Consider the following 115,343-nt stretch of genomic DNA (forward strand, 5'->3'; position numbering starts at 1 on the left):
CGTTCTCCAGTCAATTGCTTTGTCAATATCTTGGGCGGATTGATTGCCTATTGCCATCAGCCAAAGAAGCCATCCATTGCCCTTGACCACAATTTGCTCCTTCCGGCTTAACCCGAACTGACGTTACTTAACAAGCAGCTTACGGTAGTCAGGCAAGCGACAGTCAATATCACGTTATCTCAGCCATCCTTACATCTTTAGAGCTACTCGTTAGGCGATCGATTCCATACACTAACCGCTAAAGTGCTGAAAACCTCGCTCAAGGGTTAAAGGTTGATCTGGTTGGTTCCCGGTTGCACCCACTAGCCAAACCGCCAAGTCTTCAGTGATTGTGCCAATGATCGCTGCGCCATTACCTAACCGCTGCACCAATGCCTGCGCCCACGTCAACGGTAAACAGAGAATTAGCTCAAAATCTTCACCGCCATACAGTGCCCAATCCAGCGCTTGTTCTGTGCCCACCCATTGCTGCAACGCAGAGGGCAGTGAAATCTGACTCCGATCAATGATCGCGCCCACTCCGCTAGCACGACAGATCTGCACGATCGCGTCAGCTAACCCGTCGCTGCTATCCATGCCTGCGATTGGGGAGGGAAGTGAGGAATAAGAAGAGGGGGAAGCGGGGGAAGAAGGGGAAGCAAGGGCTATTAGGTGTTGAGCGTCAGTTTGAATTGCGCCCTCTGAGCCCTCACCCTGCCCTCTACCTTCTGCCCAGAGCCACTCCACTACATCTAACCGAGGCTTGGGGCGCTGATGGGCGTGAATCAGCAGGGCACGATCGCGCTCACTTAACGCTTCTCCTAAGGCAGGATGCAACAGCAGTTCAAGCCCCGCTTTTGAAGCTCCATGTATGCCTGTTGCGACAATTGCGTCTCCCGGTCGAGCAGTAGAACGGCGAATAAGCTGGTTGGGTGCAGCTTCTCCAAAGGCAGTAATAGCGATGGAAAGGACGGGCGATCGACAGAGATCACCACCCACGATCGACGTCTCATACTGGTTCAAACATTCTGTTAGCCCGCGATACAGTCCTTCAATCCAAGCCACCGGAGTGTTTCCAGGCAGCCCTAGACCGACTGTAATGCCTAAGGGCGTTGCTCCCATTGCTGCCAGATCAGAAAGATTAGCCGCTGCTGCCCTCCATCCCGCATCTGCCGCCGATGTCGTCTGATCGCTAAAATGTACGCCATCAATTAAAACATCTGTGGTAACGACCAACGATCGCCCCCGATGAGTGGTTAGTACCGCTGCATCATCTCCCACAAAGTCGGGGGGGCAAAACGACTGCACCAACTTCAGTAGACCTTGTTCACCGATTTCTTGGACATTCAAGGCTGGCTTATCACGTTTTACTTTAGTGTTTGGTGCAATGATCGCTTACGCTTGATGCGTTTGCAACCAGACTGTTATATCAGTTGGCCCAGCAAAATCGAGCAAGTCTTCACCTAAGGCTTCTAGCAGTGGTAAGGGTAAGGCAGTAATTTGCGATCGCACGATTGGGTCGATCGTGCTAAACCGCCGCGTTACCGTTTACCAGCAAAGCTGAAGGCACGGAAGTGAAGGGCTTGCTGTTCAATGCGGTTGGCAAGACGATCGCACACCAAATTGCATAACTCAAAGATCAGATCATCTTCAACGCTGTAATAGGCTAACGTACCCTTGCTACGGCGGCTGAGAATGCCTGCCTGCATCATGACCTTCAAATGCTTAGAGACATTTGCCTGACTAGTGTCGGTTGCTTCAACCAAATCTTGTACGCATTTCTCGCCATCACGGAGAAGGTTGAGAATCCGCAGGCGCATCGGCTCACTTAGCACACTGAAGTACTCAGCAACTTGTAAAACAACTTCTTGCGAAGGCTTTGCAGATTTCATGCAAATTTAATATGAAGTGCAGTGATCCCCAGATTCTAACCACTCAACCGCTACATAGCAATAGAGTATTTGATGACAATTCAAAGATTCTTTAGAATTTCATCGTTTTCTGAGTGATTTGGCTCTTTGTTCCAGGGATGCTTTTCAGTCGTTTGCTGTTATTGAGCAAGATGAAGTTGCTAACCGAAGGTAGGCTGCTCAGTCTGGATTAAGGCGCAGCAGCAACTGACCGTACTCGATCGGCTCGCCATTTTGCACCAGAATCTCAACGACCTCACCGCCAATTTCTGCTTCCAGTTCGTTCATCAGCTTCATTGCTTCGATAATGCAAACGGTTTGCCCTTTACGAATGCGATCGCCTACTTCCACAAAAGGTGGTTCATCGGGAGATGCCGCACGGTAGAAGGTGCCCACCATTGGTGAATTCACCTCAATCAGGCGACGATCGCTTTTGCTGTCCCGTAGGGGCGAATCGTTGGACGGTGCGTTTGGCACAGATGGCGTGGCAGCGCTTTGTGCTACCTGTTTAGCCTCAGAGTCGGTGCGGCTATCACCTACTATTTGCCGCGATGCGCTTGCCTCAACTGCCTGACGATGATCGCTATCGCTGGCATAAAGGCGCTCCTCAACCCGAACACCACGATGCACCGTAAGTTCAAAATCAGCGCTTTTTAAAGTTAGTTCTGTAATATCGGTCTGATCGATCGCGGCTAAAAGCTCGCGGAGTTCATTTAAATCCAGTGACACAATGACTGTAAACCTCAGAAACAGGGGCTAGGGGCTAGGAGAAAGGCTAAAGGATAAACGCTAAAGGCTAAAACAAGTTTCATCCTTTATCCCTTCGCTTACTGCTCTCTACCCAAATAAGAATCATTACGAGTATCAACTTTGATGCGTTCTCCAATGGTGATAAAGAGAGGCACCATAATTTGAGCGCCTGTTTCGACGATCGCAGGTTTGGTACCACCTGTTGCCGTATCACCCTTCACGCCTGGATCAGTTTGGGTTACTTCCAGCACAACAGAGTTGGGCAGCTCTACTTCTAGCACCTGCTCACCCCAACGGACGACGTTCACTTCCATCCCTTCTTTAAGGTATTTCACGCGATCGCCAATCTGTTTGGCATTGAGACGTGCCTCTTCATACGTCTCCATTTCCATAAAAACGAAGTCATCCCCGTCTTTATAGGTATGCTGCATTGTGTTTTTTTCCAAGTTTGCCTGGGGCAAGCTTTCGCCCGCTCGAAACGTTCGCTCCATCACGTTCCCGGTTTGAACGTTTTTGAGCTTAGTTCGCACAAACGCAGACCCTTTACCGGGCTTAACGTGCAAAAATTCGACGACTCGCCAGACCGATCCGTCTAGCTCAATGCTTACGCCTGATCGAAAGTCATTACTAGAGATCATGAGTGTGTGTATCGGGAGAAAATGTTCGGCATCTCATTGTACCGCTCAGGGGTAAACCACGTTAAGCAGGCGAAGGACAAAGATAAAGGAAGGGAAAAAGGGTTTTTGCCAAACTCGTGCCAGTTTCGAGTAAGGAAGTTTCGAGTAAGGAATAGGACTTAAATAAGTTCGATCTTTGGTGGGGGCGGGTTTTGCTGTCAAAGCGATTGCAGGATGCCGTTTGGTCTGCTAAGACCGCCCGTACAATTTACGGCTTGACTAAATTCACGATCCTAAGCAAAGCATTAGGCTGCCGTCCCCTCTTTCCTACGCGTCTCTTCCCCACGCACCCTCTTACTTCTGCCTGTGTGACCCCGCTCTATGGCAAGATTAATGAGAGTAACTGACCGTTTGTAGCTTTGTGCTGCCAATCGCCTTCTCTCGCTTACCGTTGAGTGGGCAGACAGCACCAAAACAGATGTCCGCTTTTGAGCCGCTAACTTGAGCAAGCAGTACCCAGACATGGAACGACAAGGCTTTGACCGCTTCAAACTTGACCGCTTTAAGTTTGACCACTTAAGGCACTGGCTAAAAACGGGAGCAACCCTTTTGCTCATGATGATCTTGTCTTTGGGGTTAAGTGCGGCTACCAAACCCGCCAATATCATGCCTGCTGGCAACCCGATTACCGATGGCAAAGCGTTATTGCGCTACGCCTTGCCGATCGACAATGCACCCGTCCGCGAACTGCAAGGTAGCTTAGAAGATATTGCCACACAGCTAAGGGCAAATCGACGCTGGGGCGCGATCGCGGGCGATGTTAAACGAGCAAGCTGGATTTTGCGCGATAAGGAACCAGCGATCCTTGCTAGCGTGCTAGAAGCGAAGCAAGCCGAGGCACAAGCCATACTGGCTAAAATCAAAGACGGTATTGCGCCCCTGCAAGCGTCTATTGAAGCAAAAGATAAAGAACAAACCTTTCAACAGCGAACGGAGCTACTAGATTTAGTCGGGCAGCTTGAAGAAAGCATGGTGCAGAGCTTTCCCTTTGAGGTGCCTGCCGCTTATAACAACCTGCCGCAGCTTAAGGGTCGCGCCACGATCGCCTTTACAACTAACAAAGGCAAGATCACAGCCGTTGTCGATGGTTATAGCGCTCCAGTCACCGCCGGAAACTTCGTTGATTTAGTCCAACGCGGTTTTTACGATGGCTTACCTTTCACCCGTTCTGAAGAATCCTACGTCTTGCAAATTGGTGATCCACCTGGAGAAGATGTTGGCTTTATCGATCCTCAAACGAAAAAATATCGCGCCATCCCGTTAGAAGTGTTGGTACAGGGCGATGTTGAACCCACTTATGAGATCACGTTAGAGGATGCGGGGCGCTACAAAGACCAGCCTGTGTTGCCTTTTTCGTCCTACGGTGCGCTGGCGATGGCGCGTCCCGGTGAAGATCCAAACGGTGGTTCGTCCCAGTTTTTCTTCTTTTTGTTTGAGCCAGAGTTAACGCCAGCCGGACGCAACTTGCTGGATGGGCGCTACTCTGTATTTGGCTACGTTATTGAAGGCAAAGAGGTGCTGGAGCAACTGAGAGCCGGAGACAAGATTGAATCCGCTAAGGTGACTCAGGGTCTGGATCAATTGGTCGAGCCAGTTGCCTAAACGGAGCGATCGTAGCTTTTAGCTTAGAGTTTGCTGATTTTAAGAAAGAGGCTTAGGCGCGATCGGTGTTAGTCACTAAAGTAGAGATAAGTATCGATCGCCTTGAAACCTCCATTCTTATCTTTAAGGATTGAAACTCAAAGCTTTATGCTCAAATCCTCTCACAATTAGATCATGGCAATTTTTGAGTGGATCTTTTTGACTGGCTTTGGCGTGCTAGCTGGTGTCTCTCTTACAAACATCATTCAAAGTCGGCAGCAGCAGTCGCGCTTAGAGCAAGCTTTTTACCAACTGCTGGAAGTTGAGAATGGCAATGTATCCCTTATCCAACTAGCCGCTGCCGCACGAGTCAATGCCGAATTAGCCAAAAGCTATTTGGATACCCAAGTGAAATTTTTCGGCGCAGTGCCCGAAGTAGACGACGATGGTGACGAGTTTTATCGCTTTCCTAAGTTGCGCCGCTGGAGCGAACCCGAAGAGTGGCAGTAATGTGGAGGCGTTTAACGATCAATAAGGCGTGGCGTGCTTATAGCCAGTGTTTTGCCATAACCAAATTCCTGAAAGCTGGAAGCTGATAGTTGATAGCTACTCTCCAAGCGGAAAATCGCGGTTAAAGCTCTCACGGGTAAATGGTTGTTCTAGCATCAAGCCTTCGCCGCCTAGTGTTTCCAGTGGTTTACCTTCTACCGCTAACCGAACCCTGGCATCTGGATTCAAGCTAGTGGCAGTGTAAAGAATTTGCCCAACCCTGGCAGTCATTGAGGTACTGCCGCCGCCTTGTGTAAAGGCTTGGGAGAGGTCAACATGAATTTCATCATCTTTGATGTAAAGGCTGCGAAGTTTAGTGTCACGCGGAATAGTTGTTGTCACACTCGCACTGCTGGGACCCGCAAGTAATTTATTGACAGCGGCTGCCAGGATGTCGTTAGGAGTTTCCTGGGCACTCAGCGTCACGGGGCTGGGGCTAAAGGCGATCGTGCTTCCCGATGCTTTCAACCAATAAACCTGAAGCGTCTTGGTTTCCGAAGCAGGGGCAACCTTGCTAACTGGCAGCTTTGATGCAGTGTTAGGAGCAACAACCGCTGGCAGCGCTTTTTGCTGTTCTGAAGGCACCTGGGAATTTTCGATTACGTCTGGTGCAGGTGCTTTGCGTGACGCAGATTGAAACTCCCACCAGGCAACAGCACTGCCTGTAGCCAGTACTAGAGCAGATAACCCTGCAATGATTCCAAGTGGGAGGTGGCGACGCGATCGTTGGTCTTCCATAGCGCAAATTCTCCTTGCAAGTGACGTGCAGAGCGGGTGAAGGCTTCCTGGATAACTACCAATCTATTTATGGCTATTTCGGAAACGTAAAACGCTTTCTTAGAGTTACTTGTCTGGCGCGACCTGAACAAAGGCAGCCAGGTTGATTTGATTCTCTGTCAAATTCAATTGTAAGATTCTTGCTGTTAGACCAGTTTTTTTAAACTGGCGCAGGTCAGACTGGTCGCTAAGACCTTTAGCGATCGACCGAATGATCGATTCTGGTACGGCTTCATCATCCAACGTCACAACGGGACTGAGAAGCTGTAGCTGCCGTCCTGCAATGATTGCGATCCCTGACTCCACCACAATAGTTAGCGTATCAGGATCGGCTGCTTCCTGTAGTTCAGCCTGAAGCCGCAAGCGTTGATTCGCGAGGAATTCAATACGAGGGTTGAGCAGCGTATACCGTTGGGCACGTTGTCTAGTCTGTTGACCTAAGGTGTTAACGCCCAAGGCTTTAAGCTGATCGAGGACGATCGGCGATCGCAGTGCACGGTTCATATCCTCTTGCTTAAGCACTAGCCGTACCCCGGCTCGGAGCGGTTTTTCTAGCCGTGGCTGACCGCGCCGCAGGCGAGCGGCATCAAGCTGAATGGGATCAGTTTCTAGCTCAAAGGCTTCCAGGCGAATGTCTTGGGCAGGAAACAGCCCACGGCCCGCAACGCGGATGCGATCGACTTTGCCCTGTACAAGTTGATAGCTCGGCGCATTATCAACACGGACTTCCAGTTGTTCTACTGATTCAAACTGCTTGCGAACCGTCGTTTGGGCAACGCGATCGACCACAACGCCTGCTGGAGAAATCAGAGTAATCAGGCTAGAAAGAAAAATGGTGAGAAATTCCAAAGTTTAATGTTGCTCCAAAAGCCACTGTTGTAAGGTTGTGACCACATCTTCAAGCGCCACTTCCTGAGATTCTTTACTAGCACGTTTGACAACTTCGACTTTGCCTTGCTGGAGCGATCGCCCAGTTACAAGGCGGTAGGGTATCCCAATTAAATCTGCATCCTTAAACTTTACGCCTGCGCGTTCATTGCGATCGTCCAACAAGGTTTCAATGCCTGCCTGATTGAGTTCGTCATACAGCTTTTCGGCTGCCTGTACTTGCTCGGCTTTGGCAATGTCGGGAATCACGACGATCGCTTGATAGGGCGCAATCGCAGTGGTCCACACGATCCCATCTTTGTCGTAGGATTGCTCGACGGCGGCTTGTGCCAAGCGGGAAACACCCACACCATAACAACCCATGATCAGAGGCTTCTCTTCACCTTGCTCGTTCGTATAGGTTGCTCCCAGCGCTTCAGAATACTTTGTGCCCAACTGGAAGATATGCCCAATTTCAATGCCTCTAGCAGTTTTGAGCGTTTGGGTAGGGTCATGGAGGGCACGATCGCCTGCCGTTGCCTTTCGCACATCCACAACCAGCTTCGGTAGCTCAAACTCCTTACCCCAGTTCGCACCAACCACATGGTAACCAGCTTCGTTAGAGCCTGTGACGAAATGCGCCAAGTCAACGGCAGTTTTGTCCACCACTCGCAAGAACTTTGGGGCAACGGGATTAGCAGCAACCTGTCCTGCTGGGGCTGGCTTGGGTGGCTTGATGTAGCTGTCTTCTAAGTTGGGAGCAATATAGCCGAGCGGCAGTGGTTTTGCTGCCCATTTTGCCTGTGTCTCTGCATCCGGCACGGTCAACGACAGAAGCGTTTTGCTAGCGTACTGGTCGGCTAGTTTGACCAACTCGTTTTGTAGCTTCACCTCGTTCACATCTTGGTCGCCTCGGATGCTGATTAGGACAAGCACTACTCTGCCGCTATCAAACACTGCCTGATACAAAACATTTTTAACAATCGCCGTGGGAGAGCACTTCAGCAATTGAGACAATTTGGCGATCGTTTCTGTGCCAGGAGTCTCTAGTTTCTCGTAAGCAGTAAAGGAAGATGGCTCTGCATCAGACGGTAGAGAAACAGCCTTCTCGACATTGGCAGAGTACTGACCATCCTCGGTGTACAGTACTTCATCTTCCCCTGCCTCTGCTAGCACCATGAATTCTTGCGAACCCGCACCACCGATCGCGCCTGAATCAGCATCCACTGCCCGAAAAGCCAAACCACAGCGGTTCAGAATATTGCAGTAAGCTATGTGCATTTTTTCATATTGCCGCTTGAGACCAGTTTCGTCAGCATCAAACGAATAAGCATCTTTCATGATGAATTCACGCCCGCGCATCAGACCAAAGCGAGGACGAATCTCATCGCGAAACTTCGTTTGAATCTGGTAAAGGTTTTGCGGCAATTGGCGGTAGGAGCGAATCATGTCACGAGCGATCGTCGTAATCACCTCTTCGTGCGTGGGACCCAACCCCATTTCGCGCTGCTGGCGATCAACCAGCGAAAACATAATGCCTTCCGCTTTTGTATAGGTATCCCACCGTCCTGATTCGCGCCATAGCTCAGCAGGCTGCAACTGTGGCAGCAGGCATTCTTGTGCCCCAGCGGCATTCATTTCCTCGCGAACAATCTGCGATACCTTCTGCAAGACTCGCCACATTAAAGGCAAGTACGCATACACACCACCTGCAATGCGCCGAATGTAGCCTGCCCGCAGCAGCAGCTTATGGCTAGGAATCTCCGCCTCTACCGGATCTTCTCGAAGCGTCACAAACAGCATTTGAGACAGTCGCATTGCCCAGTTCCTTTTCAGACTCAAGAATCATCTCTCAGTCTAGAACATCCGATGTACTGGAACGGTAAACGATGGCAATTTGCAGTACGCTTCCACTTCTAAGTGGACGGTACAAAGCGCTTTCGCAGTGACTCTGCACGACGTTTAGATGTGGCATTTTGGGGTTCGATCGCTAGCGCCTGCTCGTAAACTTCCAACGCTTGACTCGCTAACTGTTTACGCTCGTAGGCATGACCAATGTTGTTTAGCGCTGTGACATAGTTTGGATCAATTTTGAGCGCCTCTTTATACTGACGAATCGCCAGATCGTACTGCTCCTGAGCAAAGTAAGCAAAACCAAGCGCATTGTAAATGGGTGCGCTTTCTGACTCCTGCAAGTCCTCTGCTTTCAACGCTTTCTGAAACAGCATGATCGCTTGAGAAAAAATCTTCTTATCAAGATAGATGCTGCCCAGTTCGTAGTATTCCTGTGCAGAACCGGCTTCTTTAGTCAATTTTGACTGCAACTTAGCGAGCGCTAACTCTACTTTGCGCGTTTTGAGAATTTGGCGCACGACAGACCAGCCTGCAAAGGCCAGCAGCAACAGTAGAAAGGAGATATAGATGAGGGGAGACGGTGTATCCATACCAAGAATTAGTTTACGCAAATAACGGTCAAAGCTGGCTATGCATCAACCTTATCGCAAAATGGGGGAGGTCGAGGAAAGGCTCAAGGATGAATGTGAAGTCGTCAGCATTTTTATAGCACTTACGCCATTTCCATTTGCATTGACTACACTCGCGACCTTACACTCGTCTTCAAAGACTGATCGCGTGCTCAAGCATCCGCCGCTGATTCCTTACGGCAGTCCCCAGTAAAGCGCACGTTCTTGCAGCCATCCTTCTGCTGTCCAGCGGGCAATAATTTGGTTGATACGAAGTTGCAAATCGTTATACTGCAAGCCTTTTGGCATCACGATGCAGAGTGGCTCTGCTGAAAGGGTAGGCATCAGCAGCCGATAGCGCGGAAATTCTTGTACCCATCCAGTTAGCACGCTTGCATCAGCGGCAAAAGCAACCGCTTCACCCGCTTCGAGCAAGGTATATGCGTCAGCATAGGATGTCACGCTGATTAGGGTTGCCTCGGGCAGACGGTAACGTAGAATCGCGATCGTACTTGAACCATCCAGTACGGCGATCGCACGCTTGCCAACATCTGCTAGCCGCTGCAACGATGAATCGCGTGTAACAAGGGCTGTACCATCCAGATAGTAGGGCACACTGAAGCTGACCAAACGCGAACGAGAGGGCGTGCCAGTCACACGGGCGATCGCAATATCTGCCTTGCCCTCTAATACTGCTGCCAGCCGATCCTGGTTAACTACAGGCTGTAGCTCAACAGCATCCTTGCTTCCTAGCAATTCCTGCGCTAGCCGTTGGGCAATCTCAATTTCTAATCCTTGTAGCTGTCCATCGGCTCCCCGAAAGCCTAGTGGGCGAAGGTTATCCTTCACTGCCACAATCAAACGCCCCCGTTGCTCGATCGCTTGCAAATCAGCAGCAAAAATTGGGGGCACTAAAGACAGTGCCCCCAATAAGCTTAGACTGAGTACATTACCAAGCAGCGCAGACAGTTTCATTGCCATGCCAAGCAGTCAAACCTGGACTAAGCTGCTTTCTTTACAGCAGTACCAACGGCTGCAACAACTTCACTAAATCCAGCTGGATCAAGGATCGCCATCTGCGACAGCATCTTGCGGTTAATCTGGATATTTGCCTTTTTCAGGCTACCCATAAACTGGCTATAGCTCAAACCGTGCTGACGGGTAGCTGCATTGATGCGGGTAATCCAGAGACGACGAAAATCACGCTTCCGCTTACGGCGATCGCGGTAGGCATTTCGTAACGCCTTCATCACCTGCTGATTAGCTGTGCGGAAAAGGCGAGAATGTGAACCTCTGAAACCTTTTGCCAGCTTTAAAATCTTTTTGCGGCGCTTGCGAGCGACATTGCCGCGCTTTACCCGTGTCATTTCTACAAATTCCTCTAAGTTCTGTCCACTGATTCAGTAATTTTGAGCTTTTAGCCTCAAGTTGAGTGGTGCACTCAACGCTTTGCACTCAAAGTCTATAGATAAGGGAGCATAAGGCGTACATTTGCCTCATCCCGTTCATTTACAACAGCCATGCCTGCAAGACGGCGCTTGCGTGAGGCGCTTTTATGCTCGAGCAAGTGGCTTCTAAAGGCTTTGCGGCGAAGTATCTTTCCACTACCACTAGCTCTCAGGCGTTTAGCAGCAGCTTTGCGGGTTTTTAGCTTAGGCATGGGTCGCTTTTATTCAACACAGTCTCCCATCATATTACCGAAAGACTAGGAAAGGCAAGCTTTTACTTAGAGAACTATAGTCAATTTCCTGCCAGAGCTTAACCCTTAAACGGTCAGGTCGCTGGTTCTGATCGTGACTGCCTTAATGTGTCTAGACTTTAGCAATCCATTTGCAGTAGCCAATCTGCGTTGTTTAATAAAAGAGCCAACTGGTGAAGGAGTATTTTCGTCCTCGGACAACTGGCAGCGATTGATGGGGGTGAGTGTAATAGGAGGGAAAGACGATCGCGCTGCCTGCCTGGGGTTTAACTTTAATGTTTTGACGATCGAATAGTGTTTCGCCGCCCTCAAAATCGTCGTTTAAGTAGCCGACAATGCTGATATCGCGGGTTGGGATACCATTGGCAACTTCCTGAAAGCGGCTTGCTAGGAGTAAGTTATCAACGTGGCGTTTATAGCGCTGTCCTGGCTTGTAGCGCAAGATAGAACACATCTCTGCTTGAGAAAATTTGATGCCGTAGTGCCTAAAAAGCAAGTCCTGAACGAGCTTGACTTTAGTCAGCAGGATCTGATTAGTTGATTCCTGAAGCTGCTGCCCTGTGTTGCCCAGGGGAAGCATATCGCTGCTACGAACATCAGTATCGACTACATTCACTAGGATGCTGGATGGTTTAAACTGGCAACATTCTGCTACCTGTATCACATGGCTACAGAGCGATGGTTCCAGCAATTGCTCGATCAGCAGAATATCTGAACCTAAGTGCTTAAATGAGAGTCCCACGTCTATCCTTATCCAATTGACCAGAACGTCAGGTCACGAAACAATAATGTGTTGATGATCGGAGTGTGTTGACGCTTGGCTTTGATGTCTTTACCTAGAGTGCCCCATTGACTCACTCAAAATCTACTGCCAGATTACGACGCTTCTTGCCACAACCCCTCGATCGCGTTGCTGTCGTCCTCATAGTAGCGTTGTGCTTGCTGATTGGCATCCTGCTATTAAATGGAGAGCAAGCAGCGGCTCGTGTACGCGACTTTAGCTGGCAAGGCAAACAAGTTGGTGCTGACGATACGGCTTTTACGCTAACGTTCAGCCGCCCGATGGATCGCGACAGCGTAGAGTCAAATCTACGCGTTGAACCACCGCTCCCTGGCAAGGTGAGCTGGTCAGGGCGACGAATGGCATACACACTGAATACGCCTGCTCCCTACGGTACGAAGTTTCAGGTACAGCTTCAAGAGGCATACGATCGCTTTTCGGAGGGTCGTAGTGCAGCCATTCAGCCGTTCAAAGGGCAGTTTCAGACGCGCGATCGCTCCTTTGCGTATATCGGCGTAGACGGTGAAGAAGCGGGGCGATTGGTGCTGTTTAATCTCAATCAGCAACAAAAGCAAATTCTTACGCCGTCAGAATTGGTGGTCATGGAGTTTCAGGCTTACCCTCTGGGTGATCGACTGCTGTTTGCAGCGACACAGCGAACCACCCAGCCCTCAATGTTAACGGAACAGCAGCTTTTTACCGTGACGACGGGCATTCGGATAAAGCCTCCTGTGCAACCCTATGCTCAGGTAACGGCAGATATTGCGCCGCCCTCTGATGCCCCAGCAGGAAAAGTCGAGCTAGTTCTGGACAACAAAGATTATCAAAACCTCAAGTTTGACCTGTCGGCAGACGGCAATGTGATTGTCGTGCAACGGGTCAATCGTCAAAATCCAAGTGATTTTGGTCCCTGGTTGCTCAAGACGGGCGCACCACCGCAACCGCTCAAGGGCGATCCGGGAGGCGATTTTGTAATTACGCCGGATAGTAATTCGCTAGCGATCGCTCAAGGGCAAGGGCTGGCAATCTTACCTTTGCAGCCGAATAGCAAACCGCTGGACTTTCTGCCTAAATTTGGCATGGTGCTCAGTTTTGCTAAAGATGGCTCACTAGCGACGATGGTGAAGTTCAATAGCGACAACACACGATCGCTCTTCTTGGTAAGCAACCAGAACACTCAAAAGGAACTGTTTCGCACAACTGGTTCTATTATTAGCACTCATTTTGACCCCACTAAGCAAACCCTTTACTGCTTGTTAACTGAACTCCTCACTGAAGGCGAGGTTTACCGCGAACAGCCTTATCTAGCGGCGATCGACCTTAAAACTGCCAAACTCCGTCCGCTTGTCCTTCTGCCCAATCAACGCGATGTGCAGGTAAGTTTGGCACCGGATGGGTTAGCGCTTTTATTTGACCAAACAACGGAAGCCGCACAGGGCAAAACGGAAGCAGGTGAACTAAGCACCAGCATGGGGAAAGCGATCGCTGACAGCCGTCTCTGGCTTCTGCCCCTTGATGCTGCTGACCTCAACGCCAAACCGCAGCCAGAAGCGTTGCCATTGCCGGGGCTGCGACCCCTTTGGCTACCCTAAAGCCATTCGCTCGTTTTCCTCCCCCTTCACATCCTCACTTTTTCATTCCTTCACCTTCTCACCCTTCACCTCTTCACTCCTCGCCTGTGAGACCCTACACTCTCATTCTTGTATTCGCTCTGTATAATTTGCATCACACATAATGATTGCGATCGACTGTTAACATCAAGTTGCTTCTTCTGCCTCCATACCGAAGCAACCACGACAGGCGAGCCAAAATAAGGCGTGCAGTATCGCGATTGTCATCCTGCTTCAAAGGTCAATATGCAAGTACAGGATTTGCTAGAGCGTTACCAGAACGGCGAACGGAACTTTGCTCAGATTGACCTTAGCAGCGCTAACCTGAGTGGGGTCAATCTGCGAGATGCTGACCTCACAGGCGCTAATTTGACAGGCGCTAATTTGAGTTGGGCTTTTTTAAGCCGCGCTAATTTGACAGGAGCCTGCCTGAGGCGGGCAGACCTTCGCAGTGCGTCACTTAATAACGCCGTGCTGAACCAGACAATTCTAAGCGGCGCTAACCTCGGCAAAGCTGATTTGCGGATGGCACAGCTAGAAGCGGCTGATCTAAGTTGGGCAGTACTTCAGGAAGCCGACCTTAGTGGTGCCAACCTCCAAGCAGCTAAGCTTGATCAGGTCAACCTTGAACGGGCAAAGTTAAGTAACAGTTGCCTGGCTGCAGCAGAATTAATGGAAGCCAACCTGCGTCGTGCCAACCTCACTAGCGCCACGCTCGATCGGGCAAATCTGCGAGAAGCACATCTGGAAGAAGCAAACCTGCGAGAGGCATCGCTGATTGGCGCAAACTTAATCGAAGCCAACTTAAACGGCGTGTATCTACGACAAGCTAATCTCACCGAAGCGGATCTGCATCGCGTTGTGTTGACTGGGGCAGACATGAGTGAAGCAATCCTTACCAATGCTGATCTCAGCCGATCCAATCTGGCAGGAGCCTACTTGCTCAAAGCCAGTATGAGTAAAGCACAACTCTTACGAGCAAACCTACAGGATGTCTATCTATTAAGGGCAGACCTTAATGGAGCGAACCTGCGTGGGGCCGATCTGCGACGAGCAGATCTCAGCGGAGCCTATCTGAGCGATACGTCCTTGAGCGAAGCCGACCTCAGCGATGCTTACTTGCTGGAAAGCCATCTCATTCGCACCAATTTAGACGGGGCACAGATGACCGGCTGCTGCATCGCTAATTGGCACCTGGAAAACACAGATTGCTCTAGAATCAACTGCCGTTATGTGTTTACTGGGTTTGATTACACAACTAAAAGCCCTGCCGATCGCTACCCAGTTGGACGAGATCTGGAAGCAGGCGAGCTAGAGCGGCACTATCAGGAAGATAATGCGGTGGTTGAAGTCTACCTTACTGAACCACCTAATTGGGAAGCGCTTGCGTTTACGTTAGCGCAGCTTGATCTTGAAGAAAATGCGTTGGGACTGACGATAAAAGCCTACAAGCCGTCAGACGATAACTACCTGATTCAGTTAAAGGCAACTCGCCCAGTGAATGCTAAAGCGCTGACGCGGCGCATCTTTCAGGTTTATCCAAAAATTTTGCAGCAGTTGCTCACGCATCGAACCGAGATACTTAGCCTGTTGGCGATCGCACCTCAGACCAAGCAATCAGACGTAGCCTTGGAGCCAGCATCTCAGGTTAACCGAGCCGCACCGGAGGTACCATCACACGATCGCCGCATCCGGCTTTACCAGGAAGTTGTGCGGCAAATCCAGCACATTATGATGAACCAGGCTCCTGACCAATTTGTGCAGAGTGTGCAGCAACTACTTGATTATCTGAACCACCAAGGCATTGCTACAGAAGCGATTCAGAAGAAGGTTATTAGTCAGGTCATTACACAGCGCGCTAAGCAAGACAAAAGCTTTTGCGACCACATCCAGCGCTGGGAAAAAACGGCTCCTGACGTTGCCCGATCGTCAGCCGTTGGTCAGGCAATGCGTTTTGCGATCGCGCAGATGTGGGCTGACACCAAACAAAACTGACGGTTTTGACAAGCAGGACTGTTGAATCACTGGACTCACAGCTAGACTGCTGACTCAACAAATCCCAAGGCTAAAGCCTTATGCTAACAGTGCCACCTGCGATTTGTGATTAAAGCTGGGCTTTGTAAGAAGCTGGGCAAAATCAAAGCAAAGAGAGTGGGAGGGAGAAGGGAAAAACCTCTTGCCTATGGGCAAAGTTTCTACCCCCCTCCCTATAAAGAGTGGAGGCTACTACTTGTACTAGTGCGCCTGACGAGAAACTAATTTTTCAAAGGTTGCCTGGGTCTGATGCAGCATCTGTTCGCGGCTGTCATCCGTATTGGTTAGCGTTGGTACCAGATTACGAGCTTGGAGTGCCATATGAAGTTGGAGGTGCGCGACGTACTCGCTAAAGTCTTCTCGGTATGCAGCGTTTGAGGATTGACGTAAAGACGAATTCAAAGCGTTCTCCTTGTTAACTCTAGAGCCTAAACCACGTCATGAATGTATCACGCAGGCTTTTTACACTCCTAACTCTGCAACGAAGATTAACGGTTCATTGGTTAATCATTGAGAACTGTAAAGTTTCTTGATGTCACCCTAGACGACAACGCAAAAATGACTGCTGTCCAGTACCTGAACCTTTGTTTTGCATCCACAATTGAGAGCAAGACAAACGGTAGGGAAAGGACGGCAGTCAAAGGTTATACAGAGCGATCACAGGTGTCACTTCGTCTCTACATCAATCGTTGCTCTAGGGCTTGCGAACTGAAGATAAGACAGATGGCAGCAAAGTAGCGGTGCTGGCAGTCGATAGCTCTGCCAATGCGCCAATCGCAGCATTAAATAAACGCCCAGGTTGGAGGTCGTCCTTAATCAAGTTCCAGAGGCGTTGGACTTCTTCTGTATGGAGGCGATCGTCTTCAGTAAGTGCAATAACCAATTGCCGCCGCAGAAACTTGCCTTCATCGGACAATAAGAACTGGATGCCAAGTTGCGCCGTCGGCAATAGATCAAACGACTGATCACTACGGGCGATCGCAATCAAGTTTTCCAGCCGCTCCCACTGGAACTTCCCATCTTTAAACAGCACTTCAAGCAGTCGGCGTCGTAGTGCTGGCGACTCTCCCTTCAACAAGCGCTGCGCCACGTATGGGTAAGCAACATCGACAATTTTGAAGTTAGGGTTGAGGGTCAGCGCAAGACCTTCCTGCGTCACCAGCGAACGAATAATCAGTGCAAACTTAGCTGGTAAGCGGAATGGATATTCATACATCAACTCTGAGAAGCGATCGGTAATGGTTTTGAAGTTAAAGTCCTTCACGCTTTCGCCCAGCACGTTGCCTAACACTGCTTCAAGTGCTGGAACAATCGGCTGAATGTCGGTATCAGGAGTCAGGAAGCCTAGCTTCACAAAATCCCTTGCCAGATCAACATAATCTTTGTTGATGAGATGCACGACAGCATCTACGATCGTTTCCTTAGCCGTCTCGTCAAGCTGATCCATCATACCGAAGTCGATGTATGCCATCTGAGCAATCGGCTGCTCCGTCGTTTTGCTGCCGTCCACGTTGCAGTGCGGTGCCATTGCGAAGAGATTACCGGGATGCGGATCAGCATGAAAGAAACCAAACTCTAAAAGCTGACGCAGACCAGAGGTAACCCCAATCTCAATCAGTGCATCAGTTGCCAAACCTGCTTCGCGGATGCTCTCAGTATCGGTTAGCTTAAAGCCATGAATCCACTCTAAAACCAGTATGTGCTGGCTGCTGTAGCGCCAGTAAATCGCAGGCACTTTAACCGTTGGATCATCGCGGAAGTTCGTGGCAAAGGCTTCAGCGTTGCGTCCCTCATTTAAGTAATCAATTTCTTCAAAGAGCTTGATGCCAAACTCATCTACCACTAGCGCTAGGTCGTGCCCCAGGTTAAGCGGTAACCAGGGAGCTAAGAAACTAGCTGCACGCCGCATTAAGTAAAGGTCTAACGTAATCACTGGCAGAAGATTGGGACGCTGCACTTTGACAGCAACTTCCTCACCAGTGTAGAGACGGGCATGATAGACCTGTCCCAAACTGGCCGCCGCTACTGGCAGGGGCGAGATTTGGCTAAAGATTTCGTTAACAGGGCGATCGAGTTCGGCTTCAATCCGCGCTAGGGCGATCGGCGTGGGGAAGGGTGGCAACTGATCCTGTAGCTTGATCAGTTCATCCAAAAAGTCCTTACGGATCAAGTCAGGTCGCGTAGAAAGCGCTTGACCCACCTTGATAAATGTTGGTCCCAGCTTGATCAGTGTCTTACGTAACTGCTCGGCTCGCTTGAGCTTGTGACGCTCTTGGTTACCTTGCCACTCGTCCCACTTTAAACCCAGAAAAAAGCCAAGAAACGAAAAAATAACGTGAAGCGTACGAGAAAGTGCTCTCCAGGGGCGATAGCGATAATATTGCGCGATCGCGCCTGCATCGTAACGTCTCAATTGACTAAGGGGATGCTGACCCACGCTTGCTCTTACCTCTCTAACGTGCTCTCAAAGGGTGAGGGCAGCGCCGCAGCTTGCTAGCATCGCCCCCAGTAAAATCAATCGCGTGCAAAAATGGCGCTAAACACTTTCAGAGTTCAGCTCTTAATCTTTGCTTACTCTTTGCCTTACTTCACTATAGTATACGAAACTACAAACATTTTCGTATACTGCTTGACCCACTAGCAACAGGTGTATAACCGCACCGTAAGCTAAGGCAGGGGTTGATCCCGAACCACTTCCAGGTCAGGCTTAGCAAGCACCATCACCAGACGGGTCAAGGTTGATGCACGACGGATTTCGTCGCTTTGGTCTTACCCGTCTAGGGTTCCCATCCGTCAAGCGGCACGATCGCTCAGGCAATCTTTCAAGGCATACGCTACTCGCTCTTGCTGTTCGGGTAGCATTTCAGGAAACATCGGCAATGACAGCACTTCGTTAGCGATCTGCTCGGCGATCGGGTGCGATTTGGGCGCTTGCATTTGATCCTTATAAATGGGCTGGAGATGCAGCGGTAGAGGGTAGTACACCATAGAACTCACCCCTTCTGCCTGTAGCTGCTGGCGTACCTGATCTCTGTGGTTACCGTCGTTTGATGGTGTCTGGTGTGGCGCAGTATTGAGCAAGCGAAGCGTGTACTGGTTCCAAACGCCTTTGCCACCCGCTGGTTCTTGCGGTAGAACGAGACCTGGAACGTGCTGGAGCATCTGTTGGTAGCGATCAGCAACAGCGCGACGCTGGTCATTCCAGATGTCTAGGTAGCGAAGTTTGACTTGCAGAATAGCGGCTTGCAGAGCATCTAGCCGCGAGTTAACGCCGATCGCCTCGTGATAATAGCCACCCGCTCGTCTACCGTGGTCACGCAGCATACGGATAGTAGCAGCGATCGTCGGATCATTCGTTGTCACCGCACCGCCATCGCCACACGCGCCCAGATTTTTGGTGGGATAGAAGCTAAAGCAGCCAATGTGCCCAATGCCGCCAACCTTTTGCCCTGCCCATTCCGCACCCACAGCCTGAGCGCAATCTTCAATAACAGCAAGCTTGTGAGCTTGAGCGATCGCCATCAGCCGGGTCATATCCACTGGTTGCCCAAACAAGTGAACTGGCAGAATTGCCCGCGTCCGTTCTGTAATCGCCGCTTCGACCCGATCAAGATCCAGGTTAAAGGTATGCGCTTCGATATCAACAAAAACAGGTGTGGCACCGATCGCACTTACAACTTCTGCTGTTGCGATAAACGTAAACGGGGTTGTAATTACCTCGTCGCCCGGTTTGATATCTAACGCTCGCAATGCCAGATACAGTGCATCGGTGCCAGAGTTGCAGGCAATACTTTCTGAAGTGCCGATATAGTGAGCAAACTGTTGCTCAAACGTTTCAACCGCAGCGCCGCCAATGTAATGACCTGACGCAAGCACAGCTAGCACTGCTGCATTTACCTCATCGCCAATAATTTTGTACTGCTCAGATAGATCGAACGGGGGAATTTTACTCACTCACTTACACCACACATCACACTCTGTTAATAGAATCAAATTTTGTCCACAAATGGAATCAAATTGCTGCCTTTAGTTCACTGGACTGGATTAAAGCACCGATTGTTTCAGCCAGAGAGGAAAGAGCAGTAGGAGTAGGAGAAGCTTTTTAAGTGATGAGTTGAAGTTGTTGACTGCTGGTCGGCTGCTGCTTGCTTTCTTTTAGCATCCATAACGTTCTAATCTGTCCCCAGGGCGTTACAACCAACAACTCTATTATGGATTCACCGTTACAAATTGTTTGGGCATTGGGCATGATGGCGATCGCCATTGCCCTCTCAGCCTGGCAACGGCTGGGATTGGAGTGGAATTTAGCCGTCGCCACCGGACGTACAGTTATGCAATTGTTGGTCGTAGGCTACGTGCTGGCAGCAGTATTCGCCCTTCGCAATCCCTGGGCAGTGCTAATGGTGCTGGGAGTGATGCTAGCGATCGCCACGATCGTCGCTCGTAATCGAATTAGCAAAAAAGTGCCGCACCTGCTGCCCCTGGTCGGTGGCTCCATTCTAATTAGCACGGTTTTGACCCTAGCGTATACGAGCCTACTGGTGATCCGACCGCAAGTCTGGTATGAACCACAGTACGTCATTCCCTTAGCAGGCATTGTGCTGGGCAATGCGATGAATGGTGCCGCGATCGTGGGAGAACGTCTAGTCAGCACCCTAAACAACAGCCAGCTAGAGATTGAAACTCACCTAAGTTTGGGCGCTACACCTCAGCAGGCGATCGCGCAATACCGCAAAGATGCCATCAAAGCGGGACTCATTCCAACCATCAACACCATGATGGTCGTCGGTATTGTTACCCTACCAGGCATTATGACGGGGCAGATTTTAGCCGGAGCCGATCCTCTCTTGGCAGCTACTTACCAAATGCTAGTCATGTTCATGCTGGCGTTTGCTACTCTCACTACGACACTGCTTGTAAGTTGGGGTATTTGTCGGCAGTTTTTCAATCAGGCAGCGCAGTTAGTCCTCTGGTAATGCCTCTTAAAGACACTCTTTGCACCCTGGGTGGAATGTCTTTTTAGTGCTGTAAGAGGCATGTTTCAACAAGGAGCAGAGCAGAGGGACTCAAGGGCTAAGAGTAGCGATCGCCCACGACTACCGCTTCTCTAAGGCGAACGGGGCGATCGCTTTGATACAGGAACGAGGCTTTTAACAATATTGCAACCATCCTCTTGCTACTGTTAGCATTCTTGCTAGCGTTAGGGACACTCATCGCTGATGCACTGACGCTGACAGAGTAACAACCCAAACCAGTTGTTTGGATCAGTCCAGACTTGTAATGGTTGAAACGCGTATGTCTCCAGTGTTTTGACCAGGGCTGGCAGGTGGAACTTGCGTGAGATTTCGGTGCGAATGGTTTCACCAGCCTGGAGCGTCGTCTGAAATGCTAAGGCTTCTAGTGCGATCGTTTGCGTGACCAAACTGCGGAGATGCATCTCAATTTGATGCTCAGTCGTGTTGTAAAACGCCCAATGGTCAAACTGCTCAAGGTTGAAATTGCCTTGAAACCGCCAGTTTAAGTGACTCAAGCTATTGAGATTAAACGCTGCCGTAATGCCCTGAGCGTCGTTATAAGCGGCTTCAAGAATCGCTGGATCTTTTTGCAAATCAACGCCCAACAGAAAAAATTCTCCAGGCTGAAGCGCCTTACGGACACGATCGAGAAATTGTTGATACTCTGCTTCACTGAGATTACCGATCGTGCTGCCTAAAAAGATCAGCATCCGGTTTTCCAATTCAGCCGGAGGCAGTTGGTCTAACGCCTGCTCATAGGTTCCAGCTAACCCGCACAGTTTGAGTTTGGGGTATTGATGTAGTAGCTCCAGCGCGGTGGTTTTAAGAATGCCAGCGCTGACGTCGATCGGGCAATACTGCAATGGATCGCTGAACTGACTGTATGCCTCTAGCAGCAACCGAGTTTTGCGAGAGCTGCCACTGCCTAGCTCAACCAATTCGCAAGCCCCTGTTAATTGAGCAATTTCAGAGGCATAGGTTTCTAAAATTGACTGCTCAGTACGAGTGGGATAGTACTCTGGCAAATCGCAGATTTGTTCAAAGAATTGCGAGCCGCGATCGTCATAAAAATAGCGGCAAGGGAGCGTCTTTGGCGTTTGCTCTAGCCCTTGAATGACATCTTCTCCCTCGCGGATCAGTGCTTCTGATGAATTGAGCGTAATCCAGCGCAGGCGAGACAATGATGATTGCACAGTGGTCACTAAACGGATCTCCTTGCGTAATGGCGACGGTGTATTTCTCGTTCCCCAAGTTACTGAGGCAATCGCTGACGACTGAGGCTGTCTCCAGACGAGCGATCACTCACATCTTTCAAGACGCTGCAAAAGGTGATGCTTAACGCCTTAATCGAGCAGTCATACAGATCAGGACGAAGTGCAAAGCGAAAAATCCCAGTCTCCCTTCACTTCCAAGAGTTTAAGCCCGTACAGTCTTAAGCCCGTTAGCTATGGAGGTACTAGCCTTAAAGACTGACAAAACCTCTGCTGTCTTAAGCAAGGGGGAAACCTTAAGACAGCAAGAAGCTCAAGCTCAGGCTAACAGGATATGTCTTCTTATGGAGATTAAAGCTTTCTCTAGAGCATTCGCGTCTGCCTTTAGGTGAAAGGATCAGCAAACATTAACGAAGAATATACCGGTCGAGAGAAGAGCATAAGCGCGAACCTCTGTCTTTAGCCTCTTGCGGGAGTCGCGATCGTGCTGAAACTATGCTTAAAAACTGGTAAGAAGATGTAGGCGCAAAACTTCTTTAAAGGACACTTTAGAGCAATCTCAAATCATGATGTCTTGGTACGATCAAGATGCTTTAGCAGGGTCAGCCGGACATTGAACTGCCCCATTGGTTGACTGAAAGACTAACGGCGGCACCTTTGCAGCTTGTTGAGATGCACAAATTGCTGTAACAAACTTGTTGGTTGGCTTCGCGATTGCAACGGCTGCCGTGTAGCTCTTTAAGCCTTCAGCTTTTGGAATTGCAGTAAGTTGAGCTTGATTGTTGTTGGGTACTGTGAGCTTGTAGGTGTAGTCGCTGTAAACGGCGATCGGAACAGCTGCAAACCGCTCCAGTTCCTCTAATGTGACGGCAAAGCGAGTGTTCTGGCGATAGAATGCCTGCTGCGCTTTATTCATTGTGTCCAGGTAGTTTCTAGCCGCTGTCTGCTGCTGGTCGCGCGTACGCTCTGCCTTGACCTGAGGGGACACCTGGTTGCTAGAGGAAATTGTGGAGATTTTTTCACCCGCCTTTCGTTCCGCACCGCCCCAGGCATAGGAATGGGCAATAAGCGCAACCGCTCCACCCGCAACAAAAGACACCACTGTCACGATTGCTGACACCTTAAGATAGTTAACCGAACGATCGCTAGTTGCCGAGTCGTTGGGTGCCTCTGGGAAAGAGCGATCGCGCCAGGGCAACCGCGCACTAATCTGCTGGAGTGCGTCATTCCACGTCGCTAAAACACGAGGCGAAGGCGCTTGAGGCTGTGGTGAATCTTGTGAAGATGAGTCTTGAGACTGTGAATTTTGAGAACGTAGAGCTTGAATGTTTGCTTTAGCCTTTATCCAGCGCTGCTTCCACGTATCAAATTGAGTTGAGTGATCGCTAAAAGAGTCCGTCGTAACACTAGAGTCTGAGGCGCTAGAATCCGAGCTATCAAAATCTGAGACGTTAAAATCTGGGGTGCTAGAATCTGGGACGTTAGAATCTGGGGCACTAGGACTAGACTCTGGAGCGCTAAAGGGTATCTCTGAGGTTTCAGCTACTGACGATCGAGGCACTGTAAACGTTTCAACCCAGTGAGGCTGCTCCTCGCCAAGGCGCTTCCCATACACCTGCACCTGTTGAATAGACGCAACTTCCAAGCGGAGAATGCCTCGTTGCACAAACGCTACCAGTGTTTGGGCATTTAACGGACGAGCAGCATTGAGAAACACATGGAGACAATCCACCTCAACAAAAGTCTCTGCTGTTACGCCCTGCGGCTCTAGCGTGGCATTAATGAGTGTCGCGATCGCCTGTGGATCACCCTGTTTCGCAAGTTCAAGAAGATGCGGCTGAGTCATGGCAGAGCACTGAGGGAAAAAACTTGACTCGACAAATCATTTAGCATCAGGATACTCGCAAACTGTCGATCGGGCACAAAGTCAACTAAGCCCCCAGCAAGACTGTCACAGTGTTTCAGGACAGTTCTTTGGGCAAACCTTATCACCGTCTAAAGACTACAGTAGGAACGTTACACGTAGCGTCCCTATAAAATGTTCCTTACCCCTCATGCCCCACGCCTCAAAGAGATAACGAACCCATCTTTCAGTTGCCATTTCGCTCTACAATGCTTGGCAAGCTGACTCGCAACACCCGATCACCCTCTAACTCGACGTTCTTATGAGTATTGGATATCTTGCCCTCGTTCTCCATGCCCACCTACCTTTTGTTCGCCATCCCGAAAGCGACTATGTGCTGGAAGAAGAGTGGCTCTATGAAGCCATTACAGAAACCTATATCCCGCTCCTACAGGTTTTTGAGGGGTTAAAGCGAGACGGCGTTGATTTCAAAATCACCATGAGCATGACACCGCCGTTGGTGTCGATGTTGCTCGATCCACTGCTGCAACAACGCTATGACGAGCATCTAGCCCAGCTTGAAGAACTGGCAGAGATGGAAATCGATCGCAACGCGCACAATGGGCACCTCAAGTATTTGGCAGAGTATTATGCCAAAGAGTTTAACCAAGTGCGGCAGGTCTGGGAGAAGTACGATCGCAACCTCATTAAAGCCTTCAACCAGTTTGCCGAGTCCAATAATCTCGAAATCATCACCTGCGGCGCAACTCACGGCTACTTCCCCTTAATGAAGATGTACCCGCAAGCTGTGTGGGCGCAGATTAAAGTTGCTTGTGAACACTACGAGGAGACGTTTGGACGCGCTCCGAAGGGCATCTGGCTACCCGAATGTGCTTACTATGAAGGGGTTGAGCGGATGCTAGCGGATGCTGGCTTGCGCTACTTTCTCACTGATGGGCATGGCATTCTCTATGCCCGTCCTCGTCCCCGTTTTGGCACCTATGCGCCCATCTTCACCCCTACCGGCGTAGCTGCTTTTGGGCGTGATCACGAATCGTCACAGCAGGTTTGGTCATCAGAAGTGGGCTACCCCGGTGCTAGCGAATATCGCGAGTTCTACCGCGATTTGGGCTGGGATGCCGAGTACGAATACATTAAGCCTTACGTAATGCCCAACGGGCAGCGCAAGAATGTGGGCATTAAGTATCACAAGATCACTGGCAAAGGTTTAGGACTGGGCGACAAGCAACTCTACGATCCCTACTGGGCACGCGAAAAAGCAGCAGAGAACGCTGGCAACTTTGCTTATAATCGGGAGCGCCAAGTCGAACATCTTTACGGCATGATGCAGCGCAAGCCCATCATCGTCTCGCCGTACGATGCGGAATTATTTGGGCATTGGTGGTACGAAGGTCCCTGGTTTATCGACTATCTGTTCCGCAAGGCGTGGTTTGACCAGGGCACCTTTGAGATGACGCATCTAGCAGATTACTTGCAAGGGAATCAAACCCAACAGGTGTCAAATCCTTCCCAATCAAGCTGGGGCTACAAGGGGTTTCACGAGTACTGGCTGAATGAAACCAACGCCTGGATTTATCCCCACCTCCATAAAGCAACAGAACGGATGATTGAACTGGCAAAAAATGAGCCAGAAGATGAACTGGGCTGGCGATCGCTCAATCAGGCTGCACGCGAATTGTTATTGGCGCAATCGTCTGACTGGGCATTTATCATGCGTACTGGCACGATGGTGCCGTATGCAGTGCGCCGGACACGATCGCACCTGATGCGCTTTCACAAGCTCTACGAGGAAATTAAGCAGGGCAAAGTGGATGCGGGTTGGTTGGAGAAGGTAGAGGCGATCGACAATATCTTCCCCAACATCAACTATCGCGTCTACCGCCCCCTTTAGGACACAGACGAGTTACTAGGCAAAGAACTCATCAGCCGGAGCATGAACGCCTTCTTTAATGAGGGTTGTGCGGTCTTTGACAGGCGACCAGCCAAGCTGGCGCTCCGCTTTGGAAGAGTCGAAGACCGCAGCAAAACTGCGACCTTCCCAGTCCGCATAGCTGGGGAACGCGGCATTGGGATCGCGTCCCAGGCTCTTCACTGCCCATTTCACCAACGCTTCCGAATAGTTGCGCCAGCTAGCGGTGGGAATGCGTCGTAGCTTTAACCCAGCACGTTGCTCAAATTCATCCAGGTAGTCGTTAGCAGAAATCTGGGGTTCGCTAGTGAGGTTATAGGACTCGCCTTCAATACCAGGAACCGCGATCGCGCGCGCCATCGCATCGGCAACATCATCAACCAGGACGATCGGCAGTTTGCTGTTGCCATCACCCCACAAGCGGCATACGGAGTTGTAAGGCCAGGCGGCAATGCCCCAGTGATAGGGGTTCCCGCCGCGACCAAGAACCACACCGGGGCGGAAAATGACGACAGGCAAACCCTTTTCGCGCTGAAGCTGAAGTAAGATTCGTTCATTTTCGACCTTCGAGCGTGGATAAGGCGCAACCCGCAGCATCCCTTCGTGAGGTTTTGTTTCTTCAGTAATCGTCCCAGCACCGTTGCCTGCATAGTAAATAGCGATCGACGATGCATAAAACAACCGCTTTACGCCATGCTCCAGACACAGCTCCGCAACTTTACGGGTTGGTTCCACATCGGTTTTGAGGTAGTCATCCCAGGTTTTGCCGTTACCGCGCGCCAGATGGTAGACATACTCAATGCCCTCAAGCGCTGCACTAACCGCGTTTGCGTCGGCAAAATCGCCTTTCGCTAGTTCGACACCTAGACTACGCAGCGCGGGTGAGCAGTTGTTGGGATCACGGGCGAGAATGCGAACCCCGTGCCCATCTTGCCGTAAGCGTTGCACCAATGCCTGACCGATAAAACCAGTGCCACCAATAACTAGCACATTAGACTTTGGCAGCTCTGTTGGAGCAGGCTGATTCAGCGCAAAAGGTTCTGTTTGAGGCTCTGGCAAATGGGTTTCGCGGGCAATCCACTCTGCTAGAGCGATCGCGCCTTCTCCTAGAGACGGGTCGATACGCTCATCAAGCTTGGCACTGCGGGTAGCATAGAAACTTTCAACCGTTCGCGCAATGCTGTAAGAGAAGGGAGCAGAAACCTTCGATAGTCCCGCTTTGGAGAGAACAAAGTTCGCTAAGGTGCCAGTCGCCTGTGCCATAGAATCACGAGCAACCGTAGCAACCGTGGCGAAGCGATCGACATCGAGCAGATACGGCGTGTGTTCCTGGCAGGTGTAAGTGTTGTTTTCAAAATCCACATGAGCAACTGCATTAGTGCCACGTATATGGATGTAATGCTCTGGATAGCCGTCGATGAACGAAAACCGCAGTCGAATGCTAGTGTTGCCCTTCCAGCCGCGTACTTCCCAACGGCGGTAGAACTCTAGCCCACGGGGAAGATCAATGCGATCGTTCACATCCACCGACAGCGAATCTGGTTGCCCAATGAGGTGAACCAGATGCGTAAAGGAGTGCGGTGCGACTTCAAACAAAATATTCTTCGGTGTCTGGAGCATCCACGCACCGTAGGGTCCACCCGATAACTGGCCTAGCTCTTTGTTCCAGACAATATCAATCTGATCGACGCGACCGAGCCGCCCACTGCGCAGATCCGCCACCAGCCTTTCGTAAGCTGGGAAGTAGAGAAAATTATGACTGACGCCGATCGATCGCCCGGTCGTTTCAGCCCGGCGGCGGAGTTCCTGACAGTCGCTGACTCGATGGCACAACGGCTTTTCGATGAAGGCATCGACCCCTGCTTCGACTACCTGGCAGCCTGTAGCAAAGTGGACATGAGGCGGCGTGAGAATGTGAACCGCATCCAGACGCTCTTCAGACAGCATCTTGCCGAGATCAGAGTAGACAGTTGGAATACCTTTTGACTGGGCAAATTGCTCTGCTAGTCGCTTGTTCAGGTCACAGATGGCACGCACTTCAACGTTGGGTAATTGGCGCAGTGCCGCGAAGTGGTAGTCAGAAATGTAGCCTGCCCCAAGAAGCGCGACGGCGATCGGTTTGCTTTGTCCGTTACTGGCTGACATAGGCTATCTCCCTGTGATTTGAATGGTATCGGCAATGGGTGTTTGAGCACCCTTATATTCAATAATTTCGTGCTGTCTATGGAGCAGGCGATCGCCCGTAAACTTGACCACCCCAAAGGCTTCTGGAAACACGGACGCGCCACAGGACAACCCCCAAGGAATGCTCTCGCCCCAGGAAAAACCACGTTTACGTGTGCCTAGAATCGTTCGCAATGCCGTCAGCGGATAGCGTCCCAAAACCAGGAGGGAAAGTCCAGCAGTAAAGGGCGTGAGGGCGATCGCGCCCAATGGCACCAGTACACCCCACAGCCAGGTTCGCCGGATCTCCTTCACAAACTTGCGTTCTGGCGGCGCACCATGCAGGCTAGAAACCTGAGCATAGGCATACCCACAGCGCTTTGCCCGTTGCCACCACTGGGACAGCCGATGGATATTGGCATCGTGCAGAGTACTATTGTGGTCGATCCGCAGAATAGAGCTATTTGCTTGCCGCAAGCGGACACTCAGTTCATCGTCCTCAGCCGCAATCACACCACTGTTGTAGCCACCGACGGCTGCGAAGGCGCTGGCACGAAGCATCACGTCGCCACCAAAATGAGTGGTTTCGCCAACCTGACCCATCCGCCACTCAACATCACAAATCCGGTTATATGGGCTGCGATCAGGATAGCGTTCGCGTCGCCAGCCACAAACGGCAACAACAGTAGGATGCTGATCTAAAGCGATCGCCGCTGCTTCAAGCCAACCAGCTGCAACTTCGCAGTCACCATCAATAAATTGGACGTACTCAACTTGAGGAGATTGCTCACGTAGCCGCTCAAAGCCAGCATTACGAGCACGGGCGGCTGTAAAAGGAAGGGACAAATCGAGATTGACGACCGTTACGCCGCGATCGCGGGCTGCCTCACAGCTTCCATCCGTCGAGCCAGAGTCCACATACACAACGGGACGCAAGCCATCCACGACCGAATCCAAACTACGAACCAGGCGATCGCCTTCGTTCCGCCCAATGACCACGACTCCAACCGTTTGTGAGCTAGTCACACACCCTCCTGCCAACACCACCATTTGCCATTACGAGGCTCCATCGTTGCCTAACTCTGCCCAGTCAGTATTTCAGACTATGCCCCTCAACTTCGCAGAGGAAGATTAAGGGTAGAGTGCCCAAAACGATCGCTCTGTTCACCCCAGGTTTACAAGCTAGCCTGAAGCTGCTTGCTGCCTTCCAGTACAACACAGAACCCGGCGGGGTTAAAGCCAGAAACGGCTCAAGAACACAAAATTATCAGTACATACTGAATTGTGAAGCAATGGTTAAGGACTGATTTCAGCTATGAGCCGTCAGCCGTCAGCTTAGTAGCGTGAGAGAAAAGCATGGTATGTAGAGCTATAGTCTGCTTCCCGAAGGATAAATTGCGATCGCCAACTGCTGATCGCTGACTGCTGACCACTAACCGCTAACCACTAATTCGTAACTGCCTCTGGTTCTGCCATGTCTTGTGTCGGGTGGAAATAGTCGTAGATCTGCTGCGCCAGACGAGGACCAATACCCGGAACGGTGGCAATTTGAGTAGGTGTTGCCTCTCGCACGTAGTCGATCGACCGAAACGTAGCCAGCAGTTGCTTTTGGCGATGGTGCCCCAGCCCAGGGATGTCGTCAAGACGCGATCGTCTCATGCGCTCACTACGCTGCTGACGGTGGAAGCTCACTGCAAAACGGTGAGCCTCATCGCGTAACCGACGCAATACTTGCACTCCTGGTTGCTCTGCCTCCGTTTTCAGCGGGAACGATTCTCCTGGTAGAAAAATTTCTTCTCGCTGTTTGGCAAGGCTGACGACTTTAACATCGTCCAGCAAGTTTAGCTCTCGCAAAACCGTCACAACAGCCGAAAGCTGGCCCTTACCGCCATCGATCATCACCAGATCAGGAAAATCAGCCGTTGCTGACACATGGCGACTCAGGATAGAATCTTGTTCGGCTTTCACCAACTCGCCCTTCTCTTTGAGCGCAGCATACTTACGAAAGCGTCGACCGATCACCTCTGCCATGCTGGCAAAGTCGTCGGAGTGTCCAGAGATGACGGTAGGCGTTTTGATTTTGTAATGGCGATAGTGCTGTTTGGCAGGTAGCCCATCTATAAAGACAACCTGCGACGCAACGGCATCAGAACCCTGAATATGAGAAATGTCATAGCCTTCGATACGGCGCGGTAGTTCGGGTAGATCCAGGATAGTAGCAAGGTCAAGCATTGCCTGAGCATTGCGATCGGCAAACCGTTGCGTCCGTGCTAGCTCATAGCCAGCATTACGCTCCACCATCTCGATCATCTCAGCTTTGACCTGACGTTGCGGAGTAACGATCGCCACCTTGCGTCCTTTGGTCTGACTGAGAAACTCTCCCAGCATGTCCCCTTCAGGCAATTCATGCTGCACGATAATCTCAGCAGGGATTTCAACCGCATCCACTGTTTGGTAATGTTCTTCAAGGACGCGCTGAAGGATAGCTCCTGGGGAACCAGATTGGGCATCGGCAACAAAGCCCAAACGCCCAACCAGTCGCCCTGCACGAATTTGAAAAAGCTGCACACAGGCGTATTGGTCATCAGCCGCAAGGGCGATCGCATCCCGCGAAATGGTATCGTCTGCCATCGAAACCTTCTGGTCAGCGCCCAACAGCTTCAGCCCAGCAATCTGGTCGCGAATTTTTGCCGCTTGCTCAAAGTTGAGCGACTCCGCTGCCTTTTCCATTTGAGCTGTCAGAACGTCAGACAGTTCGCGTGATCGTCCCTGGAAGATCATCGCGACCTTTTGCACAATCTTGTGGTATTCCTCGGGCGTCACCAATGCCTGACACACACCGGGGCAGCGACCAATATCGTAGTTCAGGCAAGGACGATCCTTAAACAACGGCTGGGGGCGTTGCCGCAAGGGAAAGATCCGCTTGACCAGATGCAGCGTTTGGCGCAGCAGCCCAGTATCGACGTAGGGACCGTAGTAGCGGTCTTTTTCCTTACCGAGCCGCCGCCTGCGCGTGATGAAAATGCGGGGATACGGTTCTGACCATGTGATGCAGAGATAAGGATACTTTTTATCGTCTTTCAGCAGCACATTGAAATGAGGCTGGTGCTGCTTGACTAGATTAGCTTCTAGCGCCAATGCTTCAGCTTCAGTATCCGTAACAATAAACTCAATTTCCGCAACTTGCTTGACCATCAACGCAATCCGAGGACTCAGCCCCTGGCTATCGCGAAAATAAGAGCGGACGCGCGATCGCAGCTTTTTTGATTTTCCGATGTAGAGAATCTGATCATTTACATCCCGCATATAGTAAACGCCCGACTCCGCTGGAATCTCTTTGAGGCGGCTTTCCAAGCGCTCTGGATCTTTAACCAGTGTCAGAACTTTTGCAGGTGTCACAGGTAGGACTTTGCTGTAGGACTTCATCTCAATTTTAAACGAATCTATCGAGACTTCAAACGCAACTAAGGTCGATCGTCTCCGTAATTGCTAAGATTGCAGTGTATCCAATTAAACACACGTACACTGATTATTGTCATATGACGCTCGAAGAGTTTGAATCACAAACCCGTGAAGAACTAGAACAAGCCCTTAACCAGCTTCAAGCTGCAACCCTATTGATTGCAGAACTTTCCGCTCAGGTTTCTCAAGCTGGTAACACCGTGCAGGCACTGAGCCGACGAGTCGAAACCTTTGTTTCTCAACAAAAAGGTCAATAATGACTTGTGATCGTTCTACTTGAAACGTTCTTTAGCGTGGCGATCGAGAACGAACTGCATTGATCAGTAGAACGGTTGGTTAAGTAGAACAGTTTATTAAGTAGAACGGTTGCTTAAATCATGCGGTGCTTTAGTTCATCACTAATAGCCTGCTGAATTTGCGGTAGCACCACAGGCTTGACCAAATATTGCCGCGCACCTAAATTTAAGGCACGCTGTCGATCGGACTGAAAGGCAAACGCTGAAACAACAATAATTGGGATTTCTGACCACTCTGATGCTTGTTGCGCCTGCTCCAGCAACGTAAACCCATCAACATCTGGCAGTTTTAGGTCGAGCAAAACCAGGTGCGGTCGAAACTGCGCCATTTCTTGAGCAAACGTCGAGCCACTTGCAAGACTACGGACACAATAGCCACAGTGCCCTAAAAAGTCATGCATCAGTTGACGACTGATATCATTATCTTCGATCAGTAAGAGGCGGATACTGGAGTTTAACTGAGACATCGGAGCAGCGATCATTGTGTGCATGAGTTTGAGTCACGTTGTAATCAGCTATCTAGCCACTGCTGCTGTACTTGAATTGCGCTTAGATGCAAATGTTTTGTGTGCCATATGGCACTTACGCAAATCACTCTAGCAACAAAAATTGACACGTTAAGCCTTTGATGACTCAATGAGTGAGCACATCGACTAGTTCCTACTACCCCTGAGAGTATTAGAAGTACATCAAATTAAAAGCTTCGTCTGCGATCAAGATCACTCAGTAATTGTTCCCAAATATCTGTGCCAATAGTAACTCGTAGTTGGGAGGCCTTCAGTTTAAGAAGCGCCCTTTTTGTCAAACGTGCTCTAGCATTGAGGTGGAAACGCAGATGTATTTGGCTTCAGACGATCGCGGGTTCTGGTAAGGCACCTTGCATTCGACTGAGCCAGTTGAGCAAGCTATCAAGCTGTTGTTCTGCCTTCAACGCTCCCAGTCCTCGCACTGTCACCTTCCCTGGTGTGTAGACAAAGCGCGAATGCAAATGATCCGGCAGATTAGCCTTAAGTAGATTCCAGGCAGGTTCTGCCATTGGTGTTTCCAGCACAATATGCTGAGTGCCATCAGGCTTGATGCGAGAGAAACCGCACTTTTTAGCTACTTGCTTTAGTTCCACAATGCGGATGAGCTGAAGGGCAGCAGCAGGGATGGCACCATAGCGATCGCTCCAGTCGGCGGCGATCTGCGTCAATTCTTGCTTGCCTTCGGCAGAGGCAACAGCACGATAGGCACTCATTTTTTGATCAAGATCAGGGATGTAATCAGCCGGAATGAACGCGGTCAGGTTGAGGTCAATCTGGGTGTCATCGACAGTGGGGATTTCCTGCCCACGGATTTCGCCGATCGCTTCTTCCAGCATCTCAATGTAAAGATCAAAGCCGATCGCATCCAGTTGCCCAGACTGCTCCGCACCCAGCAGGTTGCCCACACCGCGAATTTCCATATCCCGTACAGCGAGTTGATAACCAGAGCCAAGCTGCGCGAATTCTTGAATGGCTCGTAAACGCTGACGTGCGGTATCCGTTAGCTGGCTTTGCTTGGGGTAAAACAGCCATGCGTGCGCCTGAATGCCTGCCCGCCCGACTCGTCCCCGCAACTGGTAAAGCTGCGACAACCCAAACCGCTGCGCGTCTTCAATCAGGATGGTGTTAACGCGGGGAATATCCAACCCCGATTCGATAATGGTGGTGCAGAGAAGAATGTCTGCTTCGCCTTCGCTGAAGGTCAGCATGGTCGTTTCAAGTTCAGCTTCGGGCATCTGTCCATGAGCGATCGCAATGCGAATTCCCGGTATCATTTCACGGATGCGTGTGCCAATCTCTTCGATACCTTCTACACGGGGCACGACATAGAAGATTTGCCCACCGCGATCGAGTTCTTGCCGCATAGCGGTACGCATCACTTCGGGGTCGTAAGGCGACAAGTGCGTTTTAATCGGACGACGAGAGGGCGGCGGAGTCGTGATCAGGCTCATCTCACGCACGCCCGAAAGCGCCATGTAGAGGGTGCGGGGAATCGGCGTAGCGCTGAGAGTTAGCACGTCAACCTGCGTACGGAGCGATTTGATTTTCTCCTTCTGGTTCACGCCAAAGCGTTGTTCTTCATCCACTACGAGCAAGCCTAAATCCTTTGGCTGCACGTCCTTACTTAGCAGTTGATGGGTGCCAACTACAATGTCCAGTTCGCCCGTTTTGAGCCGTTGGATGATGTCCTTGCGCTCTTGCGGGCTACGAAAGCGGTTCAATAAGCCGATTTGAATGGGGTAAGGTGCAAACCGTTCTTTTAGCGTGTGGTAGTGCTGCTGCGTCAGGATGGTTGTAGGAGCCAACATTGCCACTTGTTTGCCAGCCGTCACCGCTTTGAAAATAGCGCGAATGGCAACCTCTGTTTTACCAAAACCGACATCGCCGCAGACAAGCCGATCCATGGGGCGATCGCTCTGCATATCCTGCTTCACATCCTGCGTTGCTTTCAGTTGATCTGGCGTGGGCTGATAGGGAAACGACTCTTCCATTTCTTCCTGCCAGGGCATATCAGCGGGATAGGTAAAGCCAGTTTGTTGCGCTCGTTGAGCATAAAGCTGAAGCAAGTCCACTGCCACTTTCTTAATCGCTTTGCGGACTTTGCTCTTAGTGCGCTCCCAGGCTTTGCTAGACATCTTGTTGAGTTCAGGCGTGGTGTCGCCTGCCCCCCGAAAGCGCGAGAGCGAACTAAGTTGATCTGCTGCTACCCGCAGCAAGCCATCGGCATATTGCAAGACCAAATACTCGCGGGTTTCATGGTTGAGCGTCAGGCTTTCGAGCTTGAGGAAGCGACCCACGCCGTGATTTTTATGCACGACGTAATCGCCGGGACGCAACTTGTTGGGATCAACCTGTTTAGAGGCAGCCCGCCGACGTTTGCGGACGTAACTGGGCGTTGCCAGGGAATGTTGACCGAAAAACTCCCGATCGGTCACGACAACCAGGCGGAAAGTCGGCAAAATAAAGCCTTCCAGTTCCGCCAAGCCAGAGTATTTCACTGCAACGGGGACATGCTGCACCTGAAGCTTATCGATTGCTAAGAAATCGCGCGGATTTGGGATAAACTGCGCTGGACAATCGTGTTCTTGCAGCAAGGACACCGATCGCGACGGTTGTGCCGACACTAGCCAAATCGAAAAGCCGCGATCGCGCTCATCCCGCAGGGTTTCCGCCAGCCTGCCAAACTGATGGGGAATGGCAGGCACCGATCGACTCGCCAAATTAATTGGAGCAGGACCCTTATCCTGTGCGGTTCGTACCTTCGGTTCTTCTGCCAGTTCGGACAGGTAAAGGCGATCGAAGAGTTCGACCTCTGCCAACGATTCTGCAAACGTCCGGTGAATACGGGGAAAATCCAGCCTTCTTCCAACGTTATCTACTCTTGCTTCGCCTGTAGATTCAATAACGTTGCCCTCTGCCTTCTGCCTTCTACCTTCTTCGTACTGCTCTTCGGCGTGCTCAAACCAGCGATCACCGTGCGCTTCTGATTGATCGGGTTCGTCGATCGCGATCAGCGTGTTTTCGGGTAGATAATCTAGCAGCGATGCAGGTTTGTCAAACGCAAGACCCAAAAAGCGACGGGAGCCTTCCGGCATTAGCCCCTGATCAAACTTCTCCTGCTCTTCTTCCGACAAAAACGCTTTTATGGCATTGGCTTTACTGCCTGTGAGCGCCGTTTGAATAATGGGCGCAAAGTTTGTGGGAGTGAGAACGAGTTGCTCAATGCGATCGAGCGATCGCTGGGTTGCTGGGTCAAACTCTCGAATTTGGTCCAACTCATCGCCAAAAAGCTCTAACCGCATCGGCAATTCAGACGCAACCGGAAACACGTCAATAATGTCTCCCCGCCGACTCCACTGCCCTTCTGTCTCAACCAGGGGGACGCGATCGTAGCCTAGCCGCGCCAATTCATGCCCCAATGTTTCCAGGTTTAACTCTGTGCCTCGCTTCAGCGTTAAGCAGTAGGGCTTAAAGGCAGAAACAGGAGGCAAGTGAGGCTGAAGGGCACGTTCAGTAGTGACAATGGCGAAGGATGAAGGATGAAGGCTAAAGGATGAAGGTTGGGCTTCCGCCTTCATCCCTCCGCCTTCATCCCTTAGAAGATCCGCCAACACCTGCAACTGCCCCCAAACCATCTCCGATTCAGGATCAAATGGCTCGTAGGGTGATGATTCGGATGTGGGGTAGAAGTGAACGGTTTGCCAGCCCATTGCGTCGAGTTGGGCAGTCCAGCGTCCGGCTTCTTCCAGCGTGGCAGTGACGACCAGTAGATTACGAGACTGCGCCTGCGCCAGGGCAGAACTAACTAAGCCCTTGGGCAACCGTGCCAAGCCGTTTAACCTCAGATATTGATGCTGCTGAAGTTTCGCTAAGAGTTCGGTGGTGAGGGGCGATCGCCCCAGCGCACGAGTGATAGAAGAAAACGCCATGTTGAAACCGCGAAGCCTGTCGAGAGGAGTTACCTATCTTCATGATAAAGGGCTTGCTATGCTGCTGAGTTACCTTTGAGGAGGTCGCTGTAGCCCTTTGTAGAATAATCAGCACGATTCAAGTTCTTTGTAAGACCAGCATGAACCGGAAAAGACGAGTAAAAAGAGTTATCTTCTTTGGACTAATTAGCCTCATAGTTGTAGCCATAGCGTTGGCTGTTGTCACTTTCTCTTTCGGTCCATCTTTTGTTGCAAAGCGATTCAACCCCATTGATGCCAACAGAACGCAACCAATTTCAGAGGCTGCTCAAACGCTGCACAAATCTCTGGCTATTGCTGATTTACATGCAGACTCACTGCTGTGGGGCAGTGACTTATCCAAATTGATAAACTACGGTCATGTTGATATTCCACGGCTTATTCAAGGGAACGTTGCCTTACAAGTTTTTACAAGCGTAACTAAAGTTCCAGCTCCATTACTTTTAGAAAATAATAGCGATCGCAGTGATGACGTTACAAAACTTGCCGTTTTACAACGTTGGAGCATTCCGACTTGGTTTAGCCTTTCAGAACGTGCTTTATATCAAGCTAGAAGACTGAAATCTTTTGAATCAAGTACCCAAGGAAAGTTCAAAGTCATTGCATCAAAGCAAGATTTAAGCAATTATCTTGCTGCAAGACAGCGTAATGTACAAATCACAGCGGGTTTATTAGGTTTAGAGGGCGCACATGCCTTAGAAGGCAAGATTGAAAATGTCGATCGTTTTTACAAAGCGGGCTTTCGGCTCATTGGGTTAGCTCATTTCTTTGATAATGACGTAAGTGGCTCTGCGCATGGAATCAAAAAGGGAGGACTGACTTCGTTTGGTCGTGAGGTAGTACGACTGATGGAAAGCCGTCATATGATTATCGACTTGGCTCATGCCTCATCTCAAACAATTGATGAGGTGCTAGATTTCACCAACAACCCTGTATTGGTTTCTCACACAGGTGTGCAGGGAACCTGCAGCAATGCTAGAAATCTGAGCGATCGCCAAATACAACAAATCGCTCAACATAAAGGAGTGATTGGCATTGGTTTTTGGAAAACGGCAACCTGCGGAAATGATGCAGCCGCGATCGCTCGCGCTATCCGTTACGCAACAGATTTAGTTGGCGTTAATCACGTTGCGCTTGGTTCAGATTTTGATGGTGCTGTCCGGCTTCCGTTTGATGTTGCTGATATGGTTCAAGTTACCAATGCGTTATTAGTAGAAGGCTTTTCTAAGCAAGAAATTGAGAAGATAATGGGGTTAAATGTCCTCAATCTCCTACAAGCTCTTCTCCCAGAAAAATAGCAAGATTGCCCTTACCATCGATTGGTTTAAGCCTTGTCAAGCCTTCGTCCATTAACCATTACGTGAAGCGAAACTCAAACATACCCGATCAGGTGATCGCTCGTTTGAGGATAAGCGCGATGCCGTAACGGACGTTGATTAGTTTTATAACCCTTCCCATTCATCCCGGCTGATACCAGCTTGTTTCAAAATCTCGGCAAGCAAGTGTTTACTAATGTCTTGTTTATGAGGATTCGGGATTCGCACTCTGAGGCTGTCTTTGACCAAGTATTGATGCTTTCCGCCTGGGAACGGTCCGCTGAATCCAGCCGCTTTGAGATAGTAAATCAGGTCTGAGCGCTTGATTGATCTGAATGGAGGCATTACGCAACCTCAGATTCAAGCGCTTGAATATTCAAATCAAGTCCTTCTAGCACTGGAATTGGGTGATGAAGATAAATACCTAGCAGAATCCAACCTTCTAACGCTTCCGCCAATTCATTGCGGCAGGCTTCCAACGTATCAGCGTTTGCCCACACACCTTGAAAGCCAGGGATCGAGCCAAAGAAGCCTTCATTGCCTTCCAAGATTTCGTAAGTAGCCTTGCTCATTGCCAGCTTGATGTATTCAGCAATCATCAGGTTCTCCGTTTTGCATCGCGGCAAAATTGTTGTAGCACTTCGGGATAATTCTCCAAATCGTCGAGGGATTTTAAGGGAGGAGACGTAATCCAATTTTCTTCACTACTGAGTTAAGCCATGTACGCATGGAACGTCTCATCATCGTCCGATGAGCCAGCACATAGGCTCGTAGTTCGCGTTTGCTCATTTCCTGGAAGTTAAGCTTAGTCATCATTTTGACAGAGCCACTTTTTTGGATTTTAACATTCGAGCAATCCTTACGTCTGGGGATGGAGTATCGCAAGTGACCGCTTCAGCGCTAACGTGTGGAATATTGGTGAAAGCAAGCAGACCAGAATCCCCAGAGTAACCTTATGACGAACCCAGAAGCGTATCGCGTTGAGAAAGATTCGATGGGCGATCGGCAGCTTCCCGATACGGCGTACTATGGCATTCAGACGCTACGGGCGATCGAGAACTTTCCGATTAGCGGCTTAAAGCCCTTGCCAACCTATGTTGATGCTTGTGTGCTGATTAAGAAGGCAACCGCGATCGCCAACGGTGAACTCGATTGCATCACACCTGAAATCAGTCAGGCGATCGTGCAGGCAGCCGACGAAGTGCTAAACGGCAAGCTGCGCGATCAGTTCGTGGTGGATGTATATCAAGCAGGTGCAGGCACATCGCATCACATGAATGTGAATGAAGTGCTGGCAAATCGGGCACTGGAGCTTCTAGGTGATGTCAAAGGTAACTACAAACGGCTGAACCCCAATGATCATGTGAACTACGGGCAATCCACTAATGATGTGATTCCGACAGCAATTCGGCTCGGTGGGCTGTTGGCGTTGGAGCGATCGCTGTACCCGGCGTTGGCAGGGGCGATCGCAGCACTAGAAGCCAAAGGGCAGGAATTTCAAGACGTGATCCGATCGGGTAGGACGCACTTACAAGACGCGGTGCCAGTGCGATTAGGCGACAACTTCCGCGCCTGGGCACAGATCTTGAGCGAACATCTGCTTCGCATTGAAACGGCTTCTAAAGATTTGATGGTGCTTGGCTTAGGCGGAAGTGCAGCAGGCACCGGACTCAATACCCATCCGCAGTATCGCTTTCGCGTAGCAGAAATCCTGTCGGATTTGATCGATCAACCGTTGCGACCAGCACCAAATTTGATGGCAGCAATGCAAAGCATGGCTCCTTTCGTGAACGTCTCTAGCTCTTTACGAAACCTGGCGCAAGATTGCGTCAAAATTTCCCACGATCTGCGCCTGCTTGATTCGGGACCGAAGACTGGCTTCAAAGAAATTCAACTGCCGCCCGTTCAGCCTGGCTCGTCCATCATGCCAGGGAAATACAATCCCGTGATGGCAGAAATGACCTCAATGGTGTGCTTTCAGGTCATGGGCTACGACAGCGCGATCGCCCTTGCTGCCCAGGCAGGACAACTTGAACTGAACGTGATGATGCCCCTCATTGCCTACAATCTGATTCATAGTATCGAGATTCTCGGCAATACGATCGCCGCGCTTGCCGAGAAAGGTATTAAAGGCATTACTGCCAATCGTGATCGCTGTCTTGCTTACGCAGAGGGTAGTTTGGCGTTAGTAACTGCACTTAACACACATATTGGCTATCTCAATGCCGCTGCCGTGGCGAAAGAATCCCTTGAAACAGGCAAATCACTCCGCGAAATCGTGCTAGAGCGAGGCTTGATGAATGCTGCAACGCTGGCAGAGGTGCTGAATCTAGAACAAATGAGCCAGATTCCAACACTCTAGGAGGCAGTGACAGGCGTTTGGGATGTGTCAAGAACCAGTCGTTTTTAGGGGTCAGCGGTCAGCCTTCTGCCCTCTGCCTTCTGCCCTCTGCCTTCTTTTACAACACACCTTTAGAACTGGGGATCGTATGCGCCCGCCTGGGATCAATTTCGACCGCCATACGGAGCGATCGCGCCAGTGCCTTAAACGTTGCTTCGATGATGTGGTGGGAATTAATGCCGTTCAGTTGGCGAATATGTAGCGTCATTTGGGCATGGTTGACGATCGCTACAAAGAACTCGCGCACTAACTGCGTATCGTAGGTGCCAACACGCTGTGTGGGGATTTCTAGCCCATAGCTGAGATGAGGACGGCCCGAAAAATCAAGCGCCACCTGAATCAAGGCTTCGTCCAACGGCGCAACAAAGTGACCAAAGCGGACAATGCCTTTGCGATCGCCCAGTGCCTTTGCCAAAGCCATCCCTAGCGTAATGCCCACATCTTCGTTGGTATGGTGATCATCAATCTCGATGTCGCCTGTCGCCCGCACATCCAGATCCAGCAGCCCATGCGAGGCAATTTGGTGCAGCATATGATCCAAAAAGGGCACCCCAGTTTTGGCGGTGCATTGTCCAGTGCCATCCAGATTCAGCGTTACCTGCACGTCTGTTTCGCCTGTGGTGCGGCTCACCGAGGCAACACGATTGAGTCCGGTCAAATTCTGAGTAAGGTTCGTGAGGCGTTCATGTCGTGACTCTGTAAGAGCATCGCTGGTCTGCATGGCGTTTGTGCGTTGAGAGGTGTATATCGAGCGGCAATAACTCATTATCAGCATTTTTGGCAAAGATGAGTGCCTTGCAGCCGACTCAGCAAAAAGCCCCCAATCATGCGATCGGGGGCAAAGGGAGTACGGAATGCTGTCTTACTTAGACTAGGCAAGCCACTCTTGAACCGCTTCAGCTTTTGTATTGGTGCGCCGTTCAGGAGTTTCGCGATTGAACTTCATGTGGATCGCACGGTTCTGTTCACCATCAGCCGCGACTGCAAGAATCGGGTAATCGATCAAACCATCCTGGAACGACATTTGAAAGCGGAAGGTGCCATCCGAGTTCAGCTTAATTGGACGACCGCCGATCGTAACCGTCGCATCGGGTTCCGTTGCACCATAGACAATCAACTCAGCATCCGCAACTAGCCAAAACTGACGAGGACGGATAGGAGGTGCAGAGGCAGAGAACCCAACGCCTGACATCCCAACGCCTGACATTGTAAGACCGGATGTGGTGGGAAGTGCCCAAGCACCAGCACCAGAGGGAAAGACATAGGAACTAATGGCTTGCTCATGCACGGGCACCTGTTGCATAGAGCCATAGAGGGAACCTGCTACTCGCTGCACTTCGGTCGCTTCTGCCAAACCAAAAATTTGATCGTAGATGGCGTTGCCCGTACCTGTAGCGGCACCTGCAACCACACCTGTCGTCGCTGGACGAGCGCTCGGCGGCACCAGTTCCAGGAATGTTTTGTCAACCAGTGTTTCATCCCATGCCACTGTGATGAACTGATCATCAATCCAGTCAGAGGGATAGACAGGTGGCACTCGCACTGGCGCAGAGCGAGCCAGCACCAGCCAACGACCATCCGCACAGCGATAGCCAATATCCACTACGTAGTCGCGATCGCTAACAGGAATTGGCAAGTACCACTCCCGTGCTAGCTCATCGCTAGGATATTCCTGAATACTGTGTGGCGACTGGTAAGCCAAATTAACGTTGGTCACATCATAAAGACGCAGGGCAATCTGCTGTCCACCTTGGTGACGTAAGGCTTCTTTTTGTTCATTGGGGATGTCCCAATAGGTGTACGCCCACTGTGGATCACGCGGCATCAGCACAATGCGGCTCTCGCCATAGCCAGCTGGAAGATCATTCAGCCCTTCATCGACGGCAGACAATGAACCACCCACACGATCGTCTTGACCCAAATCAAATTTTGCTGCTTCCACTTCTGCTTGTGCCTCCAATGGTCTGGCTGAGATAGATGTGCCCTGAGTACGCTGCTGAATTTCTTGAATGGACGCTAGAAGTTGCTCTTTACGCATCCGGCTATAACGAGAGACACCATATTCACTGGCAACTCGGCGGAGTTGCCGTAAAGTCATGTCTTCAAGAGGAGGACGTTCTTTAGTCATGGCGGTTTGCTCTCCAGATTAAGCATTTGTTGCTAGTTAGCTCGATTTCAATCAGTTGCTTCTGATCCCAATTGGGATCAGGGATCCAAAGGTGCTGGGATCACTTCGTTAGGCTTATATTGCGACAAAGTAAAATTTGGGTCAAGAGTGGAAGACACTGAATTTTAGGCATTTATACGTATTCTCAGGCAAAACGGGGATCGTAATGTCAGGATTTCATGACATTACGCGCTTATGGGGATCGCTTGCTCAAGAGCTGCTGACATTTGATCCCTAGCAAGTGGAAAGATAAAGGAGTGAAAGGGTGAAGGAGTAGAAGGGTGAAGGAGAGTTGGCTTCATCTAGAGCGCGTCTAAACGTTTGTTTCCGCGGTTCTCTGTTCGTGTTTTGCATTCAGTCAAAGTCAATCAGCAGGATCATTTCTGTCCTCGGTCTAAAGCCACTAAGGAGGTCGGGCGATCGCTCGTGTTACAGGGCATTACGCTGGGCGTTACTGGCTTTGCGAGGCGGGTAGAATAGATTGCCTCATAGACAACCACAACAATTACGAGGCAGTACAGGATAGGAAGCCTGCTATGACGCATCCCCCTGAATCATTAGCTGTCGCCTTGCAATGGCACCGTAGCGGGCGTATTGCTGAAGCTGAAGCTGCGTACCGTCACCTGCTTGAGCAGCAGCCTAATGCTATTGATGTGCTTAATCTCTTGGGAGCGCTGGTCTATCAGCAGCAACGCTTTGAGGAGGCGATCGCCTGCTTTGAGCGTGTCCTACTGCTGCAACCCGATAGCCCTGATGCGTATAACAGTATGGGCATTGTGCTGAAAGGGCAGGGGAAACTTGAGGACGCAGTTACCCACTATCAGCAGGCGTTAGCACGACAGCCTGACCATGTGGAAGCGTTAAATAACCTGGGCAATGCGTTGAAAGAGTTGGGCAAGCTAGAGGATGCGATCGCGGCTTACCAGCAAGCCCTAAGACTGCGCCCCGCCTATCCTGAAGCACACAATAACCTGGGCATTGCCCTCAAAGATCAGGGGCAATTAGAGGATGCGATCGTCCATTACCGAGAAGCGCTTCTGCTCAAGCCCAATTACTCAGAGGCGCACCACAACCTGGCAGTTGCCTTACAACGTCAGGGGACACTTGATGAGGCGATTGACCAGTATCAGCAGGCGATCGCACTCAAGCCTGACTATCCAGAGGCACATCATGGTTGGGGCAATACACTTCAACAGCAGGGGGAGCCAGACGCAGCGATCGTTCACTACCAGCAGGCGATCGCACTCAAGCCAACTTATGCTGAAGCTCATCATGGGCTAGCGACCGCACTTCAGCAGCAGGGAAAGTTAGAGGAAGCTGTCATCGTTTACCGTCAAGCGCTAACTCTGCGTGAAGCGTATCCCGAGGCGCACAACAATCTGGGTAATGCACTACAGGAGCAGGGGCAACTGGAAGCGGCGAGCGCTCACTATCAACGCGCACTCACCCTACGACCCCAATTCGCAGAAGCGCATAGCAACCTGGGAGCAGTGCTGAGAACACAGAAGCAATATGAGGCGGCGATCGCTCAGTTTCAACAGGCGCTTGCCCTGCGTCCCGACTATGCCGAAGTTCACAACAATCTGGGGAATACCTATCAGGATCAAGGCAAACCAGACGCAGCGATCGACTGTTACCGCCGAGCCTTAGCCATTAATCCTAACTCTGCCGAAATTCACAGTAACTTAGGCAATTTGCTTCAGCAGGATGGCGAGTTTGAAGAAGCATTTGAGCACTTGGAAGCCGCAATTGCCATCCAGCCTCATTACTTAGGGGCATACAACAACTTGGGCATTGCCCGTCGCAACTATGGTGACACTGCCGCTGCCTTTACCGCTTATGAACGAGCCCTTGCGATCGATCCAGCATTTGTCGAAGCACAGTGGAACAAAGCCCTAACTCAATTGTTTACAGGCGACTTGGCACAAGGCTTTGCTGGCTACGAGTGGCGGCTCCAATGGAGCAAGTTTAGAGAGCAAAACCCAGTTCGATCGTTCCAGCAACCTCGCTGGGACGGCACACCGCTCGACGGCAAAACCATCCTGCTCTACACCGAACAAGGCATGGGCGACACGCTGCAATTTATCCGCTATGCCTCGATCGTTGCGGCACTCGGTGGGCACGTCATTGTCGAATGCCAACCGCTCCTCATCAACCTACTTCAGGGCGTTACAGGTATTCAGCAACTGATTCCTGAGGGCAGCCCGCTCCCTTCGTTTGATGTCCACGCGCCGCTCCTGAGCCTGCCCTACATTCTAGGCACCACTCTAGAAACGATTCCCGCCGACATCCCTTACCTTCAACTACCACTATCCAGCGATCGCCCCTCGCTCCCTACTCCCGCTTCACCCCTTCACCCCTCCACTTCTTCACTTCCACTCAAAATCGGCATCGTTTGGCAAGGCAATCCACTCAATCCCTACAACCGCAGCCGTTCCTGCCCCCTGGAGCAACTTCTGACCCTGGCAGCATTACCTGATGTGCGGCTCTACAGTCTGCAAAAAGAGCCGTCACTAACCGACCAGCAGCAATTGCAAGCCTCGTTACAAACACAGTCCAATGTTCACGATTTACGAGCACACTTGCATGACTTTGTAGACACTGCTGCCCTGATCCAGCAACTTGATCTCATTATTGCGGTGGATACATCGATCGCGCATTTGGCAGGCGCATTAGGCAAACCTGTGTGGCTGCTGCTCCCCTTTGCCCCTGACTGGCGTTGGATGCAGCAGCGACACGATAGCCCCTGGTATCCAACCATGCGCCTCTTTCGACAGCCTGTACATGGCGATTGGGAAAGTGTCATCACGCAGGTGCAGGAAGCGTTGAGGGAGAAAGGGCAGAAGGTAGAGGGCAGAGGGCAGAAGGCAAAAGGCAAAAGGCAAAAGGTAAAGGGCAATAAGCGGTCAGCGGTCAGCGGTCAGCCTGTAGCAATTCGTCAGCCAATTCCTGTAGAGAAGCAAGCGACAGCGCCCAGTAGCCAACGATCGCAACTGACTCAAACGTCTCATGTACAAACAGACAACACGCTACTCCCCACTCCCTACTCCCGATTCGCCGCTCCCCACTCCCCACTCCCACAAGCTCTTAAAAACGCTGTACGGCACCACCAGGCAGGACGCTACCGTGAGGCAGAGCAGCTTTGCCATCAGGTGTTGCAAGCACAGGAAGACTACGCGGATGCATGGCATTTGTTGGGAATGATCGCCCATCAGGAACAACGCTTTGAGGCGGCGATCGCGTTTTACCGCCGCGCACTAACGACACACTCTGACAACCACGATACTCACAACAATTTGGCAGTAGCGCTTCAGGAGTCCAATCGCATTGATGAGGCGATCGCGCATTACGAAAAGGCGATCGCCCTGAAGCCAGATTTTGCGGATGCTCACAATAATTTTGCCAATGCACTGCGCCATAAAGGTTTAATGGCTGAAGCGATTGCTCACTATGAGCAGGCGATCACCATTCGACCCAACTATGCCGATGCCCACAATAATTTAGGCTTGATCTACTTCTCCCAAGGAAACTTTGAACAGGCAGCAGCTTGTTATCGGCAGGCGATCGCGATGAAACCCGACTTTCCACAGGCACACAACCATTTGGGGAATGCGCTGAAAGAATTGGGTGACTTTGATGCTGCGATCGCTCACTATAAGCAGGCGATCACGCTGAAGCCAGACTATGCCAAAGCATTTAATAACTGGGGCAACATCTTTCGCGATCGGGGTGAGTTGCAAGAGGCAGTGCAGTACTACAACCAGGCAACGGCGATCGAGCCAAATTTTGCCGAAGCACACTGGAACAAAGCACTGACCCTTTTGCTTAATGGCGACCTGCTACCGGGGTTTGCCGCTTACGAATGGCGCTGGCAGGTCAAGCTACCGACCTTTCAACCCATGCGACCGATACCGCAACCTCGCTGGGATGGGTCTCCCCTTAACGGCAAAACTATCTTTCTGCACGCCGAACAAGGCATGGGCGACATGATTCAGTTCGTTCGCTACGTGCCACTTGTCGCGCAGCGCGGCGGACACATCATCCTGGAGTGCCATGCACCATTGATGCACCTGTTTCAGGGCTTACCCAATGTGGCAGCGATCGTCTCCTACGGCAGCCCACCCCCTCCGTTTGATGTCCATGCCCCCCTGATGAGCTTGCCTCATATCCTGGGCACCACTGTAGAAACGATTCCGGCTACCACACCCTATCTCCAAATACCAGCCGCCGCTTCCCTTGCTCCTCGCTCCTTACCCCGCTTTCCTCCCTCCTCCCTCAAAATCGGCATTGTCTGGGAAGGCAACCCCCAAAACCCCTATAACCGGACGCGCGCCTGTCCGCTAGATTACCTGCTGCCCTTAGCCGATCGTCCCAATGTGGACCTGTATAGCCTGCAAAAAGAACCGTCCTCTGCCGATTTAGCACGGTTGCAGGCACATCCTCACATCCATGACCTGCGAGAGCATCTGCATGATTTCGTCGATACCGCTGTCTTAATGCAGCAGCTTGATTTGGTCATTGCTGTTGACACTTCTGCCGCACATCTGGCAGGCGCACTCGGTAGACCGATCTGGCTGCTGCTGCCCTTTGCCCCCGATTGGCGCTGGTTGCTGGCGCGTGAAGATAGCATCTGGTATCCCACTATGCGGATTTTCCGTCAGCCTTCCTATGGAGACTGGGCAGGCGCGATCGAACAGATACAAGACGCACTAGTTAAACTACAACCGCAGAGAGGCAGAGAGACAGAGCCGCAGAGGCAAGAAGCGGTCAGTAAGCAGAAGGCAGAAGGCAGAAGGCAGAAGGCAGAAGGCAGGCTTCCCAGAGCGTCAGCCGACGGGAGGCAGAAGGCAGAGGGCAGAGGGCAACCGTTTGCAAGCCGTCAGCCAACTTCTACAGAGAAGCAAGCGACATCGACCAGTGGTCAGCAGTTAGCACTGGCTCAAACGTCCCCTGTACAATCTCATGGACAAACAGACAGCACGCTGCTCCCCACTCCCTCCTCCTTACTCTCTGCCGCCCTTCAGCACTACCATGACGGCAAGTTTACAGAAGCGGAACGGGTGTGTCGTGAAATTTTGCAGCAAGAGCCTGATCAGGTAGCAGCGCTCCAAATTCTCAGCGTCGCGTTGTGTCGTGCAGGGCAGTCGATCGCCGCATTGCCGTACCTTCAGAAGGTTGTGCAGCTACAGCCGGAAGCACCGGAAGCTTGGAGCAACCTGGGTAGCGCGTTGCAAGAGCAGGGAAGCATTAAGGCAGCGATCGCCGCCTTCAACCGTGCGATTGCCCTCAAACCAGATCATGCGGATGCTCACTACAACCTGGCGGTCGTACTGCAAGAGCAAGATCGTTTGGAGGATGCCCTGTTCCATAGTGAGCAGGCGATCGCGCTGAAGCCTGACTTTGCTGATGCTTATTACAATCAGGGGTTTATTCTCCGACGGTTGGGTCAGCTAGAGGCAGCGATCGCCCGTTACCGTACGGCGCTTCAGCTTGCCCCCCAATCAGCAGGCGCACACAAAAATCTGGGTCATGCGCTGCTGTTGACAGGCGACTTACAGCAGGGTTTTCAGGAATACGAGTGGCGCTGGCAGCAACCCGGTTGGACACAGCGATCGTTTGCTCAACCGCTGTGGGATGGCTCACCATTGCAAGGCAAAACGATTCTGCTCCATGCCGAGCAAGGCTTAGGCGATACAATCCAGTTCATTCGTTATGTTTCCCTGGTGCGTCAAGCTGCTTTTGGTGATTCTGGTGGACAGAATCACGGGGGAAGAGTGATCGTCGAGTGTCAGCCTTCACTGCTGCCGTTGCTTGAAACAGTGGCAGGTATTGACCAGTTGATTGCTCAGGATAGCCCTCTACCAGCATTTGATGTTCACGCGCCCCTCCTAAGCCTGCCCCACATTCTGGGCACAACTTTGGCAACGATTCCCGCTGACATCCCCTACCTCCAAGCATCCCGCGCTGCCTCCGCGCCTCAGCTTCCCCTGCCTCACCCGTCCCCACCGCAGAGCGGAAGCACTCTACACCCCTCACCCCTTGCCTCTCTTCCCCTCAAAGTCGGCATTGTATGGACTGGTAACCCTGCCCACAAAAACAATCCCTATCGTTCCTGCACGATCGAGCCTTTTCGTGACCTGTGCCAGATACCCGGCGTATGTTTTTACAGTTTGCAGAAAGGTGCTGCCGTAAATGATTTGCAGGCGGCTGACCTGCCAATCCAGGACTTGAGCCAGACGTTGGCTGATTTTGCTGATACGGCAGCAGCGATCGCTCAACTCGATTTAGTTATTACCATTGATACGGCGGTTGCTCACCTAGCAGGGGCATTGGGTAAACCCGTGTGGTTATTGCTCTCCTTTGCCCCTGATTGGCGCTGGTTGCTAGAGCGTGACGACAGTCCCTGGTACCCAACGATGCGGCTCTTTCGACAACGCCAACGGGGAAGTTGGCAAGGGGTGTTTGAGCAAGTGACAGCGACATTAGAGCAATGGGTGGAACGCCGGAAACACGTTTAACCACGATCGTTTCTACTACTAACGCTGGTTACAACTAATCTGCTAGTTTCTCCAGTAGTAATACGCCACCTTGATGTAGCCGTTTAGTCTTGTTTTCAAAAAGAGTCATGAAGGCATCGATCGCGCCTTTTGGCAGCAGTTGAGTCGTGTTTTGTGCTGTATTAACGCCGTAATCCTCAAAGACGATCAGGCTACCAACTGTTAATAAGCTCCAGCTTAAAACGGCAATTTCTAGTGTTTCGCTAGCCGTTTTCATGCCACCGATGTAAAGAAGCTGATAGCTGTGATGAGGTAGCGATCGCAGTCCATTGCAGGGAGCGCCAACAATTTTTTGCACCTTCTCAGCCGCACCTGTACGAGCGATATTCGCCTCAAAGCAGGTCAAAAGCGGTTGTCCGTCTGATGAGCCTTCAAAGCGATCGAGACAGGTGATGTGTGCTGTTTGAGACAGCAAAAGATTGTCTAGCAGCCAGCACGTAATGCGCCCATCCCGACATCCAATTTCAAGCGCCTTAAGATCTACAACGTGCTGCAATAAATGACGATAGCTGGTTAAAAAATTTAGATCAACGTCAGCGAACTCGCTAGAAAATTGATAGCCTTTAGTCAAGTGCTGAAACTGCTTTTTAGCCCTGGCAAGCTCTGCGATCGCTTCTGCAAACGCTGGCTGTAATGTCACGGCTTGCTGCAAAACCAATATTGCCTGTTCAAGCCGGTTTTGCTTATATAAAACGGTGCCGAGATTAAAATAAATTCTAGATAGATCAACAGTCGAAAGGGCTGAATTGAGGTCAATTGCTTGTTTGAAGTAAACGCCCGCTTCTTCTAGCTTGCCTTGTTGATGCAATGCTGAGCCAAAATTGTTATAAGCGGCGGCTAAAATGTTTTTAACCGTTGCACGTGTTGCCGGTTCCGCTTGCATACCATGTTCATAAAGCGAAATTGCTTCGGTATAGCACCCTTGTGATAAATAGTCGTTAGCTAGCTGCTGCCAGTTCAACTGTGCAGTTAGTTCAGTGGTTAAAGCAATTTTTCGGAATTTTTCGCCTAGATAACTAAAGCGCTCTTGTTCCAAACGCCGTCGTAGAAGGTGCAGTTCTCTCTCATGAGGAGGCGTTTCATCCTGATACTGATCAGGTGGGGTTTGAAATTTTTTTAACTGTCGATCCAGATTATTGCCAGGATAGCGAATATATTCAACCGTTTCAATTTCAACTTTCAACACCTTAAAAAACTTTGACAGCCATAACGTGTAGGACACATCTTCACAACCAATTTGTTTATAAACGGGTGCTTCAGGAAAGCCCTCAACAAATTCATGGCAGTCTCGGCGTAGGCATAAGTTGAGAGGAATCGTATTTTCGATCGCGGCTTTCCATTCTGGGTAAACGGGATCTGCTAGCCGCACACCTGTCCGTACAATGCCAACAGGATGGGGCGGTAGCGTTAAGGGATAGGAGGTCTCACCAACCTTTACTTGTAGGGGTTTGAGTGCTGCCTCAGACGACGAGGGTTGATGATTGAGCAACATGAAACAGAGATAAATATGTTCTTTGAACATAAGATCATCCCCATCGCAGAAAAAGAGAATATCGCCCCTAGCAATCTTCACTCCCGTATTTCTAGCGGCACCACTGCCCAGGCTTCTAAAGTGCTTGATGACTTGAAAGTAAGGCTTATCTCGACCAAATTCTGCCAGCAGTGTGAGTGTGCGATCGCTCGATCCCTCATCAACCGCAATTAACTCAGCGTAAACGTTGTGCTCAACATTATCCTGCTGATAAAAGTAGGCAATGCTGGCATCAATACTTTCTAGCGTGCGAATAATTTCACGCTCTTTGTTTAGCACCGGGACAATAACAGAAAGTGAGCGAATCATGCTGTTGCACCTTAGTAACTCCAATGTGCCGAAAGCTTTATTCCACCTTAACTTTGCAGCGATCGACCAATTTGCATCACATAAATCGACTCGCCACTGCTAATGTGGGTTTTTCCAATTGGCACTACAGCTAGCCCGTTTGTACCAGCTAGATTGATCAAGTTTCCCGAACTGTGGCTACCGCCAGCTAAAGCAAACTCGTACAGCCCATCCGCCAAATCTAAGTGTCCCCAAAGATAAGACTCTCGCTTACCGTTCGATCGCAAATCGACCTGCGTTTTTGCCCTCACAAACGTTGGTTTCCACGCACGTTCAGGTAAGCCTGATAGTTTACGTAGCGCTGGCTCTACAAAGCGACAAAATGTGACCAGCGCTGAGACTGGATTGCCAGGAAGACCGAAGTAGAGCGTAGCAGCCTTGGAGAGTGGGAATCGTGAATCTGCCGACTCAAGCGCCCTAGCCTTCTCTGCCTCCTGCCCTCTGCCCTCTGCCCTCTGCCCTCTGCCCTCTGCCTCCTGCCCTCTGCCTTCTGCCTTCTGCTCAAACGTCGCCACGGTCAACGGCTTCCCTGGCTTCACTGCAACGGCACGAATGTGAATGTTGCCACCCAACTCCGCAAGAATGTCTTCTACATAGTCGTAGTCACCGACAGAGACACCACCGGAGGAAAGCACTATATCAGACTGATCAAGAGCGATCGCGATCGCCTGTTTCAGCGCCTCTGGTTCATCCCGTACCACTCCTAACCGTATGGGGATTGCACCAGCCTGAGTGATCAAACTTGCCAGCGCATACTGGTTGGAGTCTACAATTTCACCCGACTGAAGCGGCTGATCAATGCTGACCAGTTCGTCACCCGTAGAAAGGATAGTAACCCGTGGCTGTCGGTAGACTTTGACCTGAGCGCACTGAGCCGCCGCCAGCACTGCCATTTCTGGAGCCTGAAGCCGCAAGCCTGATGACAAAAGCGGTTGTCCAGACTGATAAAAGGCTGCTCGCTTACGGACAAACGCCTGTGGCTGTGGCGCTGCCAGAATGGTCACTTGATCGCCGTCCCGCTGTGTTTCTTCCTGTATGACGATCGTATCAGCCCCAGCAGGCATCACTGAACCCGTTAAAATGCGAGCGGCTTGACCAGCCTCAACAACACACTGCGGTTGATAGCCCGCCGGGATCGTTTCAATGACCGCTAACGTAACCGGAGACTCCGCCGAACACGCCTGCACATCGGCATAACGTACGGCATAGCCATCCATCGCTGAATTATCCCAGTGGGGAAAGTCGAGATCACTGGTTACAGAACCTGCCAGAATGCGACCGCGTGCCTCTAGTAACGGCAGCATCTCACTATCACGCTCGACATCAAGCGGCTGCACAAGGCTCAGGATAATTGTCTCTGCTTGCTCAACTGGAATCATAAGAGGCTTAAGAGATTAAAGCTTGAGATATAGCAGTCCTAAATCATTTATGAGCAAGGCTCAATCATTTAGTGGTCAGCGATCAGCTTTTTTGCTAGCTGCTGACCGCTGACTGCTGACTGCTGATCGCTTATACCAGCGTAATTCTCATTATCTAAATAGGAGCGCTATAGCATTGCCAACTCAGTCTAAAGCGTTATCTTCATTTTTTAACTTTCGCTGCAATTAATCAAACATTATGCTGAAATGTTGTGGCAATCACACTCCATTTTTGGGGGTGCGCTATTCTGGAATAGAGTGAGAGTTTTTTGCAATCGCTCTGCCTAACGCATCATAACTCTGCCAACCACTGGTGCGTTTTAGAAGTTTATTCTCCTTGAGGTGTTTATGGCTAATCCACAGTTCCGCCCATCTTTTGGAAATGCTTCCCTGCCAGACAAGCTAACGCCAGAACTTTTAGACCAGCTCCCCGGCGATTCTGAAATTTGGCACAACCTCAAGCAGGCGATCGCCGCTAGCTCTGGGTTTGAGCGCTGGCAGTTAGAACGCAACACAGATGGTCGCTTGAGTGGGTTAAACCTAGATCATTTAGTGCGCTACTACTTGCGTGAGACGCTGGAAACGCTGGCTTATTAAGCGGTTCTGTTAGTGCCATTACCGCAGTCTTAACGACGCATAAAATCAACCCCTCCTGATGCTCCTTATAAGAAGGAACGGTCAGGAGGGGTTTTAATATGTTGCATGGGGAACTGGTAACAGCGTTAAAGTTTCTCAAACACGCCCAGAATTTTGCGGATACCGCTTTCGAGTTCACTTAGTTTGAGAGCAGTGTCTACGAGCTGATCAACTTCTACTTCCACTTCTTGAGTAGGATATTTTTCGATCGCTTCGATGAGCGAGAGTTTGCCATCATCACTGGCAGAAAGCACTAGGGACGAGCGCAATGCCTGACGGTTAGCAGTGTTAGCAGAGGTATGGATAGTTTTGCCCACTTCGTCGAGTATCCGTTCCCCAACAAAGTTATTTAAAGCGCGATCAAGCACGACCACACTAACTTTGGCTTCTTTAGTCAACGCATTCCGAATCTCTTCTGGCTCCTTGTTTGCCAGCTTCATATAGGCTGCTAGCGTCGGCGAGGGTTCACCCGTTTCGGCAAAACTTGATAGCTCGGCAACAGAAATAGACTCTTGAAAGACGCCATACCGTAAGACAACTTTCTCTGCTGCCAGTCCAGCAGTACTGTAAAGCGTGGCACCCGCACCAGCAGCGAGCAGTAGGCAGCAGTGGAGCAATGAATGTGGGAAGCGCATAGGTCGATTGCAGGAAACAGTGATTACCTTGACGGTCTCTGAACGGTATTCGTTTCCCTTGATGTACAACATCTGGCACAAGACATACAAGGATTGCAAGATGCGCCTAACCCTATGGTCGATCTGGAGCAGCGCTGGAACTTCCATCCTTTAACTGTTGTCAGAATGTCAGAGTGCTGGCGATGCGTCATCCTTTTAGAACGCCGCATTGCACATTAGCGGGTACACTCTGGCATTCAAATAATAGACAGATCAAGACATTACAGTTTCAGTATGATCGCAATGAGCGCGATCGCTACTAGGGCATACTAAACCGCGTTCATTTCTTACCTTGCGTTTCTTCTACAACCCCGTCATTAGCGCACACGTTATGTCGTACCAGGGCTTTCAGATCGATCGCTGGCTACAAAGATGCCGTTTTTCAGCCACTAGCTTCAAACCGCGTCTGGGGCTAGTCATGCTGCTTCTGCTGGGCGGACAAGGGTTGGGGCTAGTTTTGCCAACCACCGCTCAGGTAAAAGCGCCAGTGCTGCTGGCTCAAACGCCGCTTTCGGCAACACTTCTTTATGTCAATCCGGCTTCTGGTACCGATGCGCCTGGTGCGGGCAATGAGGCTACCCCTTACCGCACGGTCACCTACGCTCTCCGGCAAGCAACACCAGGAACCTATGTCCAGTTAGCGCGAGGCAGCTATACGCAAGCTTCTGGCGAGGTCTTTCCGCTTAATGTGCCACCGGGAGTCACGCTTCGGGGCGAAGAATCTGAGAAGGGGCAGACCGTTGCCATTATCGGCGGTGGCAACCTGGTTAGCCCAACGTTTGCACGGCAGAATGTAACGCTTCAGGCAGGCAAAGATACTGAAATCCGGGGCATTTCGGTTACAAACCCCAATACACGCGGCACAGGTATCTGGATCGAATCAGTCAATGCCAAAATCCAGAACTGCACGTTTAACCGCAATAATCGGGAAGGCGTTTTTGTAACTGGCACAGCTAATCCGGTGATTGCAGACAGCGTGTTTACTCAGAATGGCGGCAATGGCATTTCAGTTGCTAACCGTGCTACGGGCGAAATTCGCAGCAATATGTTTCAAAACACAGGCTTTGGGCTGGCGATCGGCGGTAACGCGGCACCCAGGATAAGTGGCAACCGCATTATTGAGAACACAGACGGACTGTATATTAACGACGCTGCCCGTCCTATCTTGCGGAACAATACGATCGAAAACAACAAACGGGATGGCATCGTTGCCACCAGTAACGCTCAACCTGACATCGGCACGACTGGCAGTGATGGTAACAACATCGTTCGCAATAACCGTCAGTACGACCTCAATAACACTACTAATAAGACGCTCTACGCTGTAGGCAATACGCTCGACTCAAGGAAGGTTGCTGGTTCTGTAGAATTTGGCGCATCCCCGATCGCCTCTGGCAACGCTGATCAATTTGCTGATGTGCAAGGGCATTGGGCGCAAGCATATATCGCCGCTTTAGCACAGCGAAACATTATCAGCGGCTTTCCTGGTGGTACGTTTCGTCCAGATGACTCCGTAACTCGCGTGCAATTTGCTGCCATTATCAACAAAGCCTTTGCACCATCCGCTAAGCAAAACGTGGCTCAGTTTAAAGATATCAGCAGTAACTTTTGGGGCTACTCGGCAGTTCAATCTGCGGCTCGAGGTGGCTTTATGCGCGGCTACCCTAACGGCACTTTTAGACCCAATCAAGTGATTCCTAGAGTTGAAGTGTTAGTAGCACTCTCCAATGGGTTGAATTTCACTACTAGCAACACCAGCGTTCTGTCTAGATATCAAGATGATGCCCAAATTCCATCCTGGGCAACTACCGCCGTTGCTGCTGCCACCCAGCGCAAAATTGTTGTGAATTATCCATCGCTGGTGCGACTCAACCCGACTCGTCAAGCAACGCGTGCCGAGGTTGCTGCCTTTGTCTACCAGGCAATGGTTAATGCCGGCAAAGCCAACGCGATCGCCTCGCCCTATATCGTGTTAGCGCCGTAAGGAGTCAAGAGTCTGACTTGCGTTCCGCCTTACCTTCAAGGCGAAGCAGCCAAAGCATCAGCGCCACAACGCCAATCTGAATTGCCAGGTTTGGCAATGTATTGCTTACCTCTTGCCCTGCCAGCAGTTGCGTGACAAAAATGAAAGCACCGATCGCTCCTGACGCCGCAAAAGCCACATAGACAAACTTCCGCAAGCCCCGATAGGGAGCCTCTGCCTCTGCTTTCAAAAAGGCATACTTTTCAGGGTCGGTCTGCTGTAGCGTTGACGGTTTGCCTGCTTTGCGGGAATTGTTTGCCATACCTCATTGCCCTTTTTACGCTCTTATACTCTCTACCCTACACGCATTACAAACCCTAAGCCTGCTATACTAATCAACTGTTATGCCGATGTGGCTCAGTGGTAGAGCACTCGATTCGTAATCGAGCGGTCGGGGGTTCAAATCCCCCCATCGGCTTCAAGTAAAAACCCCTGAAGTGCTTGCTTTGAGGGTTTTTGCTGTTTTAGTTTTGTCTACAATGCTGATGTTGCACAAAACAGTCAGAATCAGATCTACTAGAAGATCTTTAGGAACTGTCTGGGTAGCAAGTCCTAGAGATAAGAAAAGGACGATCGCACCCTGTACTTAGAAACACACCACTCATGTCTTTGCATAATTTCGTTTACATAGCGGGATGATGCTGTCACCAGCGTAGACCCAAGGCGATCACTCCTTGCACGAGTTAAGTGCGATCGCTTAGATATGATCAGGGCAACGAAGCCAACGTTAAACAGCTTGTTCTAAAGTAAGAATGCTCTCAAAGCTCTTTTGAAGTCTCAAGCTGAAAGCGTAATTTTAGTTCGAGTTCGCAACTGTACCTTGCCTATCTTCTGCCACCCCCATAATGGACACCATCAGACAGCCATCGACCCAAAACTGATCAGGTTTAGCACCTCAATCAAGGTTCTGGTAAAGAATTTTGTCTCTGATCGGCAGGATATCTCAATCACGATCGGCTGTGTTAGATTGAGCATAGTTTTTTGTCGTTCTTCACTGGCTCAGTACTATGGCAGTCACGAAACGTGGGCTTCTTCTCGCTTCAACAGCAGTCGCAGTTAGTGCAGTCACCATTACAGGAGCTGGGATACACCTCTCTGAAGGGCAAGCCTTCTTTCAAGAGAGTCCGAAAGGGCTAGTGGACGAAGTTTGGCAAATTATCGATCGCACCTATGTCGATGGCTCCTTTAACAAGGTGGATTGGAAGGCAACACGCACTGAGTATTTGAACAAGCCCTACACCAATAAGGAACAGGCGTACAAAGCGGTTCGGGAGATGCTCAAGAAGCTGGGCGACCCCTACACGCGCTTTATGGACCCGCAAGAGTTCAAGAACATGCAGATTGATACCTCCGGCGAACTTTCTGGGGTAGGTATTCAGCTTGCAGCGGATGAAAAAACCAAGAAATTGACCGTCATAGCGCCGATCGAAGATTCGCCTGCTTTTGCGGCTGGTATTTTAGCTAAAGACATCATCACGAAAATTGATGCGAAAAGCACTGAAGGGATGGATGTTAACCAGGCTGTAACCTTGATTCGGGGTGTGGCTGGTACCAGCGTTAAGCTGACTGTCCTGCGGGGCGGTAAACAACTGGAATATCAGTTGAAGCGGGCAAAGATTGAAATCCATCCTGTACGAGCCAGCTATCAGAAAGATGCAAATGGTGGTGGCATTGGCTATATCCGGCTGGTGCAGTTCAGTGCTCCTGCTCCAATCGAAATGAAAAATGCGATTGAGAAGTTAGAGAAGCAGAACGTCAGCGGTTATATCCTTGACTTGCGCTCTAATCCTGGTGGGTTGCTCTTCACCAGCGTTGAGATTGCGCGGATGTGGCTCAAGCAAGGCGCGATCGTTTCTACCGTCGATCGCAAGGGCGAGAGGGAGCGTGAGCAAGCAAACAACCGCGCTCTGACTGATAAGCCACTAGTAATCCTGGTTGATGGCGGTTCTGCTAGTGCCAGCGAGATTTTATCGGGTGCGCTACAAGACAATAAACGGGCAACGTTGGTTGGCACCAAAACGTTTGGGAAGGGGTTGGTTCAATCGGTACGTGGGCTTGGTGATGGCTCTGGTCTAGCAGTGACGATCGCTAAATACCTGACGCCCCTTGGTCGAGACATTAACAAGAACGGCATTAATCCAGATATCGAAGTCAAGCTGTCAGATGAGCAACGTCAGGCATTAAGCGGCGATCGCAACAAAATTGGCACTGCTGCTGACCCACAGTACGCCAAAGCGCTGGAGGTGCTGACACAACGCATCAAAGCACAGCAGCCTACAGTACCCAAGTCGTAGAGAGTTATGGCTTTAAGTGATGAGTTCTGTGTTGAAACCGCAGCTTAAAACTCATCACTGTTCTAAGCTGGTTGACATTTGCCTGCCCGGATCAGACCGATACGATGGGCGATCGCACTTTGCTGAGAGTCGTAGGGTCCCCATCGCTGGAGCATTGAGGTCTGGTCTGAGCCTTGCTGGCTTTCCTCCATTTGACTGGCAGGCACAATAGCGCATTGCCCATCTGCTTGCTTCACAACGTACCAGGTAGCATCGTTCATTAGCTCATTTTCATCCGGTTACATCACGAAAATGATAGGACAACTAGAGATATGGGAAGACTTTTCTAGAGATGAGTGTCTGTTATTTTGGTAAAGATGCGTCGCGTAGAAAAACGATCGCAGTTGGTTAAACCTAAACGTGAATACACCACGCGGACTGCCTGACCAACCTACACGTGCTTTTTTACCCTCAGCGACTCTCGTTCACACATAGCTGCACGGATCTTTACTAGAGTCCGTCGCTCGCTTTTACCGCTCTAGGGTTTACAGAGAAATAGCATATGACTGAATCACAGCGTCCGTCTAGTTCGCCACCGCCGCCACCGCGCGTCCCACCCGCCCCGCCGCCGCCGATGCGAACTAGCGCCAATAATGGTGCTACCGTCGCTGCAACGCAACAAATGACCTCAGCGATGCCCTCTGGTGCAGCAACCCCAACCATGATTTCGACACCAGCGACGAGTGCGGCAACTCCAACCATCATGTCGTCCCAGGCGACAGGTCTAGCTACCCCAACGATCGCATCACCATCGGCTGCATCTCAGACAGTTGTTTCTGCACCACCTGCACCACCTGCTGGACACCGCCCCACTGCTCCGCCACCCCTGCCAGCACAACCACATAGGCCCAGCAATGGTTCGCCCACGCTCGCCGAAATTGTGCGCCACGCGTTTGATAAGGGCTACTCAGATGTTCATGCTGGTGTAGGCGAAGTCCCCCGTTATCGGAACCGGGGTGAAATTGATGCCACTGACTGGCCCGTGACCGATCGCGCCACCTTTTATAGCTGGCTGCGCGAAATCCTTAGTGAAGAAGATATCCGTGAGTTTGAGGAAACCCTGGATTTTGACGCTGCTACTCAGTACGACTTTGCCCGTGTACGGATCAATATCTTTGACTCCTTGCATGGTCCAGCCATGGTGCTGCGGCTAATCCCGCTCAAGATCTTGACAATGGAGCAACTTAACCTCCCGCCTGTGTTCAAGGACGTGTGCCACTACCACAAGGGCTTAGTTCTAGTAACGGGTCCTACGGGTTCGGGTAAGTCCACCACAATGGCAGCCATGGTTGATTACATCAACAAGGAGATGCCTAAGCACATTATTACCATTGAAGACCCGATTGAATTTGTCCATAAGAGTCAAAAGGCGCTGATCAAACATCGGGAAGTTGGTATTCATACCCGCAAGTTTGATAATGCACTGAAGGCAGCCCTACGGGAAGATCCAGATCTCATCCTGGTTGGAGAAATGCGGGACAAAGAAACAGTCAACACGGCGCTCAAGGCGGCTCAAACGGGGCACCTTGTGATGGGCACGTTGCATACAAACAGTGCTGTCAAGACAATCGAGCGGATTTTGCAGTTGTTTGAACCAGAACAGCAGGAACCCATTCGGATTTCATTAGCTGAGTCGATGGTTGCAGTCATCTCTCAAGGTCTATGCCGTACGACTGATGGTAAACGTGCTGCGTTTCACGATATTTTGATCAACACGGATGCCATCAAAGACTTTATTCGGCGTGGGGAAATTGAGGAGATTGAGCAAATCATTCCCCGATGCACCTTTGACGGCATGTGTACAATGAATCAGTCTCTCTACAAGCTGTACGAAGCGGGACGGATTACAGAAGAGGTAGCTCTGGAAATGTCGCCGAAGCCGAATGAGATGGCACAGTCTCTGAGAGGGCGCGTGTAATCAGCACAGGAAACTCTATTGAACGCAGATTCCAATGCTGCCAGCGTTTTTAAGGGCATCGCGCTCTTTACACCTGGAGGCGGTTTGATTTATTGCATCGATCGCAAAAAGCAGGAACGCTGGCACGTTCACCTTTGTGCTGCCTTACGCGATATTTTGAACCTACCAGAACCGCCGCATTTTTTAGTGCCTTGCTATGCTGCCACCGTCGATCGCTGGCTGATTCCTCAGACGCAGCAGTTACAAATGGTGGCAGAAGCATCGCCGCTAGTGCTCCGGTATCAAACCTTACTCAATGCTGTCTTTGACACAGGAGATTTGGTTTGGCAGCCTTCACGCTTGCCAGAGGGTCTTTGCGATGCTGTTGTGCTGTCTGCCTATCGTAAGCAGTTTCCTCAACTTTGGGAGCCGCATGATCTTGTCGTGCGTTATGAAGCGGCTGAACCGTATGCTCATTTACATCAGGAATTACCCGTCGCACCGCTAGAACACTCGCCGCTGCTAAGCGCAAGAGGTTACGTCTTGCGCCTGTTTGTTTCTGGTCATAGCATTGCTACAGAACGAACCTTGCAAGCGCTGCATCGAGTGTTAGAACAATCGCTCAGTCATCCTTACACGCTCAAAGTCATTGATGTCTCGCAGCATCCTGAGCAAGCAGAACTCGATCAGGTTTCAGCAACACCTACGCTAGTGAAGGTCTATCCTCAACCGGTGCGCCGGATCGTAGGGGATTTAGATAATGTGGATCAGTTGTTACGCATCTTTGGACCAGACAGGTGAAGCTTGTCACAATGGAAACGTAGTCGCTGATTCTGATGTGCTGTGGTTACCATAACAGTTGAAAAGATTCTCGATCGCGCTCTAGAAGGGCACGACTTGTCTTGGGAAGAAGGGGTAATGTTGCTGAAGCAACGATCGCCCGATGCGATCGTTCAAATTCGTCAGACGGCTGACCAACTGCGGCAGCAACAGTCTGGTGAGACAGTTACCTACATCATCAACCGCAACATTAATTTCACTAATATCTGTGAGCAGCACTGTAGCTTTTGTGCCTTTCGACGAGATGAGGGCGATGAGGGTGCGTACTGGCTTGATCTAGAGCAACTGTTGGCAAAAGCAACCGATGCTGTGCAGCGTGGGGCGACTGAGCTTTGTATGCAGGGTGGCTTGAATCCGAAGGCAACACTTAAGGGGTCATCGTTGTCCTACTATCTGCGGATTGTTGAAACGTTGAAGGATAAGTTTCCCCGGCTGCATTTGCACGCCTTTTCGCCACAAGAAGTGCAGTTTATTGCCAGAGAAGATGGTCTGAGCTATGCAGCAGTCATCGCAGCGCTGCGGGATGCGGGAGTTGATTCATTACCTGGAACCGCTGCAGAGGTTTTAGACGACTCCGTCAGGCGTGTGTTGTGCCCTGAAAAAATTGACACGGCAACCTGGCTTGAGATCGTGGGCATCGCGCATCAGCAGGGGCTGTATACGACTAGCACAATGCTGTCGGGACATATCGAAACGCCAGAGCAACAAATACATCACCTAGAGTTACTGCGATCGCTCCAGCAAGCGTCTTTAGAAAAAGGCTATCCTGGCATTACAGAGTTCATTTTGCTACCGTTTGTAGGGCAAGAAGCGCCCAAACCCTTGCGTCGTCGTGTCGGACGCGATCAGCCTGTCCTTGCCGATGCGCTGTTGTTGATGGCGGTTGCTCGTATTTTTCTAGGGCACTGGATTACCAACCATCAGCCCAGTTGGGTCAAACTGGGACTCGCTGGTGCAACCGAAGCACTCACCTGGGGCTGTAATGACATCGGTGGCACCCTGATGGAAGAACACATTACCTCAATGGCGGGCGCGCAGGGTGGTACGTGCATGGAAGTCGAGACGTTGGTAGAAGCGATCGCCTCGATCGATCGCCCCTATCGACAGCGAGATACCCTGTATGGATCTGTCAGTCATTAGCGGTTAGCCAACGCAGCAGCATTAACCAGAGCAACTTCATTTCGCACTTGTTTCAGCCCTAAAATTTGCCACGCCATCGACAACAAATCCACAACAAGCCTTAAAGGGGTAAGCCACAGTTCTGGTAGAAGGGTGTAGCTTATTCCCAGAATGGGTAGGAGTGGAAGGGTAGGGCTTCTGTAAGTGGAAATGGCTATAAAATCCAGAAGGGTATGGCTGTTGGGTAAACTGTCGCATGAATCGCATTCTCATTGCTGAAGACAACCCCCGTATCACCTCCTTTTTAGAAACGGGACTGCAAGCCCACAGTTTCACAACAACAGTGGTAGCAACCGCTCAAGAGGCAACTCGTCTTGCCTACAGCGACAATTTTGACTTGTTGATTCTTGACCTCGGCTTGCCCGATGGCGATGGCTTGACTGTCATTGCGACGGTACGCGGTCAGGGTGAAACCATTCCCATTATTGTGCTGACGGCACGCGATGGTGTAGATGATACGGTGTCTGCACTGGAGGCAGGGGGCGATGATTACGTTACTAAGCCCTTTCGCTTTGAGGAACTGCTGGCACGCATTCGAGTGCAACTCCGCAATCGGCAAGTACCCGGTGCACGGCAGGAAACCACACTGCAAGTGGGCGATATGACGCTAAATTTGTTGAGCCGTCAGGTTTGGGTGCGAGAGCGGGCGATCGACCTCTCTGCTCGTGAGTTTTTGCTTGCCGAAGTCTTTTTGCGGCATCCGATGCAGGTGCTCACCCGCGAACAACTCCTCGATCGCATCTGGGGCTACGACTACGACCCCGGCACCAATATTGTCAATGTCTACATCGGGCATCTCCGGCGCAAACTAGGCGAAGACCGCATCGAAACAGTGCGCGGCATTGGCTATCGCCTCAAACTTTAATTCATCAGTCCATAGAATTCCAAATTGTTTTTGTATCAGCGAACATTTGGAAACGGCGCACCTTGCGATCAACGAGAGCATAAACGTGTGCGGCGGCAGCACAAAGTGACTTCTGCGTGTGTCGATCGCAGCCGACATAGGCTCCAATGACAACGACAGAATCCCCTGCATCAAGGTCCTGATCGACGCGAAATGAGAACGTTTCCCATCGCTCATCATTGGACTTGAGGACTCCTTCAACTACTGAGGCTGCACCTTGATAAGCTGCACCGTGTGGAAAGCCTTCACTCTGAATTCATTCTAGGTCAGTGGTACAAATGTGCAAGAAGGCATCGTAATCTTTCTCGCAGAAAGCTCTGTATAGCTCTTGGCTAATTTCAAGATTTGTCATGTATTGCTTCCCACTAGTTGCGCTACCTGGGTACGAGCAGAAGCAATCGACTCTGCTAACTTTTGCCCGCCATATTCATCGTTTTCAACGTGGATAAAGGTGATGTCAGTAATGCCCATAAAGCCGAAAACGGTAACAAGATAAGGGTCGTGATGATTCATCTTTTCGTAGCGTCCGCCCGGTTGAAAACCAGAATCACCCCGAGCTTCAATCACAAACATCTTCTTACCAAGTACTAGCGGTTTGAAAACGTTAGCAGCATCATCTGGTTCAAAAGCAACGGTACGCCCAACTCGCACAATTTGGTCAATATACGCCTTGAAGCTACTGGGAACGCTGAAGTTATACATGGGAACACCGATGATATAGATATCAGCTGCCAAAAATTCATCCACCAGTTGATCGCTCAGATGAATGGCTTCCTGCAATTGAGGAGTGTGTTTTTCTGGCGGTGTAAAAGCAGCAGCAATCCACGGTTCATCGATATGCGGAACCGGATTGCGACCGACATCGCGATAGCTAACAGTATCGCCAGGATGAACTTGCTGCCATTGTTCAACAAACTCTCTAGTCAGCCGTCGAGACTGCGATCGCTCGCCTCTAGGACTCGAATCAATGTGTAATAAATGTGCCATAGTTCCTCCTGCCTAATCATTCTCTCAGCGTAGGGAACTCACATCTGTTTTGCTATCTAATTGTTGTGCCACTGTCAAAATCTTGCGATCAATCTTTAGGTGGCTTGGCAGAAGTGTTGTGAACGCTCATACAATCAGACTTACAGCGGTTCTATTTGGGCTCATGAGCAAGTTTTTTATAGAAACACCCAGGCAGCATCTCGCTCTGATAGGGAATTGAGGCTTGCTAGCGATGAATTGGATCTACACGAAGAAGTCGATCGCCAATCACCAGCTTGAAACCGCTGGGCAGCCGATCCTGTCTAGTCAGAAGCACGGTTGGGAAAACATTCTGGTTGAGCAATTCCAACATCCGCCGGGTGAGGCAAACTGCCATTACAGCGATGAGCATACGATTTGTTTATCGCTTGCCTCCCGTCCAGTCCGCTTTTTGCAAGTTAGAGAAGGGAAAACCTATTCAGGGCTATATGGGAAAGGTGACATTTCCATCACACCAGCGAAGACACCATTTTTCGCTCGGTGGGATAGTGAGGATCATTACTTGCAGATTCGGCTTGCCGCTCACTTTATCCAGCGCATTGCCCAAGAAATCCTTGACCAAAATCTAGAGCACCTGGAATTACTCCCCGAATTTCGGACTCGTGATCCTCAAATTGAGGCAATCGGCATGATGCTGCTGAATGAACTACAACAGGAAAATCTAGGCGGTAAGCTTTATATTGAATCGCTAACAAACGTCTTAGCAGTGCGCATACTTAGGCAATATGCAACGACTGAAGCACGCCTGCCAACGTATAAGAGTGGCTTACCTGAGCGCCAACTGCTGCAAGTTTTGGAATATATCAATGAACATCTAGATGAAGATATCAGGCTGTCAAGTCTAGCTCAATTATTGGGTATGAGTCAGTTTCATTTCAGCCATGTCTTCAAGCAGTCGATCGGCACAGCTCCCTATCAATACTTGCTACAACAACGAGTCGAACGGGCAAAACAATTGCTGAAACAAACCGATCAATCAGTGATGGAGATTGCGTTGCTATGCGGTTTCAACAGCCACAGCCATTTAAGCAAACAGTTTCGACAGCTTACAGGCGTGACACCCACAGCTTACCGAACCAATTAAACAAGCTTGTTTTTTGGAGAAGGGCTAACCCTACGCAGTTGGTTGAAACCCGTAGCCGCAATATCTGCGAAGACAGACTTAGTTGTAAAGACGCAAACTATAAAACGATCGAACGTTCAAGAGAGCCGCGCTCAGTCGTAACCCAATTTTTCTACACTTACAGCGCTACCGCAAATCAATTTTCTCATGTTCAGCCGGATTTGCTTTTTCGCCGGTTGTCACTGCTGTTGCAAACCCGATCGCTTTAGCAACCCAGCCTGCTGGAGCATCCCAATATTCTGCCTTTTCTACACTAATCTTTAGTAAGGCAATATCAGGCTCATCTAAACCTTGAGGAAACCAGGCTTTCAAGTCAGGCTGCCACAACTCCTTAATTTTGTCGCGATCGGTTTCTAGTGCGGCTGTACCGGATAACGAGACGTATTGCTGTTTATCTGGTGCAGCAAAACTGACATTGACGCGATTTTGGCGCTCGATTTCCACCACTTTATGATCACTGCCATAGGTAAAAAACCAGAGACTACCATCTTCCTCAATGTTTCCATTCGTTGACATGGGACGACTGCGGAGGTTGTCATCATCGTCGATCGTCGTCAACATACAAAAGTAAATGTCTTTCATCAACTCACGTAACTTTTGCACTGCTTGCGCTTGATCGGTCGCCGCTGCCATCTGTTGTACCTCGTTGCACGTTGTCTAGAACGATGTTACGCAGAATGAGCACATACAGCGTCTTTCCATAGAATGGTCTTAGAGGATTGTGCGCGATCGCTGCCTCCACACAAACTCTCGATTTATCCTATAGTCCAGACTAAAATTGCTTTAGCAAAGAGTCGAACGAGTAAATTAATTGTTGATGTTTCCCCAAACCACATCATGACTTCTTGCATTCAGCACCTCATTGCACCACACGTTCAAGATCTCGGTGGGTTTCAAGCTCGTCGGTTGCTGCCTTCAGAGGCTGTCACGCTGGTTGGTCCCTTCATCTTTTTTGATCATCTGGGTCCGGCAGTGTTTCCACCTGGAAAAGGTGTTGATGTCAGACCGCATCCCCACATCAATCTAGCAACCGTCACTTACTTGTTTGAGGGCGCTTTTCTGCATCGTGACAGTGAAGGCAACGTGCAGGAAATCCGTCCGGGTGCAGTGAACTGGATGACCGCAGGGCGAGGAATTGTCCACTCTGAGCGATCGCCCGATGAAGAGCGCAACAAAGAAGCAACCCTGCATGGCATTCAAACCTGGGTGGCGCTACCCGATGAACACGAAGAAACAGATCCCTGGTTCCGTCATCATCCGGCAGCCGATCTGCCAATCTGGGAGGAAGCAGGCGTTGCATTTACGCTTATTGCAGGCGAAGCGTATGGTCGTACATCTCCAGTGCAAACCTTCTCGCCAATACTTTATTTAGATGTACAACTTGCACCAGGGACGCAGTTCACCTTACCAGGTGATTACAGTGAGCAGGCAGTTTACAGCGTTACATCAGGGTTACGGCTGAACGGAGTTACGTTAGAGCAGCATCGACTAGCGGTGCTGGTACCTGGAACATCAGTAGAGATTGCGTCTGACAGTGCGGCTCGCTGTATTATCGTTGGTGGTGAGCCGATCGGGAAACGTCACAAATGGTGGAATTTTGTCTCCAGCCGTCCTGAGCGCATTGAGCAGGCGAAACGCGATTGGCAGGAAGGGCGCTTTGCGGCTGTACCTGACGAAGCAGAATTTATTCCCCTCCCGGAGGAGCCGCTTCGCAAGCCAGAACAACCTCTGTAAGTGCATTACTCAAGATTGCTATGTTTGGTAACGTCTTGGGATGACTTCACTACCCATAACGGACGATCGCTCAAAGTTTCTCGATCAAAGGCTTGAGGTTGGGTTAACGTAGCTGAGATGCAATGACAGTCAGGCTTATCCTCTGTTAGTTCAGCCGTCAGCCGAGAGTTTAGCCAGCGTAAAGATGTTGCAAGACAAAGAGCGTGCGCCCCGTAATCGAACGATCGATTTAAGTGAGGAAGAGCGAAGGGTCTACAAACAAAAGCTTGTTCAACTCAGCCAACTCACTGAGTTAGAAGCCATTGTTAATTGTACGATTCATCAAGATTTGCTGACAGCTCTACGCTGGTTGCCAGAGCAGTGCGTTGATTTGCTATTTATTGATCCGCCCTACAACTTAGACAAAACGTTTAACGATAGCAGCTTTAAACGAAGAGATTTAGCGGATTATACAGAGTGGCTAGACACCTATTTGCAGAGTCTTGAACCAATACTGAAACCAACTGCCTCTATCTATCTTTGTTCCGATTGGCGATCGTCACCTGCCGTTTTTGATGTTATTAAACATCGGTTTCAGGTACGTAACCGCATCACGTGGGAACGAGAGAAAGGGCGTGGAGCCGCTCGAAACTGGAAGAATGCCTCAGAAGATATCTGGTTTTGTACGGTCTCTGATACCTACACCTTCAATGTCGAAGCCGTCAAGCTGAAGCGAAAAGTGATTGCTCCTTACAGAATGGCTGGCAAACCTAAAGACTGGGATCGTACAGACGCAGGTAACTTCCGCCTGACTCATCCCTCTAACCTGTGGACTGACCTTACGATTCCCTTCTGGTCAATGCCAGAAAATACTGATCATCCCACTCAAAAGCCTGAAAAGTTGGTGGCAAAAATCATGCTTGCCAGTTCTAATACAGGTGATGTTGTGTTTGATCCGTTTCTTGGTTCAGGCACCACCTCTGTTGTCGCGAAGAAGCTAGGCAGGCGTTATATCGGTGTGGAACTGGACGAACTATACTGTTGCTTGGCTGAAAAGCGCCTTGCGATCGCCGACACGGATGCCTCCATTCAGGGCTATGCTGATGGCGTTTTTTGGGAACGCAACACACTTCACCAGCAAGGGCGTTGCCATGAGCAGCAATATGTTGCTCAACCCGCGACCGAGGCGCAAGCCTAGCAACGGTGGCTATATTTACAGGTCATTAAAAGGGTTGAAAAAACGGGGCGGCGGAATGTCTCGCTCTTTGTTGGCAAGCTCAGAGGGCGGTCGATCGCTGCTCCATGCCCACCACACTTGCGTACATTGGCATTCGTAAAACTCTTGCCATTTGCGACGATGATCTTCGGTGTAAACAGGCGAGCGCCGATTAATCCAGACCCGCGTTGCCGCTTTACTAGATGCTTGACAGGCAGGACAACAAAATTCTGAGGCGTGAACGGTCGCTTTAGTCCAATCAGGAGGAGTCAGTTCAAACGCTTCCATGCAGACAAATAAGGAGAAATATTGCTTCTATTATCAACCTTTTAACCCCCAACCTGCCCAATGACTAAAGAGTGGGCTTCGTGAATCTCAATGGTGAAGATCGCTCATGTCTGTGTCTAGCTTCTTCCGAAGCAAGCGCGCTACTCCGATAAGTTTTGAAAAATAAGTGAGATTTAATGATTGAAGATGCGCTGAAGTCGTCTACCTTGGGTATGGTCTTACTGAAGCCTTAATTATAAAGCTATAGACTTTTAGTGCATCACGTTTCAGGCTGTAGTGCGACTGAGACGCTAGAGGGTTGAATCAAACCCTGTGCCTCACCACACCACACTACACTGCCGCAGACACCAACAGAATTACTGAAACCGCGATCAGAAGGAACACTCAATCTATGCCGCTGCTTAATATCATTTCGTTTCTCGGCATCTTTGGATTGTGCTTTATTGCGTGGCTCTTTTCAGAAAATCGCAGTTTGCGAGTGTTTCCCTGGCGTGTGGTGATTGCGGGTATTCTGCTTCAGCTTGTGTTGGGCGCGTGTGTGTTTATTCTGCCAGGAACACGGGATGCGCTTCAAATCTTTAGCAATTTGCTGAACAGTGTGTTTGATGCCGCTGACACCGGAGCACGGTTCGTCTTTGGTCGAAATATTGTGCCCGTACCAGGAACGCCGCCTGATGTAAATTTGGGCTATATCTTTGCCTTTCGGGCACTGCCAACGGTGATTTTCTTCTCCGGTCTGATGGCGCTGCTCTATAACATTGGCGTGATTCAGGTCATCACCAACGTCTTTGCCAAAGTGTTCTATACCGTGATGCGGTTGAGTGGTGCAGAAGCACTGAGCGGGGCTGCCAATATTTTTGTAGGTATTGAGGCGGCGATCGTAGTAAAGCCGTTTTTGCCGAAAATGACCCGTAGCGAACTGTGTGCCATTCTTGCCTGCTGCTTTGGCACGGCAGCATCGTCTACGCTGGCAATTTACGTCAGCTTTTTGAAGCCTGTGTTTCCCAATATTCTGGGGCATCTAGTGTCGGCATCGATTATGGCGATCCCAGCATGCTTTGTGCTGTCCAAAATTTTGGTGCCAGAGACAGAAGTGCCCGTAACCGCTGGTGGTATCCCGGTAGAGGAGAAGCAAACCAAGGTACGCGATACGGCTGTACAACCTGCTGATGTTGCTGCCGACGCGGACAAGTTTCCCCGTACTCGTATCCAAATGGATGATGACGATGATGCGCCAGTCGTACCGCAGGAAACCGTTGGCGGTGAACCGATCGAACGTGTAAGTCCGCTGGATGCCGCGATCGTCGGTGCGCTGGACGGGGTCAAAATGGCAGTGGCGATCGCCGCTGTGCTGATTCTGATCCTCGGACTTGTTTCCTTAATCAATCAAATCTTTGGCGGACTGGCAGCGTTGCCCAGCCCTATTGGCGACGTTTTCCAGGTGGTGACGCTAGCAAACATTCTGGGTGTGCTGTTCTTGCCGCTGACTGCTCTCACCGGCGTTTCCCTGAATTGGGAAGAACTATGGCAATCCTCAGTCATCATTGGACGCAGATTGTTTGAAACCGCGATTCCGCCTTATCAAGCACTGGCGGCAGCAGCAGCATTACCTGAAGGTACGCGGGTTATCAGCGATCGTGCCGTTTTAATCGTGAGCTATGCGCTATCGGGCTTTGCTCATCTCGCATCGGTAGGCATTTTTGTGGGCGGCACGATCGCCCTCATCCCCTCACGCCGCAAAGATATTTCTGAACTCGGTTGGAAAGCACTATTTATCGGCACTTTGGCAACGCTGATGATTGCTTGTGTCGCTGGTGTTTTTGATACAGGCAATGCCAGCATTCTCGGTGAACAACAGCCCCCTGTGGTAAGCCCAACGCCGACTCCTACTCCTACTCCATTAACCGCCCCTACTGCCTCACCCACAACAACTGTGTCACCAACGCCGATCGCAGTACCCGCCAAGCCATCTCCACTCGCCACACAGGCAGCTCCACAGCCTTCGCTTAAGCCAACCACGACTCCACAGGTTAGAGTAACGCCTGCACAACCGTCTGTTAGCCCCAAGCCTACAGGCGTAAGACAACCTGGGCAGTAAGCGTGAGCCTCTTAACGGCTGCTTGGCAGGTCGTATGACACAAAGTCAAGAGACAGCACACGTACCTTATTTGAATGAGAATGCTACACACCCTTATAGAATAAGTAGCTGGGCGTAATTATTTATAAGCTGCCTTTCGACTTCGCGCTCGACGTTTCGGCTGAACGCAACGCTGAAGTCTGAGCGCCCTTCGGCTTGAGCGCTCAGGTCGAAAGCGCACACTGAAGTCTCAATGCGCTCAGCCCTTGTAGGCAGGTTGAGCGCAGTCGAAACCCAGTCTCTAAGTGGTGTTAAGTCAGCTATAGAATAGAATGTGGCACATTCTCAAACTGCAAATTGCTCTAACGTAGTGTCTAAGTAAATGGATCAGAAGCTTACTTCACTAGATGCTCTTAATGATCGGTCTGCCTCTGAAGCTAAACCCATTTTTTGGTTAGTTGGTGTTAGTGCAGTCGTGCTTTTTCTTGCTAGTAGCATACGCCACATTTTGTTTCATTCGGCTGCGTTTGACCTAGGTTATTTCGATCAGGCTCTTTATTTAATTAGCCAGGGACAACCGCCGGTTGTCTCTTTTTGGGGCTTCCATTTCTTAGGGGGACATGCAGATTGGATACTGTATCTGCTAGCACCGCTCTACAAAATCTACCCAAGCGTTTATTGGCTCTTGGCTCTACAGGCGATCGCGCTTTCCTTAGGAGTCATCCCAACATGGCTGTTAGCCAAACAAGCTGGAGTAAAACCAGGGCAGGCGATCGCGATCGCGGTAGTATATCTTCTCTATCCGTTAGTTTTTAACATTAACCTGTTTGACTTTCACCCTGAAGTGCTGGCGTTGCCCGTGCTTTTAGCGGTCGTTTTAGCTGCGCGCCAAAACCGACCGCTCTGGTTTACACTGGGTACTCTTTTCATTTTGGGCTGTCGGGATGCGCTCTCACTGACCGTTGCGGCAATGGGCGTATGGCTCTTACTAGTAGAAAGAAAACGGCTGTGTGGCGCGATCGCTCTTGGCACTGGAACGGCATGGTTTTTGCTAGCGACACAGGTTGTGATTCCGCACTTTAGACCGTTTGGAGTTGAAGCCGTCGCTCGGTATGCAGGACTAGGCAACTCCGTTTTAGACATTGCCAAAAATATCTTTCTTCAGCCAAACTTAGTCTTAAATCGTCTCTTTTCACTGCCTAATTTAGAATATCTTTGCTTGTTATTCATACCTGTTCTGTGGGGGCTGTCGCTGAAGCATCTTGCACCATTGCTAGCAGCAGTACCGCAACTGTCGATGAATTTACTCACAGTCTATCAGCCGCAAAAAGATCTAGTTCATCAATATTCTGTACCAATTTTACCGTTTCTTTTGTTAGCAATTATTGCTGCTGTAGCAAACGATAAAAGCTGGATTCGGAATCGACGTGGCATGATTTTGTGGTCACTAATTGCCTTTTTAGCATTAGCAAAGTATGACTTTTTCTTTGGGCGTTATCTGAAAAAATTAGATACCTGGCAGGCAACACGAGAAGCGATCGCACAAATACAACCGGCAGCCAGCGTTTTGACCAGTGCTCAAATTGTGCCGCACTTAACACATCGTCCTACAGTGCAATTCGAGCTTAACCACTTTAAAACTGCGGCATTGCATAATAATTTCAACTACGTTTTATTAGACACTCGCCACCCTGGGATGAGTTGTTCAAAGGAGTGTCTGACTACGTTGCTGAGTCAGCTTCAGCAGAGTGCAGCTTATCAGCTAGCCTATCAGCGCGATGACGTTTATTTGTTTGTCCAACCTGTTGTTAAAAAGCCTGTGTGAGCGCCAGCCTTAATGGGCGTTCGTGCGACAATTCACACAGGTGAAGATATACAGCAACCGCTATGAACCCAGATTTTGAGATGCGCCGCCTTCTGGATGTCATGCCAGCCTCCGGTCGCATGGCGACAAAGCTTGTCAGCAAGCCTGAACAACGGGTCGTGGTAGACAGCACCTTTCCGATGCCCTGGGTGAGCGATCGCCCAATTTGGATTAACTTTGACCTTTGGGATCGTCTCTCTCGACCACAGCGCGATTTGCTGATTCTCCGTACGGTGAGTTGGCTGACGGGTGTGAAGTGGTTTCGTCCCAGTCTTTACCAGGGTGTAGTGCTGGCGGGTGTTGTCGGGGGCATCGTGGAACTGGTGCAGGGTGATCCCGTTGGCATTATTGCAGCAAGCGGCTTAACTGCAATCGCGGGTGCCCAAATCTGGCGCGCCAACCGAAGTACTCAAACGGAACTTGATGCCGATGAAGCTGCCCTTCGAGTTGCCCAACGACGTGGTTACGAAGAACCAGAAGCTGCTCGTCACCTGTTAAGCGCTATCGAAGCGGTCGCTGAAATCGAAGGACGATCGCTTAACTTTATCGAACTCCTGCGATCACAAAATCTCCGCTCGCTTGCTGGCGTATCCCCCGTCGGAGTACCAGATCGAGTGCGACAAAACTAGAAAGTAGGACGGCGAAACGTGAGTAAGGAGTAGAGAGAAGGAGCGGCAAGGCTAAGGATAAAGGCTAAATTAATCTAAAACTTTCATCCTCCATCCCTTCTCCTTCATCCCTCCCCCTGATGAATCGTCTTCACCCATTTCAAACGTTTAGGGCGAATTGAAAGACGGATGGTTGTTACAGAGACCACGGGCAGCCAGTGGAACATATAGATTGTGCCAAAAACAGTATGGAACAGCAGCCGCATCGAAGAAAGAAGCACTGTGCCTAGTTCAGCACGTTTGGCACGCAACCTTCCACTTTGAGGGAGTGGCTCTTGCTGTAAGTGCCTTGACTGCGATCGAATCTGACGCAAACCTGCCACCGTACCTAAAATAGACAACACCAGTGTCAAGGTTGTCAGCGGAGTCACCAACAGCGGACGATTGCGAAGTAACGACATCAAAAGATCTGGCACAATCGCGGTTGGCAGCAAATACTGAATCACCCAGAACATGAGTAGATCGATCGTTTTGCCCGTGCCCATCTTGTTCTGCACGATCGGTTGCCAGTAATCAAGATAGCGTTGGTAGCCGCCTTCAGCCCAACGGCTGCGTTGATGCCAGAGCGAGACTGCCTGCGTTACGCCCTCTTCTTCGACGGCTGGTAGCGCCATAAAGTCCACATCCCACTGGGCAAGATGCAAACGAAACGTGAGATCTAGATCATCCGTAATCGTTGCTTCGTTCCAGCCACCACAAAGTTCTAGCGCCTCACGACGGACAAACTGACCATTACCGCGCAGTTCACCAATGCCACCGATCGCAATTCGTTGCCGCTGATAGAACGAATCCAGCGCCATTTCTGCAACCTGACCATACGTCCAGCCATTCTCAAACCCGTTAGACACTGACTTGCGAACCTGAACAGCACCCAGTTCTCTGCGCTTAAAGAGTGGTAAAACTCGCCGCAGCATATCGTGTGACACCTGGGCATCGGCATCAAACACGGCAATAATCTCACCTTTTGTCAACGGCAAGACCTGATTCAGCGCACCCGACTTACCACCGCCAGCATTCGCTGGACGATAAAACACCCGTAGCTGCTGATACTGCTGCTCTAGCTGTTTTAGCAAGGCAGGAGTTTGGTCAGTGCTATTGTCGTCAATCACCCAAAGTTCGTAACAATGGGTCGGATAGTCCAGTGCACAGAGCGTCTTGACCAGTCTGGCAATCACTGCCGCTTCATTTTTTGCCGCTACGAGAATGGATACAAGCGGCAAGACATCATCTGCCTCACTTAACAGGGGGGTTGGCGTCGCCAGCGGACGAGCCAGAAAGATCCGTGTCGCCTGGATAGCCATCAGGGTCGTTAAGCCAACAACAACCCAATAGCCCCAGGTAACAAGGTGCAGCGCGATTGTGCCGCTCCAAATAACAACCAGCGAAATTGCTGCTCTCCGCCGTCGGTTATCACCCCGCTCAGGTTGACTTGATGCACTCTCCACTTCGGGGAGATCAGATAGATCGACAAACAACGAGTCAAGCGGTTCAAGCTCGCTGTAAGAATCGTTTTCGGGCCAGGAACTCTCCGGCATAAGTTACTTGATTCAACCACCAATATTTATCTAAACCTTTGAAGAAGCTTGGAATGAGATAACACCAAACCGTGCAGCCTTCACACACGGATAGCTTACCTTGAGATTGGCGATAGTCTTCCACAACTTCGGACTGCTTGTACAGGTCATACAGTCGTCCTTCGATCGGCAAACCTGTTTGAGCAAAGTGATAACAGGGCAAAAGCAGTTCATCATTAGGCGAAATAGCAATGACCGCATCAACGGCTTTACAGCGGGGATTGCTGGTATCGTTGCCGCCTGCTTCAATAAACGCTAAGGCTGCTTTGTTATAGCCCACATTGCTGTAGCGCTTAGCAGCCACTTCGATCGCCGTTACCAGCTCCGGAGTCGGATTTTTCTTTGAGTTGTAATTGCTGTGTGCCGTAAATGCCGGGTTGAGCCAGACTCGTGCTTCTAGCTGTTGCCCCAGTTCCGCCACTTCTCCAATACGTTCGTAGTTTTGGGCAGTCACCGTATGGTTTAAAACCGGATGTTCGCCGAGTGAATGAGCAAGCTGCACTGACTCAACCAACGTGTCAAAAATTTTCACGCCCCTCGATTGGTCATGCGTTTCAGCATCAGCACCATCTAGCGAGAAGTTCAGAAAATCGACCAACCCCTTCATTTCGTGTGCCCGCTTGGGGTAGAGGATGGTGTTAGTCGTCATGCTCGTCACAAAGCCTTGCCGCTTAGCTTCAGCAAAAATTTGTCCAACATCGGTTCGCAGTAGTGGTTCTCCACCTGTAAAGTCTACATACTTCACATTCAGCCGCCGCAGATCAGCTAAATTGCGGCGAATGGTGTCAAAATCTGCCTCTTTTTTCGGCTCTAACGCCCAAATGTCACAAAAGTGACACCGTGCATTGCAACGGTAGGTTAGATAATAATTTGCAACCAGAGGTGCCATAACTTGTTTAACGTTTAGTCTCCGCTGAGAACTACAGTAGTCTGCTGAGAACCACAATAGGTCGAACAGTTACAGAAAACAAGCGCCTTGCATACAACATTAGCACCATGCCTCCTACCTGTAGACCTTATTGTGGCAAGTGTGGTATCCGATATCAGGCGCGAACCCAAACTCCTTCGCCTTCAGGCTGTCGAGGAACGAAGTCAATGTAGCAGACGGCACTGTTGCAAAAGGAACGGGATCTCATTTTATGCAGATCGATTCTTGATTTTGGGCACACTACGGCAGGCAGAAAATCAGTGTGCCTGATCACGGCGAAAGAAACTGGCTTCATCTAGCCTGATGTCGGTCAACAGCTTATGCTTGCTACCTGTGCTTGCCGATGCGGATACGTGCTGCAAACAGTACCGTCGTTCAAACGACAGTCCAGAGAAATTGGGGCAACACGCGTCGGCAGCGATCGCGGTTTGAGTTAAAATCACTGGCAGTCTGAGCATTCCTACTGCCAAAGCTCTTTCGCACAGCATCACAACGCCTTCTCGAAACGCGCTGAGTCTCCTACCCAACTGCATTTTCCACCTGACAGCACTCTAGGAAGATTGACTATGTCTATCGACAAACTTCAACCCGCCCCCAACCAGCACGTAGGCGTTTATGCACCCTACTATCCGCAGGCAGCAAAGCGATCACACCTGCCCCTGGCAATCAGCCTCTACCAAAAAGGTTCGCTAGAAGGTCAGCGCAAAATTGAGGGCGGTGAGAGCATCCCCTTCATTGCCACCTGGAATGTGTCGACCTTACCAGCTGACCTGACCCGCTGTCGCATTCAGTTTGACGGCAACTCAGAACTCAGCTATGAACTCATGATGGCGAACTTTGAGTTCATTGATTTCCTCATCGACGTGATCCTAAATTTCAAGCGCGTTCACCTTGCAGACTTTTCGCAATCGTTTTACCGCAAGTTAATGCGCTATGACGACTAGAGAGCGCTGGGTGAGGAGTGAGAGGAGAGGAATCAGGAGTCAGGACTCAAGGGAGTTTTTAGTTGTTAGTTATTAGAAGGAGTCAGGAACGGCTCATGAACTAACAACTAACAACTGGTTCAACTCAAAACTCAAAACCCTCTTCCCCCCTCATGGACATTCTCCAAATCCTTAAAGACGACTACCAGCGGTTTCCGGTTGACCAGACTTACAGCATCTACGCTAAGGATGTGTATTTCAAAGACCCGACAAGTGAGTTTCGGGGGGTCGATCGCTACCAACGCACGATCGCGTTTATCCAAGCCTGGTTTCGCCACTGCAAAATGGATTTGCATAAGATGCAACAAACAGGCAACATTATCCGCACTGACTGGACGTTGAGCTGGAATACACCGCTGCCCTGGCGTCCTCGCATCACTATTCCTGGCTGGAGCGAACTCACGCTCAATGCGGATGGCTTGATTGTCTCCCACCTCGACTACTGGCATTGTTCACGTTTGGATGTGTTGAAGCAGCACTTTCTGCCGAAAACTCGATAAAGTAAAAGAATGTAAACAATTCTCAGTAGGGTTCGATCGCCATGCGCGTAATTTTGATGACGGGCAAAGGGGGCGTAGGCAAAACCTCTGTTGCTGCTGCCACTGGTTTGCGTTGCGCCGAACTTGGCTATCGCACCCTGGTTCTCAGTACCGATCCAGCACACTCTCTGGCAGACAGCTTTGATGTGGAACTGGGTCATGACCCCAAACTCGTGCGTCCTAACCTGTGGGGAGCCGAACTTGATGCGCTCAAGGAACTGGAAGGCAATTGGGGTGCCGTAAAGCGCTACATTACTCAGGTTTTGCAGGCACGGGGCATGGACGGGGTGCAGGCAGAAGAACTCGCAATCCTTCCTGGCATGGATGAAATTTTTGGCTTGGTGCGGATGAAGCGCCACTACGACGAGGGCGAGTACGATGTGCTGATCATTGACTCTGCACCCACGGGAACCGCACTACGTCTGTTGAGCTTGCCAGAAGTTGGCGGTTGGTATATGCGGAAATTCTACAAGCCCTTTCAGGGAATTTCTGTCGCCTTACGTCCGCTGGTAGAGCCACTGTTTCGACCGATCGCGGGCTTTTCTCTCCCCGATAAAGAGGTGATGGATGCGCCCTTCGAGTTCTACGAGCAAATCGAAGCGCTGGAGAAAGTGCTGACTGATGCGACTAAAACCTCGGTGCGTCTGGTCATGAACCCTGAAAAAATGGTGATCAAAGAATCACTCCGTGCCCACGCTTACCTGAGCCTGTATAACGTGGCAACGGATATGGTGGTGGCAAACCGTATCCTACCCGATTCTGTCTCTGACCCCTTCTTCCAGCGCTGGAAGGAACAACAGCAGCAGTATCGTCAGGAAATCCACGAAAACTTCTCACCGCTACCGATTAAAGAAGTGCCGCTGTATTCGGAAGAGATGTGTGGGCTAGCAGCGCTCGATCGGCTCAAAGATACCCTCTACCCCAACAATGAAGATCCGGCGCAGGTTTACTACAAAGAAACCACGCTGCGAGTGGTGCAAGACAAACAGCAGTACAGTCTGGAAGTGTATCTACCGGGCATTGAGAAGCACCAGATTGAACTGAGTAAATCTGGCGATGAGCTAAATATTCGCATTGGCAATCATCGTCGTAATCTGGTGCTGCCACAGTCGTTAGCTGCCCTGGAACCTGCGGGGGCAAAGATGGAAGATGATTACCTTAAAATCCGCTTTGCGAGTGTAGCCAAAGTTTAGAGATGTTGGAGCGATCGACCTCAACAATTGTCTGGCTGCCTAGTCCATGTTTCACTCGGCAGTTACAGGATGTGCTCTCTAGTAGACTATTGCCGGGATAAGCGCTGTATTTTTTGACCGCCTAGAAGTGCATGGGTTTCGGCTAGAAGCTGGGGAATTTTGTCGGCGTGGGGACTCTGCGCGAGGCATGGCTGCAAATTGAGGTCTGCCACCCGATCGCCATTCGCACCCGGAAACCAGTGCCCGCCTTGCCCCAGCAAGTTGTACCGCATCTTGGCATAGTCCACCATGTCGTAGGCAAGCGCTAGATTTCTTAACCACAGCATCACCGGGATGTTCAGCCCTCCAGGCGTTTCTGCTAGCGTTGGTAGACCAATGTGCCAGGTTTGCATCCAATCTGCACCAAGACGGTCGATCGCTGCCTGCTCCAACCGCTCTAGGATAGGCGGCAGCACGTCCGAAGCATAATCCAGGTAGGCTAGCGTCTTCAAATGTTCATCAAAATCTTGAGGGTTGGCAGCACCAATGCTTAATGTATGCACTTGGGGATGGCTTAAGCAAAACAGGTCATTGAAGACGATCGGACTCAGCGGTGCACACAGATTTACCAAACGTTGCGGCGGCTTAAAGAGCATTCCACCCTTTTCAGAAGGGCTGATGATAAAAACGCCCATGTCATGCCGAGCCGCAGCTTCAATCGCAGACCAGTTCGTCTGGTTGATGTAGTACCAATGCAAATTTATGTAGTCGAACTGATTAGTGGCGATCGTCTGCTCAATCACATCAGTGGGTCCATGCGTTGAGAAGCCGACAAACCGAACTTTGCCCTGCCTTTGCAAAGCACGAACAACATCCAGGCAGCCACCAGGACGGATACAAAAGTCCAGTAGCTCGGGCGTGTTGATGCCATGCAGCCCCAGCAAGTCAACGTGATCAAGCTTCAGGTACGACAGCGACTGGTCAAACGTACGCCGAAAGGCTTTGGCATCGGCAACAGGCGAAATTTTCGTTTGGACAATGAGTTTCTCGCGTGGCAGCGTCGGTAAGATTTGCCCCAACTGCATTTCCGAGGTGCCGTAGCCGCGCGCAGTTTCAATGTGGTTGATGCCTACGTCGAGCGATCGTCGGATGGTTGCCTCCAGGTTTGCCTGACTATCAGCCGGAATCTGCTTCGGTGAGACATCCTGCCACTTGTGTTGGTATCTCATGCCGCCACACGAAAAAACAGGCATGGCTAACTCTGTGCGTCCAAACCGACGGTATTGCATGAGGCCTTAAGCAGATACTTCCGCCATTTCAATCACATTACCGTCGTAGTCCTTCACCAAGAAATTTAGGGGTTTCTCTTGCCGAATTTTGTGCTTCACGTTTCGCATCTGCACCCGCAAGAGCACCTGTTCTAAACAGTCTCGATCAAAGCAGACGTGCCGCTGACGATTCTTCTCGCCCAGACTAGCTCCTGCAATAATGTGCAGTTGGGTATTTTTTTTCAACTGATACCACAATCCTTCAGGGGCGCTGGTAGAAGAAAGACCCGATCGCCCAATGCCTGGAGAAAGATAGAGAGGGTCGATCGCTGCCGCACCTAACGATTGCTCGTAATTATAGTAATAGTGCAAGGGAATATCAGCCGCTGGCAGCTCTAGCATCCCTTCATAGAGATTTTTTGCTAGCTGCACGTCCGTCACCATAATGGTGTGGACCTTCGGCGCACTGGTGAGAAACATCCACATTGCCACTGCGTATGCACCTAACAGCATCACCATAATGCCTTGGGTGGAAAACAATGGATCTAAGCCCGGAAGAGCGGCTAGCGACAGCGGTTGAGTAAAAGCCAGAATACTACTGATCGATATAGTCATGAGTAGAACAAGGCAAGCGTTGATGAGGGCAGACGTAGAAGCAGCAGCCTGCTCTAAAAACATTCAGAGGTTAAGCGTCCCTCCATTGTATCAAGAAGAAATGCGGTGGAAAGGGGAGCCGCACGTCAGCAGCTAACAGCTCATGTTAGATGACAAGAGAGGTAGGGGAAGCGGAGGAGGTAAGGGAAGCGGAGGTAAGGGAAGCGGAGGAGGCGATGCAACGTTCCATACCCTGTTTCCTACTCCCTCTTGCCAACATTCATTACTGATTTGTGAAAAAACCGTGTCAATTTGCCCAAAACCGCTTATATATTGGAGGTCATTCATTTGCACAACTAGCTGGTTACTTGGGCTGTGTCCATTCCTACATTTCCTGCAATTCCGTCCTTCCCAGAATGTAACCATCCGGTAGTGAAGGGTTTGACGCACTATAGCGATCAAGATTTGCTGACCTTATTTCAGCGCCACCCGGATTCTGGGCAATACTTTACGGCGATCTTTTGTCGCTACAGTCCGATGGTGTACACGCTTATTCGGCACTCGGCACGATCGCCCGTCCAGGCAGACTATCTTTTTGCCAATACCTGGCGACATATTTTCCATGAGCTGGGTGGCGTTGATTTGCGTAGTGGTGGTGAAAATGACGCTGGCATGACGCTACAAAGCTGGCTGATTAACGTAACAGCAATTTGTATTAATCGGGCAGAACTGCCACCCGTGGAAGCAATTCAATACAACTTAGAAGCTGCGCCGCCGCCCTTGTGGTGCTATATCGAGCGAGTGTTGGATCAAATGCCGCCAACCCTCCGGCTGATTGTGCTGATGGCGCAAACATTTAACTGGAGCGAAACGCGAATTTCAGCGTATCTGCGGGCAGAGGGTGAGGCAATGTCTCCAGCAGAGGTGCGATCGCAGATCCAAGAAGGCTATCGGTTGCTCGAAACAATGCTGCCAGACGATGTACGAACCATCTATCTAGAAGGGAATGCTAGAAGTGGACTGGGGTTTGGTGCGACCTCAGTAGAAACGAGCGTTGAATAAAGACACTCTAGGGCTAGCTGTTCGGCTAGGTCGAGGTGTCTTAATTACCCCTTCTTACTAGCGCCAGGGCTAACGTCGAGCCAGCGCAAAATTTTATCGAGGCAGACAAATGAATCGTTGGGTCATGGGCATTCTGAGTCAACCAGTCATCCTTAGTGCCATTGTGGGTGCTGGAATGTCGATCGCGCTGCTATCACCGCTTGCAGCTAGCGCCACCGAGCTAAATCAGCAGTTGAATGTGCGGGTTAATAACGGCACTCAGGGCGCATCGAGAAATGAAGCCGATCGACTCCTACAACTGGGTAAGGATCAAGAGCTGGATGGTTCGTTAGCAGATGCGGTGCAATCCTGGCAGCAGGCGCTCAAGCTCTACCAAGCACTCGTTGATCGCCCTGGTGAAGCTCTTGCCTACGGCTATTTAGGACTGGCGTATTCCCGTTTAGGACGATCGAACGAAGCAGAAGATGCTCTACGCCGACAACTGGCGATCGCACGTGATGAACAAGATTTTCAAGGGCAAGTTTATGCCTTGAACAGTCTGGGCAGAGTGCTAGCAAAGCGTGGCGGCATCCAATCAGCAGCAGCTCTCTTTAACGAAGCGCTCACTATTGCTACCAACATTAAGAGCGCTGATGGCGCTGCCTTATCGCACGATAGCTTGGGGTTGTTGGCGTCTAGTCTAGGTAACACTAGCCGCGCTATGGAGGAATACACGATTGCTTTAGCAGAGGCTCGTCGCGCCAGTAGCCCCAAACGAGAAGCCACCACGTTAAACAACATCGGTGCTTTGTATCAGTCAGCGGGCAACTATCGAGACTCGATGCGGTATTACGGGCTGGCAGTCAAGCTAGCAGATATCAACCGCGATCGCCCCAATCAGTTTCGTGCGATCGATGGCATGGTAGCAGCCCTCACTACAACGGGAGGCTACCAGCAGTCGCTTGAGTTGCTCAATCAGCGTCTTCAGGTTGCTCAGATGTTAGAGAACGATCGTCAAGAACTCATCTCACTGCAAGCGTTAGGTCAGTTCTACGAAAAACTGGGTGATGTACCTAAAGCACAACAGCGTTATCAACAGGCGATCGAGCTTGCCCGCAACCTTGACGATACGCAGCAAGAAGGTATTCTGCAAGAACGACTGGTCAGCCTAAAGCGCAAGTAATTGTCTTATCTCTATTTGAATAGCGACTTATTCCCCCCCCTCTTGGGAAGGAACTGTAGCTGACCTACTTAATGATTTAGCGGCATTTATCCATAAACTCTTCACTACAGAATCTTTGCTAGTGCTGGAGCATTCTATGGTGAGTACTTCTGAACCATGGGCAATACTGCCATAACTGTAACCAACGCATGAAGATCGCCCATCAAACTTCTAACGGCACTTTATTTTGTGGCGATTCGCTGCAATGGTTAGCAACGTTGGACGAGGCATCTGTTGATCTGGTCTTTGCCGATCCGCCTTACAACCTTAAAAAAGCAGACTGGGATACCTTCGCCTCGCAAGACGACTATATCGACTGGTCGATGCAGTGGATTCAGCAGGCAGCAAGAATCCTTAAGCCGTCTGGTTGCCTTTATGTCATGGGTTTTTCTGAGATTCTGGCAGATCTGAAGCGTCCCGCCCTGCAATACTTCCAAGCCTGCCGCTGGTTAGTGTGGCATTACAAAAACAAGGCTAATCTGGGTCTTGATTGGGGACGCGCCCATGAGAGCATTCTGCTGCTGCGAAAGAGTGCCAGAGCTAAGATCAACATCGATCGCATTCGGATTCCCTATGGCAACCATACGCTGAAGTATCCCGCCCATCCGCAGGCAGCGACCAGTCAGTATGGTGATGGGAAACCCCGCGATCGCTGGTTGCCACACCCGTTGGGCGCAAAGCCAAAGGATGTGATCGAGCTTCCCACAACCTGCAATGGCATGGCGGAAAAGACAAAGCATCCTACGCAAAAGCCAGAGGCACTCCTTCGCAAGCTCGTATTTGCTGCATCCGATCGTGGTGACACAGTAGTTGATCCGTTCTCTGGTTCTGGCACAACGCTGGTAGTAGCCGAGCAAGCAGGTAGAAAATGGCTGGGCTGTGACCTGAGCCCCGAATACAATGCTTGGGCGATCGCTCGGCTGCAAAGCACTCCTCACTGGACGGATGCTGCCTGGATAGAGCACGATCGCCAAAACGCTCTCCGTCGCCAGAGCATTCGTTGAGCTTTATTGAAGCGCTCACCAAATCTTTCTGCAGGCTCGAAAGTCCGTATGCAAAAGGAAAAATAGAACGGTGATGTCCTGATCACTGGGGGCGAAACGCACGCCTATCGTGAAACACGGCTAGTAGGCTCTCGGTTGAGCACTGTGGCACTACGGGCAGGACTGGCGCGATGAGGAAAATCGCTCTCATCGTAAATCTCGCCCACTAATTCTTCAAGGATGTCTTCCAGCGTGACCAAGCCGACAGTACCGCCATACTCATCCACAACAATCGCCATGTGCAGGCGCTGTTGCAGCATTTCTTTCAGCATATCCGCTACGCGCTTTGTGTCAGGTACATAGAAGGGCGGGTCCATTGCCAGCGTGACAAAGCCATTGCTCTGTTCATCGTGACGCAGCTGATTCAAGTGCTGCAAGGCGCGTTTGAGATTCACAATACCGACGATCTCGTCTTTTGACTCTTCCTGCACTGGAATGCGCGAATAGCCTGTTTCTAGGCACAGCGCGACTAAATCTTGTAGCGTCGCCTCTCGCGAAATGGTTCGCATCGCAATGCGTGGTTTGACGACTTCTTTAACGCTCAGGCGATCGAGCATTAACGCCTTATTCAGCATCTGATGCTGATCCAGATCAAGTTGCCCCTTGCCGCCCAAGATTTCGATCATTAGCTCCAAATCTTGTAGCGACTCACCCTGCTGCACCACTTCACCCTGAAACGTGCGAATGGCAAGCTGAGTTACCTTCTCAAAGAGTTGAATCACACCCAGCAACGACAGCAACTTAGAAAGCCAGTAAATGGGCTGCACTACCAGCGTAAAAATTGGCATGACGTTATTGATTGCCAGCGATTTTGGTACAATCTCGCCAAACGTCAAGGTGAGAAACGTAATGACAAAGGTGGCAAGCCCGATCGTCTGATTGCCCAACCACAGACTAAACAGATTGCTGGTCAAAATGGCAGAAAAGTTGTTGACCAGCGTGTTGCCCACCAGCAGCGTCGTAATAAACCGCCGTCGATTGCTAAGTACTAGGGTAAAAATGCGGCTAGGATCGCCCTGTTCCTTGATTAGCGCCTTCAGCTTGAGATTGTCTAGAGCCGTGATGGTCGTTTCTGAGCCAGAGAAAAAAGCAGATAGCAGCAACATCAGCACAAGCGCTGCGACATCAAGCCGAATATCTCCCAGAAGCGGACGCAGATCAGAAGCAGCCAACAAATAGAAAGGAGTAAGCAAAGTCACAAGGTGCCTTCAGGCAATGCCGAATGGAACTCGGTGGATATCGTTATTCGTTGATAATAACTTTCCTACCTGGAGTCTTCCAGGCAATTTAGGCAGCAATTACCAACGGGTCTTGATAAAAGGAACTGAAAGTCCCTCAAAGCAAGCTAAACGGCAATTCGTAGAAGCGCGCCAATGAAGAAGGTACAGACCCTGTATCTCAAGACCTTTGAACGATGCCTCAAAACCCGCCTTTACAAAGAGCACGTTGCTTGAGCGAAAAGACCGTGGCTTCGATCGTGCATCTACCTGCCAAAACTGCTCTCATCCTTCAAGATGCGATACGCTGGTCTTGATGCTGTTGGCTCGTCCCAAGCATCGCCCGATCGCCACACCGCTTCATGACACAAACGACAGAATTTCTCGCTCATCTCAACCCTTCGCAGCGGCAAGCAGTAGAGCACTACTGTGGTCCTTTACTAGTAGTTGCAGGCGCTGGCTCTGGCAAAACGCGAGCGTTGACCTATCGCATTGCCAATTTGGTATTGACGCATCGCGTTGATCCTGAAAACATTCTGGCTGTCACCTTTACAAATAAAGCTGCCAGAGAAATGAAGGAGCGAATTGAGAAGCTCTTTGCCGATCGTGAATCACATAGTCAATTTGGTAAACCGCTGGATTCATTGCCGCCTTACGACCAAACAAAGCTGAAGTCAAAAGTCTACAAGAATATTACTAAACATCTGTGGATTGGCACTTTTCATGCGCTCTGTTCGCGGATTTTGCGGCTTGACATTGAAAAGTTTCAGGATGAGAAGGGACGCAGTTGGGATCGTAACTTCTCGATCTTTGACGAATCGGACGCGCAAAGTCTGGTGAAAGATATCGTAACGAACAGGCTGAACCTGGACGATAAAAAGTTCGATCCTCGCTCCGTTCGCTTTGCCATTAGTAATGCTAAAAACCAGAGTTGGTCACCGCAAGATCTAGAGCGCGAGCAGCAAAACTATCGTGGACGGGTCATCGCCAACGTCTACAGTATGTATCAAGATGCGCTGGTAGCAAACAATGCGCTAGATTTCGATGACCTGATTTTGATGCCTGTCAAGCTGTTTCGCCAAAACGAACAGGTACGTGCCTACTGGCATAGCCGCTTTCGGCACGTTCTTGTAGACGAATATCAAGACACTAACCGGACTCAGTACGACTTGATTCGTCTGCTGGTAACCAATAGTGATAGCACTCAAACCTTTGACCAATGGGAGTATCGATCGGTCTTCGTTGTTGGCGATGCCGATCAGTCGATTTACTCCTTCCGAGCGGCAGATTTCACTATTCTGATGGGCTTTCAGAAGGACTTTGGCGACCAATTGGCGGATGACGACACCCGCACGATGGTCAAGCTAGAGGAAAACTATCGATCGACCGAAAACATTCTGGCACTTGCCAATCACCTGATTGATAACAACACCGAGCGCATCGACAAAGTGCTGAAGCCCACACGGGGTGCTGGTGAAGCTATTTTCTGCTATCGCGCTGACGACGAAAACGCCGAAGCAGAGTTTGTCGTGCAGCAGATCCGCGTGATGGAAGCGAAGCATCCCGAACTGCATTGGGGCAAATTTGCGATCCTCTACCGCACCAACGCCCAATCGCGCGCCATCGAAGAAGTGCTGGTGAAGCATGATGTGCCTTACAAAATTGTGGGTGGGCTGCGGTTTTATGATCGCAAGGAAATTAAGGATGTGTTGGGCTACCTAAGGGCGATCGCCAACCCTGCTGATACGGTCAGCTTACTGCGGGTGATCAATACGCCCCGGCGCGGCATTGGCAAAGCAACGATCGATTCCCTGGTAAGAGCCTCGCAGGAGTTGGATGTGCCCCTGTGGGAGATTCTCACTGATGAAACCTCTGTCAAAACATTGTCAGGACGATCGTCAAAAGGTGTGTTGAGCTTTGTCCAGATGCTTCAGAAATGGCGATCGCAGCTTGATACATTGCCCGCGAACCAGATCGTCCAAGGCATTATGGAAGACTCTGGCTATATGCAGGACTTAAAAATCCAGGGCACCGAAGAAGCCGAAGACCGCATGCAAAACGTGGGCGAACTTTACAACGCGGTGCTGCAATTTGAAGAGCAGAACACGGACGATCCCAGCCTGATTGGCTTTCTTTCTAGCGCCTCGCTCTCGTCTGATCTGGATAATTTAGAAGAAGAAGTCACACGAGTTTCACTGATGACGCTGCATTCGTCGAAGGGGCTGGAGTTTCCAGTCGTCTTCCTGGTGGGGCTAGAGCAAGGACTGTTTCCTAATTTTCGATCGCTCGAAGACCCTGCCGCACTGGAAGAAGAACGCCGTCTTTGCTACGTTGGCATCACCCGCGCTCAGGAGCGTTTGTTTGTCTCCTATGCGCGAGAACGCCGACTGTATGGCAATCGCGAACCTGCTAGCCCGTCGCTGTTTTTGGCAGAATTACCGCGTGAGCTGATGCAGAGCAATGTTGCCACAGCTATTCCTACCCGCTGGACGAAACCGAGCGCTGCCTCAAGCCGGGGTCCCTCTGAAACAACTTCTTTACCGGATACCCATGAAGATGATTGGACAGTCGGCGATCGAGTTGTTCATAAAGCCTTTGGCAGCGGTCAGGTAACGCATATTTTTGGTGCTGGGAATAAGATTTGCCTTGCTGTGAAGTTTGCTGGTATGGGTCAAAAGATTGTCGATCCCAAACTAACGCCCCTACAACGAGTGGAGTGAGAGTCTGTTGTGACTGCCTCCAGTACCAGATCGCGCTCAAGACGATCGCTCACATTAAAAGCGGTAGAGCAAACGAAGCAGGACAGGAACATTTAGCACCCATCCTGCTACACTCCGTTTTTAATTACATTAAGCGCGTTGAGCGCCCGGTTGACCATTTTCCACCACAAACGAGGCAAGAGTGCTAATTGTTGCTTGGGGTGCAGCGATCGTCGAGACGACGCGATAATCACTCCGCCAACGTTTGCGATTTAGAGCGCAGCGTAGATAGCCCCGCAACGCACCGTTAAAGAACTTAGTATGCGGGTTGTTAGAAAGCGCTGCCGTTACTGGAGCAATGAACTGGGTGGGAAAGTCTGAGGTGATGGAGGTTGCCACAAACTCAGTGCCCAGCGTTGGCGATCCTGGCTTGTTGAAGTCACGTTTGATGTCGTGTACCCAACTGGAATGAATATCACCCGCCAGCACAATCGGGTTAGAAACCTTCTGCTGTTCGAGAAACGTCAGGATGCGATTGCGGGCTGCCACATAGCCATCCCATTGATCCATATTAAAGAGTTGCACCCCTGGACGTGCATCAAAGTCAAACTGCGAAAACATGACCTGCTGCGCCAGAATATTCCACTGAGCGGATGATTGCTGCAAGCCTTGAAACAACCAGCGCTCTTGCGCCTTGCCTGTTAGCGTGGCATTAGGGTCAAGTGCTGCATCGCAAAGGGGTTTAAGCTCGTCACCACAGGGTTGATCCGATCGATATTGACGTGTATCCAACACATTAAACTGAGCTAAATCGCCATACGTTAAGCGTCGATACAGCCGCAGATCAGCACCATAGGGTAGGGATGATTTACGCAGCGGCATATGCTCGTAATACGCCTGATATGCTGCTGCGCGCCGTCGCAAGAACACGGCGGGATCTTGATCAGGCTCGCCATCAACTTCTGAGATCCCACTAGCGTAGTTGTTTTCTACTTCGTGGTCATCCCATATCACCACCCAGGGGAACGCTGCATGAGCCGCCTGAAGATTGGCATCGGTCTTATAGAGCGCGTGGCGGTTGCGATAGTCTTCCAGGCTGAAAATCTCAGGACCATTGTGCTGGCGAGGTCCACCGGGTTGCGGACCATATTCATAAATGTAGTCACCCACATGCACTACCAGATCGAGATCTTCTTCGGCGAGGTGCTTGTAAGCCGTGTAGTAGCCATTTTGCCAGTCCTGACAGTTAGCCAATGCAAAGCGGAGGCGATCGAGCCTTTCACCACGGGCAGGTGCAGTACGGGTGCGACCGATCGGGCTGACTTCGTTACCCGCCTTAAATTGATACCAGTAAGTCTGTCCTGGTTGCAGTCCACGCACGTCTACATGAACTGAATGCGCGAATTCTGGCACGGCAACCTCAGTACCAGACTTAACAACGCGTCGCATATTTGCGTCAGCCGCAACTTGCCATTGCACGGGCACGTTGTATGCTGGCATTCCTCCTCCACTTAGCGGATTAGGAGCCAGTCGAGTCCACAAAACTACGCTATTGGGCAGTGGATTGCCAGAGGCAACCCCAAGTGAAAAGGGATAGCCTGAAAACGCTGGCTGAGCCACTAAACGACGCGGTAACTGACTGGCGATCGCCAAACCCGTTAAAATGCCAGCGCCCCGTAAAACATCGCGCCGTTTCAACCCTGTCGATGGTAAATGCGAGGACTGATACCAATTCATAACTGTAGAGAATTTTGTACAGATAATGAAAAGAACAGTACCAAGCAGTGATTAATTGGCTACGAAGGTTTTGTTAAGGTTTAGTTGGTCAACAAGCTTAGGAGCGATCGAATCGCTACGGTTACGCAGCAACTTTCTGCAAGGTGACTGCGACACGTTCTGGCAAGCAGGCTACCGCAACCGCTCACAATGCCAATGTGATCGACCCTATTCCGTGTGCGATCGTCCCATCATCCAAAGAAACACAATCATTTCGGAGGTTGCTTCACTTTCTTCAGGGATGAGTAATACGATGAAGAGGCGAAAGTTTTCTGTCGTGTTGTTTCTATCGCCGATCGTACCAACTGCCCATGAATCGTCCATCGCCTCAAGATATGTCCAGTGACAGTCTCGCCCGTTACATCGAAGCAACGGACGGCATCACGAAACCCTGGTTGTTGGTACAACTACGACTGAAAAAGCTGCAAGAACGGCGAGACAGCCTCTCCGAGACGGAATACATTCAGGCAGTAGAAGATATTCATCAGGATTTGATGAACCTGGGCGACTGGTGGACGGGTAGAGAAGATGAGGTGTTTGGTTAAACCATGACCAGGCGCAAAAAAGTTGTAACGGTGAAAGAGGCTCCAACTGAAATTAACCTGACTGAGCCTCAGTATTACTTCAACCGCGAAATTAGCTGGTTAGAGTTTAACAATCGAGTATTGCATGAGGCATTTGACCCGCGTACGCCCTTGTTAGAGCGGCTAAAATTCATGGCGATTTTTAGCTCCAACCTGGATGAGTACTTCATGGTACGGGTGGCAGCGCTGAAAGAGCAGGTGGCAGCTAAGGTCACACGGCGATCGGCAGATGGCTGCACTGCCCAAGAACAATTAGAGCTAATTGGTCAGCGCTTGCGTCCCATGGTGGCACAACAGCACCGTCATTTTGAGCAAGCCCTACGCCCTCAGCTTGCAGCAAAAGGGGTGTACCTGCTGGACTACATTGACCTGAACCAGGAACAACGCCGCTACCTGCAAACGTATTTTGATGAGCAAATCTTTCCAGTCTTGACGCCGCTGGCGATCGATCCAGGGCATCCGTTTCCCTACATTTCCAACCTTAGTCTCAATCTAGCTGTTGTCATTAAAGATCCTGCTAACGGTGAGGAACTGTTTGCCAGAGTTAAAGTCCCCAGAATTCTGCCGCGTTTCTTGCCGCTGCCAGAAGACCTGCGGTTACAGCAAAAAGATGTGCCTGCTGTATGGACAGCCGTACCGTTAGAACAGGTGATCGCTCACAACCTGGAGAGCCTGTTTCCTGGTCTGACTATCCTGGAGTACTACCCATTTCGGATTACTCGCGATGGTGATCTGGAAGTAGCAGAGGATGAAGCAGATGATTTGCTGCTGGCGATCGAGCAAGAACTACGGAAACGCCGCTTTGGTGGCACGATCGTTCGGCTAGAAGTCCATGCCTCAATGCCTGAAGTAGTACGCGAGATGCTGCGTCAGGAGATGGATCTGGGCGAGAACGATGTATATGAAGTTGAAGGCTTGCTCTGCCTCAGCGATCTGTTTGCGCTCACTGGCTTACCATTGCCAGAGTTGAAAGATCCTGTCTGGCGATCGGCGCTCCCCCCTCGCTTACGGCGCACTATCGAAGGCAGCAGCTCCTTAGAAATAGAAGACGACTTTTTTGCCATCATCCGCAAACAAGATCTGATGCTGCATCATCCCTATGAGTCGTTTTCCAATACGGTGCAGCGGTTTCTCACTCAGGCAGCACACGATCCAGACGTGCTGGCGATTAAGACAACACTCTATCGCACCTCTGGCGATTCACCGATCGTCGATGCACTCATTACCGCCGCCGAAAATGGCAAACAGGTATCGGTGTTAGTAGAACTCAAAGCCCGCTTCGACGAAGAAAACAACATTAATTGGGCGCGTAAACTTGAAAACGTCGGTGTTCACGTCGTCTATGGTTTGGTTGGGCTGAAGACTCATACCAAAGTGATGCTAGTTGTCCGGCGCGAAGAGGGGCGCATCCGCCGCTATGTCCACATTGGCACCGGAAACTACAATCCCAAAACGGCTCGCCTTTACACTGATATTGGGCTGTTGAGCTGCCGTGATGAGTTAGGAGCAGATTTGACTGAGCTGTTTAACTATCTGACGGGCTACTCGCGGCAGCAGACCTACCGCAAACTGCTGGTAGCTCCAGTTAATCTGCGCGATCGTATGCTCGCCCTCATTCACCGTGAAAGCGAACACGCCCGAAACGGACTCCATGCCCGCATTGTTGCCAAAATGAATGCGCTGGTTGATCCTAGGATGATTGTTGCCCTGTACGAAGCCTCTCAGGCAGGTGTAAAGGTTGACCTGATTGTGCGTGGAATGTGCTGTTTGCGCCCGCAGCTACCAGGCATCAGCGAAAATATCCGCGTTGTTAGCATTGTTGGTCGCTTTTTAGAACACTCCCGTATCCTCTACTTTCATAACCACGGCAACGAAGAAGTCTTCATCGGCAGTGCTGATTGGATGACGCGCAACCTGGATCGCCGTGTCGAAGCCGTGGTGCCGATTGATGATCCAGCGATCGCCAAAGACCTGCAAGAAATCCTCGGTATCCTCCTTGCCGATAACCGACAAGCCTGGGACTTGCAAGCCGATGGGCATTACATTCAGCGTCGTCCCGCTGTCGGCGTTATTGAACAAAGCTCTCAGCGTACGCTCATGGAAATGGCGCGTCAGCAGTAAGGACTAGGGGCTAGGCGAGAGATAAATAGCGATCAAAGCTCAAAGCGTTTGCGACCGCTAAGGCAACAGTACCTGAAAAAGTTGTCTTCTTTCAGCACAAAATGCGGCAGCAAGGACTTAAGCCCTGTAGGGTCAAACTGGCTGTGATCTTCTAGCCGTCAAATCAAAATTGACAGACTCCTAGTAGGATGGATCAACAGAAGCAGAACGCTGCAATTTACTAATTCCCATTCCCATGAGCCAGCATCCAGACAGTATTGCTCCCCACGGTGGGCAACTGATTAATCGCATCGCTAATCCGCAACAGAGGGCAGAGTTTCTCGACAAAGCTGACTTTTTGCCTAGAGTGAAACTAGATGCGCGAGCGGTTTCCGATCTGGAGATGATTGCGATCGGTGGCTTTAGTCCCCTTACAGGCTTTATGCACGAAGCCGATTACAACGGGGTTGTCAATGATATGCACCTGGCAAACGGGTTGCCCTGGTCGATTCCCATCACCCTACCCGTATCAGAAGATGTAGCTGCTCCACTGAAAGAAGGCAGCCTGATCCGCCTGGACAACCCTTACGATGGCTTTGTAGGCGTTCTGCATCTCACCCAAAAATACCGCTACGACAAGCGTCATGAGGCATTGCTCGTCTATCGCACGAATGAAGAGAAGCATCCAGGTGTTTCGGTTGTATATCGGCAAGGACCTGTTAACTTAGCGGGTGAAATTTGGCTATTAGAGCGCAACCCTCACACGTTGTTTCCCACTTATCAAATTGATCCCCTAGAGTCACGATCGCTCTTTCACGGTAAAGGCTGGAAAACGATCGTAGGGTTTCAAACGCGCAACCCCATCCACCGCGCCCACGAGTACATCATCAAATGTGCGCTCGAAACGGTTGATGGGCTCTTTCTCCATCCTCTCGTAGGCGCAACAAAAGAAGATGATATTCCTGCTGACGTACGAATGCGCTGCTACGAGATCATGCTAGAGCACTACTTTCCTAGAGAGCGCGTCATCCTGGCAATCAATCCTGCTGCTATGCGCTACGCCGGACCTCGTGAAGCAATCTTTCACGCCCTCGTACGCAAGAACTATGGCTGCACTCATTTTATTGTTGGGCGCGATCATGCTGGTGTGGGCGATTACTACGGCACTTACGATGCGCAACACATCTTCGACGAATTTGAACCAGCAGAACTGGGGATTGCCCCAATGAAGTTTGAACATGCTTTCTACTGCCTGCGAACCGAATCAATGGCAACCACAAAAACCAGCCCCAGTACCCGCGAAGAGCGCGTGCATCTATCTGGTACGAAAGTGCGAGAGTTGCTGCGTCGGGGTGAACTGCCGCCACCTGAATTCTCCCGTCCACAAGTTGCTGCTGAGTTAGCAAGAGCAATGCAGTTGCCGGAGCTTTCGTATGAGATTTAGTGAGGGCGTGAAGGTAAAGGTGTAAAGGAGTGAGAGGGTGACATGACAAAGCGTACGATCGGGCTGCTGTTTGGCGGTTGCTCTGGAGAACATGAAGTGTCGATCGCCTCCGCACGAGCGATCGCCCAAGCCCTTAGCGCTGGTAGCAATGCCGCCGCCTATACGCTCCTACCCTTTTACATTCAGAAAAACGGGCAGTGGTGCGACAGCGCGATCGCGCAACAGGTACTTACCTCTGGTCAGCCTCTTTCATCCGATCTTGCCTCTAGCGATCCCGTCGATCGTTGGCACTTGCCTCCAACTGCTGGTGGCGTAGATGTTTGGTTTCCCGTGCTACACGGTCCGAACGGCGAAGATGGCACTGTACAAGGGCTGTTAACACTGATGCAGACCCCCTTCGTTGGCTCTGGCATCTTGGGGTCAGCGATCGGCATGGACAAGCTCGCCATGAAGACGATGTTTGCTCAAGCTGGCTTGCCTCAAGTTAACTACATGGCAGTTAGTCGCTCTCAGGTCTGGTCAAATCCCTGCATCTATCCCAAACTGTGCGACGACATTGAAGCCCAGCTTGCCTATCCTTGCTTTGTCAAACCCGCTAATCTCGGCTCTTCCGTTGGCATCTCTAAAGCCCGAAGTCGTGCCGAACTCGAAGCGGCTCTAGATAGTGCTGCTAGCTATGATCGCCGCCTCATTGTCGAAGCAGGCGTAGTCGCACGAGAGGTCGAGTGTGCTGTACTGGGCAACGAGCAACCGCAAGCCTCGATCGTTGGCGAAATTACTTACCAGAGCGATTTCTACGACTACGAAACGAAATATACCGAAGGTAAAGCCGACCTCATTATTCCTGCTGCCTTGCCAGAAGCTGTCACTGCTCAAATTCAGACCATGGCAATTCAAGCCTTTACTGCCATTGATGCCGCTGGTCTTGCACGGGTAGACTTCTTTTACATCGAAGCAACCGGAGATGTTTTCATCAACGAAATCAACACAATGCCAGGGTTTACAGTTACTAGTATGTATCCTCGGCTTTGGGGAGCCAGCGGCATCACCTTCCCGGAATTGGTCGATCGCCTGGTGCAGTTAGCACTCGATCGCAATGGTTAAGAGGTAGAAGGCAAAAGGCATCAAACAAGAGCCTTAGGGGAATCAGTAGTTGAAACGCCCTCAAGACTTTCATCCCTCATCCCTCCACACCGCCACCACTGACTGGAGGAATCAACACCACTTCATCGCCATCATTCATCAGTGTATCTGGCTCAACAAACTGAAGATTGACTCCAAAACGGGTCAAGTCACGCCACTGAGCAAGCTGTGGGTATTGAGCAATAAGGCGATCGCGCACAACCATCACGGCTACACCCTGCTCAACTTCCAACTGCATTTCTGAAACACCACAGGCTTCCTGGTATGCCGCAAACAGCTTGACTGTAACCGTGATTGTAGCGGTTGACATAAAAGTAGTTCAGCCTCGTAGAACAGTAACAGGGGCTAAGGCAATAGCAAAAGCAGGCTGTAGAAATCCTTGCGTAATTTGCAATTAAAGGCAAGATACAATCTATGCCGAAAGATAGATTTGCAACTTTTCTCTCTACTGAATGTAGCTTTAATCAGCTTAAACCCTAAAGAATTAGCAATTTCTTATAAAGACAAAAATATAGTATTCAATCATTATCCAGTTTATCGCTTATCTAGATCCCCTACGTTGCGTTCAGACAACCTAGTCATACCAACGCTCCCCCATCGCTTGTGTTAGTTAACACTACAAGAAAGTGAAGAGAGAGCTTAACATTGCGCTGTGTCAAGTGATGTTTCTGTAAAGCAGCGCAGGTGTAGCAGCACAGCTTGTTTGACTCATTCTATATTTAGTGTGTTACGGACTAATTTGAAACGCTTTTCGCTTTACCAACACACATATTCTCAAATGAAATTGTCTTGCAGTGCGCTGGTGTACTTCACGAACGATCGTACTTACACAATCGAAACTCCTGATGATGATGCTTAAAGATTCTATCCAGAGCAGCCTACGTTTCTCGATCGCTGATTGCTAAACCGCTTAACCCTGTTAGCCTCCTTTTCCAAGCAGCAACGACAAACGATCGCCTTTCAGCCAAGAATCTAGTTGAGTGTTGAGAGCCTTAAGTAGACGACCTGTTTTTAAAAAGTTGACGACTCCATCAATTACGGCTGAAGAAAATGACTGAAAAATCTTTAGGATCTATTCTTCTGAAAAAGCGCTTGACGAATCGAGGTCAACTTGATCGAGCACTGCAGAAGCAACGTCAGCAATCTAGAGCAGCTGGATGGCAGCGTCTTGGACAAACTCTGATCGAGGATCGGGCAATTAACATACAAGCGCCGGAAGACACGCTGGCTGAGCAAATACAGCTCAATAAAAGCAACTGCCTACAGCCAGCCAGCCAGCGCAGCAAAATTAATATCCTTAACCTTGCCATCGACAACTTATCGATGCTTGAGCTTCTGGAGCAACTGCATAGCGGTGTGGTTCTCACCCCTAACGTTGACCATTTAATGAAGCTACAGACAGACTCAGACTTTCTTAAAATCTACGCACTTGCTGACTACAAGGTTTGCGATAGTCAGGTTTTGATGTACGCTTCGCGCTTTTTGGGCACTCCGTTTAAGGAGAAAGTATCTGGCTCTGACTTTTTCCCCAGGTTCTGTGACTTCCATAAAGACAACGATGCCATTACTGTCTTCTTGCTCGGCGGTGCTGAGGGAGTTGCCGCAAAAGCTGGAAGTAAAATTAACAGCAAAATCAATCGAGACATTGTGATTGGTACACATTCTCCCTCCTTTGGGTTCGAGAAGGACGAACAGGAGTGCCTGGAAATCGTTGAGATGATTAACCAATCTGGAGCAACCGTGCTTGCAGTAGGTGTTGGCGCGCCGAAGCAAGAGAAATGGATTTACAAGTACAAGCACAAACTTCACCATGTCAAGATCTTCCTGGCAGTTGGTGCCACGATCGACTTTGAAGCAGGTGTCACCAAGCGTGCCCCCAAGTGGATGAGCCAGATGGGCATAGAGTGGTTGTTTAGGATTTATTGCGACCCGCAGCGCCTCTGGAAGCGCTACCTGATTGAAGATCTACCGTTCTTCTGGTTGCTGCTGCAACAAAAGCTTGGGATCTATCCCCAACCGAGCGTTGAAAGCGTAGGCAGAATGGACACCCCAGTAAATGTTAAGGTCACTAGCAACTGCCTGCTTCTAAAAAGGCGTGTTACAACCAAAGCCTAAATAGCAGCAAAACTTCACTGACTTTTTCGCTACAAACCAACCCTTGTTCGTTCAGAGTGATAGAATTGCAGCCAAGCTAGGGGTGCCTGTGAATGCAGGCTGAGATAGTCCCTTAGAACCTGAGACTGGGTAATACCAGCGGAGGGAAGCTGTTTATCTGAGGAATCGAATATGCGGACAGAGTGGATCGCTAAACGACGCGGACAAAGCAATGTGTCCCAAATGCACTACGCTCGTCAAGGGCTGGTTACAGAGGAAATGCAGTATGTAGCGCAGCGGGAAAAGCTTCCAGTAGCCCTTATTCAAGCAGAAGTGGCACGGGGTCGCATGATCATCCCTGCCAACATTAACCATCCAAATCTAGAGCCAATGGCGATCGGCATTGCCTCTAAGTGCAAGGTCAACGCAAACATTGGTGCGTCACCGAACTCCTCCAACTTACAGGAAGAGGTCGATAAACTGCACTTAGCAGTGAAGTATGGCGCTGATACGTTGATGGATTTATCTACAGGCGGTGGGGATCTAGATAAGATCCGTACTGCAATCATTGAGGCATCAACGATTCCGATCGGCACTGTGCCAATCTACCAGGCTCTAGAAAGTGTGCATGGGACGATCGAAAAACTCACCCCTGACGACTTTCTGCACATTATTGAGAAGCACGCACAGCAAGGCGTCGATTACATGACGATCCATGCGGGGATCTTAATCGAGCATTTACCACTGGTGCGCGATCGACTAACTGGCATTGTGTCGCGTGGTGGTGGCATTATTGCACGCTGGATGTTGCACCATCATCAGCAAAACCCGCTCTACACCCACTTTCAGGACATTATCGAGATCTTCAAGCGGTACGATGTCTCGTTTAGCTTAGGTGATTCGCTGCGACCTGGTTGCGCCCATGATGCTTCGGATGCCGCGCAATTAGCCGAACTCAAAACGCTAGGACAACTAACCCGTAAAGCCTGGGAGCATGACGTACAGGTGATGGTCGAGGGTCCTGGGCACGTACCGATGGATCAAATTGAATTCAACGTGCGGAAACAAATGGAGGAATGCTCAGAAGCGCCCTTCTATGTCCTGGGTCCACTAGTGACGGACATTGCACCAGGTTATGACCACATTACATCGGCGATCGGTGCAGCGATGGCAGGCTGGTATGGTACAGCTATGCTGTGCTATGTCACCCCTAAAGAGCATCTTGGGTTGCCCAATGCCGAAGATGTGCGGAATGGCTTGATTGCCTACAAGATTGCGGCTCATGCTGCCGACATTGCACGGCATCGACCAGGGGCACGTGATCGCGATGATGAACTGTCTAAAGCCCGCTATAACTTTGACTGGAATCGCCAGTTTGAGCTATCGCTCGACCCTGAGCGTGCTAAGGAGTACCACGACGAAACGCTGCCAGCAGACATTTACAAAACTGCGGAGTTCTGCTCTATGTGCGGTCCAAAGTTCTGCCCAATGCAGACTAAAGTCGATGCCGAAGCGTTAACAGAACTGGAGAAATTTTTGGCAAAGGAACCCGTAGCAAATGTTCAGTAGCAACTAACAGCTAAACGGTAACTCCTAAACCCAGTCCAGGGATTCCTCAAACCTCAAATAGCCCTAAGCCAAAAAGCAGGCTATGAGAGTATCGCAACAAAAAGCAGAGGCAGCACGAACAGTTGCACCTCTGCTTTTTAAGTTTCTGCAAAAACATGACTAAACTCAGCCGAAAAGCGTCTATTCTACTCAGCTGATACAGCATTGACGTCGACCGTTTTTGTCTCTGATTTATACCCTGGCACAGCCGCATCTGCTGTTTGTACCGTTTCCTCAGCTTTGCGCCCTTTTACTTTTAGCCGCTCCAGTGCCCAAGTTGACAGCTCGGCAACCAGGAGGGTAGCAATCAAACCGTCATCAATCCAGCCTACGATCGGAATAAAGTCTGGCGAAATATCGAATGGGCTAATGAGGTAAATCAACGAACCGGCGATGATCCACCACCGATACTTGGGGTTGCGAATAACGTTGCGATACCAGCCTGTGATCGAGTCCTTCATCAGTGTGTCTCCTCTAATTACATTTAAATCTTGGCAGATCGCCTCAAAGAGTTCTGGTGTGGATAACCTCCCCACATGATGGAGAGCGTCAGTACGGTACAACGATAACGGCAGCGAGCGTGCTCAGAATCTACCATTGGATAGTCGTAGAGCACCGTGCAGCTTACTCAAGCAAGAGTGTAGGGGCTAGGGCGTACTAAGGTAAGCAAGAACTGCTATGAGGCGGCTATTCTAACTTGCCTGCTAATACGCTGCTTAGTATCAGCCGCTTATCGGTTAATCCCTCGCCTCACAGACCAGAGTTGCACCCACAACATTTCGTCTAGTTTTGACTGAAGTTTTATCAGTCTGCTTGAATGAGGTACTAAATCCTTAGAATTGAGTAGCCTCAGATTTGCTAATAAGGCGCTTTACTACAAGGTAAAGCGAAGTGCTGAGGTAGAGAACCTATTGGAGGGTAGAACAAGCTGTGAGTGTTGCAGAAATTTTTCAAAAGGGCGGTTCGACAATGCTGCCCTTACTTTTTCTCTCGATTCTGGCACTCAGTGTCATTATTGAGCGGACCTGGTTCTGGACGAGTGTACTGCTTAAGGAACGTGAAATTGTCAATCGTGTACTGGATGCAGCGCGGCGGGACTGGGGTGCTGCCAAGGATATTGCGCAACAGGCACGTGAGCAACCGATCGGGCGGTTTCTCTACAATCCACTACAACTTGAAAATGCCGATCCAGAGATGTTTCGACTGGCATTAGAGACGACAGCAGACGAGGAACTGTCGTCAATGCGTCGGGGCGACAAGGTGCTGGAAGCAGTGATTGCACTGTCTCCTTTATTGGGGCTACTGGGCACGGTGATTGGGCTGATTATTTCGTTAGGGTCAATCCGTCTTGGTGATATCGGCACTGCTTCAACGGCAGGTGTGACAGCAGGGATTGGCGAAGCTCTCATTAGTACAGCCGCCGGACTAATTGTCGCGATTTTGAGTCTGATCTTTTACCGACTGTTTCAAGGTCTCTTGTTTAACCAGGTGAAGATCTTTCGCAAAGCTGGGAATGATTTAGAACTGCTTTACCGCCAGTACTGGATTGATCAGAGGAGTAAGCACCCGTAGAACAGCGTGTTTACATGTGGATTGGGAATGTGATTTCTCTAAGGACTAAACATGAAAATTAACCTTGATACGCCAGCAGAGGAAGTCCAGATTCAAATTATTCCGTTGATTGACGTCATCTTCTGCATTCTGACGTTTTTTATTTTGGCGGCGCTCCAGCTCACTCGTCAGCAAGGCATCAACATCGATCTACCCACTGCTACAACGGGCACGCCACAGATGCGGCAGATGTTAGTGGTAACAGTAAATGCGGCAGGGCAAACGTTTATTGATAAGCAATTGATCGATCGCACACAGCTTTATCAGCAGCTACAGGATTATCGCCAGAAAAACCCAGCTGGACTGTTGGTACTCAATGCGTCCCAGACAGCGTTTTATAACGATGTGGTGCAAATTTTGGATGTGATGCGACAGGTTGGGGGCGATCGGGTCGCACTAGCAACCCAGCCAGCTGAAGCTAATCAGCCTCCTGGCTCAACGCCTGCTCCAACTGCTCCAACAGCTACCCCCAATACTGTTACGCCGACACCTGATCCGTTTAGCATCTTTAGTACACCCACTCCAAATCAAACGCTTGATCCAGGGCAGTATCAGTTCCCGCCTGCGTCTGGACAATCTGGACAACCTTCTGGTAACAGCATTCCTGGTACTCCTGCACCCAGGACGAGTCCCTAAGGAAGCGATCCCTAGCTTTCGGCTGCTAAGGATCTAAAGAGTTAACGTTTAACCGCTAATCTGTTCCTTTGTGTTGAGGTAGGGTTCTTACTCTTGGTACACATCCTTATAGCCTTTCACCATTAATGTTTGAGTATCGGTGAGCTAACAAGTCTTGCCGCCAAACTAGCTGAGAGGTCACGTGTGATGAATAACGACAACCTTAGAAAAACTAATGAGCCTGATGCCAATCTTGATCCGCTGACAGGTCAGACAGGTGCTCATCCAGTTGGCACTGGTGTTGGCGCGGCTGGAGCAGGTGCTGCTGGGGCGGCAATTGGTGGCGCAGTCGGTGGACCAGTTGGTGCTGTGGTCGGCGCAGTCGTTGGCGCAGTCAGCGGCGGGTTAGCAGGTAAAGGTGTAGCTGAACGGGTCAACCCTACAGTCGAAGATGCTTATTGGCGTGAACACTATGCGTCTCGCCCTTACGTTGAACCAGACCACGACTATACTGACTACGAACCTGCTTATCGCACTGGTTATGAAGGTTATTCAAGCCATTCTGATCGTGGCTTGACATATGATCAAGCTGAACCTACTCTGCGCCAAAGTTACGAAGAACGTCATGGCGGCAAAGGCTTGGCATGGGAAAAGGCAAAGCATGCTACTCGTGATGCATGGGATCGAGCAGAACGGGCAATTCCTGGTGACGCAGATCACGATGGCAAATAGAACATCGTTTAACGATCGTAGCTAGCGAGTAACCCTCGCCCATAGCAGATTGCTGTTAAGCAAGAGACTACTAAACCTCAGTGCGTTTAGTAGTCTTTTTGTTGTGCATTAAAAACAGTTTGCCCCACGGCTATTGCCTTTGCAGCTATTTAGAGTAGTTAATCTCGCAAACTGCCCACTTTAAACATCTGAATAGGATTCACAATCGTATCTTTATTAACTACATTAAGAAACGTTTCGACGCGTGGATGCTACTAGACGATCGCTCTGTCTAATCTGGGCTGTTGCCATACTAGCAACCGTGCCTAGATGACAAAAAGCCAATCGTTTTGCTTCTACATTGCGTTGAAACATTACCCAATTGAGTTTGGTGGAGGAGTAACCGATGGCGATCTCTCAAGTTAAGCATCAAGCTTCAAAAGGCTTTAAGCAGCAATTTCGTCCTCGTACAGCAACGTTGGTGCTTTTTGGTACGGTCATGCTGGCAGCGGGAGTTTGCGCTGCCTGGTTTGCCAGAGAAGGTAGCATCGATCGTATCTTTGCTCGACTGAACTGGCTGCAAGAGTCCCCACCGTTGTGGGTGGGTGTGCCGATGCTGGCAATGCATTACCTACTGGCACCAACAGTCATCCTCTTGCTAGTCGCTTTAGTGGTCATGCGGGTGTCTCCAGAACCCCGCCGTTGGTCGCGGACGATCGTAGTCGGCATTTTATTGACGTTGACGTTTCGGTACATTGCATGGCGATCGCTATCAACCCTCAACCTTGCTGATCCGCTCAATGGCGTGTTTAGTCTGGGCTTGTTTCTGTTAGAGATGCTTATGTTGGTTGGTGGCATCATTCAACTTTTTTTGATGCTGCGGATTAAAGACCGTCGACGCGAAGCCGATCGTCACGCTGTTGCTGTTTTAGAAGGACGGTTCACCCCGACGGTAGCGATTTTAGTACCGACCTATAACGAGCCAGTGTTCATCGTGCGGCGCACAATCATGGGTTGTCAGGCGATGGACTATCCTCACAAGCGGATTTATTTGCTAGACGACACGCGGCGACCCGAAATGCAGGCGCTGGCAGCATCACTCGGCTGTGAGTACATTGCGCGACCAAACAACCACTATGCTAAAGCAGGGAATTTAAACTACGCATTGTCAAGCACACCAGAAGGACTGCCTCGGACTCAGGGTGACCTCATTGCCGTATTTGATGCTGACTTTGTACCTACTCGTAACTTTCTCACGCGCACAGTGGGCTTCTTTCAGGATGGACAGGTTGCCCTGGTGCAAACACCGCAGAGTTTCTATAATCCTGACCCGATCGCCCATAATCTTGGGTTAGAAGACATTCTGATACCAGAAGAAGAAGTCTTTTATCGACAAATTCAGCCAATTCGAGATGGGGCTGGGGGCGTGATTTGTGCAGGCACATCGTTTGTAGTGCGGCGCAGCGCCCTTCAAGAAGTTGGGGGCTTTGTCACAAACTCATTGAGTGAAGATTATTTCACAGGCATTCGGCTGGCAGCGCAAGGCTATCAACTACTGTACCTGGATGAAAAACTGAGTGCAGGCTTGGCAGCAGACAATATGGCGGCTCACGCGGCGCAAAGACTCCGCTGGGCACGCGGTACACTCCAGGCATTTTTTATTGAAGCCAATCCCCTGACCATTCCCGGACTCAAACCGCTGCAACGTCTGGCGCATCTGGAAGGTTTGCTGAGTTGGTTTACCAGCATTTCGCGCGTGGGCTATCTAATGGTGCCGCTAGCATTTTCATTTCTGGGCGTGATTCCATTGCGGGCAACGCTGGAGGAGGTGCTGTATTTCTTCTTGCCCTACTATGTGGTGCAGCTCACGCTTTTTTCGTGGCTTAACCACCACTCACGATCAGCATTGCTCTCGGATATCTATTCACTGGTATTAACGTTTCCCCTAGCGATGACGGTGATTCAGGTTATGCTAAGTCCCTTCTCTAAGGGCTTCAACGTGACACCAAAGGGCACTGCGAGCGATCGCTATTCCTTTAACTGGAACCTGGCATTGCCCCTCATCGTACTGTTTGTGATGACCGCTATTAGCCTATGGCGCAATCTTGGTCTGTGTCTGGTAAGTGGCTGGTCAGTCACCGTTGCGCCAGAGCTGAAAGGGTTGGGGCTAGGTTGGCTCTGGAGTGGCTATAACCTGGTGATGATCGGAATCGCGCTGCTGATTTTGTTAGATGTTCCTAAACCTGACCCCAATGACTGGTTTGATTTGCGCCGGACTGTGCGGATGAGCCTGCTGCCGTCGATCGACGAGTATGCAACGACAGAAAGGCAGCCACGTAAGGATATAACCAACATTGCAGCCGGAAACTGGGGAGCATATCCTAGGGCAACCTATGGCGGCGATGCTACAAGTACTCCCATTGCTGCTCACCCGTCTCCCCGTCCCCTCTCTCTTTCTCCTCTCGCCTCTCCCCTTACCCTCTGGGGCGTTACCACAATGATTTCTGAAGGTGGAGCCGAAGTCGCTCTGACGCAAGCAGGCTTCCCGACGTTGAGAGCAGAAGACACGCTGCCGATAACGCTAGAAATTATGGAAGTAGGCTTGACGCTGCAAGGTGTAGCAGTTCGCAGCCGTGTCAAAGATGAGTTTCCGACGGTGCGGGTTGTGTTTGAGCCGATGAATTTGCAACAGCAGCGTTGTTTAGTGGAAATGTTGTACTGCCGTCCGGGGCAGTGGAAGCGACGTAAAACACCTGGAGAGTGGCAATCGTTGCTCCTGCTGTTCAAAATTTTGCTGAAACCACGAGTGTTGTTCGAGCGCACGATCGATGTCCGAGCAATCGAGGTAGCAAAAGGTTAGGACGATCATCGTTACAAAGGGATACAAAACTAATTTCTCTTCTGAAAAGCTCAGTAAAATCTTGGAGCCGTTCCCTCGGATTGTGCAGAAATTGCCGACAACACCGTGATCTCACCTAGATGAATGTAAACAATATGGCAGTAAAATAAGCTCCGTTGTGCAAATCAGGTCAAAGCAAAAATTTCGTGCCATATAATTTCATAACTCTTGACGAATCTGCATCGGTAGATTCGTCGTCTGCTTCAGAAGCATTGCCATTTACGTTACAAGACCTGAGAGCAAGTATTCCGGCTTACTGTTTTGAACCCTCTGTTTGGAGGTCGCTTTCATACTTCTTTTTAGATTTGGGGATCATTGCCACTCTGTATGCGATCGCCCACGTTATCAATGCCTGGTGGTTCTTTCCTTTTTTCTGGCTGGCACAGGGAACCATGTTTTGGGCACTGTTTGTCGTCGGGCATGATTGCGGTCACGGCTCTTTTTCACGCCAAAAGTGGCTGAACAGTCTTATTGGGCACCTCTCGCACACGCCCATTTTGGTGCCGTACCACGGTTGGCGGATCAGTCATCGGACGCATCACCGTAACACAGGTAACCTTGACACCGACGAAAGCTGGTATCCCGTCTCGCAAGCGAAATACGAGCAAATGCCCTGGTACGAAAAGCTGTTTCGCTTTTATTTACCGCTACTTGCTTATCCGATTTATCTGTTTAAGCGCTCGTCCGATCGCCAGGGATCGCACTTTCATCCTGCCAGCGATCTCTTTCGGCCGTCTGAAAAATGGGATGTGCTGACCAGTACGGCACTATGGACGCTCATGCTTGCCTTCTTAGGTGGCTTAACCTATGCGTATGGCTGGCTCTTTCTGGTGCAGTATTATCTCGCGCCTTACATTGTCTTCGTGATCTGGCTGGATTTAGTCACCTTCTTGCATCATACCGAGCAAGAGATTCCCTGGTATCGCGGTGATGATTGGTTTTTCTTGAAGGGCGCGCTTTCGACTATCGATCGCGACTACGGCTTCATCAACGCTATCCATCACGATATCGGTACACATGTGGCGCATCACATTTTTCTGAGTATGCCTCATTACCATCTCAAAGCGGCAACCAAAGCAATCAAGCCTATTCTTGGTTCCTATTACCGCAAGTCAGATGAATCTATCTGGAGCAGCTTTGTGAAGTCTTATCGTACCTGCCGCTTTGTGCCAAATGATGGGTCGCAAGTCTACTATCAAAGCTCGGAACATCAGCAAAACTGAGCCTTAGTGCTTAAGTTTTTTCGCCAGGCGATCGCGTCGTCCTGCTTAAATACGGCGCGATCGTTCCTCTTTAACAGAAACATTCGTTGGATATTGATACGCTTACTTGCGGTTATTACGCTAGGCTTTTCAGGTTGAAAATGATCGCCCCAAAACAAGCAGAAGCCGCCAAACAACAGGCAGCGAGCTTTCCCATCTTGCTGCCAAAGTGAAGCCTTAGGCTCAAATTGTAGAGCAGTTGTTGCCACAGGGCGCATGAGTAATGGCTGTTAAGCGCCGTTGAAACAGGAGATTACCGCGTGCAGATTACCAAACGCAACGTTGAACTGCGGGTAGACGATAGCCTAATGCGAATGTATATTGCCGCGCCCAAGCTAGCAGGGCAGTATCCTGGCATTCTCTTCTACAGCGATATTTACCAATTAGGAGGCGCGATCGCTCGTCTAGTCGATCGCCTTTCAGGTTACGGCTATGTCGTAGCGGCTCCTGAAATTTTTCATCGGCTAGAACCAGTAGGCACGGTCATTGAACCAGATGACTTAGGACGCATGAGAGGTAATGATGCAGCACGGCGCACTGCGATCGCTGACTACGATGCTGATGCTCGTGCTGCGATCGACTGGCTCAAGCAAGACAGCGCTGTACTACCCAAAAAAATTGGCACAATGGGCTTTTGCATTGGTGGTCATCTGGCCCTTCGCGCTGCCTTTCAGTCAGAAGTCAAAGCAGCGGTTTGCTGCTATCCAACAGGCGTCCATAATGGCAAGTTAGGTCAAGGCACTGCCGACACACTTCAGCGCCTGAATGAGATCAGCGGTGATGTACTGCTGGTTTTTGGGACACTGGATACCCATGTACCGGAAGAAGGTCGGCAAGCGATCGACCAGGCACTAGCTCATGCTGGCGTAGCGTACAGGAAACTGTTGTACGAAGCCGAGCACACCTTTATGCGCGATGATGGTTATCGCTATGACTCAGCAGCAGCGGATGCTGCCTGGGCAGAACTTACAGCCTTCTTGGCACAGGTTTTTGGCAAGCAAACCGTTAGCTAAGGTGCTTACTGAATTTTGGCTTCAAACGAGCGACAGAAATCTTGCATACCGGTTTTCATCGCAAAAATGGCGACGGGCGTTGCCAACTTAAGCGGCAGCATGGTGTGTTCAGTCAGGGTTAGGAGAAGGTTGCCTGTTAACCCGTCTTCCAGACTTTCTTTCAGGTCGGCGCGACAAAGAATGTGTCGCCACTGCTTGGCTAACCCTTCGATCCAGCGATCGTTGGTATCCGGTTCCTGACCCACCTGAATTGCCAGCGCGATCGCTGCATCTTCCAGGTCGCCTTCACAGTCCTCAATCTCGTTTAGAGCCGTCAATGCATCGGGATAATCAGCCAGATCAACTCGAAATTGCTCAATCTCTTCTGGTGTCACAGTGATGGGCATAGGTCAGCAAACATTACAGCTTGCGCGATCGTATCACTTTAGAGCCTGACGGTAGCTGCTTTGCAAACGCTGGCGCGGCCGCTATAGCCCAACCAGTTCACGCGATTCTAAACCTGTCAGCTTTTGAGCGATGGTGAGCCGTGTTTCTAGCTTGGCAACGCTGAACTCATTCCGCAAATGTTCCAGACGTGCCAGAGCATTCGCCTTCTCGGTTGAGATACGGTTGAGTGCATCCAACCCACGTTGATACTCCTGATTCACCTGAAGCACTTCAAAGCGGCGAGCCTTGCGCTGGTTATCGTTCTTGAGTGCCGTCTCAAAGGCAACGACCATTTCGGCATTGCCTTCCAGTCGCGCAAGGTGCTGACGCACTTCTGCCATCTGGTACTCAAATTCGTTCACTGCCTGAGCCGCCTGGGCGATCGCGCTGGGATATTGGCTGAGACTAAGTTTCATAGAAGTATCCTCAAAAAGTAAGGCATAACGAAAAGACGATCGATTAGGAGGCTAATAGGTGAAGTGTCGTTGCCGCTAAAATGAAGCAATCACGTCTAACCGCTTGGTCGATCAGCTTTAAATCGGTGAGCGGACTGCCAGCTCAGTGCTGCAATGTCATCAAACTAAGACTCTTCAGGCAACTAACTCCTTCAGTTGAGGCAGCGGCGCACGATTGGGCAATTCAATAGCCGCAGCAACCTGCTTTACTTGCTCAACATCAGCTTTCTCCAACACGCTGACTTCAAGCTTGACTGCAATCAAATAGGACCCAGCTTCCCCTCCTACTGCTTGGGCAACTAAGGCTGCCAGCGCCGGATGCTCTGCCGTAATAGGGTCACGCAGCGTACAACGCTCCCAGTCGTACTTTGCCTTTGGGTCGAGGTTGAGAATGTAGTGCTTCGTCATGAGACAAAACCTTAATGGTATATATGTACTATTTTAGTGAATTTTCACGAGAGTTTCAAGCGTAGTTTTAGGCTGCGATCGCCCCTGTTGAAACACCACTGCGATAGGCAGTTTGACCATCTTGTGCCACATTCAACTCAGCATCCCGACGATCCCAATAGGCTAGGGTGCGGGCAAGATCACTGCGTCCATGCAGTCTGATTTCGTACGGTTGCGGCATCACCTGGCTACGGCGGATTTGAAACTTGATGCCTCTTCTAGCGAGGCTCTGGGCAAACGTCTGCGCTTGCTTAAATTGATCAAAGCCGAGGTAGCAAACGTCAGGAGCCGCTCGGAAGGGCGATCGTACTACCAGCACTCTGGGCGACAAATACTGCCCGACGCGACCTGGCTGAAAGGAGAAAAACTGACCGACTTGCATTGGCAAAATCCTGAGTAGCGTCTAGTAAGCTGCGGCGTCAATCTGTTTACTGTTTGTAGTACAGGCTGCCAGCCTGCGTAAGCACGATGCCCGTCTACAGTGGTTAAGCTTGCGTCACTTCTACTAGTACGATCGTAGTGAAAAAGCACTACTGTTGGGGGCGACGATCGTGGGTGAAAACCGCTGTCTGAACCAGCTAGTCCAGCAGCCTTTGAGCTTGTAGGTGAGGTTTACCGCACTCCAGCGATCGTGTGTCATCGCTTGCTTGATGGCGGTTGTACCCGAACGTTAACCGTGATTACAACACGGCTTTGAACCGTGACCAGTGGAAGGCATCTAGTAAGGGGTCGGATTGTTGATGCAAGATGCGATCGACAAGCAGTTGCGCGGTTGCTGGCGCTAACAGAATGCCGTTGCGGTAGTGCCCCGTTGCCAGCGTTAGATTGCCGTAAGGGCTAGCACCTAGCAGCGGCAACTCATCAGGCGTTGCGGGTCGAAAGCCCCACCAAACCTCTTGTAGCGGCAAGCTGTGTAATGCAGGATAAAGCCGCGTCGCTCGCTCTAGCAGGGCTTGTACGCCTTCAGGCGTGTTCTCTGGTGTAAAGCCCACTGCTTCGCTAGTCGCACCAATCACAATCCGCCCATCTTGACGCGGCACGATATAGATCTCGCTGCCAAACAAAACGCTTTGCAAGGCAAGAGTTGCCCCTGTGGGAACCTGAACCGACAGCATTTGTCCTTTGCGGGGCTGCACAGGAATCGGTAGTAAGTCCTGTGACCAGGCACCTGTCGCTAGTACGTAATGCGCGGCTTGAAAGGTGCCGTTTGCGGTTTGCACACCAAGCACGCGATCGCCTCGTTGCAGAATTTTTTGGACAGTCGTTGATTCTCGCCATGCTACGCCAGCATCGCAAACGGCTGCCCGCAGTGCTTTTGTCAACAACCGATTATCAACCTGAGCATCGTCAGGATACCACCAACCACCAATGACTTCCTGACTTAAACCGGGTTGGTGCTGGTGTATAGTGACGCGATCGAGCCAATGAGCAGGGGGCGGGGGTTGGATAGCAGCCAGGTTTGCTGCTGTAGAGGCACAAACATTGGCGTCTGATTCACTCTCGTACACAGGGGCTAGAATGCCACACGACCAATAGCCAGTCGGTAGTCCGGTAAGTGTTTCCAGCTTCTGCGTCCAGTCTGGGTAGAGCGATCGACTCCGCAGGCAAAGCTCCAACATGGCACCAGGGGGAAGCTTTTCTGCCTGAGGCGCTAACATACCAGCGGCAGCATGACTGGCTGCTTCATTAAAATTGCGGGTTAGTACAGTAACAGTGGCTCCACGCAAGCGTAGTTCAAGGGCGATCGCTAGACCGATCACGCCTCCGCCCACAATCAAAACATCAGACCCTGTATCAGACCGTGCAACCATCTTCTCTCACCTGCTTACCAGCCAGCAGGGATAGCTGGCTGCTGGTTAGGCGGCAGAGGAGTCGTTCCAGTAGCAGTACCCGGTTGGGTTTGGTATCGCGTTGATTGTGACACTGTGCCAGTGCCAGACGACGTGCCAGTGGAATCAGCACTGAAACCTGTGCTGCGAGTATCGGAAGCTGAGCTATTGAGTTGATTAGACGCATTGCGCTGAAACAAGGAGGAGTTGGAGAAGCGCAGCCCTGCCAGCACTGCAAATAGAATCAAAACTGCAACGACTATCCGACTCATAACATTCGCTCCAGCGTTAAGGCTCTATGTTCTGCTTCTGCTCTATGCACCCTACGATCGCTCGCCTGATCGCCTCTCCAAGCCCTGCAACGGTAAGGCATTAGATCGATTGCTCAGGTGTCCAGGCAACGCGATCGTCCTGTCCCCAGAAGCCATCATACTTTGTCACCATCAGATCGCCCAAAACCTTCACCTGGCAAGAAAGACGGCGACCTTTTTCAAGGGTATGGGGCGGCAGCGACAGGCGTGTTTTCTCACCCCACTCAAGGTCTGAAACGACGCCATGTACCTCTACCGCACACGTACCACACGTGCCGAATCCATGACAGTTCACTACTGATGCGGCACCGTTGTAGACATCAATCCCATTGTCGAGCAACACCTGACGTAGGTTTGCACCACTTGCACACGTTATCAGTTTGCCTTCGGCTTTGATCGTTGGCATTTCTCAGTTCTCCAGTGCAGGTGTCACCTTCATTGTGATGCCTTTCTGCTTTGGGCGGGTCTCTCTTGAGGTGAAGCCGCGATCGTTTCCGGTCTTCTCCTCTCTTTTCTCCCTCTCCACCATTTCACAACGCAATTTCAGTCGATCGGTCAAACATTTCCTTAAAATAAATGTTTATCGGTTCAAATCTTCCAGTTGCTTCCCCATGACCTCAGACACCGCGCACCCTCTCTGGATCTACGACACAACGCTACGTGATGGTTCCCAACGAGAAGGTTTGTCGCTTTCTCTGGAAGACAAACTACGCATCGCGCGGCAGCTAGACCGACTGGGCGTACCGTTTATTGAGGGTGGCTGGCCGGGAGCCAATCCCAAGGATGTGCAGTTTTTTTGGCAGCTACAGGAAGAGCCGTTAACGCAAGCAGAACTAGTCGCGTTTTGTTCCACTCGTCGTCCTGGTATGGCAGCAGCAGACGATCCAATGCTGCAACCGATTCTGGCAGCAGGTACGCGCTGGGTGACAATTTTTGGCAAGTCTTGGGATTTGCACGTGACAGAAGGACTAAAGACGACGCTGGACGAAAACCTGGCAATGATTCAGGACACCATTCAGTATCTTCGCGCTAACGGTCGTCGCGTTATTTATGATGCCGAGCATTGGTTTGATGGCTACAAGCAGAATCCAGCGTATGCGCTAGAGACCTTGAGAGTGGCGATCGCCGCTGGTGCCGAATGGCTCGTCTTCTGCGATACCAATGGCGGCACGTTGCCTCATGAAATTGCCCAAATTGTGCAAGAGGTGATCCAGGTATTTGATTCTTCAGCAGAAGTGGAGGCAGACGGCAAACGGCAGACGGCAGACGGAGAGAGCGCAGAAAGAGTAGAGAAGGCTCAACTCCCCACTCCTCAATTTCCACTCCTCACTCCCCACTCCTTCCGTTTTGGCATTCACACCCACAACGACTCGGACACTGCGGTAGCAAATGCGCTGGCAGCTGTCATGCAGGGCGTTCGTATGGTGCAGGGCACAATCAACGGTTACGGCGAACGCTGCGGCAACGCGAACTTGTGTTCCCTCATCCCGAATCTGCAAGCAAAGCTCGGATTTAGCTGCATTGCAGCTGATCAGTTAGAACAACTCACCGAAACGAGCCGTTTTGTGAGCGAGGTCGTCAATCTTGCCCCGGACGACCATGCGCCCTTTGTCGGACTGTCAGCCTTTGCTCATAAAGGCGGCATCCACGTTAGCGCAGTGGAGCGGAACCCCCTCACCTATGAACACATTCGCCCAGAGCAAATAGGCAACCGTCGCCGCATTGTGATTTCTGACCAGGCGGGCTTGAGCAACATTCTGGCAAAAGCGCGTAGCTTTGGCATTGAGTTGAACAAACAAGACCCGACCTGCCGTGAAATTCTTCAGCGCTTAAAAGCTCTGGAGAGTGAGGGATATCAGTTTGAAGCGGCTGAAGCTAGCTTTGAGCTACTGATGCGCGAAGCGCTGGGACAACGCCAAAACGCCTTTGAGGTAAAAGGCTTCCAGGTGCATTACAGCTTGCTATCAGAGACAGATCGCGATCGCGCCACCTCTCTGGCAACTGTCAAGCTAGCCGTAGACGGTAAAGATATCCTTGAAGCCGCCGAAGGCAATGGCCCCGTTTCGGCACTCGATGCGGCTTTGCGAAAAGCCCTGATCAGCTTCTATCCCGAAATTGGCACCTTTTACCTGACTGATTACAAGGTACGCATTCTGGATGGCACGGCTGGAACCTCTGCTAAAACGCGGGTGCTCATTGAGTCCAGCAACGGTCATCAACGTTGGACGACGGTTGGCGTGTCCGGCAATATTTTGGAAGCCTCCTATCTGGCAGTCGTGGAAGGCTTGGAATATGGGTTGCTGTTACAAACCCAGGCAAAAGCAGCCCTGGCAGCCTCAGCAACAGCAAAATAAGTGGCTACTTGTTACCTCTAGTGAGGTTGGAGCCGAACGTAGGGGAAGCAGCGGTCTTCTACGCTCTCAGAGTTAGTCTTTTACTGGCACTGAACAACGATCGACGATCGCGTTACGCTGAACAGTAGCCGACTTCCGTGACACGCCTTGCCATGACTTTGACCGAACAACTGCTGTCTCAGATACCGGGAAACCCGTTGGAAGGACTGAGACACACCGATCGCCTTTGGCAATCTGTGAAGGACGGCACTCAACCCGTTCCAACTGTGATTGAAGAGAGCCTGGACGCGATCGCGGTCGAGTGGGATGTTGTTGTTTGCGGTGGAACGCTGGGCATTTTGCTAGGGGCAGCGTTGGCGCAGCGAGGTTGGCGAGTGGCGCTGCTGGAACGTGGCTTCCTGCGAGGACGCGACCAGGAATGGAACATTTCACGTCACGAGCTGCAAGTGTTTGTCGAACTGGCACTACTGACTGAAGCAGAGTTGCAGCAGGCGATTGCCACTGAGTACAATCCCGCCCGGATTGCGTTTCTCAACAGTCCTGATGTTTGGGTGCAAGATGTGCTGAACATTGGGGTTGATCCGGTGTCTCTGCTGGAACTGTTGAAACAAAAGTTTCTGACCTACGGTGGGCAGTTGTTTGAGCAAACACCATTTGAAAGCGCGATCGTTCATCCCAATGGTGTCACCGTTAACGCAGGACAACAGTCATTCAAAACGCGCCTGGTGCTGGATGCAATGGGACACTTTTCGCCGATCGTGCAACAAGCGCGGCATGGTAAAAAACCGGATGCAGTTTGTTTGGTGGTGGGCACCTGCGCGGACGGCTTTCCCGAAAATAGCACGGGTGATTTGATGGCGACTTTTACACCCATGCAGCAACAGTGCCAATACTTCTGGGAGGCGTTTCCTGCCAGAGATGGGCGCACCACTTACCTGTTTACCTATTTAGACGCGCATCCCGATCGCCCCAGTCTAGAAGCGCTGTTTGATGACTATTTCCGCCTGATGCCTGGCTATCAAACGGTGTCGCTAGAGCAACTCCAGTTCAAACGGGCGCTGTTTGGCTTCTTTCCCTGCTATCGCCAAAGCCCGCTTAAACCACGGTGGCAACGCATTTTACCGATCGGTGATAGCAGTGGCAGTCAATCGCCCCTCAGTTTTGGCGGCTTCGGGGCAATGGTGCGCCATTTAGCACGGTTGACGGGAGGCATTCATGAAGCGTTACAGAGTGATCAGCTGAGTCGTCATGCGTTAGCACGCTTGCAGCCCTATCAACCCAACCTGTCTGTCACCTGGCTTTTTCAACGATCGATGAGCGTCGGCATGAACCAGACGATCGAGCCGAACCAGATCAACGACTTGCTGACGAGCGTGTTTCAAACCATGAACATGCTGGGCGACCCAGTACTGAAGCCGTTCCTGCAAGACGTAGTACAATTTCCTGCCTTACTGCAAACCCTGGCTCAAACAGCGCTTGCCCATCCTCGCTTGATTCTGAAAATCATCCCCCATGTAGGGCTACCGACCTTGATTGCCTGGCTGTTTCACTTCACTAGTCTTGCTGTTTACGCTGCTCTTTATCCCTTAGGGCGATCGATATTACCCCAGATCAAACTACTCCCGCCTACTCAACAGTACGATTACCATCGTTGGCTAGAGGCACTGGAGTACGGTTCAGGCGGAGACTATAGATGAGGGCTAAAGGATGAAGGCTAAATGGGTTTAAGTTTGAATTTATTTTTAGCCTCTAGTCGTCTTTCTGCTTCTGCGTCAATCTTTACTCCTCTTCTCTCTGCCCCATGAACCGTTCCCTTGCCCGACAGTTGTTTCAGCGCGAAATACAGCAGCCAGATGAACAGATTCATCTGGAACGAGCAGCACTTTATATAGCCCAGGAGGAATATCCTGAGCTGGAGGTAGAGGCATATTTGAATGCGCTGGAAACGATGGCGGCGGATGTCGAAGAGCGATTGCCTATAGAGTTTTATCCGCTCAAGATCATTCAAACGATCAACCGTTATCTTTACGATGATCTGGGGTTTGCAGGCAACACCACGGATTATTACGACCCACGAAACAGCTTTCTAAACGAGGTAATCGATCGTCGCACGGGTATACCGATCACGCTGTCGTTAGTTTATTTAGCGATCGCGCGTCGGGTTGGTTTGCCGATGGTAGGCATCAATATGCCGGGGCATTTTTTGATTCGCCCAGACCTAGAGGACGTAGAGATTTGCGTCGATCCGTTTCATCGCGGCGATATCCTATTTCCGCAGGATTGCGAAGAACGGTTGGCTCAAGTGTATGGTCGTCCAGTAGCGCTTAAACCGTCCTTTTTGCAAGCGGTCACGACTCGGCAGTATCTAACGCGAATGTTAACAAACCTGAAGGTGACATACATCGATCGTGGCAAGTTTGACAAGGCGTTAGCAGTCGTCGATCGCTTGCTGTTGCTGGTTCCCAACGCGCCTTTAGAATTGCGCGATCGTGGCATCCTTTACTATCGTCTCGATCGCCCAGTCGACGCACAGCATGATTTAGAAGCGTACCTTACCCTATCTCCCACTGCCGCCGAAGCACCAGCAATTCGAGAACTGTTGGCAACCATCCGTCAAGCAAACCAGCCTCTAAGTGATGCCTGATGCCTGCCCAGAGGTTGCCTTTACACTGCTAACACCCTTTTACTACCCACTCACATTACCGGGTTTGGGCATTCGTGACAGCGCCGCCCCGACACTGTTGTGACCAATTTGGTGCCTGCACACGTTTTGCTTGAAGGTTTTGGAGGCGGCTTCTGTAAGAAACCAATTGCGATCGATAGCCTGCTTGACTAGCAGGAGTTGCTGCGATCGCGGTGTTGACCACCCGAATCGCCTGCTGCCAGTTTTGGGCACAGGTTGCCTGCTGCAACGCTATATCCAGCGACCCCTGTCCAGACCCAGACTGTAGCGGAGTGGGTGACGCTTGACCATTGCCCGCTGCGGGAGCCGCTGCGCCAGGAGCCGCCTGAGGCGACGTAGGTGTTGCATTCGTCCCCGATTGAGCTGCACCAGGCTGAGTGGCTCCCGGTTGGGTTGTTCCAGAACGAACCGCTCCTGGTTGCACTGCTCCTGGTTGGTTAACTCCTGGTTGCACTGCTCCTGGTTGGTTAACTCCTGGTTGCACTGCTCCTGGTTGGTTAAGTCCTGGTTGCACTACTCCTGGTTGGTTAAGTCCTGGTTGCACTACTCCTGGTTGCACTGCTCCTGGTTGATTAATTCCGGGTTGATTAACTCCGGGTTGGATAGGTGGCACAAAGCCGCCAGTACCCTGAATCACCTGCGGCGGGCTTACAACACTGGTAGGGCTGGAACTGCCAGAGGCACCGACAGGCGCACCTGTGTTTGTCCCTGCTGGTTGACCATTGGTAGTTGTCGTTGTACCCGTTACGCCAGTCGTTGGAGTTGTACCCGTTACACCAGTTGTTGAACCAGGTGCAGTCTGTACAGGCTGCCCATTAATTAAGGTTTGAGACGTGCCAGTAGTTGTCCCTGCCGCTTGACCATTGGTAGTCGTTGTAGTTGTACCTGCGCCGCCAGTTGTTGAGGTTGTGCCGGTACCGCCAGTCGTTGAACCAGGCGCAATCTGTACAGGCTGCCCGTTAATGCTTTGAGAGGGCGCTTGAACTGCCCCGCCAGTTTGTCCACCCGTCGTTCGGGTGGCACCCGGCGTTTGTACTCCTGCTCCAGGCGTTCCCAGGTTTACACCAGGCGTTTGCACTCCCACACCAGGCGTTTGCACCCCTACGCCAGGCGTTCCCAGGTTCGTACCAGGCGTGGAGAGGTTTGGCGACTGACCGACTCCTACAGGTGTTTGGCTAACTAATTGGCTGAAAGCGCTGCCAGGTAGCAGAATTGGAGCGATCGCTGCTGCCAGAGAAGCCACTGATAGAGAAGCGGTTAGGCGTAGGATATGCATTAGGTTGCCCCCTTATTTAAGCTGCGTATTAAAACAGTGATCTAATTAAGTGAGCTTAGACAAGGTGGACAGGTAATACCTCTGTAAAAAGAGAGATTTGGCAAATGATTTCTAGCACGATCGCCCCTGAGC

At 50.6% G+C, this 115,343-nt stretch carries 101 protein-coding genes, 1 tRNA gene, 2 pseudogenes and 1 riboswitch; of the genes and pseudogenes, 48 read left to right on the plus strand and 56 right to left on the minus strand.

The features are described from left to right. Positions 1 to 111 (plus strand): annotated as a pseudogene (locus tag H6F76_RS30760) (IS982 family transposase); the annotation flags it as partial. A 120-nt stretch (positions 112 to 231) separates the two neighbouring features. On the opposite strand, the gene thiL reads toward H6F76_RS30760, so the two are convergent. The 6 genes and pseudogenes from thiL to H6F76_RS28645 form a co-directional block, all read right to left on the minus strand. Then, a complete protein-coding gene (thiL, locus tag H6F76_RS28620; protein ID WP_190513490.1) occupies positions 232 to 1,329 on the minus strand; it encodes a thiamine-phosphate kinase in 1,098 nt (365 codons plus the stop codon). 45 nt (positions 1,330 to 1,374) lie between these two features. Continuing rightward, a pseudogene (locus H6F76_RS31665) lies at positions 1,375 to 1,509 on the minus strand (DUF4351 domain-containing protein); the annotation flags it as partial. An 11-nt stretch (positions 1,510 to 1,520) separates the two neighbouring features. Next, complete coding sequence (locus H6F76_RS28630; RefSeq protein WP_190451155.1) at positions 1,521 to 1,871, minus strand: metalloregulator ArsR/SmtB family transcription factor; 351 nt, start codon at positions 1,869 to 1,871, stop codon at positions 1,521 to 1,523. 198 nt (positions 1,872 to 2,069) lie between these two features. Next, on the minus strand, positions 2,070 to 2,618 hold the full coding sequence (accB, locus tag H6F76_RS28635) for an acetyl-CoA carboxylase biotin carboxyl carrier protein (RefSeq protein ID WP_190513492.1): 549 nt from the start codon (positions 2,616 to 2,618) through the stop codon (positions 2,070 to 2,072). A gap of 98 nt (positions 2,619 to 2,716) precedes the next feature. Next, positions 2,717 to 3,277, minus strand: a complete 561-nt coding sequence (gene efp / locus H6F76_RS28640) for an elongation factor P (protein WP_190451159.1) — start codon at positions 3,275 to 3,277, stop codon at positions 2,717 to 2,719. 369 nt (positions 3,278 to 3,646) lie between these two features. Further along, positions 3,647 to 3,832 (minus strand): hypothetical protein, encoded by a 186-nt coding sequence (locus H6F76_RS28645; protein ID WP_190513715.1) that lies wholly within the window; start codon positions 3,830 to 3,832, stop codon positions 3,647 to 3,649. Between the two features lie 39 nt (positions 3,833 to 3,871). Between H6F76_RS28645 and H6F76_RS28650 the strand changes: the two genes are divergently transcribed. Together H6F76_RS28650 and H6F76_RS28655 are read left to right on the plus strand one after the other, a co-directional pair. Continuing rightward, positions 3,872 to 4,918, plus strand: a complete 1,047-nt coding sequence (locus H6F76_RS28650) for a peptidylprolyl isomerase (RefSeq protein ID WP_242036894.1) — start codon at positions 3,872 to 3,874, stop codon at positions 4,916 to 4,918. Between the two features lie 174 nt (positions 4,919 to 5,092). Continuing rightward, complete coding sequence (locus H6F76_RS28655; protein ID WP_190513496.1) at positions 5,093 to 5,407, plus strand: hypothetical protein; 315 nt, start codon at positions 5,093 to 5,095, stop codon at positions 5,405 to 5,407. A 96-nt stretch (positions 5,408 to 5,503) separates the two neighbouring features. Here H6F76_RS28655 and H6F76_RS28660 read toward each other — a convergent pair whose 3' ends face one another. The 8 genes from H6F76_RS28660 to H6F76_RS31670 form a co-directional block, all read right to left on the minus strand. After that, positions 5,504 to 6,184 (minus strand): GerMN domain-containing protein, encoded by a 681-nt coding sequence (locus H6F76_RS28660; RefSeq protein WP_190513498.1) that lies wholly within the window; start codon positions 6,182 to 6,184, stop codon positions 5,504 to 5,506. A gap of 105 nt (positions 6,185 to 6,289) precedes the next feature. Then, positions 6,290 to 7,072, minus strand: coding sequence for a DUF2993 domain-containing protein (locus H6F76_RS28665; RefSeq protein WP_190513500.1), 783 nt, complete (start codon positions 7,070 to 7,072; stop codon positions 6,290 to 6,292). Positions 7,073 to 7,075: 3 nt separating this feature from the next. Next, entirely contained in the window at positions 7,076 to 8,908 is a 1,833-nt protein-coding gene (locus H6F76_RS28670; protein WP_190513502.1) for a proline--tRNA ligase, read from the minus strand. A 98-nt stretch (positions 8,909 to 9,006) separates the two neighbouring features. After that, positions 9,007 to 9,534 (minus strand): tetratricopeptide repeat protein, encoded by a 528-nt coding sequence (locus H6F76_RS28675; RefSeq protein WP_190513690.1) that lies wholly within the window; start codon positions 9,532 to 9,534, stop codon positions 9,007 to 9,009. Positions 9,535 to 9,747: 213 nt separating this feature from the next. Beyond that, positions 9,748 to 10,533, minus strand: coding sequence for a transporter substrate-binding domain-containing protein (locus H6F76_RS28680; RefSeq protein WP_190513504.1), 786 nt, complete (start codon positions 10,531 to 10,533; stop codon positions 9,748 to 9,750). Between the two features lie 20 nt (positions 10,534 to 10,553). Beyond that, entirely contained in the window at positions 10,554 to 10,919 is a 366-nt protein-coding gene (gene rplT, locus H6F76_RS28685; RefSeq protein WP_190451175.1) for a 50S ribosomal protein L20, read from the minus strand. Positions 10,920 to 11,014: 95 nt separating this feature from the next. Further along, positions 11,015 to 11,212: a 50S ribosomal protein L35 gene (gene rpmI / locus H6F76_RS28690; RefSeq protein WP_190451177.1), complete on the minus strand. Its 198-nt coding sequence runs from the start codon at positions 11,210 to 11,212 to the stop codon at positions 11,015 to 11,017. A 193-nt stretch (positions 11,213 to 11,405) separates the two neighbouring features. Then, positions 11,406 to 11,993 (minus strand): 2OG-Fe(II) oxygenase, encoded by a 588-nt coding sequence (locus H6F76_RS31670; RefSeq protein WP_190513506.1) that lies wholly within the window; start codon positions 11,991 to 11,993, stop codon positions 11,406 to 11,408. Positions 11,994 to 12,100: 107 nt separating this feature from the next. Between H6F76_RS31670 and H6F76_RS28700 the strand changes: the two genes are divergently transcribed. Together H6F76_RS28700 and H6F76_RS28705 are read left to right on the plus strand one after the other, a co-directional pair. Next, positions 12,101 to 13,624 carry an Ig-like domain-containing protein gene (locus H6F76_RS28700; RefSeq protein WP_190513508.1) on the plus strand — a complete coding sequence of 508 codons (1,524 nt, stop codon included), beginning with the start codon at positions 12,101 to 12,103 and terminating at the stop codon, positions 13,622 to 13,624. Between the two features lie 225 nt (positions 13,625 to 13,849). Beyond that, a complete protein-coding gene (locus tag H6F76_RS28705; RefSeq protein WP_199322584.1) occupies positions 13,850 to 15,637 on the plus strand; it encodes a pentapeptide repeat-containing protein in 1,788 nt (595 codons plus the stop codon). 240 nt (positions 15,638 to 15,877) lie between these two features. On the opposite strand, the gene H6F76_RS28710 is transcribed toward H6F76_RS28705, so the two are convergent. The 3 genes from H6F76_RS28710 to H6F76_RS28720 form a co-directional block, all read right to left on the minus strand. After that, a complete protein-coding gene (locus H6F76_RS28710; protein WP_190451183.1) occupies positions 15,878 to 16,078 on the minus strand; it encodes a hypothetical protein in 201 nt (66 codons plus the stop codon). A gap of 292 nt (positions 16,079 to 16,370) precedes the next feature. Continuing rightward, on the minus strand, positions 16,371 to 18,113 hold the full coding sequence (locus H6F76_RS28715) for an AarF/UbiB family protein (protein WP_190513510.1): 1,743 nt from the start codon (positions 18,111 to 18,113) through the stop codon (positions 16,371 to 16,373). 356 nt (positions 18,114 to 18,469) lie between these two features. Continuing rightward, positions 18,470 to 19,630, minus strand: coding sequence for an aminotransferase class I/II-fold pyridoxal phosphate-dependent enzyme (locus tag H6F76_RS28720; protein ID WP_190513511.1), 1,161 nt, complete (start codon positions 19,628 to 19,630; stop codon positions 18,470 to 18,472). A gap of 257 nt (positions 19,631 to 19,887) precedes the next feature. On the opposite strand from H6F76_RS28720, the gene fetB reads away from it, so the two are divergent. Next, positions 19,888 to 20,652 (plus strand): iron export ABC transporter permease subunit FetB, encoded by a 765-nt coding sequence (gene fetB / locus H6F76_RS28725; protein WP_190513514.1) that lies wholly within the window; start codon positions 19,888 to 19,890, stop codon positions 20,650 to 20,652. Positions 20,653 to 20,876: 224 nt separating this feature from the next. On the opposite strand, the gene egtD is transcribed toward fetB, so the two are convergent. Then, positions 20,877 to 21,872: an L-histidine N(alpha)-methyltransferase gene (egtD, locus tag H6F76_RS28730; RefSeq protein WP_199322608.1), complete on the minus strand. Its 996-nt coding sequence runs from the start codon at positions 21,870 to 21,872 to the stop codon at positions 20,877 to 20,879. Positions 21,873 to 22,485: 613 nt separating this feature from the next. After that, on the minus strand, positions 22,486 to 23,748 hold the full coding sequence (locus H6F76_RS28735) for a type IV pilin-like G/H family protein (RefSeq protein WP_190513516.1): 1,263 nt from the start codon (positions 23,746 to 23,748) through the stop codon (positions 22,486 to 22,488). A gap of 319 nt (positions 23,749 to 24,067) precedes the next feature. Between H6F76_RS28735 and H6F76_RS28740 the strand changes: the two genes are divergently transcribed. Then, positions 24,068 to 25,657 (plus strand): glycoside hydrolase family 57 protein, encoded by a 1,590-nt coding sequence (locus tag H6F76_RS28740; RefSeq protein ID WP_190513518.1) that lies wholly within the window; start codon positions 24,068 to 24,070, stop codon positions 25,655 to 25,657. Positions 25,658 to 25,672: 15 nt separating this feature from the next. Here the strand turns inward: H6F76_RS28740 and H6F76_RS28745 are convergent, their stop codons facing one another. The 3 genes from H6F76_RS28745 to uvrC all read right to left on the minus strand — a co-directional run bounded on the left by H6F76_RS28745 (position 25,673) and on the right by uvrC (position 31,264). Further along, a complete protein-coding gene (locus tag H6F76_RS28745; protein WP_199305412.1) occupies positions 25,673 to 27,820 on the minus strand; it encodes an NAD-dependent epimerase/dehydratase family protein in 2,148 nt (715 codons plus the stop codon). A gap of 3 nt (positions 27,821 to 27,823) precedes the next feature. Continuing rightward, positions 27,824 to 28,864 carry a glycosyltransferase family A protein gene (locus H6F76_RS29940; protein ID WP_199322586.1) on the minus strand — a complete coding sequence of 347 codons (1,041 nt, stop codon included), beginning with the start codon at positions 28,862 to 28,864 and terminating at the stop codon, positions 27,824 to 27,826. 420 nt (positions 28,865 to 29,284) lie between these two features. Next, positions 29,285 to 31,264: an excinuclease ABC subunit UvrC gene (uvrC, locus tag H6F76_RS28750; protein WP_190513520.1), complete on the minus strand. Its 1,980-nt coding sequence runs from the start codon at positions 31,262 to 31,264 to the stop codon at positions 29,285 to 29,287. A gap of 113 nt (positions 31,265 to 31,377) precedes the next feature. On the opposite strand from uvrC, the gene H6F76_RS28755 reads away from it, so the two are divergent. Beyond that, the gene (locus H6F76_RS28755; RefSeq protein WP_190451192.1) at positions 31,378 to 31,557 is read left to right on the plus strand and encodes a hypothetical protein; all 180 of its coding nucleotides are present in this window, start codon (positions 31,378 to 31,380) and stop codon (positions 31,555 to 31,557) included. A 113-nt stretch (positions 31,558 to 31,670) separates the two neighbouring features. Here H6F76_RS28755 and H6F76_RS28760 read toward each other — a convergent pair whose 3' ends face one another. Continuing rightward, on the minus strand, positions 31,671 to 32,078 hold the full coding sequence (locus H6F76_RS28760; RefSeq protein WP_190451671.1) for a response regulator: 408 nt from the start codon (positions 32,076 to 32,078) through the stop codon (positions 31,671 to 31,673). A gap of 365 nt (positions 32,079 to 32,443) precedes the next feature. Beyond that, entirely contained in the window at positions 32,444 to 36,052 is a 3,609-nt protein-coding gene (mfd, locus tag H6F76_RS28765; protein WP_190513522.1) for a transcription-repair coupling factor, read from the minus strand. Positions 36,053 to 36,192: 140 nt separating this feature from the next. On the opposite strand from mfd, the gene H6F76_RS28770 reads away from it, so the two are divergent. Then, positions 36,193 to 37,389 carry a membrane dipeptidase gene (locus tag H6F76_RS28770; protein ID WP_190513524.1) on the plus strand — a complete coding sequence of 399 codons (1,197 nt, stop codon included), beginning with the start codon at positions 36,193 to 36,195 and terminating at the stop codon, positions 37,387 to 37,389. 144 nt (positions 37,390 to 37,533) lie between these two features. Here H6F76_RS28770 and H6F76_RS28775 read toward each other — a convergent pair whose 3' ends face one another. Both H6F76_RS28775 and H6F76_RS28780 read right to left on the minus strand, forming a co-directional pair. Further along, positions 37,534 to 37,752, minus strand: a complete 219-nt coding sequence (locus tag H6F76_RS28775; protein ID WP_190513526.1) for a type II toxin-antitoxin system HicA family toxin — start codon at positions 37,750 to 37,752, stop codon at positions 37,534 to 37,536. Further along, positions 37,752 to 38,006 carry a type II toxin-antitoxin system HicB family antitoxin gene (locus H6F76_RS28780; protein ID WP_190513528.1) on the minus strand — a complete coding sequence of 85 codons (255 nt, stop codon included), beginning with the start codon at positions 38,004 to 38,006 and terminating at the stop codon, positions 37,752 to 37,754. The genes H6F76_RS28775 and H6F76_RS28780 overlap by 1 nt, the downstream gene beginning before the upstream one ends. Positions 38,007 to 38,362: 356 nt before the next feature. On the opposite strand from H6F76_RS28780, the gene H6F76_RS28785 reads away from it, so the two are divergent. Continuing rightward, positions 38,363 to 39,769, plus strand: coding sequence for an aspartate ammonia-lyase (locus H6F76_RS28785; protein ID WP_190513530.1), 1,407 nt, complete (start codon positions 38,363 to 38,365; stop codon positions 39,767 to 39,769). Between the two features lie 97 nt (positions 39,770 to 39,866). Here H6F76_RS28785 and hisB read toward each other — a convergent pair whose 3' ends face one another. Both hisB and H6F76_RS28795 read right to left on the minus strand, forming a co-directional pair. Further along, entirely contained in the window at positions 39,867 to 40,529 is a 663-nt protein-coding gene (gene hisB, locus H6F76_RS28790; protein ID WP_190513532.1) for an imidazoleglycerol-phosphate dehydratase HisB, read from the minus strand. Positions 40,530 to 40,679: 150 nt separating this feature from the next. Then, entirely contained in the window at positions 40,680 to 41,936 is a 1,257-nt protein-coding gene (locus H6F76_RS28795) for a DUF4912 domain-containing protein (RefSeq protein ID WP_190513534.1), read from the minus strand. Positions 41,937 to 42,296: 360 nt separating this feature from the next. On the opposite strand from H6F76_RS28795, the gene H6F76_RS30110 reads away from it, so the two are divergent. Continuing rightward, on the plus strand, positions 42,297 to 42,455 hold the full coding sequence (locus tag H6F76_RS30110) for a hypothetical protein (RefSeq protein ID WP_206754424.1): 159 nt from the start codon (positions 42,297 to 42,299) through the stop codon (positions 42,453 to 42,455). A 56-nt stretch (positions 42,456 to 42,511) separates the two neighbouring features. Next, entirely contained in the window at positions 42,512 to 48,493 is a 5,982-nt protein-coding gene (locus tag H6F76_RS28800) for a tetratricopeptide repeat protein (RefSeq protein ID WP_190513536.1), read from the plus strand. A 34-nt stretch (positions 48,494 to 48,527) separates the two neighbouring features. Here H6F76_RS28800 and H6F76_RS28805 read toward each other — a convergent pair whose 3' ends face one another. Both H6F76_RS28805 and glp read right to left on the minus strand, forming a co-directional pair. Then, complete coding sequence (locus H6F76_RS28805; RefSeq protein WP_190513537.1) at positions 48,528 to 50,372, minus strand: glycosyltransferase; 1,845 nt, start codon at positions 50,370 to 50,372, stop codon at positions 48,528 to 48,530. A 47-nt stretch (positions 50,373 to 50,419) separates the two neighbouring features. After that, complete coding sequence (gene glp, locus H6F76_RS28810) at positions 50,420 to 51,790, minus strand: gephyrin-like molybdotransferase Glp (protein WP_190513538.1); 1,371 nt, start codon at positions 51,788 to 51,790, stop codon at positions 50,420 to 50,422. 387 nt (positions 51,791 to 52,177) lie between these two features. Between glp and H6F76_RS28815 the strand changes: the two genes are divergently transcribed. Continuing rightward, positions 52,178 to 52,426 carry a hypothetical protein gene (locus H6F76_RS28815; protein WP_242033627.1) on the plus strand — a complete coding sequence of 83 codons (249 nt, stop codon included), beginning with the start codon at positions 52,178 to 52,180 and terminating at the stop codon, positions 52,424 to 52,426. A gap of 125 nt (positions 52,427 to 52,551) precedes the next feature. Here H6F76_RS28815 and H6F76_RS28820 read toward each other — a convergent pair whose 3' ends face one another. Then, entirely contained in the window at positions 52,552 to 53,100 is a 549-nt protein-coding gene (locus tag H6F76_RS28820) for an alpha/beta hydrolase (RefSeq protein WP_190451673.1), read from the minus strand. 370 nt (positions 53,101 to 53,470) lie between these two features. On the opposite strand from H6F76_RS28820, the gene H6F76_RS28825 reads away from it, so the two are divergent. Continuing rightward, the gene (locus H6F76_RS28825) at positions 53,471 to 55,123 is read left to right on the plus strand and encodes a DUF1565 domain-containing protein (RefSeq protein WP_190513539.1); all 1,653 of its coding nucleotides are present in this window, start codon (positions 53,471 to 53,473) and stop codon (positions 55,121 to 55,123) included. Between the two features lie 4 nt (positions 55,124 to 55,127). Here the strand turns inward: H6F76_RS28825 and H6F76_RS28830 are convergent, their stop codons facing one another. Then, entirely contained in the window at positions 55,128 to 55,424 is a 297-nt protein-coding gene (locus H6F76_RS28830; RefSeq protein ID WP_190451214.1) for a DUF3493 domain-containing protein, read from the minus strand. 84 nt (positions 55,425 to 55,508) lie between these two features. Here H6F76_RS28830 and H6F76_RS28835 point away from each other — a divergent pair. Continuing rightward, positions 55,509 to 55,580: transfer RNA gene (locus H6F76_RS28835), tRNA-Thr, on the plus strand. 589 nt (positions 55,581 to 56,169) lie between these two features. Further along, positions 56,170 to 57,456, plus strand: a complete 1,287-nt coding sequence (gene ctpC, locus H6F76_RS28840; RefSeq protein ID WP_190451216.1) for a carboxyl-terminal processing protease CtpC — start codon at positions 56,170 to 56,172, stop codon at positions 57,454 to 57,456. Positions 57,457 to 57,518: 62 nt separating this feature from the next. Here the strand turns inward: ctpC and H6F76_RS28845 are convergent, their stop codons facing one another. Then, on the minus strand, positions 57,519 to 57,716 hold the full coding sequence (locus tag H6F76_RS28845; RefSeq protein WP_190513540.1) for a hypothetical protein: 198 nt from the start codon (positions 57,714 to 57,716) through the stop codon (positions 57,519 to 57,521). A 281-nt stretch (positions 57,717 to 57,997) separates the two neighbouring features. On the opposite strand from H6F76_RS28845, the gene H6F76_RS28850 reads away from it, so the two are divergent. The 4 genes from H6F76_RS28850 to H6F76_RS28865 all read left to right on the plus strand — a co-directional run bounded on the left by H6F76_RS28850 (position 57,998) and on the right by H6F76_RS28865 (position 62,276). Continuing rightward, a complete protein-coding gene (locus H6F76_RS28850) occupies positions 57,998 to 59,413 on the plus strand; it encodes a PilT/PilU family type 4a pilus ATPase (protein ID WP_190451220.1) in 1,416 nt (471 codons plus the stop codon). 18 nt (positions 59,414 to 59,431) lie between these two features. Further along, a complete protein-coding gene (locus H6F76_RS28855) occupies positions 59,432 to 60,193 on the plus strand; it encodes a circadian clock KaiB family protein (RefSeq protein ID WP_190513541.1) in 762 nt (253 codons plus the stop codon). A 42-nt stretch (positions 60,194 to 60,235) separates the two neighbouring features. After that, complete coding sequence (cofH, locus tag H6F76_RS28860) at positions 60,236 to 61,372, plus strand: 7,8-didemethyl-8-hydroxy-5-deazariboflavin synthase subunit CofH (RefSeq protein ID WP_190513543.1); 1,137 nt, start codon at positions 60,236 to 60,238, stop codon at positions 61,370 to 61,372. 235 nt (positions 61,373 to 61,607) lie between these two features. Further along, positions 61,608 to 62,276 carry a response regulator transcription factor gene (locus H6F76_RS28865; protein ID WP_190513545.1) on the plus strand — a complete coding sequence of 223 codons (669 nt, stop codon included), beginning with the start codon at positions 61,608 to 61,610 and terminating at the stop codon, positions 62,274 to 62,276. A gap of 387 nt (positions 62,277 to 62,663) precedes the next feature. Here the strand turns inward: H6F76_RS28865 and H6F76_RS28870 are convergent, their stop codons facing one another. Beyond that, a complete protein-coding gene (locus H6F76_RS28870) occupies positions 62,664 to 63,302 on the minus strand; it encodes an FMN-dependent NADH-azoreductase (protein ID WP_190451228.1) in 639 nt (212 codons plus the stop codon). 232 nt (positions 63,303 to 63,534) lie between these two features. Here H6F76_RS28870 and H6F76_RS28875 point away from each other — a divergent pair, with 232 nt between their 5' ends. Beyond that, entirely contained in the window at positions 63,535 to 64,425 is an 891-nt protein-coding gene (locus H6F76_RS28875) for a helix-turn-helix domain-containing protein (RefSeq protein WP_190513547.1), read from the plus strand. A 165-nt stretch (positions 64,426 to 64,590) separates the two neighbouring features. Here the strand turns inward: H6F76_RS28875 and H6F76_RS28880 are convergent, their stop codons facing one another. Next, the gene (locus tag H6F76_RS28880; RefSeq protein ID WP_190513549.1) at positions 64,591 to 65,097 is read right to left on the minus strand and encodes a pyridoxamine 5'-phosphate oxidase family protein; all 507 of its coding nucleotides are present in this window, start codon (positions 65,095 to 65,097) and stop codon (positions 64,591 to 64,593) included. Positions 65,098 to 65,301: 204 nt separating this feature from the next. On the opposite strand from H6F76_RS28880, the gene H6F76_RS28885 reads away from it, so the two are divergent. Beyond that, the gene (locus H6F76_RS28885) at positions 65,302 to 66,198 is read left to right on the plus strand and encodes a pirin family protein (RefSeq protein WP_190513551.1); all 897 of its coding nucleotides are present in this window, start codon (positions 65,302 to 65,304) and stop codon (positions 66,196 to 66,198) included. Between the two features lie 184 nt (positions 66,199 to 66,382). Continuing rightward, complete coding sequence (locus H6F76_RS28890) at positions 66,383 to 67,375, plus strand: DNA methyltransferase (RefSeq protein WP_190513553.1); 993 nt, start codon at positions 66,383 to 66,385, stop codon at positions 67,373 to 67,375. Positions 67,376 to 67,390: 15 nt separating this feature from the next. Here the strand turns inward: H6F76_RS28890 and H6F76_RS28895 are convergent, their stop codons facing one another. Beyond that, entirely contained in the window at positions 67,391 to 67,681 is a 291-nt protein-coding gene (locus H6F76_RS28895) for a hypothetical protein (protein WP_190451238.1), read from the minus strand. 259 nt (positions 67,682 to 67,940) lie between these two features. Next, on the minus strand, positions 67,941 to 68,069 hold the full coding sequence (locus H6F76_RS31240; RefSeq protein WP_277881295.1) for a hypothetical protein: 129 nt from the start codon (positions 68,067 to 68,069) through the stop codon (positions 67,941 to 67,943). Between the two features lie 3 nt (positions 68,070 to 68,072). On the opposite strand from H6F76_RS31240, the gene H6F76_RS28900 reads away from it, so the two are divergent. The 3 genes from H6F76_RS28900 to H6F76_RS28910 all read left to right on the plus strand — a co-directional run bounded on the left by H6F76_RS28900 (position 68,073) and on the right by H6F76_RS28910 (position 72,251). Beyond that, entirely contained in the window at positions 68,073 to 69,779 is a 1,707-nt protein-coding gene (locus H6F76_RS28900; protein ID WP_190513555.1) for a nucleoside transporter C-terminal domain-containing protein, read from the plus strand. Between the two features lie 361 nt (positions 69,780 to 70,140). Next, the gene (locus tag H6F76_RS28905; RefSeq protein ID WP_190513557.1) at positions 70,141 to 71,583 is read left to right on the plus strand and encodes a DUF2079 domain-containing protein; all 1,443 of its coding nucleotides are present in this window, start codon (positions 70,141 to 70,143) and stop codon (positions 71,581 to 71,583) included. Between the two features lie 62 nt (positions 71,584 to 71,645). Beyond that, on the plus strand, positions 71,646 to 72,251 hold the full coding sequence (locus tag H6F76_RS28910) for a DUF3318 domain-containing protein (protein ID WP_190513559.1): 606 nt from the start codon (positions 71,646 to 71,648) through the stop codon (positions 72,249 to 72,251). Positions 72,252 to 72,355: 104 nt separating this feature from the next. Here the strand turns inward: H6F76_RS28910 and H6F76_RS28915 are convergent, their stop codons facing one another. The 3 genes from H6F76_RS28915 to H6F76_RS28925 all read right to left on the minus strand — a co-directional run bounded on the left by H6F76_RS28915 (position 72,356) and on the right by H6F76_RS28925 (position 75,250). Beyond that, on the minus strand, positions 72,356 to 73,825 hold the full coding sequence (locus tag H6F76_RS28915; protein WP_190513561.1) for a glycosyltransferase family 2 protein: 1,470 nt from the start codon (positions 73,823 to 73,825) through the stop codon (positions 72,356 to 72,358). Continuing rightward, positions 73,779 to 74,753, minus strand: a complete 975-nt coding sequence (locus H6F76_RS28920) for a radical SAM protein (RefSeq protein WP_190513563.1) — start codon at positions 74,751 to 74,753, stop codon at positions 73,779 to 73,781. The genes H6F76_RS28915 and H6F76_RS28920 overlap by 47 nt, the downstream gene beginning before the upstream one ends. A gap of 296 nt (positions 74,754 to 75,049) precedes the next feature. Further along, entirely contained in the window at positions 75,050 to 75,250 is a 201-nt protein-coding gene (locus tag H6F76_RS28925) for a hypothetical protein (RefSeq protein ID WP_190513565.1), read from the minus strand. A 108-nt stretch (positions 75,251 to 75,358) separates the two neighbouring features. Here H6F76_RS28925 and ebsA point away from each other — a divergent pair, with 108 nt between their 5' ends. The 3 genes from ebsA (at position 75,359) to H6F76_RS28940 (ending at position 77,507) form a co-directional block, all read left to right on the plus strand. Next, the gene (gene ebsA, locus H6F76_RS28930; protein WP_190451251.1) at positions 75,359 to 75,736 is read left to right on the plus strand and encodes a type IV pilus biogenesis protein EbsA; all 378 of its coding nucleotides are present in this window, start codon (positions 75,359 to 75,361) and stop codon (positions 75,734 to 75,736) included. Positions 75,737 to 75,888: 152 nt separating this feature from the next. After that, positions 75,889 to 76,275 (plus strand): DUF2358 domain-containing protein, encoded by a 387-nt coding sequence (locus tag H6F76_RS28935; protein WP_190513567.1) that lies wholly within the window; start codon positions 75,889 to 75,891, stop codon positions 76,273 to 76,275. A 41-nt stretch (positions 76,276 to 76,316) separates the two neighbouring features. Then, complete coding sequence (locus H6F76_RS28940; RefSeq protein WP_190451256.1) at positions 76,317 to 77,507, plus strand: TRC40/GET3/ArsA family transport-energizing ATPase; 1,191 nt, start codon at positions 76,317 to 76,319, stop codon at positions 77,505 to 77,507. 86 nt (positions 77,508 to 77,593) lie between these two features. On the opposite strand, the gene H6F76_RS28945 is transcribed toward H6F76_RS28940, so the two are convergent. Together H6F76_RS28945 and H6F76_RS28950 are read right to left on the minus strand one after the other, a co-directional pair. Continuing rightward, positions 77,594 to 78,775 (minus strand): aldo/keto reductase, encoded by a 1,182-nt coding sequence (locus H6F76_RS28945; protein WP_190513570.1) that lies wholly within the window; start codon positions 78,773 to 78,775, stop codon positions 77,594 to 77,596. Positions 78,776 to 78,781: 6 nt separating this feature from the next. Then, positions 78,782 to 79,369, minus strand: coding sequence for a glyoxalase-like domain protein (locus H6F76_RS28950; protein WP_190451260.1), 588 nt, complete (start codon positions 79,367 to 79,369; stop codon positions 78,782 to 78,784). 354 nt (positions 79,370 to 79,723) lie between these two features. On the opposite strand from H6F76_RS28950, the gene H6F76_RS28955 reads away from it, so the two are divergent. The 3 genes from H6F76_RS28955 to H6F76_RS28965 all read left to right on the plus strand — a co-directional run bounded on the left by H6F76_RS28955 (position 79,724) and on the right by H6F76_RS28965 (position 82,615). Then, positions 79,724 to 80,410 carry a sigma-70 family RNA polymerase sigma factor gene (locus H6F76_RS28955; RefSeq protein ID WP_199322588.1) on the plus strand — a complete coding sequence of 229 codons (687 nt, stop codon included), beginning with the start codon at positions 79,724 to 79,726 and terminating at the stop codon, positions 80,408 to 80,410. 109 nt (positions 80,411 to 80,519) lie between these two features. Continuing rightward, complete coding sequence (locus tag H6F76_RS28960) at positions 80,520 to 81,572, plus strand: tetratricopeptide repeat protein (RefSeq protein WP_190513572.1); 1,053 nt, start codon at positions 80,520 to 80,522, stop codon at positions 81,570 to 81,572. A gap of 188 nt (positions 81,573 to 81,760) precedes the next feature. Further along, positions 81,761 to 82,615, plus strand: a complete 855-nt coding sequence (locus tag H6F76_RS28965) for a site-specific DNA-methyltransferase (protein WP_190513573.1) — start codon at positions 81,761 to 81,763, stop codon at positions 82,613 to 82,615. Positions 82,616 to 82,719: 104 nt separating this feature from the next. Here H6F76_RS28965 and H6F76_RS28970 read toward each other — a convergent pair whose 3' ends face one another. Further along, positions 82,720 to 83,853 carry a CNNM domain-containing protein gene (locus tag H6F76_RS28970; protein WP_190451270.1) on the minus strand — a complete coding sequence of 378 codons (1,134 nt, stop codon included), beginning with the start codon at positions 83,851 to 83,853 and terminating at the stop codon, positions 82,720 to 82,722. A gap of 380 nt (positions 83,854 to 84,233) precedes the next feature. Here H6F76_RS28970 and pcrA point away from each other — a divergent pair, with 380 nt between their 5' ends. Beyond that, positions 84,234 to 86,591: a DNA helicase PcrA gene (pcrA, locus tag H6F76_RS28975; RefSeq protein WP_190513575.1), complete on the plus strand. Its 2,358-nt coding sequence runs from the start codon at positions 84,234 to 84,236 to the stop codon at positions 86,589 to 86,591. A 129-nt stretch (positions 86,592 to 86,720) separates the two neighbouring features. On the opposite strand, the gene H6F76_RS28980 is transcribed toward pcrA, so the two are convergent. Both H6F76_RS28980 and H6F76_RS28985 read right to left on the minus strand, forming a co-directional pair. After that, positions 86,721 to 88,307, minus strand: coding sequence for an alkaline phosphatase (locus tag H6F76_RS28980; protein WP_190513577.1), 1,587 nt, complete (start codon positions 88,305 to 88,307; stop codon positions 86,721 to 86,723). A 207-nt stretch (positions 88,308 to 88,514) separates the two neighbouring features. Further along, positions 88,515 to 88,670: a hypothetical protein gene (locus H6F76_RS28985; RefSeq protein ID WP_190513579.1), complete on the minus strand. Its 156-nt coding sequence runs from the start codon at positions 88,668 to 88,670 to the stop codon at positions 88,515 to 88,517. Positions 88,671 to 88,681: 11 nt separating this feature from the next. Between H6F76_RS28985 and H6F76_RS28990 the strand changes: the two genes are divergently transcribed. The 4 genes from H6F76_RS28990 (at position 88,682) to H6F76_RS29005 (ending at position 93,578) form a co-directional block, all read left to right on the plus strand. After that, positions 88,682 to 88,891: a hypothetical protein gene (locus tag H6F76_RS28990; RefSeq protein WP_190451675.1), complete on the plus strand. Its 210-nt coding sequence runs from the start codon at positions 88,682 to 88,684 to the stop codon at positions 88,889 to 88,891. A gap of 3 nt (positions 88,892 to 88,894) precedes the next feature. After that, on the plus strand, positions 88,895 to 91,051 hold the full coding sequence (gene ppk1 / locus H6F76_RS28995) for a polyphosphate kinase 1 (protein ID WP_190513581.1): 2,157 nt from the start codon (positions 88,895 to 88,897) through the stop codon (positions 91,049 to 91,051). A 235-nt stretch (positions 91,052 to 91,286) separates the two neighbouring features. Beyond that, on the plus strand, positions 91,287 to 92,474 hold the full coding sequence (gene sat / locus H6F76_RS29000) for a sulfate adenylyltransferase (RefSeq protein WP_190513583.1): 1,188 nt from the start codon (positions 91,287 to 91,289) through the stop codon (positions 92,472 to 92,474). A 42-nt stretch (positions 92,475 to 92,516) separates the two neighbouring features. Then, complete coding sequence (locus H6F76_RS29005; protein ID WP_190513585.1) at positions 92,517 to 93,578, plus strand: D-alanine--D-alanine ligase family protein; 1,062 nt, start codon at positions 92,517 to 92,519, stop codon at positions 93,576 to 93,578. 76 nt (positions 93,579 to 93,654) lie between these two features. Here H6F76_RS29005 and H6F76_RS29010 read toward each other — a convergent pair whose 3' ends face one another. Further along, on the minus strand, positions 93,655 to 93,927 hold the full coding sequence (locus H6F76_RS29010) for a MoaD/ThiS family protein (protein WP_190451285.1): 273 nt from the start codon (positions 93,925 to 93,927) through the stop codon (positions 93,655 to 93,657). 1,013 nt (positions 93,928 to 94,940) lie between these two features. Between H6F76_RS29010 and H6F76_RS29015 the strand changes: the two genes are divergently transcribed. Both H6F76_RS29015 and thiC read left to right on the plus strand, forming a co-directional pair. Next, entirely contained in the window at positions 94,941 to 95,732 is a 792-nt protein-coding gene (locus H6F76_RS29015; protein ID WP_190513698.1) for a WecB/TagA/CpsF family glycosyltransferase, read from the plus strand. A gap of 68 nt (positions 95,733 to 95,800) precedes the next feature. Further along, positions 95,801 to 95,896: riboswitch (TPP riboswitch) on the plus strand. Between the two features lie 7 nt (positions 95,897 to 95,903). Continuing rightward, entirely contained in the window at positions 95,904 to 97,280 is a 1,377-nt protein-coding gene (gene thiC, locus H6F76_RS29020; protein WP_190451288.1) for a phosphomethylpyrimidine synthase, read from the plus strand. A gap of 185 nt (positions 97,281 to 97,465) precedes the next feature. Here thiC and H6F76_RS29025 read toward each other — a convergent pair whose 3' ends face one another. Further along, the gene (locus tag H6F76_RS29025) at positions 97,466 to 97,780 is read right to left on the minus strand and encodes a YkvA family protein (RefSeq protein ID WP_190513588.1); all 315 of its coding nucleotides are present in this window, start codon (positions 97,778 to 97,780) and stop codon (positions 97,466 to 97,468) included. 469 nt (positions 97,781 to 98,249) lie between these two features. Here H6F76_RS29025 and H6F76_RS29030 point away from each other — a divergent pair, with 469 nt between their 5' ends. The 6 genes from H6F76_RS29030 to H6F76_RS29055 all read left to right on the plus strand — a co-directional run bounded on the left by H6F76_RS29030 (position 98,250) and on the right by H6F76_RS29055 (position 105,430). After that, positions 98,250 to 98,891, plus strand: coding sequence for a MotA/TolQ/ExbB proton channel family protein (locus tag H6F76_RS29030; protein WP_190513590.1), 642 nt, complete (start codon positions 98,250 to 98,252; stop codon positions 98,889 to 98,891). 51 nt (positions 98,892 to 98,942) lie between these two features. Then, the gene (locus tag H6F76_RS29035; RefSeq protein WP_190513592.1) at positions 98,943 to 99,566 is read left to right on the plus strand and encodes a biopolymer transporter ExbD; all 624 of its coding nucleotides are present in this window, start codon (positions 98,943 to 98,945) and stop codon (positions 99,564 to 99,566) included. Positions 99,567 to 99,752: 186 nt separating this feature from the next. Continuing rightward, positions 99,753 to 100,277, plus strand: a complete 525-nt coding sequence (locus H6F76_RS29040) for a hypothetical protein (RefSeq protein WP_190451297.1) — start codon at positions 99,753 to 99,755, stop codon at positions 100,275 to 100,277. Positions 100,278 to 100,662: 385 nt separating this feature from the next. Continuing rightward, positions 100,663 to 103,116 carry a cellulose synthase catalytic subunit gene (locus H6F76_RS29045; RefSeq protein WP_190513593.1) on the plus strand — a complete coding sequence of 818 codons (2,454 nt, stop codon included), beginning with the start codon at positions 100,663 to 100,665 and terminating at the stop codon, positions 103,114 to 103,116. A gap of 185 nt (positions 103,117 to 103,301) precedes the next feature. Further along, positions 103,302 to 104,378 carry a fatty acid desaturase gene (locus H6F76_RS29050; protein ID WP_190451299.1) on the plus strand — a complete coding sequence of 359 codons (1,077 nt, stop codon included), beginning with the start codon at positions 103,302 to 103,304 and terminating at the stop codon, positions 104,376 to 104,378. Positions 104,379 to 104,644: 266 nt separating this feature from the next. After that, entirely contained in the window at positions 104,645 to 105,430 is a 786-nt protein-coding gene (locus H6F76_RS29055) for a dienelactone hydrolase family protein (protein WP_190513700.1), read from the plus strand. Positions 105,431 to 105,435: 5 nt separating this feature from the next. On the opposite strand, the gene H6F76_RS29060 is transcribed toward H6F76_RS29055, so the two are convergent. The 8 genes from H6F76_RS29060 to H6F76_RS29090 all read right to left on the minus strand — a co-directional run bounded on the left by H6F76_RS29060 (position 105,436) and on the right by H6F76_RS29090 (position 109,304). Beyond that, on the minus strand, positions 105,436 to 105,816 hold the full coding sequence (locus H6F76_RS29060; RefSeq protein ID WP_190451303.1) for a hypothetical protein: 381 nt from the start codon (positions 105,814 to 105,816) through the stop codon (positions 105,436 to 105,438). 81 nt (positions 105,817 to 105,897) lie between these two features. Then, positions 105,898 to 106,272, minus strand: a complete 375-nt coding sequence (locus H6F76_RS29065) for a hypothetical protein (protein WP_190451305.1) — start codon at positions 106,270 to 106,272, stop codon at positions 105,898 to 105,900. Between the two features lie 174 nt (positions 106,273 to 106,446). After that, positions 106,447 to 106,719: a hypothetical protein gene (locus H6F76_RS29070; RefSeq protein WP_190451307.1), complete on the minus strand. Its 273-nt coding sequence runs from the start codon at positions 106,717 to 106,719 to the stop codon at positions 106,447 to 106,449. Between the two features lie 67 nt (positions 106,720 to 106,786). Further along, positions 106,787 to 107,140: a hypothetical protein gene (locus H6F76_RS29075; protein WP_190513596.1), complete on the minus strand. Its 354-nt coding sequence runs from the start codon at positions 107,138 to 107,140 to the stop codon at positions 106,787 to 106,789. A 123-nt stretch (positions 107,141 to 107,263) separates the two neighbouring features. Continuing rightward, positions 107,264 to 107,398, minus strand: a complete 135-nt coding sequence (locus H6F76_RS31245) for a hypothetical protein (RefSeq protein ID WP_277881296.1) — start codon at positions 107,396 to 107,398, stop codon at positions 107,264 to 107,266. A gap of 40 nt (positions 107,399 to 107,438) precedes the next feature. Then, positions 107,439 to 108,569: a glycine oxidase ThiO gene (thiO, locus tag H6F76_RS29080; protein ID WP_190513598.1), complete on the minus strand. Its 1,131-nt coding sequence runs from the start codon at positions 108,567 to 108,569 to the stop codon at positions 107,439 to 107,441. A gap of 14 nt (positions 108,570 to 108,583) precedes the next feature. Then, positions 108,584 to 108,859 carry a hypothetical protein gene (locus tag H6F76_RS29085; RefSeq protein WP_190451313.1) on the minus strand — a complete coding sequence of 92 codons (276 nt, stop codon included), beginning with the start codon at positions 108,857 to 108,859 and terminating at the stop codon, positions 108,584 to 108,586. Positions 108,860 to 108,959: 100 nt separating this feature from the next. Further along, the gene (locus H6F76_RS29090; RefSeq protein WP_190451315.1) at positions 108,960 to 109,304 is read right to left on the minus strand and encodes a 2Fe-2S iron-sulfur cluster binding domain-containing protein; all 345 of its coding nucleotides are present in this window, start codon (positions 109,302 to 109,304) and stop codon (positions 108,960 to 108,962) included. Between the two features lie 205 nt (positions 109,305 to 109,509). Between H6F76_RS29090 and cimA the strand changes: the two genes are divergently transcribed. The 3 genes from cimA (at position 109,510) to H6F76_RS29105 (ending at position 113,896) form a co-directional block, all read left to right on the plus strand. Next, a complete protein-coding gene (cimA, locus tag H6F76_RS29095) occupies positions 109,510 to 111,252 on the plus strand; it encodes a citramalate synthase (protein ID WP_190513702.1) in 1,743 nt (580 codons plus the stop codon). Between the two features lie 152 nt (positions 111,253 to 111,404). Next, on the plus strand, positions 111,405 to 112,949 hold the full coding sequence (locus H6F76_RS29100) for an FAD-binding oxidoreductase (protein WP_190513600.1): 1,545 nt from the start codon (positions 111,405 to 111,407) through the stop codon (positions 112,947 to 112,949). Positions 112,950 to 113,053: 104 nt separating this feature from the next. Next, on the plus strand, positions 113,054 to 113,896 hold the full coding sequence (locus tag H6F76_RS29105) for a transglutaminase-like domain-containing protein (RefSeq protein ID WP_190513603.1): 843 nt from the start codon (positions 113,054 to 113,056) through the stop codon (positions 113,894 to 113,896). Between the two features lie 55 nt (positions 113,897 to 113,951). On the opposite strand, the gene H6F76_RS29110 is transcribed toward H6F76_RS29105, so the two are convergent. Next, positions 113,952 to 115,211, minus strand: coding sequence for a hypothetical protein (locus tag H6F76_RS29110; RefSeq protein WP_190513605.1), 1,260 nt, complete (start codon positions 115,209 to 115,211; stop codon positions 113,952 to 113,954). Positions 115,212 to 115,343 lie beyond the last annotated feature (132 nt).

The sequence above is a fragment of the Leptolyngbya sp. FACHB-321 genome, from assembly GCF_014695975.1.
GTDB lineage: Bacteria > Cyanobacteriota > Cyanobacteriia > Leptolyngbyales > Leptolyngbyaceae > Stenomitos.

Bases quoted from the DNA above. Each gene is read 5' to 3' on its own strand.
- H6F76_RS28630 (WP_190451155.1), bottom strand. From the start codon at position 1,871: ATGAAATCTGCAAAGCCTTCGCAAGAAGTTGTTTTACAAGTTGCTGAG.
- efp (WP_190451159.1), bottom strand. From the start codon at position 3,277: ATGATCTCTAGTAATGACTTTCGATCAGGCGTAAGCATTGAGCTAGAC.
- H6F76_RS28650 (WP_242036894.1), top strand. From the start codon at position 3,872: ATGATGATCTTGTCTTTGGGGTTAAGTGCGGCTACCAAACCCGCCAAT.
- H6F76_RS28655 (WP_190513496.1), top strand. From the start codon at position 5,093: ATGGCAATTTTTGAGTGGATCTTTTTGACTGGCTTTGGCGTGCTAGCT.
- H6F76_RS28660 (WP_190513498.1), bottom strand. From the start codon at position 6,184: ATGGAAGACCAACGATCGCGTCGCCACCTCCCACTTGGAATCATTGCA.
- H6F76_RS28670 (WP_190513502.1), bottom strand. From the start codon at position 8,908: ATGCGACTGTCTCAAATGCTGTTTGTGACGCTTCGAGAAGATCCGGTA.
- H6F76_RS28675 (WP_190513690.1), bottom strand. From the start codon at position 9,534: ATGGATACACCGTCTCCCCTCATCTATATCTCCTTTCTACTGTTGCTG.
- H6F76_RS28680 (WP_190513504.1), bottom strand. From the start codon at position 10,533: ATGGCAATGAAACTGTCTGCGCTGCTTGGTAATGTACTCAGTCTAAGC.
- rplT (WP_190451175.1), bottom strand. From the start codon at position 10,919: ATGACACGGGTAAAGCGCGGCAATGTCGCTCGCAAGCGCCGCAAAAAG.
- rpmI (WP_190451177.1), bottom strand. From the start codon at position 11,212: ATGCCTAAGCTAAAAACCCGCAAAGCTGCTGCTAAACGCCTGAGAGCT.
- fetB (WP_190513514.1), top strand. From the start codon at position 19,888: ATGGATTCACCGTTACAAATTGTTTGGGCATTGGGCATGATGGCGATC.
- H6F76_RS28735 (WP_190513516.1), bottom strand. From the start codon at position 23,748: ATGACTCAGCCGCATCTTCTTGAACTTGCGAAACAGGGTGATCCACAG.
- H6F76_RS28740 (WP_190513518.1), top strand. From the start codon at position 24,068: ATGAGTATTGGATATCTTGCCCTCGTTCTCCATGCCCACCTACCTTTT.
- H6F76_RS28745 (WP_199305412.1), bottom strand. From the start codon at position 27,820: ATGTCAGCCAGTAACGGACAAAGCAAACCGATCGCCGTCGCGCTTCTT.
- uvrC (WP_190513520.1), bottom strand. From the start codon at position 31,264: ATGAAGTCCTACAGCAAAGTCCTACCTGTGACACCTGCAAAAGTTCTG.
- H6F76_RS28755 (WP_190451192.1), top strand. From the start codon at position 31,378: ATGACGCTCGAAGAGTTTGAATCACAAACCCGTGAAGAACTAGAACAA.
- H6F76_RS28760 (WP_190451671.1), bottom strand. From the start codon at position 32,078: ATGATCGCTGCTCCGATGTCTCAGTTAAACTCCAGTATCCGCCTCTTA.
- mfd (WP_190513522.1), bottom strand. From the start codon at position 36,052: ATGGCGTTTTCTTCTATCACTCGTGCGCTGGGGCGATCGCCCCTCACC.
- H6F76_RS28770 (WP_190513524.1), top strand. From the start codon at position 36,193: ATGAACCGGAAAAGACGAGTAAAAAGAGTTATCTTCTTTGGACTAATT.
- H6F76_RS28775 (WP_190513526.1), bottom strand. From the start codon at position 37,752: ATGCCTCCATTCAGATCAATCAAGCGCTCAGACCTGATTTACTATCTC.
- H6F76_RS28780 (WP_190513528.1), bottom strand. From the start codon at position 38,006: ATGATTGCTGAATACATCAAGCTGGCAATGAGCAAGGCTACTTACGAA.
- H6F76_RS28785 (WP_190513530.1), top strand. From the start codon at position 38,363: ATGACGAACCCAGAAGCGTATCGCGTTGAGAAAGATTCGATGGGCGAT.
- hisB (WP_190513532.1), bottom strand. From the start codon at position 40,529: ATGCAGACCAGCGATGCTCTTACAGAGTCACGACATGAACGCCTCACG.
- H6F76_RS28795 (WP_190513534.1), bottom strand. From the start codon at position 41,936: ATGACTAAAGAACGTCCTCCTCTTGAAGACATGACTTTACGGCAACTC.
- H6F76_RS28800 (WP_190513536.1), top strand. From the start codon at position 42,512: ATGACGCATCCCCCTGAATCATTAGCTGTCGCCTTGCAATGGCACCGT.
- H6F76_RS28805 (WP_190513537.1), bottom strand. From the start codon at position 50,372: ATGATTCGCTCACTTTCTGTTATTGTCCCGGTGCTAAACAAAGAGCGT.
- glp (WP_190513538.1), bottom strand. From the start codon at position 51,790: ATGATTCCAGTTGAGCAAGCAGAGACAATTATCCTGAGCCTTGTGCAG.
- H6F76_RS28815 (WP_242033627.1), top strand. From the start codon at position 52,178: ATGGCTAATCCACAGTTCCGCCCATCTTTTGGAAATGCTTCCCTGCCA.
- H6F76_RS28820 (WP_190451673.1), bottom strand. From the start codon at position 53,100: ATGCGCTTCCCACATTCATTGCTCCACTGCTGCCTACTGCTCGCTGCT.
- H6F76_RS28825 (WP_190513539.1), top strand. From the start codon at position 53,471: ATGTCGTACCAGGGCTTTCAGATCGATCGCTGGCTACAAAGATGCCGT.
- H6F76_RS28830 (WP_190451214.1), bottom strand. From the start codon at position 55,424: ATGGCAAACAATTCCCGCAAAGCAGGCAAACCGTCAACGCTACAGCAG.
- ctpC (WP_190451216.1), top strand. From the start codon at position 56,170: ATGGCAGTCACGAAACGTGGGCTTCTTCTCGCTTCAACAGCAGTCGCA.
- H6F76_RS28845 (WP_190513540.1), bottom strand. From the start codon at position 57,716: ATGAACGATGCTACCTGGTACGTTGTGAAGCAAGCAGATGGGCAATGC.
- H6F76_RS28850 (WP_190451220.1), top strand. From the start codon at position 57,998: ATGACTGAATCACAGCGTCCGTCTAGTTCGCCACCGCCGCCACCGCGC.
- H6F76_RS28865 (WP_190513545.1), top strand. From the start codon at position 61,608: ATGAATCGCATTCTCATTGCTGAAGACAACCCCCGTATCACCTCCTTT.
- H6F76_RS28870 (WP_190451228.1), bottom strand. From the start codon at position 63,302: ATGGCACATTTATTACACATTGATTCGAGTCCTAGAGGCGAGCGATCG.
- H6F76_RS28875 (WP_190513547.1), top strand. From the start codon at position 63,535: ATGAATTGGATCTACACGAAGAAGTCGATCGCCAATCACCAGCTTGAA.
- H6F76_RS28880 (WP_190513549.1), bottom strand. From the start codon at position 65,097: ATGGCAGCGGCGACCGATCAAGCGCAAGCAGTGCAAAAGTTACGTGAG.
- H6F76_RS28885 (WP_190513551.1), top strand. From the start codon at position 65,302: ATGACTTCTTGCATTCAGCACCTCATTGCACCACACGTTCAAGATCTC.
- H6F76_RS28890 (WP_190513553.1), top strand. From the start codon at position 66,383: ATGTTGCAAGACAAAGAGCGTGCGCCCCGTAATCGAACGATCGATTTA.
- H6F76_RS28895 (WP_190451238.1), bottom strand. From the start codon at position 67,681: ATGGAAGCGTTTGAACTGACTCCTCCTGATTGGACTAAAGCGACCGTT.
- H6F76_RS28900 (WP_190513555.1), top strand. From the start codon at position 68,073: ATGCCGCTGCTTAATATCATTTCGTTTCTCGGCATCTTTGGATTGTGC.
- H6F76_RS28905 (WP_190513557.1), top strand. From the start codon at position 70,141: ATGGATCAGAAGCTTACTTCACTAGATGCTCTTAATGATCGGTCTGCC.
- H6F76_RS28910 (WP_190513559.1), top strand. From the start codon at position 71,646: ATGAACCCAGATTTTGAGATGCGCCGCCTTCTGGATGTCATGCCAGCC.
- H6F76_RS28915 (WP_190513561.1), bottom strand. From the start codon at position 73,825: ATGCCGGAGAGTTCCTGGCCCGAAAACGATTCTTACAGCGAGCTTGAA.
- H6F76_RS28920 (WP_190513563.1), bottom strand. From the start codon at position 74,753: ATGGCACCTCTGGTTGCAAATTATTATCTAACCTACCGTTGCAATGCA.
- H6F76_RS28925 (WP_190513565.1), bottom strand. From the start codon at position 75,250: ATGCTCAGACTGCCAGTGATTTTAACTCAAACCGCGATCGCTGCCGAC.
- ebsA (WP_190451251.1), top strand. From the start codon at position 75,359: ATGTCTATCGACAAACTTCAACCCGCCCCCAACCAGCACGTAGGCGTT.
- H6F76_RS28935 (WP_190513567.1), top strand. From the start codon at position 75,889: ATGGACATTCTCCAAATCCTTAAAGACGACTACCAGCGGTTTCCGGTT.
- H6F76_RS28940 (WP_190451256.1), top strand. From the start codon at position 76,317: ATGCGCGTAATTTTGATGACGGGCAAAGGGGGCGTAGGCAAAACCTCT.
- H6F76_RS28945 (WP_190513570.1), bottom strand. From the start codon at position 78,775: ATGCAATACCGTCGGTTTGGACGCACAGAGTTAGCCATGCCTGTTTTT.
- H6F76_RS28950 (WP_190451260.1), bottom strand. From the start codon at position 79,369: ATGACTATATCGATCAGTAGTATTCTGGCTTTTACTCAACCGCTGTCG.
- H6F76_RS28960 (WP_190513572.1), top strand. From the start codon at position 80,520: ATGAATCGTTGGGTCATGGGCATTCTGAGTCAACCAGTCATCCTTAGT.
- H6F76_RS28965 (WP_190513573.1), top strand. From the start codon at position 81,761: ATGAAGATCGCCCATCAAACTTCTAACGGCACTTTATTTTGTGGCGAT.
- pcrA (WP_190513575.1), top strand. From the start codon at position 84,234: ATGACACAAACGACAGAATTTCTCGCTCATCTCAACCCTTCGCAGCGG.
- H6F76_RS28980 (WP_190513577.1), bottom strand. From the start codon at position 88,307: ATGAATTGGTATCAGTCCTCGCATTTACCATCGACAGGGTTGAAACGG.
- H6F76_RS28985 (WP_190513579.1), bottom strand. From the start codon at position 88,670: ATGGACGATTCATGGGCAGTTGGTACGATCGGCGATAGAAACAACACG.
- H6F76_RS28990 (WP_190451675.1), top strand. From the start codon at position 88,682: ATGTCCAGTGACAGTCTCGCCCGTTACATCGAAGCAACGGACGGCATC.
- ppk1 (WP_190513581.1), top strand. From the start codon at position 88,895: ATGACCAGGCGCAAAAAAGTTGTAACGGTGAAAGAGGCTCCAACTGAA.
- sat (WP_190513583.1), top strand. From the start codon at position 91,287: ATGAGCCAGCATCCAGACAGTATTGCTCCCCACGGTGGGCAACTGATT.
- H6F76_RS29005 (WP_190513585.1), top strand. From the start codon at position 92,517: ATGACAAAGCGTACGATCGGGCTGCTGTTTGGCGGTTGCTCTGGAGAA.
- H6F76_RS29010 (WP_190451285.1), bottom strand. From the start codon at position 93,927: ATGTCAACCGCTACAATCACGGTTACAGTCAAGCTGTTTGCGGCATAC.
- H6F76_RS29015 (WP_190513698.1), top strand. From the start codon at position 94,941: ATGCTTGAGCTTCTGGAGCAACTGCATAGCGGTGTGGTTCTCACCCCT.
- thiC (WP_190451288.1), top strand. From the start codon at position 95,904: ATGCGGACAGAGTGGATCGCTAAACGACGCGGACAAAGCAATGTGTCC.
- H6F76_RS29025 (WP_190513588.1), bottom strand. From the start codon at position 97,780: ATGAAGGACTCGATCACAGGCTGGTATCGCAACGTTATTCGCAACCCC.
- H6F76_RS29035 (WP_190513592.1), top strand. From the start codon at position 98,943: ATGAAAATTAACCTTGATACGCCAGCAGAGGAAGTCCAGATTCAAATT.
- H6F76_RS29040 (WP_190451297.1), top strand. From the start codon at position 99,753: ATGAATAACGACAACCTTAGAAAAACTAATGAGCCTGATGCCAATCTT.
- H6F76_RS29045 (WP_190513593.1), top strand. From the start codon at position 100,663: ATGGCGATCTCTCAAGTTAAGCATCAAGCTTCAAAAGGCTTTAAGCAG.
- H6F76_RS29060 (WP_190451303.1), bottom strand. From the start codon at position 105,816: ATGCCCATCACTGTGACACCAGAAGAGATTGAGCAATTTCGAGTTGAT.
- H6F76_RS29065 (WP_190451305.1), bottom strand. From the start codon at position 106,272: ATGAAACTTAGTCTCAGCCAATATCCCAGCGCGATCGCCCAGGCGGCT.
- H6F76_RS29070 (WP_190451307.1), bottom strand. From the start codon at position 106,719: ATGACGAAGCACTACATTCTCAACCTCGACCCAAAGGCAAAGTACGAC.
- H6F76_RS29075 (WP_190513596.1), bottom strand. From the start codon at position 107,140: ATGCAAGTCGGTCAGTTTTTCTCCTTTCAGCCAGGTCGCGTCGGGCAG.
- H6F76_RS31245 (WP_277881296.1), bottom strand. From the start codon at position 107,398: ATGACACACGATCGCTGGAGTGCGGTAAACCTCACCTACAAGCTCAAA.
- thiO (WP_190513598.1), bottom strand. From the start codon at position 108,569: ATGGTTGCACGGTCTGATACAGGGTCTGATGTTTTGATTGTGGGCGGA.
- H6F76_RS29085 (WP_190451313.1), bottom strand. From the start codon at position 108,859: ATGAGTCGGATAGTCGTTGCAGTTTTGATTCTATTTGCAGTGCTGGCA.
- H6F76_RS29090 (WP_190451315.1), bottom strand. From the start codon at position 109,304: ATGCCAACGATCAAAGCCGAAGGCAAACTGATAACGTGTGCAAGTGGT.
- cimA (WP_190513702.1), top strand. From the start codon at position 109,510: ATGACCTCAGACACCGCGCACCCTCTCTGGATCTACGACACAACGCTA.
- H6F76_RS29100 (WP_190513600.1), top strand. From the start codon at position 111,405: ATGACTTTGACCGAACAACTGCTGTCTCAGATACCGGGAAACCCGTTG.
- H6F76_RS29105 (WP_190513603.1), top strand. From the start codon at position 113,054: ATGAACCGTTCCCTTGCCCGACAGTTGTTTCAGCGCGAAATACAGCAG.
- H6F76_RS29110 (WP_190513605.1), bottom strand. From the start codon at position 115,211: ATGCATATCCTACGCCTAACCGCTTCTCTATCAGTGGCTTCTCTGGCA.